Source organism: Isoptericola sp. b515 (genome assembly GCF_030588125.1).
In the GTDB taxonomy this organism is placed as follows: domain Bacteria; phylum Actinomycetota; class Actinomycetes; order Actinomycetales; family Cellulomonadaceae; genus Isoptericola; species Isoptericola sediminis.
The window spans coordinates 228,077-341,467 of the sequence record NZ_JAUQYR010000003.1; the positions used below are offsets into that span (position 1 = coordinate 228,077).

Here is a 113,391-nt window from a genome sequence, read left to right on the forward strand (position 1 = left end):
CACATCGACAAGGATCTCGTCGCGGCCTCCGCGACACCGCTCGTACTCGGCATCCTCGCCGAGGGCGAGTCGTACGGGTACGCGATCGCGAAACGGGTGGCCGAGCTCTCCGGCGGCCGGATGAGCTGGACGGACGGCATGCTGTACCCCCTGCTGCACCGCCTGGAGCGCAACGGCCTCGTCGAGGCGTCGTGGGGACGGTCGGGTTCCGGACGGCGTCGCAAGCACTACGCCCTCACACCGGCCGGGCACGAGGCCCTGGCCGAACGACGCCGACAGTGGGACGTGGTCGCCGAGACGCTCGGCGAGGTCTGGCGCACCCTGTCCGACGTGCCGACGCCCCAGGCCGGCCCGGCGACTGCCGGAGGGACGGCATGAACGCCCCGGAGGTCCTCGAGGCGCAGATCGACCGCTGGCGGGACTACGTCCGGCGGCACCGTGCGGTCGCGCCGGACGACGTCGACGAGATGACCGACCACCTGCGCGAGCGCATCGACGACCTGCGCGCCGCCGGGCTCGACGACGAGGAGGCGTTCCTCGTGGCGGTCAAGCGGATGGGACGCCTCGACGCCGTCTCCCGCGAGTTCGCCCGTGCCCACTCGGAGCGACTGTGGAAGCAGCTCGTCCTGCTCCCCGACGGCACCGAGGAGGACGTGTCCCCCGCGCGGCGGGAGCTGGCGGTCGTCCTCGCCTGCGCCGTCGGGGCCGGGCTAGCCGTCAAGGCGGGTGCGACGTTCCTCGACGAGGGGGCGTTCGTGACCAACCTGGGTCTGCTCGTGGCCCCGTTCGTCGCGGGGTACCTCGGCTGGAAGCGGCGCCTCGCGGCGTCCACCACCGGTGTGCTGGTCACCGGCCTCGTGGTCCTCGCCGCGGTCCTGAACCTCTACCCCTACACGGTCGACGGGTCCACGCTCGCCCTGGCCGCCCTGCACGCGCCGGTGGTGCTGTGGGCGCTGGTGGGCGTCGCCTACGCCGGCGGCCGCTGGCGCTCGCCGGACCGCCGGATGGACTTCGTCCGGTTCACCGGTGAGCTGGCGATCTACTTCGTGCTGCTGGCCCTGGGCGGCGGGGTGCTGGTCGGGCTGACGGCCGGCCTGTTCAGCCTCACCGGCCTCGACCTCGAACCCGCGCTCGAGCAGTGGATCCTGCCGGTGTGCGTCCCCGGCGCGTTCCTCGTGGCGGCCTGGCTCGTCGAGGCCAAGCAGGAGGTCGTGGAGAACATCGCCCCGGTGCTGACCCGGGTCTTCACCCCGCTCACCACGCTGACGCTCGTGGCCTGCCTGGTGGCGCTGGCCACCGCCGGGGACCTCACCACCGTCGACCGCGAGCTGCTCATCCTCATGGACGGGGTGCTGCTGCTCGTCCTGGCACTGGTGATGTACTCGGTGTCGGCCCGGGACCCGCTGGCGCGTCCGGGGCTGTTCGACGGCCTCCAGCTCGGCCTGGTCACGGTGGCCCTGGCCGTGGACGCCGTCGCCCTGACCGCGATGCTCACCCGGATCGCCGAGTTCGGGGCGAGCCCGAACAAGGTCGCCGCGCTCGGTCTGAACCTGCTGCTGGCCGTCCACCTCGCACGCTCGGCGTGGCTGCTGCTCGGCCTGCTCCGGCACCGTCGCGCCTTCGGCGACCTCGAGCGCTGGCAGACCGCCTACCTCCCGGTCTACGCGGCCTGGGCGGTGCTGGTCGTCGTCGCGTTCGGCCCGCTGTTCGGCTTCGTGTGACCGTCCGCGGGGATCAGCGCAGCCGCTCCGGGTCGGCGCCGTGGGCCACCAGCATCGTCCGCACGGCGGCCAGCGCCCGCGCGTAGGCGCCGTCGTCGTCCAGCAGCAGCGACCGGTCGTTGGCCGTGCCGAGCAGGGCCACGACCTCGAAGACCACCTGGGCCGGGTCGACGTCGGCGGCCAGGTCGCCGGCGTCGACCGCCAGGGTGACGTGGTGCTGCAGGTACCCGTCCCACTCGCGGCGCACCGCCACGACGGCGTCGCGCACGGCACCGGGCCGCGAGTCCACCTCGGTCTCCACCGCCCGGAAGAAGCACCCGCCGGCGAAGGTCCGGGTGCGCGAGTACTCGCTCCACCCCTGCGCGAGCGCCCAGACGCGGTCGAGCCCCGGCGCCGCCGCGCGTGCCGGGGCGATCACCGCGTCGAGGAAGATGTCGCGCGCGTGCTGCACGAGGGCGGTCTCGAGGCCCTCCTTGTTCCCGAACAACCCGGCGATCGCGCTCTTGGTGGTCGTGGTCTCCGCCGCGAGCGTCCCGAACGTCAGCCCGGCGAGCCCGTCCGCGGAGGCGCGCTGGACGGCGTGGTCCAGCACCGCGGCGCGGGTGCGGTCACCTCGGCGCCGCCGACCGTCCGACGACGGGGCGACGGTGGCGGCTTCCGGCTCGGGTGCGTGGATGGTCATGACACGAGTATACGAGAAATCTTTACGTACGATCGTTCAGATAGTGCTATGGTGGTCACGTCCAGCCGTTCGAGGAGGTACACCGTGGTTCCTGCACCGTTGCGCGCGACGTTCCGCACGCTGTCCGTCGTCGCTCCCCCGGTCGCCACCGGCATCGCCGCGCGACTCTTCACCCAGGTCGGCCCGCGGGCCCGGGTACGCCCCGCCGACCAGGACGTCCACGACGCCGCACGCCGCGGCACGGTCGAGGTCGGCGGCCTCACGGTGACCACCTACCAGTGGGGCGAGACCTCCCCCGGTGCACCCAGCGTGCTGCTCGTGCACGGCTGGCAGCGTCGCGCGAGCCGCTTCGGGGCGCTCGTGCGCGCGCTGGTCGAGGCCGGGTGGTCGGTGGAGTCGTACGACGGCCCCGCCCACGGCGAGTCCGACGGCAACCGCCTCACGGTCGTGGAGCACATGGCGGCCATGCACGCGATGCAGGCGCGCCACGGCGCGTACACCGCCGTCGTCGGCCACTCCCTCGGCGCGTTCACGGCCGGGCTCGCCCTGCACGAGGGCTTCCGCGCCGAACGCTTCGCCTCGCTGGCCGGACCCACGAGCTTCGACTCCGTCACGGCGACCTACATGCGGCTCGTCGGCATCGCGCCCCGCCTGCTGGACCGGCTGTGCGACGACATCACCCGCCGGGAGTTCCCCGGCCAGGACGGTCTGCGCGACCGCTTCGACCTGCGCCGCCACCCGGTGCCGGAGCACGTCGGGACGCTCTTCGTCCAGGACGCCGACGACCGGATGCACGGCGCCGAGGAGGCGTACGCGCTGCACGCGGCGCACCCGGGCAGCGAGCTGATGATCACCGAGGGCCAGGGCCACAACGGCGTCCTCGACGACGAGACGGTCGTCAAGACCGTCGTCGACCACCTCACCCGCGTGCCCGCCTGACCCCCGCACGGTTGTGGGCATGATTTCTGCGGGTCCGGAGCGCTCCGGACCCGCAGAATCCATACCCACAACGGACGAAGGCACGACGACGCCCCGCCGCTCTCCAGGAGCGACGGGGCGTCGTCGTGCGGGCCGGAGCCGGTCTCAGTCGACCAGCGAGCGCAGCACGTACTGCAGGATGCCGCCGTTGCGGTAGTAGTCCGCCTCACCCGGGGTGTCGATGCGGACCACGGCGTCGAACTCGACGGTGCTGCCGTCGTCCTTGGTCGCCGTGACCTTCAGCGTCTCCGGGGTCTCGCCGTCGTTGAGAGCGGTGATGCCGGCGATGTCGAACGTCTCGGTGCCGTCCAGACCGAGGGAGTCGACGGACTCCCCGGCCGGGAACTGCAGCGGCAGCACGCCCATGCCGATGAGGTTCGAGCGGTGGATGCGCTCGAACGACTCGGTGATGACCGCCTTGACGCCGAGCAGCGCGGTGCCCTTCGCCGCCCAGTCGCGCGAGGAGCCGGAGCCGTACTCCTTGCCGCCGAGGACCACCAGCGGGGTGCCCTGCTCGGCGTAGTCCTGCGCGGCGTCGTAGATGGTGTCCTGCTCGCCGGTGACGAAGTTGTGGGTGAAGCCACCCTCGACGCCGTCCAGCAGCAGGTTCTTCAGACGGATGTTGGCGAACGTGCCACGGATCATGACCTCGTGGTTCCCGCGGCGCGAGCCGTAGGAGTTGAAGTCGCGACGCGCGATCCCGTGCTCGGCCAGGTACTTGCCCGCCGGGCTGTCCGGCTTGATCGCACCGGCCGGCGAGATGTGGTCGGTGGTGACCGAGTCGCCGAGCTTGGCGAGCACCCGGGCGCCGGTGATGTCCTCGACCGGCGCCGGCTCGGCGCCCATGCCCTCGAAGTACGGGGGACGACGCACGTAGGTGGACTCGGTGTCCCAGGAGAACGTGGAGCCCTCGGGGGTCTCCAGCGCGCGCCAGCGGTCGTCACCGGTGAAGACGTCGGCGTAGTCCTTCTCGAACATCTTCCGGTCGATCGACGACTCGATCGTGGCCTGGACCTCCTCCGGCGTGGGCCAGATGTCCTTGAGGAAGATCGGCTTGCCGTCCTCGTCGCGGCCCAGCGGGTCGGCGTCGAAGTCGAACTCCATGGTGCCGGCCAGGGCGTAGGCGATGACCAGCGGCGGCGAGGCCAGGTAGTTCATCTTCACGTCCGGGTTGATCCGGCCCTCGAAGTTGCGGTTGCCGGACAGCACCGAGACGACGGCGAGGTCGTTCTCCTGGACCGCCTCGGAGACCTTCTCGTCCAGCGGGCCGGAGTTGCCGATGCACGTCGTGCAGCCGTAGCCCACCAGGTGGAAGCCGAGCTTCTCCAGGTACGGCCACAGGCCGGCCTTCTCGTAGTAGTTCGTCACGACCTGCGACCCGGGGGCCATCGAGGTCTTCACCCAGGGCTTGGAGACCAGGCCCTTGTCGACGGCGTTCTTGGCCAGCAGCGCCGCGGCGAGCATGACCGACGGGTTCGAGGTGTTGGTGCAGGAGGTGATCGAGGCGATCGCCACCGCGCCGTGGAACAGCTCGAACTCGCGCCCCTGGGTGTCGGTGACGGGCACGGTGCGGCGCACCTGGTCGTGGGTCGACGGCGAGTCGGAGGCCGGGAAGGACTCCATCTCGGCCTCGTCCACGGAGTCGACGACGTCGGAGGCGTAGTTCGGCAGGTCGCGCGCGAACGCAGCCTTGGCGTGCGTCAGCTCGATGCGGTCCTGCGGACGCTTCGGACCCGCGATGGACGGCACGACCGTGGACAGGTCGAGCTCCATGTACTCCGAGAACGTCGGCTCGACGTAGTCGTCCGAGCTCGGGTCGAGCCAGAGGCCCTGCTCCTTGGCGTAGGCCTCGACGAGGGCGAGCTGCTCCTCGCTGCGGCCCGTCAGGCGCAGGTAGTCGATGGTGACGTCGTCGATCGGGAAGATCGCGGCGGTCGAGCCGAACTCCGGCGACATGTTGCCGATGGTGGCGCGGTTGGCCAGCGGCACCTGGCCGACGCCGGAACCGTAGAACTCGACGAACTTCCCGACGGCGCCGTGCTGGCGCAGCATCTGGGTGATCGTCAGCACGACGTCGGTGGCGGTGACGCCGGCGGGGATCTCGCCGGTCAGCTTGAAGCCGACGACGCGCGGGATGAGCATCGAGACCGGCTGGCCGAGCATGGCCGCCTCGGCCTCGATGCCGCCGACGCCCCAGCCGAGCACGCCGAGACCGTTGACCATCGTGGTGTGCGAGTCGGTGCCGACGCAGGTGTCCGGGTAGGCGCGCAGGACGCCGTCGACCTCACGGGTCATGACGGTGCGCGCCAGGTACTCGATGTTGACCTGGTGGACGATGCCGGTGCCCGGGGGGACGACCTTGAAGTCGTCGAACGCCGTCTGGCCCCAGCGCAGGAACTGGTAGCGCTCGTGGTTGCGCTCGTACTCGAACTCGACGTTGCGCTCGAAGGCCTCGGTGGTGCCGGCGACGTCGATCTGCACGGAGTGGTCGATGACCATCTCGGCGGGTGCGAGCGGGTTGATGCGGGTGGGGTCGCCACCGAGCTCCTCGACCGCCTCGCGCATGGTGGCCAGGTCGACCACGCAGGGCACGCCGGTGAAGTCCTGCATGATGACGCGGCCCGGGGTGAACTGGATCTCGGTGCTGGGCTGGGCGTCCGGGTCCCAGTCGGCCAGGGCGCGCACGTGGTCGGCGGTGATGTTCGTGCCGTCCTCGGTGCGCAGCAGGTTCTCGGCGAGGATCTTCAGCGAGTACGGGAGGCGCTCGAGCCCCTCGACCGCGGAGAGCCGGAAGATCTCGTAGGAGTTCCCTCCGACGTCCAGGGTTCCCTTCGATCCGAATGTGTCCACGCTGCTCACTGCGGCTCCTTCTCGGGGGCTTTCCGGCGGACGGGACCCGACCTGCGCTGGTCGCAGCGGTTCCGACGCCGTCTCGTGCGGGGGCTGTCCCAGCGTACGCAGAGGTCGCCGGGCTGTGCCCAGCATAGCCCATATATCTTGACGTCAAGATACTTAGGCGTGCCTCACCCGGAACGCGTGGCACGCGCGCGGCGTTGACCCTGACGACCGACGGAAGGAGCCCCGTGCCCGCCGCCCTGCCCCCGCTGCCGGCCCAGGCCGACCGCCTCGTCGCGCTGGGCCTCGTGCCCGACGACGGCACCCCGGCCGCCCCGGACCGTCTCGACGCCGCCTGCCTGCGCTCGGCCGCCCGGCGCCTGGCCCGCGCGGCACCGCCCGGCGCGCTGCTCGTGGTGCACCCGCGCCACCTCTCGCCGTCGGCACTGGCCCCGCACCTGCGACGCACGGTGCGCACCCGCACGGGCGTCGTCGAGCGCGAGGGGTTCGTGGTCGAGGACATGACCGACGTCGACGCGTTCGGTCCGGTCGACGGCCTCGAGGTCCCGGACGCCGATGTCTACCTCGTGAACGGACCGGACCGCGGCGACGACATGGCGAACGCCTCCCCGCAGGAGGCGGCGGCCCGGATCGCCGAGCGCGGCCGCTCCCCGCTCACGCTCGCCGAAGGAGCCCAGTGGGTGCTGCAGGACCCGGAGGTTCTCGAGCCCGGGCGCTGCTTCATGACGATCGGCTCGCGACGACGCCGACCCGACGGCACGTACGACGCCCGCACCCCGGCGCTGTGGATCTCCGGCGGCACCGGACGGGACGGAAGCACTCGCCGCGGCGCGACCAAGATCGGCTGGTGCTGGTGGCGCAACCGGCACACCTGGCTCGGCGTCGCCTCGACGGATGACAGGCTGGACCCATGACGACCCCCACCGCCGTCGTCGAACGGCCGATCGTGACCTTCCTGCCCAGCCCGTTCCTCGGCCCCGCCGTCTGGGAGCCGGTGGCCCAGCGGCTGCGCTCGCACGGCTGGCGGACGCTCGTCGCCGACACCCGGGGCACCTCGCCCGAGCAGGTGCTCGACCGGTGCGAGGCGTCGTTGCCCGACGACGACCTCCTGGTGCTGGTGCCCCACTCGAACGCCGGTCTGTACGTCCCCGCGATCGCCGCGGCGGGCCCGCTGGCCGGCACGGTCTTCGTCGACGCCGCGCTGCCGCCCGCCTCCGGCGAGGCTCCCCTGGTGCCGCCGGACCTGCGGGAGCAGCTGCGCGACCTCGCGGACGCCGACGGGCTCCTGCCCCCGTGGCCGTCCTGGTGGCCGCGCGAGGAGGTCCGCCGGCTCCTGCCCGACGACGCCACCCTCGACCGGCTGGAGGCGGAGGCGCCGCGGATGCCGCTCAGCTACACCGAGTCCGCCGTGCAGGTCCCCGCCGGCTGGGAGCGGGGCCGTCTCGCCTACCTCTCCTTCGGCGACACCTACGCCCGCGAGGCGCAGCGCGCCCGCGAGGCCGGCTGGCCCACCGGCTCGCTGCCCGGCGGCCACCTGCACCTGCTCGCCGACCCCGACGCCGTCGCCGCGTCCCTGGCGGGACTGCTCGCGCGGATCTGACGGGCGCCGGTGCGCGGCGACGTCCCGGGTCAGCCGACGAGCTCGAGCTCGACCTCCAGGGCGTCCGGGCCCACGCCGTCGGGCAGGGCCACGATGCTGGTGCGGTAGACCATGTCCATCGTGCAGGCCGGCCCGCCGTCGACCTCGAGGCGGACCGTGACCCGGTTCCCGTCGGCCGTGACCGACGTCGGTCGCCAGGGGCACGACGAGCTCCCGGCCGCGTAGACGGCGAGCCGGCCGTCCTCGCCGAGCACCCAGCCGGGTTCGCCGTCCACGGGCTCGTCCTGCGCCACGCCCGCGGGCACGCCCTCGTACGTCTGCAGGACGGGGTCGTCGGACGGCTGGCGCGCCAGGACCGCCACGAGCAGGCCGACCAGGACGACGGCGGCCACGACGGCCAGCCGCAGCGGCAGCCAGCGCCGCACTCCCCGCCGCTCCGGCCGCCCCATCAGCGCTCCAGGACCGCGACGGCCTCGACGTGGTGCGTCATGGGGAACAGGTCGAAGGCGCGCAGACCCGCCAGCCCGTAGCCGTGCTCGGCCAGGTAGCCGACGTCACGCGCCAGCGCGGCGGGGTCGCAGGCGACGTAGACCACCCGGGTCGGACGGCGGTCCGCGATCGCCTGCACCACGGCACGTCCCGCGCCGGCCCGCGGCGGGTCGAGCACCACGACGTCGGCCTCGCCGGCGCCGTCGCCGGCCGCGTCCCCGCCGAGCAGCACCGTGTCGACGGCACCGAGGTGCAGCTCGACCTGCGGGGTGTCGTGGGCGTTGCGGCGCGCGTCCTTGACGGCCCGGGGGTCGGACTCGACGGCCACGACCCGGCCACCGGGGCCCACGGCCGCGGCCAGCGGCAGCGTGAACAGCCCGGCACCGGCGTACAGGTCGAGGACCCGCGCGCCGTCCAGGTCGCCGGCGGCCTCCAGCACGGCGTTCGCGAGCACGCCCGGCGCCTCGCGGTGCACCTGCCAGAACCCGTCGGCGGTGACGCGGTAGCGGTGCTCCTGGCCGCCCACGGTCACCTCCTCGGTCACGGCGCGGCGCGCGTTGGCACGGGTGTCGGGCCGGCCGCGGCGCCAGGGCACGCCGTCGACGAGCAGGACCGGCGCCGACCCGGACGCGGGCGCCACGAGCTCCAGCCGCTGCCCGGCGCGCCAGCGACCGCCCCAGACGCCCTCGGCGTCGGCGAGCGCCGCGACCTCGGGCGTCGCCAGCGGCATGCCGTCCAGCGGCACCACCCGGTGGGACCGGAACGCGCGCATGCCGGCGCGGCCGTCCCCGTCGGTGACGAGCTCGACGCGGGTGCGGTAGCCGAGCCCGCCGCGGACGTCGTCGCCCGGTGCCGGCTCGACGGTGACCGGCCGCTCCAGACCCGCCAGGCGCTGCAGCTGCTCGGCGAGGACGTCCGCCTTCCAGCGGCGCTGGGCGGGCAGCGCGACGTGGGACAGCTCGCCGCCGCCCGCTCCCCCGGGTCCGGCGGCCGGCCACGCCGGGTCGACGCGGTCGGGCGAGGCGTCGAGCACCTCGACGGCGTCCGCCCGCCAGAAGCGCTTCCCGCCCTCGGTGACCCGGGCGCGGACGCGCTCCCCGGGCAGGGTGTGGCGCACGAACACCACCCGGCCCTCGTGACGGGCGACGCAGTGCCCGCCGTGCGCGACGGGACCGATCTCGAGCTCGAGCTCGAGACCGACGTCGGGGTCGGCGGGACGGGGGCGCGGGGCGGAACGGCGAGGTCGGGGCACGTCCCCTATTCTCACCCGCTCTGCTCGGACTCGAGTCCCGTCTGCCCCTCCGACGAGGACAGCTGGTACGGCACCGAGGCCACCACGACGCCCGGGGTGAACAGCAGCCGACCCTTGAGCCGCAGGGCGGACTGGTTGTGCAGCAGCTGCTCCCACCAGTGCCCGACGACGTACTCGGGGATGTAGACGACCACGAGGTCGCGCGGGGACTCGCGGCGGACCGAGCGCACGTACTGCAGCACTGGCCGGGTGATCTCCCGGTAGGGCGAGTCGAGGACCCGCAGCGGCACCGGGAGGTGCAGCGCCTCCCAGCGTTCCCGCAGGTCGGCCATCTCCGCGGGGTCGACCCCGACGGTGACGGCCTCCAGCACGGACGGCCGGGAGGCGCGCGCGTACGCCAGGGCCCGCATGGTCGGCTTGTGCACGCGCGAGACGAGCACGACGGCGTGCACCCGGCTGGGCAGGGCGCGGGCACCGGAGATGTCGTCCAGCGCCAGCTCGTCGCGCACCCGCGAGTAGTGCTGGTGGATGCCCCGCATGAGGACGAACAGCAGACCCATCGCGACCAGCGTGATCCAGGCGCCGTGGGTGAACTTCGTCACCAGCACGATGACGAGGACCGCCGCGGTCAGCACGAAACCGACACCGTTGACCGTGCGCGACCACTTCATGCGGGTCCGCTCGCGCGGGCTGGGCTCCTTGCGCAGGGCCCGGGTCCAGTGCCGCAGCATCCCGAGCTGGGACAGCGTGAACGAGACGAACACACCCACGATGTAGAGCTGGATGAGCGCCGTGACCTCGGCGTCGAAGGCGAGGATCAGCACCCCGGCCGCGATCGCCAGGGTGACGATGCCGTTGGAGAACGCCATGCGGTCGCCGCGCGTGTGGAGCTGGCGGGGCAGGTAGCCGTCCTTGGCCAGGATCGACCCGAGGACCGGGAACCCGGAGAAGGCCGTGTTCGCCGCCAGCAGCAGCACCAGGGCGGTGACACCGACGACGACCATGGCCACGATCCCCGCGCCGCCGAAGATCGTCTCGGCGAGCTGGGCCAGCACGGGGTGCTGCTCGTAGCCCTCCCCCACCGGCTCGCCCCCGCGGGTGAGCTGGGTGGTCGGGTCCTCGACGAACTTCACGCCGGTGGCCTGCGCCAGGAACAGGATGGTCATGAGCATCACGGCCGAGATGCCGCCGAGCAGCGCCAGGGTGGCGGCCGCGTTGCGCCGCTTGGGGCGCTGGAACGCCGGGACACCGCTGGTGATCGACTCCACCCCGGTCAGCGCGACCGCGCCGGAGGCGAAGGCCCGCGCCACGAGGAAGGCGCCGGCGATGCCGACCAGTCCCTGCTCGAACCCGGCGCCGGGCACGAGGTCGAACCCGGCGCTCTCCGCCTGCGGCAACCCGCCGGTGAGGTGGCGGACGGCACCCACGACGGCCAGGATCCCGACCGCTGCCATGAAGCAGTAGATGACGACGACGAACACCCAGGAGGACTCCCGGACCCCGCGCAGGTTGACGACCGTCAGCGCCGCGAGCAGGCCGACGGCCACCCACGCCTCGACGTCGCGCGCGGCCGGGGCGAGCACGGTGAGGTACTGCGCCGCGGCGGACAGCGACACCGCCACCGTCAGGACGTAGTCGAGCAGCAGGGCCGAGGCGACGCCGATGCCCGCCGTCGGCCCGAGGTTGGTGGTCGCGACCTCGTAGTCGCCGCCGCCGGAGGGGTAGGCCCGCACGATCTGGCGGTAGGAGGCGACGACCACCAGCAGCACGACGACGACCACCAGCCCGACCCACGGCGAGACCGCGGTGGCGGCCAGGCCCGCCAGGGCGAGCATCAGCAGGATCTCGTCCGGCGCGTACGCCATCGACGACAGCGCGTCCGAGGCGAACACGGGCAGCGCGACCCGCTTGGGCAGCAGAGCCTGCTTCGTGCTCTCGCTGCGCAAGGGGCGTCCTAGGAGCAACCGCTTGGCGGCGTCCGCGATGTCCGACACGATGACACATGCTATGCCCAGCACCGCCCGCTGGCCGGGTCGGCAGCCGTCCTGACCTGGGTATAGCGTCTGGCGTGTGCACTTCGTGATCATGGGCTGCGGCCGCGTGGGTTCCACGCTCGCGCAGACGATCGAGTCGAACGGCCACTCGGTGGCGGTCATCGACCAGAACCCGGACGCGTTCCGCCGCCTCCCCGCGGACTTCTCCGGGCACAAGGTCACGGGCGTCGGCTTCGACCGCGAGACCCTGACCCAGGCCGGCATCGAGGACACGTACGGGTTCGCGGCGGTGTCCGACGGCGACAACTCGAACGTGCTGGCGGCCCGGGTCGCCCGGGAGACCTACGGCGTCGAGCACGTCGTGGCCCGCATCTACGACCCGCACCGCGCGGAGATCTACCAGCGGCTCGGCATCCCCACCGTGGCCACCGTGCGCTGGACCGCGGACCAGGTCCTGCGCCGGATGCTCCCCCTGGGGGCCACGGACGAGTACCGCGACCCCTCGGGCGCGGTCCGCCTGGCGCAGGTCGACCACCACCCGGGCTGGCTCGGGCTCTCCGTCCGCCGGATCGAGGCCACCACCGGGGCGCGGGTCGCGTTCATCACGCGCTACGCCGAGGCCCGCATCGTCGGGCCGGACACCCTGCTGCAGGAGAACGACGTCCTGCACGTGCTCATGCACGCCGACGACGCGGCGCGGGTCGAGCGGCTGCTCACCCATGCCCCGGGCCCGGAGGAGGAGGACTGATGCGCGTCGTCATCGCCGGGGCCGGGTCGGTCGGCCGGTCCATCGCCTCCGAGCTGCTGGCCAACGACCACGAGGTCGTGCTGGTCGACAAGAACCCGTCCGCCATGCGCGTGGCGCAGGTGCCGGACGCCGACTGGCTGCTGGCCGACGCCTGCGAGACGGACTCCCTGACCGGTGCCGACGTCTCCTCGGCGGACGTCGTCGTCGGCGCGACCGGCGACGACAAGGTCAACCTCGTCTTCTCCCTGCTGGCCAAGACCGAGTTCGCCGTGCCGCGCACCGTGGCCCGGGTGAACAACCCGCGCAACGAGTGGATGTTCGACGACTCGTGGGGCGTGGACGTCGCCGTGTCGACGCCCCGGATCATGACGGCGATGGTCGAGGAGGCCGTCTCCGTCGGCGACCTGGTGCGGATCTTCACCTTCCACCAGTCGGGTGCCGACATCTTCGAGGTCACCCTGCCCGAGGAGTCGCCGCTGGTCGGGCTGCGGGTGCACGACGTCCGCTGGCCCGCGGACACGGTGCTCGCCTGCGTGGTGCGCGGGACCCAGCCGTTCAACCCCACCGACGACGACGCCCTGGAGGCCGGCGACGAGCTGATGTTCGTCACCGGGCAGGAGGCCGACCCGTCGGTGCTGCAGCAGCTCGTCGTCGACGGTCCCGAGCTCGGCTGAGCCGGAGGTGCAGCGCAGGGTGGAGCCCGACGGGCTCGGTCAGGCGCGCTCGGGGGTCCCGGCCTCGGCGGCGTCCCGGTGCGCGCCGCGCACCACGACCCAGGTGAGCCACAGCACCAGGCCCCACAGCGGCAGACCGAGCGCCAGGTGCATCGTGCCCAGCCAGCCGACGTCGCCGTCGAGGTAGAGCGGCACCTTCACCGCGAGCCGGACGGCGAACAGCCCGACCCAGAACCAGCTGGCGATCGTGTACCGCCGCACGAGGTCCGCGTCCGCGCGCCAGGCGACCAGCGGGGCCCACGGGCTGGACTGCTCGGCCTCGTCGTCACGCGACTCGGCGGCCGGGCGCTGCGCGGACGCCTGCTCGGCGAACCCGGAACGGATCGCCTCGACGAACAGACCGACCAGCGGCCAGCGCACGAGGATGGACACGATGAAGGCCACCAGGTAGGCGGCGTTCGTCCACAGGCCCCAGACGTAGAAGTCCTCGGCCTCGCCCGAGGTCCAGGCCCAGATGACGCCGACGGCGATGCCGAGCACGCCGCCGACCGCCTGCGTGACCGGGGTGCGCTGCACGAGACGCGCCCCGACGGTGACCAGCGCCGCGACGCCCGAACCGACCAGGGCCCAGGTCAGGTCCAGGGTCAGGACGTACACCACGACGAACACCAGCCCGGGCAGCACCGCCTCGACGACACCGCGCACGCCGCCGATCGCCTCACCGAGGGAGAACGAGTCCCCGGTCACGGCGCGCACGCCGCGGCGCGCGAGGGAGTCCGCGGGACCGGTCTCGTGCACGGGCGGCCGCTCGCCGCCCTGCCGCCCGCTCACTCGCCCGCCCGTGCGCGCAGCTCGTAGCGCGGGTTGAACATGGCGCGTCGCCCGTCGCGGGTCGTCACCATGCCTTCCACGCGCAGCCGCCGGCCCGGCTGGATGCCGGCGATCTGACGGCGGCCGAGCCAGACGAGGTCGAGGGTGCCGGAGCCGTCGTAGAGCTCGGCCTCGACGGTGGGGACGTCCTGGCGCGGGTGCAGGACCACGGAGCGCAGGACGCCGGCGACCGAGTACCGGTGCCGCGGGGCCACCTCGCCCAGGGCCGTGCACCCGGCGACCATGGCCGCGGCGCTGCGCTCCTCGTCCGCGGCGACGGTGTCGGTGGAGGCCAGGGCGGACCTGACCATGCTGCGCAACGACATGTCAGCGCGTCTCGGTGATCTCGGGGCCGCGCTGCAGCGGGTCGAAGCTCGGCTCCTGGGGGGTCGCCCCGGCCGGGCCGTGGGACTCCGCGCCCGCGGCACGCTTCTGCTCGGGCAGGGTGAGGGTCAGCAGGTCGCGCGGGGGGCGCGGGCTGCCGTCACGGACGACGACGACGTTCGCGAACACCGACTCCAGCGGCTTGGCGGCGTCGGCGTCGACGGCGGCCCGCCCGGACAGCACGCCGCGCAGGAACCACCGCGGCCCGTCGACACCGATGAACCGGGCCGGGCGGACGCCCGTCTTGCCCTCGGAGGTCTGGGCCGGGATGCGCGCGATGAGCTCGCGGCCGAAGGTGCCCGGCACGTCGTCGACGGTGCCGCCCTGCTTGGTCAGCGAGGCGGCGATCTCCTCGCGCACCTCGTCCCAGATCCCCATCGTCTTGGGTGCGGCGAACGCCTGGACCTGCAGGATGGATCCCTTCAGGGACGCGGCCACCCCGGTGACCTTCTGCGACTTCTTGTCGACCTCCATGCGCAGCTGCAGCCCGGGCAGGACGGGCAGCCAGATGGCGCCGAGGTCGACCCGCGCACCCAGGGACGAGACCTGCGAGGAGTCGAAGGGGCCGCGACCGGTCGGCCGGGCGCTCTCCTCGCCCTGGTCGGACCCGGTCGCCGCCGGGGCGTCGTCCGGGGTCGGGGAGGTCGAGGTCGCGTCCGCCGCGGCGGACTCCGTGTCCTTCGTCGACGCCTTGCGCCGGAACAGACCCACCAGGGAGCTCCTTGTCTCGTCGGTCGCCACGGCGCTGCGCCGTGCCTCGTGCCCAGGGTAGACCGCTGGCGAGAGCGGTCGGGAACAGTGCAGGTCAGCCCTGCGCGAACCCCCCGCTCGACCCGAACCCGCCGGTGTCGCGCTGCGACCCCGGGAGGCGGTCGGCCACGAGGAACCGGGCGTGCTCGACCCGCTGCACCACGAGCTGGGCGACCCGGTCGCCGCGGCGCAGCCGGACGGTCTCCGTGGCGTCGGTGTTGGCCAGGACGACCTTGATCTCCCCGCGGTAGCCGGCGTCGACCGTCCCGGGGGCGTTGACCACGGTGACGCCGTGCTTGGCCGCGAGCCCGGATCGCGGGTGGACGAACGCGGCGTAGCCCTCCGGCAGCGCGATCGCCAGCCCGGTCGGCACGACGGCGCGCGCCCCGGGCGCGAGGTCGACGTCGACGGTCGTGACCAGGTCGGCACCCGCGTCACCGGGGTGGGCGTAGGTCGGGGCGACCGCGGCGTCGTCCAGCAGCGTCACGAGCACGTCGAGCGTGCTCGGGTCGGTCAGCGGCGGGCTGGCGTCATGGGGCACGCGCGCAGCCTATCGGACCGCGCAGACCTGCGATGATGAGGCCATGAACGACGCGCCCAGCCGCTCGGGGAACCCGGCGGAGCCCGCTCCTGCCCCGCTGTTCCGGGAACGTCTCCTGCCCGGCCCCGGCGCCTGGGTCGCCTCGATCGGCCTCGGCGTCATCGTGGCCGTCACCCTGCTGCCGCTCGCGCCCCTCGTCGCCCCCGGGGCCGGGGTGCTCGTCGCCGGTGTCGTCGTCGTGACGCTCGTCGCGACCGCCCCCGTCGTCGAGGTGGCCGACGGCGAGCTGCGGGCCGGCCCCGCCCGTGTGCCGGTGGAGCTGCTCGGCGGGGTGACGCCGATCTTCAGCGCCGAGGAGATGCGCACCGCGCTCGGGCCGGAGCTCGACGCCCGCGCCTACGTCTGCCTGCGCAGCTGGGCGCGCACCGGCCTGAAGGTGGTGCTGCGCGACCCGCTGGACCCGACCCCCTACTGGCTGGTCTCCACGCGGCGCCCGGACGAGCTCGCCGACGCCCTGGTGCAGTCGGGTGCGGGCGCCTGAGCCGGTCCGCCGGCTCCCCCGACATGACGAAGGCCGTCATGTCGAGGACATGACGGCCTGGGTCTCGGGTGTCGGGTCACGCCCGTCCACGCGGTGTGCGGGGTGTCAGGCCGCGCACTCCGTGCAGATCATCTGGCCCTTCTTCTCGTAGGCCAGCTGGCTGCGGTGATGGACGAGGAAGCAGCTCGAGCACGTGAACTCGTCCGCCTGGCGAGGCAGCACGCGCACCGCGAGCTCTTCACCGGACAGGTCGGCGCCCGGAAGCTCGAAGCCTTCCGCAGCCTCCGTCTCGTCCTCGTCGACGACACCCGAGGACTTGTCGGAGCGACGGGTCTGGAGCTCCTGGATCGAGTCCTGCTCCGCGTCGTCCTCGTTCTTGCGGGGTGCGTCGTAGTCGGTTGCCATCTGTGCTGTCACGCTCCGTGGAGTGGGTGTCGGTACGCGCTGATAATGCTTGCCGATCAGGTTTTGTTCCCGTTCGGCCCACGGATTGTGCACCATCCGAGCCGGGCTCGCGACAAATTGCGGTGTCGCGCCGGTCACATGCCCCCTGACCTGCGCGAACAGTACGGTTCACCCTGCGCGAACGCAAGGTGCTTCAGGCACCTGCTTCCTCGAGCAGCGCGACCAGCTCCGCCTGCCGGTCGGGCGACCCGGCGACCGTCATGCGCCGCGTCGCCGGCGCGCCGTCCAGACCGCTGAGCACCGCACCCGCCTCGAGGGCGACGAGACCGCCCGCGGCCATGTCCCACGGGTTCAGTCCCCGCTCGTAGTAGAGGTCGAGGCGCCCGTCGGCGAGCAGGCAGAGGTCGATGGCCGCCGACCCGAGGCGCCGGATGTCCCGCACCCGCGGCAGCACGTGCCTCAGCACGCGGGCCTGCTCGGCACGCCGCTCGGCCTCGTACCCGAACCCGGTGCCCACCAGGCTGGTGGCGAGCGAGTCCGCCCGGCGCACCTGCACGGGGAGGCCGTCGCGGTCGGCGCCCTGCTCCCGCGCAGCGGTCCAGGTCACGCCGTCGACCACGGAGTGCACGGCACCGGCGAGCGGTGTCCACCGGGCCGGGTCGGGGTCACCGGCCACGACCGCCACCGACACCGCGTAGGAGGCGACGCCGTAGAGGTAGTTGACCGTGCCGTCGATCGGGTCGATCACCCAGGTCAGCCCGCTCGTCCCGGTGACGTCGTCCCCCTCCTCGCCGAGGATCGCGTCGTCCGGCCGGCGCGCGGCGAGGCGCCGCCGCAGCAGGTCCTCCACGGCACGGTCCATCGCCGTGACGGGGTCGACGGCGCTGGACTTCGTCGCGGCCACCTCGACCTCGTCGGGCCGACTGCCCCGGACGAGCGCGCCCGCCTCCATCGCGAGGGAGCGGGCGAGGGTGCGCAGGTCGCTGGTCTCGGACGCGGACGGGAGGGAGGGTGTGGTGGTCACCCCTCCATCCTGCCCGATCCGCGGCACACCGACGGAACCTGCCCCCCGGACGACGGCGACGGTGGCACGCTCGACGGAGCAGGCCCGTCACGCGGGCGGGCGGTGAAGGAGGAACCATGGCAGAGCTCGAGCTCGTGACGCTGCACGAGGACGCCGAGCGCCTGGTCCTGCGCGGTCCGGACGGCGCGGAGCACACGCTCGCGATCTCCGAGGCGCTGCGCGCCGCCGTCCGGCGCGACCGCCCGCGGACCGAGGCGCTCCAGGCCCAGTCGCAGACCCCGCTGCGTCCCCGCGAGCTGCAGGCACGCCTGCGGGCCGGTGCCACGGTCGAGGAGCTCGCCGCGGAGTCGGGGCTGCCGTCGGAGCACGTGCGCCGCTACGAGTGGCCCGTGGCCGCCGAGCGCGACCACGTCATCGGCCAGGTGCGCGACCACCGGACCGACCCCGAGGGTGACGCCACCCTGGGCGAGCTCGCCGACGCCCGGCTCGCCGCCCGCGACGTCGACGCGGCCGAGGCGGTCTGGAGCGCCCGGCGCACGGGGACGGCCCCCTGGCACGTCGAGGTGCGCTTCGTGGCCGGGGGTCGCGACCGGTGCGCCGCGTGGACGTTCGACCCGCGCAGCCGGGCGGTGACGGCCGTGGACGACGAGGCCCGGTGGCTGGGCCAGCCCGACGACCCCGTCTCCCCCGAGATCCTCGGCGTCCCGACCGAGCCGCGGCGGCGTCCCACGCCTCCGCCCGATCCCGCCTCGGAGGCGACGGAGCTGCTGCTCGACGACCTGGCGGGCCGACGGGGACAGCGGCCCCACCGCACCCGGCCGGCTCCGCGCCCGGGTGACCAGGAGCTGCCGCTCGGCCTCGACGGCGGACCGCCCGCCAGGACCGACGACGGCGCGAGCATCGTCGACCTCGGCGCACGCCGGGACGCGCACCGCTCCTCGCGCGCCGAGGACACCTCCTCGGCGCCGGACGCCTCCGAGGACCCGGAGCGGTCCGGACGACCGGACCCGGGCGCTGACACCGAGGAGCCCGAACGACCCTCGCCCGACGCCGGGGCCGAGGACGCGTCGCACGACCGCGGCACGGACCACGAGGACGGTGACCACGGTGCCGAGCACGCCCCGGTGCCCGTTCCCGCGCCGGTGTCGGCGCCGGTCCCGGCGCCCGTCCCCCGGCCCGCCGCGCCGGCACCGGCAACCACGGACCGTTCGTCATCGGCGGACGACGCCGGGTCACCGACACAGGACACCAGGTCGTCGGCGGACGACACCGGGTCTCCGGCGGACGACACCGTGGCGGCGACGGGGACCGGCACGGACGACCCGTCGCCACGCCCCCGACGCGGTGCCCGCAAGGGCCGCGCGCCGATGCCGAGCTGGGACGAGATCGTGTTCGGTGGTGCGCGGCCCTCGTCCTGAGGTCAGGGCACGTCGAGCAGCCCGTCCGCCGGGGCGAGCCGCCGCGCGACCCCGGCCGTCATGCGCCGCATGTGGTGGCGCCGGCAGAGCACCTCGTAGGCGACCTCGTCGGCCGAGCTGACGTCACCGACGACGACCTGGTCGCCCTCGACGACCATCACTCCCCCGACCGTGCGGGCGTTGTGGGTCGCCCGCGCCCCGCACCAGCACAGCGTCTGGACCTGCAGGGCCTCCAGCCGGTCCGCGAGCTCGACCAGGCGGGTCGACCCCGGGAAGAGCCGGGAGCGGAAGTCGGCGGTGATCCCGAAGCAGAACACGTCGATCTCGGTCTCGTCGACGAGTCGCGCGAGCTGTTCCACCTGCTCCGGCGAGTAGAACTGCGCCTCGTCGCACACGAGGTAGTCCACCAGGTGCCCGCGCTGGCGCTCGGCGGAGATCTCCTCCCAGAAGTCGGTGTCGTCGTCGACCTCGCGGGCCTGGACCTCGAGCCCGAGCCGGGAGGAGATCCGTGCCGTGCCGGCGCGGTCGTTGCGGGTGAAGATCAGCCCGTGGCGACCCCGCGCGCGATGGTTGTAGTCGGTCTGCAGGGCCAGCGTCGACTTGCCGCTGTCCATGGTCCCGGAGAAGAAGACGAGCTCGGCCATGGGGACGATCTTGTCAGACGTCGCGCCGCGGGCCCCGTCGCCGACCCAGCAGGCCGCGAGCACCCCGGGACCGACGCACCGCGTGGGGCAGCAGCACCAGCAGCGGCACCGCCGAGAGGCCGAGCGCGCCGCTGACACCGACCCCCTGGGCGACGAACCCGACCCCGAGAGATCCGGCGCCCGTGCCGCCGTCGTACGCGATGTTCCAGGCGGCGCTCGCCATACCGGTGCCGGCCGGGCCCGCCTCCCGGAACATCAGCACGAGCGTGTCGTTCTGCAGCGCTCCGAACCCCAGCCCGTACAGCAGCCCGCCGGCGCTCGCCAGCACCAGGGCGGACGTCCCCTCCAGCAGCCCGGCCGCGCCCGCGATCGCGAGCGTGCCGACCGCACAGGCGCCGACCCCGAAGGGCAGCAGGCCGCCCACGCCCTCGGAGTCGGCCCGCACCCCGGCCCACCACCGGCCCGCCGTCATCGTGACGCTGACGGCGAGCAGCACCAGCGAGGCCGTCGCGGCGGGGAAGGCCAGCGGGACGAAGGACGTCGTCCCGCCGAACGCGCAGGCGGCCACCAGCAGGAGCACCCCGGAGCCGGCCAGCGTCCGGTAGCGCACCGGGCCGCCGACCACCTCGGCGGGGTCCTCCTCGAGGGGGCCGACGGCGGACGGGTCGCCCCGGCGGTCCCGCTCGCGCACGCCCGCCATGACCACTGCGCCGAGCACACCGGCGCCGCCGGCGGTGACGAACACGACGGCGAAGCCGAGGTGCTCGGCCGCCCACACCCCGACGGGGAGCAGCAGGGCCTGCGGGGCGCCGATCGCGACGCCGTAGGCGCCCAGCCCGCGCCCGCGCCGCTCGGGCGGCACCAGCTCGGCGACGAGCGCGCTGCCCGCCACGACCAGCAGCCCGAACCCGACGCCTCGCACCGCGGAGACGAGCAGGACCCACCCCACGGCCGAGGAGACCAGGTAGGCGAAGGTCGGCGCCCCGAGCAGCAGCGCGCCCAGCATCGAGGCCCGGCGCAACGACAGCACCCGCAGGAGGCGCGGCATGGCGAGCTGGGTGGCGACGGTCGCTCCCATGAGCACACCGGTGGTCGCCCCGACGCCTCCCGACCCGGCGCCGCCGTCGGCGGTCCACAGGGGCACGACCGAGAGCAGCGGGGCGAATCCCGCGAAGGCGAACGCGGTCGCCCAGAGCAGGAGCGGGAAGTCCCGGCCCGACCTCACCCGCCGGCGGCGATCAGCGGGACGGTCATCTCGGTCTCGGTGAGGGAGCCGTGCACGCCGGGCATGTGCCGGGCCGCGGACGGGTGCAACCGGGAGTCGACGACGGTCGCCCGCCCGCGTGCGGCGACCAGGACGTCCCCGACCACGGGCCGCACGTGGTCGGCGACGGGTCCGAACCACCCCGCCGCGATCGCGGCCTCGCCGGTGACGACGACCGCGTCCTCGCCGAGCTCGTCGGCCCACCGGTCGGCGACCGCGGCGGCGTCGGCGCCGGGTGCGGTGTACACGTGCGTCATGCGGGGTTCGCCGCCGAGCAGGACCACGTCGGCGGCGAGCGCGGGCCGGGTGGCGACGTCGTGCTGCGCGGACAGGTCGGAGGTCACCTGGCCGTGGTCGGCCGTGATCAGCACGAGGGTGCCGCGCGGGGCGGACCGTACGAGCCGACGAAGCTCGGCGTCGGCGTCCTCCAGGGCGTCACCCCACTGCCACGAGTCGGGACCGTGCTGGTGCCCGACCTTGTCGACGTCGCCGTGGTACAGGTACACCAGCCCGTCGTCGCGCAGGGCCGTCAGGGTCGCGTCGACGCGGTCGGCGAACCGTTCGGCCACCACGTACCGCGGTCCGCGCAGGGCGGCGCGGGTCATCCCCGAGTCGGAGAACTTGCGCGGTCCCGGCGCCACGACGCTCACCGCGGCACCGGCCTGCTCCAGGACGGTCGGCTCACGCTGCAGCGCGGCGGGGTCGACCGCCAGCGGGGCCGAGGTCTTGGTGCCGGGCCGGTAGGGGTCGGACTGCTCGGTCCACGACACCATCGTGGCCAGCCCGCCGGTGTCCGGGTTGCGCTGGGTGTAGCCCAGCAGCCCGGTCATGCCCGGGGACGTGCCCGTGCCGAGCGTGGCCAGGGCGGACGCTGTCGTCGACGGGAAGCAGGTGGTCAGCGACCGCGCCTGCGGCAGCAGGCCGCGCAGGAACGGTGCGTGACCGCCGCGTTCGGCGAGGTTGTGCAGGCCGAGGCCGTCGACGAGCACCACGACCACGCGACGGACGTCGGGCAGGCCGAGCGCGGCAGCCGCGTCGAGGGAGTGCAGACCGGTGGCGGTGGTGAGGTCCAGGCCCAGCGCGCCGGCCGCAGCGGGCAGCACGGCGGCCAGCGAGCCGGTGCCGTAGGACGGCGTGACCAGACCGGCGGGCAGGGCGTCGAGGTGTGCCGTCATCGTGACGAACGCCCGCTGACGCCGGTGGCGGCGGACAGCTCGCGCGCGAAGTGCACCGCCCGGCGCACCGCGTCGGCGCCCTCGGCGGCCGAGCTGACGCGCACCACGACGTCGTCCGGGGTGAGCTGGCCGGTCAGGCCGTGGTCCGCCTCGCAGCTCGGGTCGCCGCACTGGGCCGGCTCGAGGTCGATGCGGGCGACGGCACCCCAGCCGATGGCGAGGTTCAGCTCGGCGGCCGCGTCGCCGGGACGGTGGTCCGCGGGCTCGGCGACGATGTGGGTCAGGGCCACGGACCGGATCTCCGGCAGCGGGACCGCCTCGGTGGTGGCGGCGGCCGAGGACGGGTTCGCGGCGTCGCCCTCGTGGTCGTCCACGTGCGCGGCGACGAGCCGGGTGGGCGTCAGCGCGAGCACGGTGAGGTGGCGACGCACCTGGCTGTCGAACGTCGTCTCGGCCTGGACGAGGTGCGCGAGGACCGGCTCGTCCGCGAGCGCGACGTCGAGGACGTCGGTCACCAGGTCGGGGTAGTACCCGGCACGGTAGACGTGGGCACCGAGCTCGTCACGAAGGTTCTTGCGTGTGGTCGCAGAAGGCACGGTCGCATTGTCCCACTGTTCGACCGCCCGCGAGCCCCGTGACCGGTGGGTCAGCCCGGCAGCGCGCGCCGCAGCCCGTCCGCGCGGCGGCCGGCCGGACGCAGGCGCACCGCGGCGTGCAGCACCGCGGCCCCCTGCTCGGCGACGACGACGGGGTACATCTCCAGCGAGGCGAGCTCGGGCAGGTCGTCGGCCATGACGGACACGCGGGCGAGCACGTCCTCGAGCGCGTCGACGTCGGCGGGCGGGGCACCGCCGTAGCCGTACAGCCGCGGCGCGGCGCGCACGGTGCTGACCATCGCGGAGATGTCGACGTCGGTCAGCGGCGGGATGCCGTGGGCGACGTCGTCGAGCAGGTCGACGGCGTCCCCGGCGAGGCCGAACGAGACCATGGGGCCGAACAGCGGGTCCTCGGCGGAGCGCACCACGCAGGCCACGCCGGGCGGCGCCATCGCCTGCACCTCGAACACCGGGGACTCGTCGCCCACCAGGGCCGAGGCGACCGACCGGAGCCGCTCGACGTCGTCGCGCAGCTCGGTGGCGTCGGTGATGTCGAGACGCACTCCCCCGAGGTCGCTGCGGTGTCGCAGCGCCGGGGAGGTGCTCTTCAGCGCGACCGGCCAACCGAGCTCCTCGGCGGCGGCCACCGCCTCGTCGGCGTCCCGGGCCGGGCGCGCCTCCCACAGCCGGATGCCGTAGCAGGCCAGCAGCTCGGCGGCCTCGTGGCCGTCCAGCTCGCGTCCCTCGGTGTCCGCGAGCCACGACTCGACGAGCTGCCGGGCCCGGCGGGAGTCGACGCCGTCGGGGGCGACCTCGTGGCCGCGCGTCACCGTGCGCTGCTCGGCGTGGTCGACCACCTTGCCGAGCGCGACCACGGCGTCCTCGGGGGTCGAGAACGCCGGGATCCGGACCAGCGTGCCGTCCGGCGCGACGGCGGCGAGCTCGTCGGGCATGCCGTGCAGCCCGAGCATGGAGGCGACGGTCGTGCGCCCCGTCCGCGCCGCCGCCTGCGCCACGGCCCGGGCGATCGCCCCGGTCCGGGGCTGCACGACGGGCACGTCGACGGCGACGACGACGTCGCAGGACTCGGGGGCGTACAGCGCCTCGACGGTGCGGGCGATGTCCTCCTCGTGGGCGTGCGGCGGCAGGTAGTCGCTGGAGGTCGCGACCTCCAGGCCCGCGGACGCCGCGGCCTCGGCGACCAGGGCCGCGAGCGCCGCCGAGGACGCGAGGATGCCCACCCGCCGGCCCACGGGCAGCGGCTGGTGGGCCAGCACCTGGGCGACGTCCATGAGCTGGTGGGTGTTCTCGGCCTGGATGACGCCGGACTGGCGCAGCAGCTCGTCGAGCAGCCGCCGTGGGGCCCGGGTGGCGCGGACGGCGTGCCCGGGCGGGACGACGTGCCCGGACCGCCCGGCGGTCGAGACCACGACCGGTTTGACGGCGGACAGCCGCCGCGCGATGCGGGAGAACTTGCGCGGGTTGCCGATGGACTCCAGGTAGAGGCACACCACCTGGGTGGCGTCGTCGTCCTGCCAGTACTGCATGAGGTCGTTGCCGGAGACGTCGGCGCGGTGGCCGGCCGAGACGAGGGAGGACACCCCGAGCCCACGGCGCTCCAGCGTCGCGGTGAGGGTGACGGCCGCGGCGGCGGACTGGCAGAACAGCCCGACGACGCCGGCGGGCGGCGGGCGTTCGGCGAGGCTCGCGCGCAGCGCCGACCCCGGCGTGGTCGTCAGCAGCCCGTAGGACACCGGCCCCACGAGCCGCATCCCGGCGGCGTGCGCGGTCCGCACCAGCTCACGACGCCGTTCGAGTCCGTCGGGGCCGGTCTCGGCGTACCCGCCGGAGAGCACGACGACGCCGCGCGCTCCCCTGCCGGCGAGCCGGCGCACGGCGGCGAGCGCGTCCTCGGGCGGGACGGCCAGCACCGCGAGGTCGATCCGGTCGACGTCGTCCCAGCCGGCGGGCCGGAGCACGTTGCCGGCCACGGCACCGGGCGGGTCGAGCACGAGGAGCTCGGTGTCCCCGGGGTCGAACGAGTAGGCGTCCAGCACCCGGCGGGCGAGCAGCGCCTCAGGGGTGCCGTCGTCGTCCCCGGGGCCGACGAGCAGCACCCGGCGTGCCGAGAGCAGACCGGCCATGGAGCGCGCCTCGGTGCGGTGCTCGCGGTCGGCCATCACGGCCCGGGACCTCTCGGTGGGGTCGAGGTCGATGCCGACGGTGACGAAGCCGTCGTCGAGGTGCTGGCTGATCTCGTAACCGGCGTCGCGGAACACCCCGAGCATCGAGCCGTTCTGCGGCAGCACCTCGGCGGTGAAGCGCCGCACGCCGCGTTCGCGGGCGGCGCCGGCCACGTGCTCGAGCAGCACGGAGGCCAGCCCCTTGCCCTGGAGGGAGTCGGCGATGTTGAAGGCGACCTCCGCCTCGCCGTCGGCGATGACGTCGAAGCGCGCGACCCCGAGGATGTCCTCGCGGGCGTTGCCCTCCTCGTCCTGGCCCGGCCGGACCGCGACCAGGGCCACGCGGTCGCGGTGGTCGACGTCGACGAGGCGCCGCAGCTCGCGGTCGGTGAGCCGCGGCATGGGTGCGAAGAACCGCATGTACGTGGACCGCTCGGACTGCCCGGTGTGGAACCGCTGCAGCGCGTCCGCGTCCTCGGGGCAGATCGGACGCAGGTGCATCGTGGTGCCGTCACGCAGCACCACGTCGGCCTCCCACTCGACGGGGTAGGCGGTCCTCGGAGCGTCCATCCCCTGCAGGTTATCCGCTGACCACGACGATCACCCCGGGGACCGGCCGGTGTGGACGAGGCGGTACCAGCGCGGGGAGGACCGGTTCATCGGCCAGTGCAGGCCCTTCAGGTCGACCTCGGAGGCCGACCGCACGTCCCACGCCGGGAACGCATCGGCCACGTCCTGCCGCGACACGCCCCCGATCAGGGACCGCCAGCGGGTGACGCCGAACGCCATCATCAGCAGCGTCGCGCCCGGCCGGGCCACGGCGGTGACCTCGCGCCCCATCGCCTCCCGGTCCGCCGCGTCCAGCCCCTGGAAGCAGCCGACGTCCAGGAAGAGGTCGACCGGGCCGACGCCGAGCCCGCGAAGCCGCGTGACGTCGCCGACGACGTAGGTGGCGGTGGCGGCCGGGTCGCGGTCGCGCGCCTCCTCGACCGCCTGCGGCACCGCGTCGACGCCCACGGCCTCCCAACCACGCCGGGCGAGCTCGCGGGTGTAGATCCCGCGGCCGCAGCCCAGGTCGAGGGCCCGGCCCGGCGGGCGCCCCCGCCCCTCGGCCGCGCCGTCGAGCACCGCTGCGACGTCGGCGGCGGCGACCTTCGGGTACCGCTCCCAGGGTCGGACACCGAACCGGTACATCCGCGCGTAGTCCGTCATCCCGATCACCCTCCGCGTCCACCTCTCCCGACGAGCCCCCGGCGCCCAGTCTGCCCCGGTCTGCCCCGGCTCACCTCGTCAGCGAACTGCCAGGTGGGCCCCAGGGACACGGCAGGTCCGGCCACGATGCTGGAGACGTCCGGAGGCTCCGGGCGGGGAGGAGCATCATGAAGCGTCGGTTCCTGCGCCGGACGGCGGCGGCCGGGGCCCTGGGGCTCGCGGCGCTCGGCGCGGCCCCCGCGGTCGCCGCGGACACCGCCCTGCCGCAGCACGAGGTCCAGCACACCGGCACCGTCGTCGAGCTGCTGCAGACGCTCGTCGACGACGGTGCGATCACCGCCGCCGAGCGCGACGCCATCGCGGCCGACGTCGAGCGGGCCGACGAGGGCGAGGAGGACGACGAACGCCTGCTCGACCTGCCCACGGCCGCCGCCGTGATCGGCATCGCCCCGGCGGCGCTGCGAACGGCCCTGTCGGCCGACGGGGCGACGCTGGCCTCGGTGGCGGCGGCCCGGGGCGTCCCGCTCCCGACCCTGGAGGCCGGCCTCGTCGCGGCGGCCTCCCACCGCCTGGAGACCGCGGTTGACCAGGGGCTGCTCTCCCCCGAGGAGGCCGACCGGTGCCGGGCCGAGCTCGCGGCCGTGGTCGCCGACGTCGTGCAGGCGCAGTACCCGGACCTGCGGGGCGGGCGGTCGACGCCGCGGGCCGCCTGACGTCCCTCAGAAGAGCTCGGACAGGATCGCGGCGGCACGTCCCGCACCGCCGGTCTCCACGGGCCGGTAGCGGACGTCGGTGCCCACGTTCTTGACGATCTCCTCGGCGAGCAGGTCGGGGTCGCAGGCGTCCTCGTAGGGCACGCACCGACCGGCCGCGTACCGGTCGAGCCGGTGACGCACGTGCAGGTTCTGCTCGAAGTGGTCGCGCAGGGGCACGTAGAGGAACGGGCGCTGGGCCGCGGCCAGCTCCATGCAGGTGGTCAGGCCGCCCTGGACCACGGCCAGGTCGCAGGCGGCGAGGTGGCGGTAGAGCTCGGGCAGGTACCCGACGACCTCGACACCCTCGTGCCGCGGCAGGGCGGCGGGGTCGATCCGGGGACCGGCCACGACGACGAACCGCAGCTCGGGGCGGCGACGGCGGGCCAGCGGCGCCGCGTCCAGGACGCGGCGCAGCAACGCCTCCCCGACCCCGGAACCGCCCACGGTGACGACCACCAGCAGCTCGCCCGGCCGGCAGCCCAGGGAGTCGCGGGCGGCCTGGCGCTCCGCCTCGTCCGGCACCTCGAAGCCGGTGACGTACCCCGAGAACGAGAAGTTGTCCTCGGTCCACTCGCGGATACCGGGCAGTCCCGGGCCGAAGGTCCCCTCGACGACGTCACCCGGGTTGCCGACGAACACGGAGGCGTCCCGCAGCCGGCGGTACCGGGACCGCTGCTCGATCATCTCCGCGTTGTAGTCGGCCGTCAGGGCCACCTCCGCTCCCCCGCCCGAGGGCATGGGCAGCCACCCGACGAAGTCGGTCATCCAGGCGTACGAGAAGCGCTTGAGCTCGGGGTTCTCGTGCAGGAAGTAGTCGATCTCCCACGCCTCGTCGCCGACGACGAGGTCGTACGGCGTCTCGCGCACGACGTCGTCGAACACGAAGAAGTTGTGCACGAGGATCTCGTCCATGCGGCGGACGGCCTGGAAGGCGTGCAGGTCGTGGTCGGCGGACTCGTCCTCGATGTGCGCGGACTCGCTGGCCAGCCACCGCGACGCCGGATGGACGCGCTCGCCCGCGTCCGCCAGCACGCGGGTCACCGGGTGCTGGGCGAGCCAGTCGACCTCGAGGTCGGGGTGGTGGCGCCGCAGCTCGCGCGCGATCGCGACGTCGCGCCGTGCGTGCCCGAGCCCGATCGGCGAGGACAGGTACAGCGCCCGGCGCGGCCGCGACGCCGCCCGGGTCCACGTGCTGCGCCGCACCGCACGGGCCGGCGGCGTGAGGGAGTCGACGAACTCCTCGATCAGCCGGTTCACGACCACCGGGTCGCGGGCCAGCGGCACGTGGCCGCCGCCCCCGAGCGTGACGAGACGGCCTCCGGTGAGCTCCGCGAGGCGGGCACCGACCTCGTGGGACGTGATGCGGTCGTCGTCGCCGTGCACCACGAGCACCGGGCAGGCGACGCGCGCGCAGCGCTCCGGGGACATCGGGTGCCGGCCCGCCCCGACCGTCGCCGCGCCGAGCGCCTCGGGATCGCCCTCGAGCCCCCAGCCCACGCCGTCCTCGATCTGCTTGGTCGAGTGCGGCTCGGAGTAGACCCGGCCGAAGAAGAAGTCGAGGAAGTCCCGCCACGCGGACGGGCCCCGCCGCCAGTAGGGCAGGTTGCACTTCGCCCACCCGTCGGAGGTGTCCAGCGGCTCCGTGAACGACTGCCCCCGGTCGGGCAGCGGGCCCGCGAGGCTCGGGATCGACGGCGCGATCGCCACGAACCCGTCGACCCGCTCCGGCGCCGCCGTCGCGAGCGCCACGCCCCACGTGCCCCCGGCCGACAGTCCCACGACCACGGCCGTGGCGGTCCTCGTGGCGTCGAGGACCGCCACCGCGTCCGCGGCGTACTCGTCCGGGGAGTAGGCGGCCGGGTCGTGCGGCCGGTCGGACCGGCCGCACCCCCGTCCGTCGAACACCACGACCCGGTACCGCCGGGCGAGGAACGGGATCTGCGCCTTCCAGAAGCGCGAGTGGATGATCGACCACGTCGGCAGCAGCAGCACCGTCGGTGCGTCCTGCCGGTCGTAGAGGTCCCACGCCACCCGGACGCCGTCACGCTCGACGGTGCCCGTGGCGTCCGGTGCCACCGGTGCCCCCATGGTCCTCACCCCGTCTCCCAGTCTGCTCCTCGCCCGGACGGTCCGCGCCGTCAGCGCCGGACCTCGTAGACGAGGTTGAACGGCGTGCTGGCCGCCACGCCGAACCGGTCGAACCCGGCCGCGGTGGCGACGTCGTGGATCCGGGCGGGCCCGGCCTGGGCCCCGAGCGCCATCCCGACGTCCTGCGAGAGCGAGGACGGCGTGCACAGCAACGTCGAGAACCCGTAGAAGGCCCGGCCGATCGGGTGCAGGTTGTCCTCGACCCGGTCGCCCGCGGCGGGTTCGACGACCATCCACGTGCCGTCCTCCGCGAGGGCCTCGCGCACGTGCCGCCCGGCCCCGACCGGGTCGCCCATGTCGTGGAGGCAGTCGAACATCGTCACCAGGTCCAGCCCGGTCTCGTCGAACCCGTCCGCCGTCGCGACGGCGAACCGGACCCGGTCGGCCACCCCCGCCTCGGCCGCCCGCTCGCGCGCGGCCTCGACGGAGGCCTCGTGGTAGTCGTACCCGACGAACGTCGAGGCCGGGAACGCCTGCGCCATGAGGATGGTCGAGGCGCCGAAGCCGCAGCCGACGTCCGCGACCGCGGCACCCCGCTCCAGCTTCTCCACGACGCCGTCGAGCGCCGGGAGCCACGACGGGACGAGGTTCGCGTGGTAGCTCGGGCGGAAGAACCGCTCGGTGCCGGCGTGCACGTCACGGGTGTGCTCGTGCCAGCCGAACCCGGTGCCGCCGCGGGCGGCCTCGACGATGTGCTCCGTGCCGTGCAGCGCCCCGAGCGCCACCTGGAACAGCCCGGGCAGGAACGCGGGGCTGTCCTCGACGGTCAGCGCGACGGCCTTCTCGGGCTCCAGGGAGTACCGGGCCGACGCCGGGTCGTAGGTCACGTAGTCGCCCGCTGCCTGGGCGTTCAGCCACTCGCGCACGTACGGCTCGGCGGTGCCGGTGCGGTCCGCCACCTCGGCGGGGGTGCTCGGTCCGTGCGCCGCGAGGTCGCGGTAGAGCCCCAGCCGGTCGCCCAGCACGACCAGGGCCGTGTTGAGGGTCGCGCCGGCGTCGCCGACCGCGCGGCCGACGAACGCCATGAGGGCGTCCATGTCGATGGTCGGGGCCTCGGTCCGGGGGGTGTCGAGCGTGGTCATGTCCGTCTCCTTCGTCGGGTGCCGGCCCGTCGCCGGCAGCTGGCCCGTCACCCCCTGACGCTAGGAATCGCAGGCCTCCCGCCGCGTCAGGGGCCCCACCTGGTCGTGCGACGGCCGGCCCCCTGGTCGAGACTCGGGGCATGCTCGTGGGGCGCGACGACGAGGTGGCCGCACTGGGGCGGCTCGTCGCCGGGGCACGCCTCGGCCGGGGCGGGGCCGTCGCCGTGCTCGGTGAGCCCGGCATCGGCAAGAGCTCGCTGCTCGCCGACACGGCCGACCGGGCCGCCGGGACGTGTCGTGTGCTGCGGGTCGTCGGGGCGGCGTCGGAGACGGAGATCGCGTTCGCGGGGCTGTCCCAGCTCCTCACTCCCGTGCTCGACCGGGTGGACGCCCTGCCGGACCGGCAGCGGGACGCCCTGCGATCGGCCCTCGCCCTCGGTGCGCCGGCGGACGGCGACCGGCTCGCCGTCGGCGCCGCGACCCTGGGCACGATGACGCGCTGTGCCGAGGAGTCCCCGCTGGTGGTGCTCGTGGACGACCTGCACCTGCTCGACGTGCCGTCCGTGCAGGCCCTGACGTTCGCGGCACGGCGACTGTCCGCCGACCCGGTCGCGATGGTCCTCGCGGGGCGCGACCCGGAGGCCGTAGGGCTCGTCGAGGGCCTTCCCGTGCTACGGCTGGCGGGTGTGGACGAGGAGGACGCGCGGGTCGTGGCCGAGCGCAGCCTCGGGGTGTCGATCCCCCGCGAGCGCCTCGCGGAGCTGTACCGGCGCACGGGCGGCAACCCGCTGGCGCTCGTGGAGCTCGCCGGCGACCCCGACGCCGCGGCGGAGGTGCCCGGGCTGCCGCGGACGGTGCCGGAGGCGGTGGCACGCAGCTTCGAGCACCGCGTCGACCTGCTCCCGGAGACCACCCGGGAGGTGCTGCTCGTCGCCGCGGTCGCGGACGGGGACCTCGCCACGACGACCGCCGCCGCACGGGCCCTCGGGCTCGACGCCGCGGACCTGGGCCCCGCCGAGGACGCGGGGCTGGTGCGGACGACGGCCGGGCGCGTGACGTTCCGGCACCCGCTGCTGCAGTCGGTCGCGTACACGCGGCCGGCCTCCGCACGGCGGCGCGCGGCCCACCGGGCCGTCGCGGACTCGCTGCCGCCCGGGGACGAGGACCGCCGTGCCTGGCACCTCGCGGAGTCCGTGGGCGGCGTGGACGCGGAGGTGGCCGGACTGGTCGAGGCGGCCGCCGAGCGCGCGGTCGACCGCTGGGGGTGCGCCGTGGCGTCGACGAGCTTCGAGCGGGCCGCGGCCCTGAGCATCACGCCCGCCGACCGTGCCGGGCGGCTGGTGCACGCCGCCGAGAACGCCTGGGCCGCGGGGGACGCCCGTCGGGCGCTGGTGCTCCTGGACGAGGTCGCGGCGCTGGGACCGGACGCCGACGTCGAGTTCGCCGCGGACGACCTGCGCGCCACCGTGGCGGTGCACACCGGTTCGCTGCGCCGGGCCCTGGAGATGCTGGTCGACCTCGCCCACCGCGCCCCGGACGCCGAGACCCGGGCACGGCTGCTCGCCGACGGCGTCTACGCCGCGCTGTTCCTCGGGAGCACCCCGACGGCGGCGGAGCTGGCGGACGAGCTCACGGCCACCCTCCCGGCCCTGACGGACCCGGTCTCGCGCGCCGTGACGCTGCTGGCGTGCGGGGTCGCCCATGTGCTGGCCGGGCGCGACGGCGCCGCGGAGTTCCGCGCGGCCGTCCCGCTGCTCGAGGCCGGCGGGGCGCCTCGCGCCGGGGACCTGCGCTGGCCGTGGGTGATGTCGGCGCCCCTGTTCCTGCGGGACGACTCCGGTGAGTCCGCCGTCCGTCCGCGGGTGGCCGAGGCCCGTCGTGCCGCGACGCCGGCGGCGTTGCCGGGGCTGCTGTTCGTCATCGCCCGCTACGAGGCCACGGCCGAGAGCTGGCACCGGGCCGAGGCGGACTACACGCTCGCGATCGAGGTGGCCCGTGAGACCGGCCAGACGACGGAGCTCGCCGCTTCGCTGGCCGGCCGGTGCTGGCTCGCCTCTCACCAGGGGAACGCCGAGCTGTGCCGGTCCGACGCCGAGGCCGCCGTCGACCTGTGCGCGCAGGGCGACATGCAGTTCTTCGCCGCCTGGGTACGGTTCGCCCTCGGCGACCTGGCGCTCTCCGACGGGGACGCGGCCACGGCCGTCGAGGAGCTGTCGGCGCTGCAGCACCTGCTCGCCGGGCAGGGGCTCGCCGACCCGGACCTGTCCCCGGTGCCCGAGCTCGTCGAGGCGCTGGTGCGCACCGGGGACGTGGCCCGGGCCCGGGAGATCGCGCCCCGGTTCGTGGCCGCCGCCGAGGGCAAGGGCATGCCCTGGGCGCTGGCCCGTGCCCGCCGCACCGAGGGCCTGCTGGCCGACGACGACCTCGACAGCCCCTTCCTCGCGGCGTTGGCGCTGCACGCGCGCACGCGCGACGCGTTCGAGACGGCGCGCACGCGGTTGGCCTACGGGGCCCGGCTGCGGCGCACGGGGCGCCGCGTGGACGCCCGCGAGCAGCTCCGCGAGGCGCTGGCCGGTTTCGAGAGCCTGGGGGCGAGGCGGTGGGCCGACCAGACCGCGGCAGAGCTGACGGCGACCGGCGAGACCGTGCGGCGCTCGGGTGCGGGCTGGCAGGCGGAGCTCACTTCCCAGGAGCTGCAGGTGGCCTTGCTGCTGACCGACGGGTCCACCACGCGCGAGGCCGCCGCGGCCCTGTACCTGTCCCCCAAGACGGTCGAGTACCACCTGCGCAAGGTGTACACGAAGCTCGACGTGCACTCCCGCGAGGAGCTCGCCGCGCTGCTGACCGACCACGGATGAACCGTCCTGGTCACGGCCCGCCTGCGCGGTTCCACCCCGCGCTGACGCTACGCTTCCTTCGAACGCCCGTACGCGGCCGCCGTGCCGCCGTCGGGCCCGCAGTCCGCACCGAGGAACACCAGGGAGCCGCACCGCATGGCGCGCAAGAAGGCCGCACCCGTCGCCGACGAGCCGTACGACGAGACGATCGTCGACATCGACGTCGCCGCGGAGATGGAGACGTCGTTCCTCGAGTACGCGTACTCCGTCATCTACTCGCGCGCCCTGCCGGACGCCCGTGACGGCCTCAAGCCCGTCCACCGCCGGATCCTGTACATGATGGCCGACATGGGCCTGCGGCCCGACCGCGCGCACGTGAAGTCCTCGCGCGTCGTCGGCGAGGTCATGGGCAAGCTGCACCCGCACGGCGACGGCGCGATCTACGACGCGCTGGTGCGTCTGGCCCAGGACTTCTCGATGCGCCTGCCGCTGGTGGACGGCCACGGCAACTTCGGCTCGCTCGACGACGGTCCGGCCGCCGCCCGGTACACCGAGGCGCGGCTGGCGGCCCCGTCGATGGCGATGACCGCCGGGCTGGACGAGGACGTCGTCGACTTCGTCCCGAACTACGACAACAAGCTCACCCAGCCCGAGGTGCTGCCCTCGGCCATCCCGAACCTGCTGGTCAACGGGGCGTCCGGGATCGCGGTGGGCATGGCCACGAACATGCCCCCGCACAACCTCACCGAGGTCGTCGCGGCCGCCCAGCACCTGCTGGCGAACCCCGAGGCGACGCTGGACGACGTCATGCGGTTCGTCCCGGGGCCGGACCTGCCCAGCGGCGGCAAGATCATCGGCCTGGACGGCGTGCGCGACGCCTACCGCACCGGCCGCGGCTCCTTCCGCACCCGCGCCACGGCGCGGATCGAGAAGGTCACCGCGCGCCGCCAGGGCATCGTGGTCACCGAGCTTCCGTACACGGTCGGTCCGGAGAAGGTGATCGAGAAGATCGCCGACGGCGTGCGGAACAAGAAGATCCAGGGCGTGACGAACGTCCAGGACCTCACCGACCGGGCGCACGGCATGCGCGTGGTCATCGAGGTCAAGACCGGGTTCGACCCGGAGGCCGTGCTCGAGCAGCTCTACCGCACCACCCCGCTGGAGGACTCCTTCGGCATCAACAACGTCGCGCTCGTCGACGGCCAGCCGCGCCCGCTGGGGCTGCTGGACCTGCTGCAGGTCTGGGTCGACCACCGCATCGACGTGGTGCGTCGCCGGTCGCAGTACCGCCTGGGCAAGCGCCGGGACCGCCTGCACCTCGTCGAGGGTCTGCTCGTGGCGATCCTGGACATCGACGAGGTCATCCAGGTGATCCGCTCCTCGGACGACGCCGCGACCGCGCGCGAGCGCCTGCAGTCGGTGTTCGACCTGTCCGAGCCACAGGCCTCCTACATCCTCGACCTGCAGCTGCGCCGCCTGACGAAGTTCTCCCGCATGGAGCTGGAGTCGGAGAAGTCCCAGCTCGAGCAGGAGATCGCCGAGCTGGAGGCGATCCTCGCCGACGAGGCGCGCCTGCACGGCGTCGTCTCGGACGAGATGGCCGAGGTCGCGGCCACCTACGGCACCCCGCGCCGCACGGTGCTGCTCGACTCGGCCGGCGGGACGGCCCAGTCCGCCGCCGCGGCACCGGCCCGCGGCAAGAAGGCCCCCGCCCTGGACCTGGAGATCAAGGACACCCCCACCCGGGTGCTGCTCTCGGCCACCGGGCTGCTGGCGCGCACGTCCGGCGAGAACGCCGACGCGCCGGTGGAACGTGCCGGACGCCGCCACGCCCACGACGCGCTGCGGTCCGACGTCGCCACGACGGCCCGCTCCGAGATCGGTCTGGTCACCTCGGCCGGGCGCCTGTACAAGGTGTCCGCCCTGGAGCTGCCGGCCCTGCCGAGCGTCGACGGTCCGCCGTCGCTGTCCGGCGGGGTGCCGGTCAGCGAGATGGTGTCGCTGGAGGCCGGCGAGCAGGCGCTGGCCGTGGTGTCGCTGGACGAGGACGCCGCTCCCCTGGCTCTCGGCACCCGCCACGGCGTGGTCAAGCGGGTGCTGCCGGGTGACGCGCCGCGCAACGGCGACGTGTGGGACGTCATCGGCCTCAAGGACGGCGACGCCGTCGTCGGGGCGGCACCGGCCGCGGACGACGACGAGGTGGTCTTCCTCGCCTCGGACGCCAGCCTGCTGCACTTCGAGGCCTCCCTGGTCCGCCCCCAGGGCCGTGCCGCCGCCGGCATGGCCGGCATCCGCCTCGGCGGGGGCCAGCACGTGGTGTTCTTCGGCGTGGCCCGCGCGGCCACGCGCGACCTGCACACGGTGGTGACGGTGGCCGGCACGGCCGGTGCGCTGCCGGGCACGGGCGGCGGCTCGGTGAAGGTCACTCCCTACGAGCTGTACCCGGGCAAGGGCCGCGGGACCGGCGGCGTGCGCGCCCACCGGTTCCTCAAGGGCGAGGACGAGATCGTCCTGGCCTGGGTCGGCGAGGGTCCGGCACGGGCCGTCGGCACGGGCGGCCAGCCGGTCGACCTGCCGGAGGACAACCCCCGCCGTGACGGCTCCGGGGTGCCGCTGGCCGGCCCGGCCGCCGCCATCGGCTGAGGTCCCGTCAGGTCTCGGACGGCGGCTGGTACCGCGCGCGCAGCTCGCGTTCGCGGTCCCGCCGCGGGAACGCCAGCAGCACCAGCAGCGAGCCGAGCAGCACGGCGACGATCCCCGCCAGGTAGGCCCACTGGTCACCCGCGAGGAACGACTCGCGGGCCGCGGCGACGATCTCGTCGCTGTACTGGGGGTACTGCGACGCGATGGACTCGGCCCCGGCGAAGGACTTCTCCAGCGTCGCCTGCGTGCTCGCCGTGAGGTCCGACAGGTCGCTGTCACCGCTGATCGCCGTGGCCATGGAGCTCGCGTACCCGGCGGCCAGCAGGGCGCCGAACGCGGACTGCATGATCGCTCCCCCGAGGTCGCGCTGCAGGTCGGCCGTGCCGGAGGCCATGCCGACGCGCTGCACCGGCACCGAGCCGGTCAGGGAGTTCGACGCCGGGGTCCCGGACAGCCCGACGCCGACGCCGACGAGCAGGTAGGCCAGCCCGACCGCCCAGTAGCCGATGTCCTCGCGCCACAGCAGCAGCATCACGAGGAACCCGAGCAGCACGAAGACGTAGCCGGACAGCATCGTCGCCCGCGAGCCGTGCCGCTCCACGAGCGCGGCCGAGCGGGGCGCGACGAGGACCATTCCCACCGCTCCGGGCAGGATCGCCGCGCCGGCCGCGACGCTCGAGTAGCCGAGCACGTTCTGCATGAAGAGCTGGCCGATGTACATGGCGCCCATGAGCGAGCCGAAGATGATGAGCCCGGCGACGGCCGCGACCCAGAACGTCGGGCGGGCGGCCACCCGCAGGTCGTACAGCGGGTTCTCGGCGCGCAGCTGGCGCAGCACGAACCAGGTGCCGGCCCCGACGACGGTCCCGCCCAGCACGGCGAGCAGTCCGGCCCGGCCCGGGACCGCGAGCAGGTTGATGCCCATGACCAGCGACCCGACGAGCAGGACGGACAGCACCCCGCCGAGGTGGTCGACGGGTTCGACGCTCTCGTTGACGTGGGACGGCACGAGCACGATCGCCATGACGAAGGCGACCGCGGCCAGCGGCACGGTGAGCAGGAACACCGACCCCCACCAGAACTGGGTGAGCGACCAGCCGGCGGCCAGCGGTCCGAGGGCGGCGAAGGCGGCACCGATGCCGGACCACAGGGCGATGGCGCGGGTCCGTCCGGGGCCGGACCACAGCGCGGAGATCAGGGCGAGGGTCGTGGGAAACGCCATGCCCGCGCACAGTCCCCCGCCCAGCCGCGCCACGAACAGCACCTCCACGGACGGCGCCCAGGCCGCGAGCAGGCTGAACGGGACGGTCAGCCCGGTGCCGATCAGCAGCAGGAGCTTGCGCCCGTACCGGTCGCCGACCGCCCCGAGGTAGAGCACCGAGGCGGACAGGCCCAGCGAGTAGCCGACGGCGACGAGGTTGAGCTGGACCTGGGAGGCGTCGAGGGCGTCGCCGATGTCCGGCAGCGCGACGTTGGCGACCGACAGGTTGAGGTTGGCCACGGCCGCCACGAGGATCAGCGTCACGAGCACACGCCCCGTCGGCGCGCGCCGAGCCGTGCCCGACGACGCGCTCCGGGCGGCCCGGCCACCGGCGTCCATGCCGTGAGGCTAGGCACGAACCGGCCCGCTCACGCGTCGGACGCCCGAGGCGGGCATCCCCTCGGGGCCGCAGGACACGCTACGTGGCGTGCGGCCAGGACTGGATCTCGGCCAGCCTTCGCGTCACCCGGTGCCGGGAATGGTCGGACATGACGAGATCGGCCTTGTCCAGGGCCGTCGACAGCGCGGATCGGAACTCCGGCGTCTCGTGGTCGCTGGCAGCCCACTCGCCCTCGGCCAGGTCCGCGCACGTCATCGCGTACTCGTAGCGTCCGACGTCGTGCCACGTGGGGATGATCTCGAGAGCCCGGGCGATCGCCCGCCTCATCTCCGGGTACTCCCCTCGTTGGCTGTGACATCCGGCCATGCTGCGCCAGCTGGCCGCCTCGGCGACGGCACTGCCGTGTGCCGCCAGAGCGGTCGCCCGCTTCCACAACGCCAGTGCCTGGTCGAGGTCACCGGCTCGCTCGCACGCGAGCGCCAGCGTCGCGTACTCCTCCGAGGTCAGACGGCGACCCCTGATCATGCGTTCCAGGAGCAGTGCCTGTTGGACCATCCGCATGCGCTGTGCCTTGATCGCCGCGCGCCGGTCCCAGACCTCGTCCTCGTCCTCTCCCCACCGCAGTTCGTCCTCGTTGACGCCGAGCTCGTGCAGATCGTCCACCTTCTTGAGAAGACGGTCCCGCAGATCGCGCTCCGTGGCCGACCGACGTTCGATGATGCCGTACGCACTGATCAGGAGCGCGAAGACGCTCACGAGGATCGGAACGATGCTCGCGTCCATGACTCAACCCCCCAGGTCGTTCTCGGGACGCGACGAGCGGTGCACCCCGTCGCGGGCACGGTGAGGTCCGTCCCGACGAGAGTAGGTACGGCTGCCGGCACACGCAGGAGGCAGTGCGCGCTTCAGGATGGAGAGCCGGACCGGTGGTCGCGGGTCCTCCCGCCCTCAGCGGGCGAGGGCGGCGGCGATCGTCTCGCCGAGCTCGACCGGCCGCGTGAACATCGGCCAGTGCCCCGTGGGCAGGTCGACGATCTCGTAGTTCCGGTGCCTGGCCAGCTCGGCGACGTAGGGGTGGCCCTGCTCCATCAGCTCGCGCAGCATGCCGGCCGGCATCTCGGAGGCGATGACCGTGGTCGGCACGTCGAGCCGGGACTCGTCGTCGCCCAGCCGGTGCGGCTCGCGCACGGTCCCGCCCGGCTGCGGTACCGCACGCTCACGGAACGCGGCCCGCAGCTCGTCGGTGAGCCCGACGAGCGACGCCTCGTCCATGTCCTCCCAGGCCGGCAGATGGTGGTCGACGACGTCGGCGGGCAGGTCCGCGTCCAGCGCCTGCCCCGAGGCGAGCGGGCCCGAGTCGACGTACACGACGTGCCGGACGCGGCCGGGCCGGGCGTCGGATGCAGCGTAGACCAGCGGGCCGCCGGCGGAGTGGCCCACCAGCACCACGCCGGCATCGGCGGGCAGGGCGTCGATCGCGGCGACGACGGCGTCCACGTGGTCGGCGAGGGTGATGCCGGTCCGGTCGGTGTCCACGGAGTCCATGCCGGGCAGGGTCATCGGGTGCACGGTGTGCCCGGCCGCGACGAGCGTCGGGGTGACGGCGTCCCAGGCGGACGCGTCCAGCCAGAAACCGGGAACGAGGATGATGTCCATGCCGGTGACGTTAGAGGTGTCCCCTGACACCCACGACTATCGACATGCAAACTGCATGCGAATATCATGGTATTCATGTCCACGCTGCAGGTCCGGGACGTCCCGGACGACGTCAAGCGGGTGCTCAAGGCCCGCGCCGCTCGGTCGGGCCAGAGCCTGTCCGAGTTCGTCCTCCAGGAGCTGAGCGAGCTCGCCGGCCGGCCGACCATCAGCGAGCTCACCGACCGCATCCGCGACCGCGGCAGCTACACGCCAGGAGTCGCTGCGGCCGACGTGCTGGCCGCAGCGCGGTCGGAGCGCGAGTGACGCTCGTCCTCGACGCCTCGGTCCTGGCCGAGTTCCTCGTCGGCAGCCCGGCAGGCCGGCGGGCCACGCCTCGGATCCTCGCGGACCGTGACCTGCACATCCCGCACCTGGCGGTCGTCGAGGTCGCGTCCGTCGTCCGAGGGTGGGTTCTGGGCGGTCACCTGCCCGAGCCTCGGGCGCGTGGGGCACTCGACGACCTCGCGGCGCTGCCGGCCGCACGCTGGTCCGCCGAGCCGTTGCTTCCTCGCCTCTGGGCGCTGCGGTCGAACATGACGGCGGACGACGCGACCTACGTGGCACTGGCTGAAGGAGTCGAGGCCACACTCCTGACCGCCGACGCCCGCCTGGTCCGTGCGGCGGAGCAGTTCGGCGAGTGCTCGGTCGAGCTCGTCGACGCGGGCACGGGACGGTGACGGTCGACATGGTGGAATCGGCCGCGTGACCACCTACGAGTTCTCGACCGACCCGAGCCGCCTCGACACCGACTGGATCCACGGGATCCTGTCCGGGACGTTCTGGGCCCGTGGCCGCACGCGCGCCACGATGGACGCCGCCATCGCGGCATCACGCAACTACGGCATGTACGCGGCCGACAGCACGCAGGTCGCCTACGCCCGGGCCGTGACCGACGGCGTCACGTTCGCCTGGGTGGCCGACGTCATCGTCGACCCGGCGCACCGACGCCAGGGACTCGGCACGCAGATCGTGGACGGTCTGATGGCGGACCTCGAGAGCCTCGGGCTGAAGCGTGTGCTGCTCAAGGCCTCCCCCGAGGGGCAGGAGCTCTACCGGCGTGCCGGCTTCGACCGTCTCGACGACCCGGAGACCTGGCTGGGCCGCCGCCTGCGCTGACCGTGCGGAAGACTCCGGGTACGGCGCACCGTCCGTCGGAGCGGCCCGCACCGCGGTCACTCGGCAGAGGCGACGTCCCGCGCGATCTGCCGGGCCCAGGCGTCGATCCGCTCCCAGTCGCGGAAGTCGCCCGCGGGCAGAGGCATCTTCCGGGTGAACCGTTCCGCCAGGCCGATCGGCTTCTCCTCAGGGTCGTAGGCGCCGAAGAACACCTCCTCGCCGCGCGGCTGCAGCAGCTCGCTCAGCTCCGCGAACTCCCGGGGGCGCGCCGCCTCCCGCACGTCACGGCCCTTCTCGTCGACCTCGTCGGTGCCGAGCGGGCCGCTGCTGAACAGCCACACCGGCCGCTGCTTCAGTGCCGACTCGTGCCGCTTGGCGAAGCGGTCGGCGTCCTTCAGCCAGTGGGCCATGTACGCGGCGCCGCCGAGGACCACGGCGTCGTACTCGTCGACCGTGCTGACCTCCTCGACGGGCACGGCGTCGGCGTCGACCCCGTGTTGGCGCAGGGTCGCGGCGATCCGCTCGGCGATCCCCGCCGTGGCACCGTGGCGCGTGGCGTAGGCAACCAGGACGTTCATGGCCGGCTCCTTCTCGACGACGGGGAGCGGACGAGGGGGCAGTTCAACGCTAGCGCCCGACCGGCTGCTCCGCATGGCCCGCCTCGACGGCCCGTCGACGCCAGGGGCGCGACCGCAGGAGGACCCTAGAGCTCGATGCTGAGCAGCCGCGACCCGTGGGTCTTGGTGTAGCCGAGGCTCGCGTACAGGCCGTCGGCGCCGCTGGGGTTGGCGGTGTCGACGTCGAGGCAGGCGTACTCCATGCCGTCGGCCGCGAAGGCCCGCATGCTCGCGAGCAACGCGGCGAGTCCAGCCTTGCGGCCTCGGTAGGCCCGCCGGGTGCCGAGAACCCCCGTGTAGCCGAACGTGTAGCCCCGGGCCTCGAAGTCCTCGGTGAACAGCGCGTTGATGGCGTAGCCGACCACCAGCGGCTCCCCGGCCCGCAGCGCCGCCGCCGTCTCCTCGTCGGTGTGGACGTCGGCCAGCAGCGCCTCGACGTCCGGGGCGTCGTCCACGACGAGGTGGCTCCACTGCGGCGCGAAGCCGGTCCGCCCGCTCGACCACTCCTCGCGGGTCTTGGGCTCGCTGCCCCAGTGGTCCCGGAAGGCGTCGTTGTGCGCCAGACGCGTGGCCTCGTCGAGCTCGACGGAGAAGGGCGCGAGCCGCAGAGAGCCGTCGAGGACGACATCGGGCAGCGGGGCGGCCTCCAGGTCCCGCAGGTCGCGACGCAGGTCGGAGTAGAACCGGCGGGGCTCGAACCCCGCGCGTTCGTACAGACGAAGCTTCGATGCCGGGCCGTCGTCCTCGGCGAACACGCCGATGCGCGCAGGCAGCTCCTTGCCCGACGCCGCGAGCACCTGCCGGGCGCGGGCCACCTGCCAGGCGAACAGCTCGCGGCCGATGCCCTCCCCGCGTCGGGACGGGTGCACCCCGCCGAACAGGAACGCGCGCAGCGTGCGGATGTCGCCGGGCATCGTCTCGACGTGCCCGTAGGCCCGCAGCGCGCCGTCGGCGTCGAACCCGAGGATCGAGTCGTCCTCGAACCGGCGCCACGGCGCGTCGAACAGCTCGGCGATCTCCTCGAGCGTCTCGCGGTAGGGCTCGGCGTCGGCCTCGGCGATGGTGTTGCGCAGGTCGAGCAGCGCCGCGGCGTCGTCGGCGGTGGCCGGACGCCAGGTCAGACCGCCGGCGGTGAGGGCCGGCAGCGTCGCCGGGGCGTCCGCGCGCTCGGCGATGGGCGCGAGGTCGGGTGAGGTCTCCAGGGTGGCCATGTCTGGAGCCTAGGTCTCACCAGGTGTGCGCCGCACCCTGATTTCGCCCGGCCGAACTAGGCTGTTGCGGTGACTTCCACGCTCGACCTCGCCGCCGCCGACGCCCGTTCCGCCGCCCTGCTCGAGGCGCTGCGCACCCGGGTGGTCGTCGGTGACGGCGCCATGGGCACGATGATCCAGGCGGCCGACCCGACCCTGGAGGACTACCAGCAGCTCGAGGGCTGCAACGAGATCCTCAACGTGACCCGCCCGGACATCGTCCGCGGCGTGCACGACGGGTTCCTCGAGGTCGGCGTGGACGCCATCGAGTCGAACACCTTCGGCGCCAACTGGTCGAACCTGTCGGACTACGGCATCGAGGACCGCATCCGCGAGCTGGCCCGTGTCGGCGCGGAGCTGGCCCGCGAGCGCGCCGACGCCTACACCACGCCGGACCACCCGCGCTGGGTGCTGGGGTCGATGGGGCCGGGCACGAAGCTGCCCTCCCTGGGGCACACCACCTACGAGAACCTGCGCGACACGTTCGCCGAGCAGGCCGCCGGGCTGCTGGAGGGCGGCGCGGACGCGATCCTCGTGGAGACCAGCCAGGACCTGCTGCAGACCAAGGCCGCCGTGAACGGCGCGCATCGCGCGATGGACGCCGTCGGGCGCCGCGTGCCGGTGATCGCCTCGGTGACGGTGGAGACCACGGGCACGATGCTCATGGGCTCGGAGATCGGGGCGGCGCTGACGACGCTGCAGTCCGTCGGCGTGGACGCGATCGGCATCAATTGCGCCACCGGCCCGGACCAGATGAGCGAGCACCTGCGCTACCTGTCCAAGCACGCCGAGGTGCCGGTCACCTGCATGCCGAACGCCGGCCTGCCCGAGCTCGGCCCGCACGGCGCGGTCTACCCGCTGACCCCGGACGAGCTGGCGGCGGCGCACAGCCAGTTCGTCGACGAGTTCGGCCTCGGCATGGTGGGCGGCTGCTGCGGCACGACGCCGGAGCACCTGGTGCGCGTCGTCGAGGCGGTGCGCGGCCGCGCGCTGCCGGAGCGCGAGATCGAGCGGACCAGCGGTGTCGCGTCGCTGTACTCGCACACGGACCTGACCCAGGACACGTCGTACCTGGCGATCGGCGAGCGCACCAACGCCAACGGTTCCAAGGCGTTCCGCGAGGCGCTGCTGGAGGGCCGCTGGGACGACATCGTCGACATCGCCCGCGACCAGACGCGGCACGGCGCCCACCTGCTCGACGTCTGCGTCGACTACGTGGGCCGCGACGGCGTCGCCGACATCAAGGAAGTGGTCTCCCGCCTGGCGAGCGCCTCGACGCTGCCGCTGGTCATCGACTCCACCGAGCCGGCCGTCATCCGGGCCGGGCTGGAGCTCGTCGGCGGTCGCGCCGTCGTGAACTCGGTGAACTTCGAGGACGGCGACGGGCCGGACTCCCGGTTCCAGCGGATCATGCCGGTCGTGCGCGAGCACGGTGCCGCCGTCGTCGCGCTGACGATCGACGAGGAGGGCCAGGCCCGCACCACCGAGAAGAAGGTCGCGATCGCCTCCCGCCTCATCGACACCCTCACCCGGGACTGGGGCATGCGGGTGGACGACATCATCGTCGACGCCCTGACGTTCCCCATCGCGACCGGCCAGGAGGAGACCCGCCGGGACGCCATCGAGACGATCGAGGCGATCCGCGAGATCACCCGGCTCTACCCCGGCGTGCACACGACCCTGGGCGTCTCGAACGTGTCCTTCGGGCTCAACGCGGCCGCGCGCACGGTGCTGAACTCGGTGTTCCTGCACGAGGCCACGCGGGCCGGGCTGGACTCCGCCATCGTGCACGCCGCGAAGATCCTGCCGCGCACCGCCATCGACGACGAGCAGTGGCAGGCCGCCGAGGACCTCGTGTGGGACCGGCGGCAGTACGACGACGAGGGCACCCTGACCCACGACCCGCTGTCGCACCTGCTCGAGGTGTTCTCCGGCGTGGACGCCGCGGCGATGCGCGACCAGCGGGCCGCCGAGCTCGCGGCGCTGCCCGTGGGTGAGCGCCTGGAGCGCCGCATCATCGACGGCGCGCGCAAGGGGCTCGAGGAGGACCTGGAGACCGCCCTGGCCGACGGCATGACGGCCCTCGACATCGTCAACACCCACCTGCTGGGCGGCATGAAGGTCGTCGGCGAGCTGTTCGGGTCCGGGCAGATGCAGCTGCCGTTCGTGCTGCAGTCCGCCGAGGTCATGAAGACGGCGGTGGCCCTGCTCGAGCCGCACATGGAGAAGGTCGAGGGCGCCGAGGAGCAGTCCAAGGGCGTCATCGTGCTGGCGACGGTGCGCGGCGACGTGCACGACATCGGCAAGAACCTCGTGGACATCATCCTGACGAACAACGGCTACACGGTGGTCAACATCGGCATCAAGCAGCCGATCTCGGCCATGATCGAGGCCGCCGAGGAGCACGACGCCGACGTCATCGGCATGTCCGGGCTGCTGGTGAAGTCCACCGTGGTGATGAAGGAGAACCTCGAGGAGCTCGTCTCGCGCGGGATGGAGAAGCGCTGGCCGATCCTGCTCGGCGGCGCGGCCCTGACCCGCACCTTCGTCGAGGACGACCTCGCCTCCGCCTTCCCCGGCGTCGTGCGGTACGCCCGCGACGCCTTCGAGGGGCTGCGCCTCATGGAGCCGCTGGTCGCCGTCGCGCGCGGCGCCTCCCCGGACGGCGTCGACCTGCCGGCGCTGCGCAAGCGCCGCCACAACGTCGTCAAGGTGACCGAGACCGCGCCGGAGGACCTGCCCGAGCGGTCCGACGTCGCGACCGACAACACAGTGCCCACTCCCCCGTTCTGGGGCACGCGCGTGGTGAAGGGCATCCAGCTCGCCGACTACGCCGCGTTCCTCGACGAGCGCGCCACCTTCATGGGCCAGTGGGGCCTCAAGCCCGGCCGCGGCGAGGACGGGGCGTCGTACGAGGAGCTCGTCGAGACCGAGGGTCGGCCGCGGCTGTCCCAGTGGCTCGACACGATCCGCACCGACCAGATCATGGACCCGACCGTCGTCTACGGATACTTCCCCGTGTGGTCCGAGGGCGACGACATCGTCGTGGCGCACCACGGGCCCGGCCTGGCCGGCATCGGGGCGCCCGACGGCGGATCCGGCGGCGAGCCGGGGACCGAGCGGCTGCGCTTCACCTTCCCGCGGCAGAAGCGCGACCGGCACCTGTGCCTGGCCGACTTCGTCCGGCCCAAGGCGTGGGTCGAGGAGACCGGCCGCTTCGACGTGCTGCCCGTCCAGCTCGCCACCGTCGGCGAGCCGGTGTCCGCTTACACGGCGAAGCTGTTCGCCGAGAACAAGTACCGCGAGTACATGGAGCTGCACGGGCTGTCCGTGCAGCTCACCGAAGCTCTGGCCGAGTTCTGGCACTCCCGGGTGCGCGCCGAGCTCGGGTTCGGCGAAGAGGACCCGCGGGACGTCGAGGGCATGTTCAAACTGGAGTACCGCGGGGCGCGGATGTCACTCGGCTACCCGGCCTGCCCAGACATGGAGGACCGCCGGAAGGTCGTCGAGCTGCTGCGGCCCGAACGGGTGGGCGTGACGCTGAGCGACGAGCTGCAGCTGCACCCGGAGCAGTCGACGGACGCGTTCGTGATGCATCACCCCGAGGCGAAGTATTTCTCCGTGTGACACCAGTCCCTGCCGTGAGTGCCACTGACTAACTCTTCTGCCTCGAGCGGGCTCGTCTATCGGCAAGGTCACCGTCGCTGGAATAACCATCGCCCCTTTCGGACCTCGGTGACTCCCTGCGTGCGGTCAGACGCTCGCGGACCGCAACCGTCCACGGCCAGAAGTCTTGCAGATGCGCCGATGCACAACCAGGCAGATCGACTAAGCGCCGCATGCTGACCCCAGCAGCCCCGTCGCCGCTGGATCGCCTGAGCCCCCACCCCGCGACGCGTGGGATTCGTCCAAGCAGGCTCGCCCCCCAAGGGATACCATCGGTTCGGAGCGTACAGGTTGCGGGCACAACACGACGATTCATGAGGACAATGATGTCATTTGACCTAGGTTATGCCGCGTTGGAACAGATTCTCGCCGACGAACGCAACGGAACTGAACAGGCGAGCGAACGCAATGAAGCCCAGACACGATTCGACCTAATTGATCACATTCTGAAGGACGTACTTAACTGGCCGCAGGAAAGCATCAGAGTCGAGCAACATGTTCACACAGGATTCACCGACTACGAACTTCATGACGTTGGCACCATCGCAATCCTCGAAGCGAAGCGGGAGGGCATCGGATTCACGATCCCGGCGGACATCCCCTCGGGCACCTGCAGGATAGAGCCCCTTGTTACAGATCCTCGAAATCGGGCATTGAAAGACGCCATGATGCAGGTGATGCAGTATGCGAGCGCGAGGGGCACGGCACCATGCATTGTTTCCAACGGGAATCAATGGGTAGCCTTTCTGGGTAGCAGGAATGATGGCGTTCCGCCACTCGAAGGCAAGGCTCTAGTGTTTCCAGATCTAGAATCAATACGAGATTCCTTCTTGACATTTCATGGCTGTCTGTCCGAGCCTGGAATTCGTGCCCGTCGCCTTTTCTCCGAACTCAGCATTGGCGCCATGGCGCCTCCGTCCCCCTTATCGGCCGGGATAAGCGGATACCCCGGCACCAAGAGCCGCAACACCGTACAATCAACTCTACAAATTCTTGGCCAAGTCCTTCTAGAAGACATGCCGCAAGAGGAAAAATATAGCGAGCTCTTCCTAGAGCAATGTTATGCGACTAGCGGAGCCCTTTCCTCCTACGCACAAGTCTCCAAAGAGCTCCTCAAGAGCCGAAATGCTGCCCTCCTGAGTCAACTCGGGGCCGTCGAGGCGCCCGCCGCGTCGAAGAAGGGAGTCAATCCTGAGATATCGGCAGAAGCGCTGGCGGCTGCCGCCGCCCATCGACCGATTGTCCTCCTTGGCGGAGTCGGAGTCGGCAAGAGCACCTTCATTCAGCACCTTATTTCAGTAGACGCCAAGGCAGTTTTCCAGAACGCCATTGCCATAATGGTCGATTACGGAAAAGGCGCAACTTTCACGAGTCCCACCGAATTTGCGATAGAACAGATTCACTCTTCCCTGCTCGAAGAGCACGGTATTGACGTTGAGGACAGGGATTTCGTTAACGACCTGTACCGCAAGGAGCTTGCTCGATTCGACCATGGAATTTATGGTGAACTCAAGGAGGCGGCGCCAAACGAGTACGTTGTTCGCCGAATCGAGCATCTGGATAAGTTCGTATCGGATCGGAGCGCGCACCTGCGCCGGTCGATTGAAAGGATCTCTAAGAGTCACCGAAAGCAGGTGATCATATTTCTTGATAACGTCGATCAGCGCGATCACGAAGACCAGAACAAGGTATTCCTGGCGGCCAACGAACTCGCGGCGAACTGGCAAGCTACGGTGTTTGTTGCACTCCGCCCCGAGACGTACTACGAGTCATTAAGGTATGGTGCGGTCTCGGGGTACCATCCGCGAGTGTTTTCTATTTCTCCGCCTCGGTCCGACGTCATGCTTAAGAAGCGAATCAAGTTCGCTCTCGACGTCCTAGAATCGGGTAGTGACGCGCGAACCTCTACGGGCGTTGGCTTCGAGAGCGAGAACTTGGAAAGATTTCTCAATGTTCTCGATGTGAACTTCTCTAGAAATCGCCCTCTAATGACTCTCATCGACAATCTTGCAGGTGGCAATATGCGCCGCGCGCTTGATTTTGTGACACAATTCATTGGAAGCGGGCATGTCGACACTGAAAAGATCATCGCAATCGAGCGACAAACGCCTGGCGAATACTATATCCCCTTGCACGAGTTTCTTCGTTCGCTGCTACACGGTGATGGAGAATACTATGATCCTCAAGTTTCCCCGATCGCAAATCTATACGCGCTCGACCGCCCTGTTGCGGCCTGCCACTTCCTGATTCCCATTTCGCTTAGATATGCACGCCTGCGGGGCGACGCCAAAGATAGCTCCGGCTTCGTCGAACTCGCCGACCTATATCAGCACCTCCAGGGGTTAGGCTTCGAGGAGGATGCAATAACCTTTGCGCTCTCGCAGCTTGGCCATCATCGCCTTGTTGAAGCTCCTCTCGATGACTTCGACCCAAGAAAGACTGACCGCGCGCGAGTCACTACCGTTGGTGCATACACTCTACTAAATCTCCCGCGACTATTTACTTACAACGACGCCGTGGTCGTGGATACGCCGATACTCACGCGAGACGTCCGGCACCACATTTTGGACACCTACAACCTTGCCGACCGTATCGCGCGCGCCAAGTTGTTTAGGGAGTATTTGGATCAATGCTGGACCGATTCAGGCCTCGCCGAAACCGAGTGGGAGTGGCCGGCTGTTTCGATCGCACTTCAAAAGGACATCGATGCGGTCGCTCGTCGTGCTGGCATCGCCAACTCTCACGAGACACAATGATCATTCGGTTGCCGCGTTTGCAGGCTCTCTTGGGGTGGTTCGAGGCACCACTCGTCGTCAAGGGATGCACGGGACCGGCGTCAAGTACGCGATCATAGAAGGATGCCGCCCCGCCACGGAATCATCGTCAGCCCGTCCCTGACGATCCCCCGGGGCGAGCTGACCGAGCGATTCTCGCGGTCCTCCGGACCCGGCGGGCAGGGCGTGAACACCACTGACTCCCGGGTGGAGCTGTCCTGGGACGTCGGCCGCTCGGCGGTGCTGAGCCGCGTCCAGCGGGAGCGGATCGTCGCCAGGACGGGTCATCGCCTGGTCGACGGCGTCCTGACGGTCACTGCCTCCGAGCATCGCGAGCAGCGCCGGAACCGGGACGCGGCCGCGCACCGCCTGGCAGTGCTCGTCGCTGACGCCGTCGCGCCGCCTGGCCCCGCGCGTCGTGCCACCCGGCGCACCCGCGGGTCCCAGGAACGACGGCTGAAGGCCAAGAAGCAGCGGTCCGCGACGAAGCGGATGCGCTCGTCCCGGCCGTCACGGGACGACTGACCGAGGTCACCTCTGGCGCTTTACATACATCGCCGTATGATACAAGCGTGACCGCTAATCCGGGGATGTTCTTCTACGGCCGCTCCGACATCGTCGCGGCGCTGACGCAGCACCTCGATGCGGTCCGCGCGCAGGGCCAAGGGCGCATCGTCGCGATGCGAGGCCGCCGCCAGGTCGGCAAGTCCACGGCGGTCGACACCTTCGTGCGCGGTACCGACGTGCCGTACGTCTTCGCCGCAGGGACTCTCGGCGCACCGACGCGCACCCAGGTCGCCGACGCCACGGAGGCGCTCACGTCGTCGACCAGACCGCTCCCCGGCACCGAGGTCACCCAAGGCCTCTCCCTGCAGACGTGGCGCGACTGGTTCCGGGCGATCGAGGTCGCGGCACGTCAGGGGCCGGCAGTCGTCGTGCTCGACGAGTTCCCGTGGGCCGTCGCCGCCGACCCGTCGCTCGAAGGCACTCTCCAGAACGTCTGGGACCAGACGCTGGAGCACCTGCCCGTGCTGGTCGTCCTGGTGGGGTCCGACGTCGCGATGATGGACCGGCTGTCCGAGTACGGCCGCGCCCTGTACGGCCGTGTCCGCCCCCTCGTCGTCGACCCGCTCAACCCCGCGGAGATCGCCCAGGCACTTCCGGACGCAACCCCGACCGAGATCTTCGACGCCTACCTCGTGACAGGCGGCTACCCGCGCCTCGTCACGGACCTCGCCCGGTCCGACGGCGGCGTCTCGCAGTATGTGGCCGACTCCTTCGCCGACCTGTACAGCCCGCTCGTCTCGACCGCCCGGTTCACCCTGGACGCGGAGTTCCCCGACTCCCCCGCGGCGGCGCGCGTGCTGTCGACGATCGGCGCGAACGAGACCACGGCACCTCGGTTCAACGACCTCATCCCCGCCGGCCTCGAGGACGCCGAGGTCACCCGGTACCAGACCGCCGCCACCCGGGCGCTGCGCGTCCTGACCGACGACAAGCGACTCGTCACCACGGAGAAGCCGGTGTGGGCTCCCGAGAAGGGGCGATTGCGCCGGTATCGCGTCACCGACCCCTACCTGCGGTTCTGGTTCCGCTACGTCGACCCCAGCCTCGAGCTGATCTCTCGCGGACGGGCCGACCACGCCTTCGAACGCTTCGAGCGGGACTGGTCGTCCTGGCGGGGACGCAGCATCGAGCCCGTCGTCCGCGAGTCGCTCGCCCGCCTGGCGTCCGACGACCCGCGGCTCCAGAGCGTCGAGGACGTCGGCGCCTGGTGGACCCGTGACGGGCAGACCGAGGTGGACGTCGCAGCGGTCTCCCGGGAACGCACCGTCCTGCTGGGAACCATCAAATGGCGCCCGGACGGCGAGATCTCGCGGCGGGAGGTCGAACACCTGCGCGCCGCGGCCGGCAAGGTTCCGCGCAGCGCCGACGCTCTTCTCGCCGCCATCAGCCCCGACGGAGGACCGGTCGAGGGCGCGGACCTCACCTACGGCGCGGCGGACCTGCTTGCCGGCTGGCAGGCCTGACCGCGGCGTGGCGGGTGTGCTTCATACGGCCCACCCGCGGCGAGCCCGCCCTCCAGGGTGCGTGGCGTCAGTCGACGATCTCCAGGCCGGTCTCGTCCGCCGCCTCCTGGACGCCGCCGGCGTTGACGACGTCCTCGAAGCCCTGGGCCTTGAGGAAGTCGAGCGCGGCGCCGGCGCGGTTGCCCGAGCGGCAGTACAGGACGTAGGAGCCGTTCGGGTCCAGTTCGGCGAGCTGCTGGGTGGCGTCGGGCGACTGGACGTCGATGTTGAGCGCGCCCTCCAGGTGACCGCCGGCGAACTCGGCCGGGGTGCGGACGTCGATCACCGTCGTCCCGGCATCCAGCGTCGTGGTCTCACCGTCACCCGACGGCGCGCACGCGGCGAGTGCCACGGTGCCCGTCAGCGCCAGCCCGATTCCCAGCATCGACATCTTGAACATGCCCTACTACTCCCGTCAGTCGTCGCACGGAGCGATCACCCCGTCCCGGAGCATACTACTAGATACCCCCTGGGGTATCTAGGAAGCCGTGATCGATGAGTCTCCGCCCCTCCGCCGGTCCCATGCTTGAACGGATTACCGGGAGGATTCCATGGGCATCATCCAGAGCGAGCTGTTCGCCACCCTCGACCTCGTGGGCCAGTCCCCCGGCAGCCCGGACGAGGATCCCGACGGGTTCGCGTTCGGCGGCTGGCAGGCCCCACTGCTCGATGAGGTCACCGGCGCCGAGGTCGCCGCGGCCTACGCGGGGATCGACGCGCTGCTACTCGGACGACGGACCTACGACATCTTCGCCGCGTACTGGCCACACCAGGAGGGCGGGCAGGACGACGACATCGCGACGTTGTTCAACCGCGTGCCGAAGTACGTCGCCTCCCGCGGCACGCCAGACCTGACCTGGGCCGGGTCCACGCTGCTCGGCCCGGACCTCCCGCGCGCCGTCGGCGAGGTGCGCGACCGGCACGAGCAGGTCCGCGTCGTCGGGAGTCTCGACCTGCTGCGGACGCTGCTGCGGGAGCGGCTGGTCGACCGACTGGACCTGTGGGTGCACCCGATCGTGCTCGGCGTCGGCAAGAAGGTGTTCGACGGTGGCGAAGTGCCGACGAGCTTCACCCTGCTCGACCCGCCGACAGCGAGTCCGCGGGGCGTGGTGCACCTGCGCTACGGCCTCGTCGAGGGCACCCCGGCGACGGGCGACATGGACGCACCGGACCGAGGAGTCGGCTGATCACGGCTCGTCGACGCTCGCGTCGCGACGGGCCGGCGTGCCATCATCCCTGGTCATGACCGGATCGCAGTCGCTCCGCGAGCTCACGCCCGTCCAAGGTTTCCTCCTGGGCGCCGGCGCGGCCGTCGTCGGACTGCTCCCCTGGATCCTGGTCGGATGGCAGCCATCGTGGCCGACCTACCCGAACACGCCCGACCTCTTCGTCGGCACGTTCCTACCGTTCGCGCCGGACCTCCTCGCGCTCATGCTCGGGGTCGTCGTCCTGCCCGGCGCGATCGTCGGGGTCGTCCTCCGCCCGCGGACCGCAGGGATGCCGGGGCGCGTCGACGCCGCCGCGACCGCCGGACTGGTCCTGGTCATCGCCTTGGCGGCACTGCAGAGCGTCGCGGCGACGGTGCCGAGGCTCCGCCCGGAGACGTCCGGTCTGCTCGATGTCGCTGTCGGTCTGACAGCCGTGGCCGTCGCGCTCGTGCTCTCCGCCCTCGTCTCCCGGGTGCTGGCCCACCGCACGGTGCCGGCCGCCACCGTCGCCGCAGCGGTCGGTGCCGTGGCCGCCGGGTACTGGCTGCAGAGCGTCCTGCGCATCACGTGGACGTGGGGGCTTCAGCTCGCGGACGGAGTCATCACCACGCTCGCCGTCATCACGCAGGTCACACCCGCCGTCCTCCTCGGAGTCGCCCTGGCGTGGTGCGGCTGGACGCCTCGACGCCGGCTCTGGGCCTGGACGGTCGCCCTGCTGATCTTCGGGGTCGGTCAAGCCGTTCTGGACGCGGCGACGTACTGGTTCGTCATCGCGCGGTCGCCGGGTTCGGCGAGCCCCGCGCAGTACGTCGGCGTCGCTCTGGACGGCCTGGTCTGGAGCCTGCCGTTCGCCGCTGTGGCAATCCTGGTCGGCGTCGTGGGCCGGCTCGTCGCACCCCGTGCCCGGCGGCGCTACCGCGAGACAGCGAACACCGCCCCGACCGCGTGAGCCCGCTCCAGCCGCCCGCCGAGCATCACGACGCCGGCGCCACGCGGTGTGACATCATCCCTGGTCATGACCGGATCACCGTCGCTCCGAGGCCTCACACCCATCCAAGGATTCCTCCTCGGCGTCGGCACCGCCGTCGTCAGCCTGCTCCCCTGGTTCGTGGCCGGGCTGCAGGCCCCGCCGATGGACGGCCCGCCCTGGCTGGCGGACGCTCGTGGCGCGCTCCTCCCCCTGAACCTGATGACCTTCGTGCGTCTCGGGGGAATCGTGGTCCTTCCCGGGGCAGCCATCGGGCTGGTCCTGCGCCGAGGCGCGTCCGGCTCGACGGGTCGTGCGGCCTGGGCCGCAGCTGCCGGGCTCGCCGTGGTCTTCGCAGGCGCGACGGTGCAGAGCCTCACGGTGATCCTGCCGAGACTCCGCCCTGACTCACCCGCCGCGCTCAACACCGTCCTCGGCGCGGTGGCTGTGGGAATCCTGCTCGTGCTGTCCGTCGTCGTCTGCCGCCTGCTGGCCTTCGGCTCCGTCCCGGCAGCGACCGTCGCCGCGGCGGTCGGCGCCGTCGCGGCGGGGTTCTGGCTGCCGACGCTGCTGCTGCCGCCCCCGGGGATCGTGACGGAGGGCGCGGTGCCGACGGAGCTGATGCGCGCGCTCTTCCGGGCCGTGGAACTCGCGCCCGCCGTGCTCACGGGATTGGCCCTGGCGTGGTGCGGCTGGACTCCCCTCCGCCGGTTGGCAGCCTGGGCGCTCGCTGTGCTGATCCTCTGGATCGGCCCTGCCGCCCTGCCTGTCCTGGCGCACTGGGGAACTCCGGGCGGGCCGAGCCTGGTGGCGCACTTTCCCCTCGTCCTCGACGACCTCGAGCGGTCACTGGACAGCGGCCTGCCGTACCCCGTCACGGCACTCGTCATCGGCGTCGTCGGACAGCTGGCCGTGCTCCTTGTCCGCCGGCGCCAGCGAGCGCGTCAGGCCGCCGTCGGCGCCGTCCCGACGGCGTGAGCCCGCTCGAGCCGCTCGACCAGCGCCACGACGGCGGCCGCGACCGGCACGAGCACGAGGTTGCCGAGCAGCATGGGCCGCAGGAACGGCAGCCCGGCGACGTAGCTCGCCAGGAGCCCGTCCAGACCAGCCGGGTAGAAGGTGCCGCGGCCCTGCAGCCAGACGCCGAAGTTCGTCCAGAGGTAGAACACCAGCGAGGAGCCGACGCCGAAGCCCAGCGCGGCCACGACGCGGCGGCCGCCGCTCGCCCGTCCGGTCCACCAGGCGCCGACGCCGATCGCCGCCCACGCGGTCCACGTGAACAGCAGGATCGCGGAGTTGGTCAGCAGCACGTCGCTGATCGCCACGACGACCAGCGGGGCGAGCATCGCCAGGCGGTGCCGCAGCAGGCCGGCCGCCGCGAACGCGGCCGCGGTGGACAGCTCCAGGTTCGGCGGGGCGCCCAGGTCGTCCTTGACGACCCGCCACACGATCGCCGCCACCACGAGCAGCACGGCGACCGCGGGGCGCCACCAGCGCTCGCCGAGGTCGCGCAGGGTCAGGTCCGTCGTCGGGGTCATTCGGTGATCTCCTCGAGCGTCCACGTGATCTCCTGGCCGTCCTCGGTCTCCAGCGATCCGGCGCCGACCTGGGCCATCTCGCCGTCGACGGACAGGGACCAGAACTCCTCGCCCTCGACGGCGGTCCGCCCCTGGATGCCGGTCACGTAGGCCATCTCGCCCTCACCGGTCACCTCGGCCTCCGGGTCGGCCTCGAGCAGCAGCTCCAGGGCCGTCCTGCCGTCCTCGCCGGTGTACGAGAACTCGGTGACGTCCTGCTCGGCCGACTCCTCAGCCGTGTCCTGCGGGGCGGAGACGGACGCCGAGGTGTCCACGGGGGTGGCCGCCGGGTCGTCGTCCTGCCCGCACCCGGCGAGCAGACCCACCGCGAGCGCGCCGACGGCGGCGGCGGACAGCAGGCGGGGCACGGTGCGCTTCGGGATTCTCACGCCGTCGAGCCTAGCCCGCGTCCTCGTCCGACCGTGCCGGGAGCCGCCATCCGGACGCGTGACCTCGCGCTCGCGCTGGACCAGGGCGTTCACGTCATGATGGGCGGGTGACCCGATGGTTCAGCGCACCCGACGCCCGCACCTGGGACGCGCCGGCGACGCACGACAGCCCGCGCGACTTCCACCGCACGCTGCCCGGCTACTCCCCCACCCCGCTGGTCGAGCTCCCCGAGCTCGCCACGGAGCTCGACGTGGGACGCCTGTTCGTCAAGGACGAGTCCTCCCGGCTGGGGCTGCCCGCCTTCAAGATCCTCGGCGCCTCCTGGGCCTGCCGGCAGGTGCTGGAACGTCAACCGGGCGCGGAGCTGGTCACGGCGACCGACGGCAACCACGGCCGGGCGGTGGCTCGCACCGCCCACCAGCTCGGCGTCCCGGCGACGGTGTTCGTCCCCGACGTCATGGAGCAGGCGACCCAGGCAGCCATCGAGGCCGAGGGGGCGACCGTCGTGCGGCTCGACGTCGGGTACGACGACGCGGTCCGTGCCGCGGCGGACTACGCCGACGCCGCCGACACCCGGGCGCTGGTGCAGGACACCGCCTGGGAGGGCTACACCGACGTCCCGGCGTGGATCGTCGACGGCTACGGCACCCTGCTGGAGGAGGTCGACGAACAGCTCGGCCGCACGCCGGACATCGTCGCCGTGCCGGTGGGCGTGGGTTCGCTCGCCGAGGCCGTGGTGCGCCACTATCGCCGCCCGGACACCCCGCACCCGACCGTGCTCTCCGTCGAGCCGGACAGCGCGGCCTGCGCGCTGGAGAGCCTCGCCGTGCACGAGCCCGTCACCGTTCAGACGGGATCGACGGTCATGGCGGGCCTGAACTGCGGCACCGTCTCCAGCACGGCATGGCCGGTGCTGCGCGACGGCTGCGACGCCGCGGTCACCGTGAGCGACGACGAGGCCGAGCAGGCGGTGGCCGACCTGGGCCGGCTCGGCATCTCCTCGGGACCCAGCGGTGCCGCCACGCTCGCCGGCGTCCGCGCCGCACTGGCCGAACCACACCGCCGCGAAGCGCTCGACCTGCCGCTGCACCCCGTCGTCGTGCTGCTCAGCACCGAGGGCGCCCCGCACGACACCGAGGGATCCCCCGCATGACCGCGAGCGCCCCCGGCCCCACCGCCGACGCCGTCCCGCCGGCCCTGGTGGACCGTGCCCGGCGGTGGCGTCACGACCTGCACCGCATCCCCGAGACCGCGTTCACCGAACACGCGACCGCCGCGTATGCCGCACGCGTGCTGGAGGAGCTCGGGTACGTGGTCGTCACCGGCATCGGCGGCACCGGCGTCGTCGCCTCGCTGACACGCGGCACCTCGGGCCGGTCGGTGGGGCTGCGCTCCGAGCTCGACGCGCTGCCGATCACCGAGGCGAGCGGTGTCGAGTACGCCTCGACCCATCCCGGGGCGATGCACGCCTGCGGGCACGACGGCCACCTGGCGATGCTGCTGGGGGCCGCCGCGCTGCTGGCCGAGGGCGGCGGACTCGACGGCACGGTCCGCCTCGTGCTGCAGCCCGCCGAGGAGCCGGGGCACGGGGCCCGAGCGATGGTCGACGACGGGCTGTTCGACCGGTTCGCGGTCGACCGGCTGTTCGGGATCCACAACATCCCGGGGCTGCCGGCCGGGCACCTGCGCACCCGGCCGGGTCCGATCATGGCCGGGGAGGACAACTTCACCGTCGCCGTGCGGGGCCGCGGCGGGCACGCGTCCGCCCCGCACCTGGTGGTCGACGCGCTCGTCGTCGCCGCGGAGATCGTCGTGGCGCTGCAGCACGTCGTCGCGCGCAGCGTCGACCCGGTGAGCACCGCCGTGCTGTCGTGCACGGACCTCCGCACCGACGGCGCCCGCAACGCCATCCCCACCCACGCCACGATCACCGGGGACACCCGCAGCTTCGACCCGGCGGTCAGCACGCTGCTGGAGCGCCGCATCCGGGAGGTCGCCGCCGGGGTCGCCGCCGCGCACGGCGCGGAGGTCACCGTCGACTACACCCGCGAGTTCGCACCCACCGTGAACGACGGTGCGAGCGTGGCCCTGGCCGGGCTGGCCGCGGCGCGGGCCGTGGGCATGGACAGGCTCGACGTCGACGCCCCGCCGATCATGGGCAGCGAGGACTTCGGCGTGCTGGCCGGTCACGTGCCGGCGTGCCTGGTGTTCCTCGGCAACGGCACCGCACCCGACGCGGGCGGGGTGCCGCTGCACAGCGCCGACTACGTCTTCAACGACGACGTGCTGGCGGCCGGCATCGCGTTCTACCGCGAGGCCGTGGTCGAGAGCCTCTCGACGCCCGACGAGACTCCGGTGTAGGCCTCCCGGCGTTACTCCTCGACAGGGTGCGGCGAGGGTGTCGGAACGCGTGTCTACCCTTGCGTGGGTGAACATCGAGCAGCGATCACCGCGGCGTGGTCACGTCTTCGTCGACGAGAGCAAGCGGCGGGACTATCTGCTGGTGGCGGCCGTCGTCGTCCCGCGCGAGATCGCCGCGGCGCGGCAGGTCGTGCGGGGGCTGATGCTCCCCGGCCAACGTCGGCTTCACATGGTCAAGGAGAGCCAGAGCCGACAGCGCAAGATCCTGTCGGCCCTCGAGGAGCTGGATGCTTCCATCACGCTGTACCGGGCCGGACAGACGTACCGCACCGAACTCGAGCGCCGCGAGGTCTGCCTTCGCCGGCTGGTCGAGGATATGAAGGCCGGAGATCACGCCCGTTTGCTGCTGGAGCGGGACGAAACGCTGGTCAGGAGCGACCGCAAGGTCATCCAGCACGAGCATCGGCGGTTGGGGTGCACGTTCCGGTACGACCACGACACCGCCGCCCAAGAACCGTTGCTCTGCATCCCCGATGCCGTGGCGTGGGCGTTCAGCCGTGGCGGCGACTTCCGGCGCCGGGCCGAGCAGCTCACCGACGACGTCGTCGACCTGTAGACAGCGCGAGACCCGAGCGCCACAACCGTCCGGAAGGGTCTCGGGTCCACTTCCCACCGCTAGTGCGATGAGCTGCCACCAGTGTATGGCGGCCTCGCGCTCCCAGGCAACGGCTGCAGGAGGACACCCTCACCGCACCGAGCCGGGATTGATCAGCCGCGCTGGAAGGCGCGGCGAACGTGGGCGACCTGTTCGGGGGTGAGCTCCCACCGGATCTCACCGCGTTCCGCGAGCAGTCCGTACTCCGCCCGAAGGACGTTACGGATCTGCTGAGCGGGGACCCCGAGCTCCCGCTCGAGGTCCGCCGGGGTCATCGGTTCGCTGTCCACGCCGCCGGCTCCTAGGCGTCGATCTGCGCGCGGTCCAGGGCGTTCGCCCCGGCCACGATGAACTCCTTGCGCGGCGCGACGTCGGAGCCCATGAGCAGGTCGAAGACACGCTCCGCGGCCTCGGCGTGCTCGACGGTCACCCGGCGCAGCGTGCGGTGGCGCGGGTCCATCGTCGTCTCGGCGAGCTGGTCGGCGTCCATCTCGCCCAGACCCTTGTACCGCTGGATGTCGTCCTTGTAGCGGCGACCGGCCTTGTCGAGCTTCTTCAGCGTCGCGTTGAGCTCGGCCTCGGAGTACGTGTACAGGTACTCGCCCTTGCGGCGGCCCGACCCGAGCACCTCGATGCGGTGCAGCGGTGGCACGGCGGCGAACACGCGGCCCTCGGTGAGCAGCGGGCGCATGTACCGGTAGAAGAGCGTCAGCAGCAGGGTGCGGATGTGCGCGCCGTCGACGTCGGCGTCGGTCATCAGCACGACCTTGCCGTACCGGGCGGCGTCCACGTCGAAGGAGCGGCCCGACCCGGCGCCGAGCACTTGGATGATCGCGGCGCACTCGGCGTTGCGGAGCATGTCGCTGATCGACGCCTTCTGAACGTTGAGGATCTTGCCGCGGATGGGCAGCAGCGCCTGGAAGTCGGAGGACCGCGCGAGCTTGGCGGTGCCCAGGGCGCTGTCCCCCTCGACGATGAACAGCTCGGAGCGCCCGACGTCGTCGCTGCGGCAGTCGGCCAGCTTGGCGGGCAGCGAGGAGGACTCCAGGGCGTTCTTGCGCCGGGAGATCTCCTTCTGCTTGCGCGCGGTGACGCGGGCGCGCATCTCGGCGACGACCTTCTCCAGCAGCAGGGAGGCCTGCGCCTTGTCGTCCCGCTTGGTCGAGGTGAGCAGCGCCTTGAGCTCGTCCTCCACGACGCGGGAGACGATCTGGCGCACCGGCGCGGTGCCGAGGACCTCCTTGGTCTGCCCCTCGAACTGCGGCTCGGCGAGCCGGACGGTGACGACGGCGGTCATGCCGGCCATCGCGTCGTCCTTCTCGATGCGCTCGGCGGAGTCCTTCGCCGAGACCTTCAGCCGGCGGGCGTTGGCCTCGACCTGCTTGCGGATCGTCTTGAGCAGGCCCTGCTCGAACCCGGTGCGGTGCGAGCCGCCCTTGGGCGTGGCGATGATGTTGACGAAGGTGCGCATCTCGGTCTCGTAGCCGACGCCCCACCGCAGCGCGACGTCGACCTCGCAGTCGCGCTTCACCTCCTGGGAGGTCATGTGCCCCTTGGCGTCCAGGACAGGCACCGTCTCGGTGAACGAGCCAGACCCCGTCAGGTGCCAGGTCGAGGTGACCGCGGTGTCCGGGGCGAGGAACTCCACGAAGTCCACGGCGCCGCCGGAGTGCTGGAAGACCTCCTCGTGCGGCCCGGACTCCCCCGGCGTGCCGGGCAGGCCACGCTCGTCGCGCACGGTGATCTTCAGCCCGGGCACCAGGAACGTCGTCTGCCGCGCCCGCGTGACCAGCTCGTCGTAGGAGAACACCGCCGACTTGGGGAAGATCTGCCGGTCCGCCCAGTAACGCACCCGGGTGCCGGTGCGCTTGCGGGGCGCCTTGCCGACGACCTCGAGCTCGGAGTGGTCGACGAACGGCTCGAACGGGGCCTCCGGCGTCGGGCCCGTGGCGGGGTCGGCGAAGGTCCCGGGCTCACCGCGGTGGAACCGCATGCCGTAGGTCTTGCCGCCGCGGTCGACCTCGACGTCGAGCCGCGCGGACAGCGCGTTGACGACGGAAGCGCCCACCCCGTGCAGGCCGCCGGAGGCGGTGTACGAGCCGCCGCCGAACTTGCCGCCGGCGTGCAGCTTGGTGAAGACCACCTCGACGCCGGACAGGCCGGTCTTCGGCTCGGCGTCCACGGGGATGCCGCGGCCGTCGTCCTCGACCGTCACGGAGGTGTCGGCGTGCAGCACGACGCGGATCGCGCTGGCGTGGCCGCCGAGCGCCTCGTCGACGGAGTTGTCGATGATCTCCCACAGGCAGTGCATCAGGCCGCGGGAGTCGGTGGACCCGATGTACATGCCGGGTCGCTTGCGGACCGCCTCGAGACCCTCGAGGACGGAGAGATGGCGTGCGGTGTACCCGGACTCGGACGTGGCTGTCACGCGGTCGAGGGTAGCCGAGCCCGCTGACAGCACCGCCCAGGCGCCCCGCTGGTGGCCGAGATGTGACCCGCGGCGTTGATCGCCGACAGCGAACCGGGCCCCCTCCCGGGAAGAAATCGCGGCCCAGATGGTTTGATGGTGGCGTGAGCACCATGACGGAAGACACGACCCAGATGACCGCCGCCGACCGCTGTGACCGCTGCGGGGCCCAGGCCTACGTGCGTGTCGAGCTTCCCGCCGGGGAGCTGCTGTTCTGCGGCCACCACGCCCGCGCCCACGCCGACGCCTACCAGTCCGTGGCCACGCACGTTCAGGACGAGACCGATCGTCTGCACGCCGAGCACGGCGCCTCCTGACCCCCACGACGACCTGCCGGGGACGCCCCGGACCGACGAAGGCCCCGCACCGACCGGTGCGGGGCCTTCGTCGTGTCGAGGCGGGCACGATCCGGCGAGCGCGCCTCGCGGACGCCGGCATGGCGCGATCGCGAACCATGTCGGCAATGCGTCCGACGTCTGACGTGTGCGTTTGCGGTGCGTGTGTCCAGGACCCTGCCTACCGTGAAACAGGGCGTGACACGGTGCATCCACGAGGAGGGCCGGACGGTGAGTCTGCCCAGGAGCGTCATGAGGGCCGCGCTGGCGTCGATGTTCGCGGCGGCGATGCTCGCCGTGTCGGTGCCCGCCCCGACCGCAAGCGCCGAGACGGCGTCCCCCGTCGCGGACCAGCAGACCATCGTCGGCCTCGTGACCGTGAACGGCGAGGTTCCGACGACGGGTGTCCACGTCACGGTCGTCGCCGCCGCCGACGGCGAGGACGAGAGGACGTGCGGCGACTTCGTCACCGGAGAGGGCGCGACCTTCGAGCTCATCCTTCCCGCCGAGTGCGGCCCGGGAGCGACGGCCGTCTTCCGCGTCGACACCGGGAGCGAGTCCGGCACGGTCGTCGAGATCACCGAGGACCCCCGGTTGACGGCGACGGTCGACTTCCAGCTGTCCGACGCCGAGCTGGAAGCGCTCGGACTCCAGGCGCAGCCGTCGCCCGACGTCGCGGTGGTGCAGACAAGCCCTCCCCTGCAGGGGACGGACCTGCGCGTCGTCGTGCTGAGCACCGTCATCCCGGCGACCCTGCTGCTGGTGGTCATGGTGCTGATGAAGGGCAGCTTCTGGAGACGCGGCGCGCCGTCCGGCGGCGGGTCGACGTCCGAGGACAAGGGGGACGGCAGCTACCGCTCGCAGATCGAGGGCATGGTCCTGGTGATGGTGGTGCTCTCGGTCATCCTGCTGGGCGTCACCGGCAAGATCGGCTCCGACGGACTGGTCTCGGTGCTGGCGGCCATCGTCGGGTACACCGTGGGACGGCAGGTCGGCAGCAAGGAGACGTAGCAACGGCCCACGCCGGGCACGCCCGACCGCTGTGGGTATGAAAGATGCCGCCCTCCCGGGGAGGAGGACGGCATCTTTCATACCCACACGCGGGGGTGTCGGTCAGTCGAGGTAGTCGCGCAGCACCTGCGAGCGCGACGGGTGCCGCAGCTTCGACATGGTCTTGGACTCGATCTGACGGATCCGCTCACGCGTGACGCCGTAGACCTTGCCGATCTCGTCGAGCGTCTTGGGCTGGCCGTCCTGCAGGCCGAACCGCATCGAGACCACGCCGGCCTCGCGCTCGGACAGTGTGTCCAGCACCTGGTGCAGCTGCTCCTGCAGCAGGGTGAACGACACCGCGTCCGACGGGACGATCGCCTCGGAGTCCTCGATGAGGTCGCCGAACTCGCTGTCGCCGTCCTCGCCGAGCGGGGTGTGCAGCGAGATGGGCTCGCGACCGTACTTCTGGACCTCGACGACCTTCTCCGGGGTCATGTCGAGCTCCTTGGCCAGCTCCTCCGGCGTGGGCTCGCGGCCCAGGTCCTGGAGCATCTGGCGCTGCACGCGGGCGAGCTTGTTGATGACCTCGACCATGTGCACCGGGATACGGATGGTGCGGGCCTGGTCGGCCATCGCGCGGGTGATCGCCTGCCGGATCCACCAGGTGGCGTACGTCGAGAACTTGTAGCCCTTGGTGTAGTCGAACTTCTCGACCGCGCGGATCAGACCGAGGTTGCCCTCCTGGATCAGGTCCAGGAACAGCATCCCGCGGCCGGTGTACCGCTTGGCGAGCGAGACGACCAGGCGCAGGTTCGCCTCGAGCAGGTGGTTCTTGGCGCGGCGGCCGTCGTGCGCGATCCAGCGCAGGTCGCGCCACATCTTGCGCTCGTCGGCCGAGGCCTTGGTGCGGTCGAAGTCGGCGAAGTCCTGCGCCAGGCGCTCCTCGGCGAACAGGCCGGCCTCGATGCGCTTGGCGAGCTCGACCTCCTGCTCGGCGTTCAGCAGCGCGACCTTGCCGATCTGCTTGAGGTAGTCCTTGACCGGGTCGGCCGTCGCGCCGGCGGTGACGACCTGCTGGGCGGGCTGGTCGTCGTCGTCGGTGTCAGAGACGACGAAGCCGCCGCCCTCCTCCTCCTTCTTGCCGCGCTGGAGCTTGATCCCGGTGACGTGGATCTCGCGGGGGCCCTCGCCCTCCTCGTCCTCGACCGGGACGCCGTCCGGCTCCGGGGCAGGCTTGTGGGCCTTGGCCGCCGCCTTGCGCGTGGTCGTGGTCGTCGCCGCGGCCTTCTTGGCCGCCGGCTTCTTGGCGGCCGTCTTCTTCGCGGCGGGCTTCTTGGCCGCCGTCTTCTTCGCGGCCGACGTGGTGGCCTCGCCGGACTCGGCGTCCGCGGACGAGGTGTCCTCGGCCTCCGACGTCGCGCCGGCGGCCGCGGACGTCGTGGACTTCTTCGCGGCAGGCTTCGACGCGGGCGCCTTCGCGCGCGTCTGGGTCTTGGTGGACGAGCTCGCGGCCGCGGCGACCTTGGTCGCCGTGGGCACGCCGACCTCGACACCGGCGCCCGCGAAGGCGCGCAGCACGGCCTTCAGGCGCTTCGGGTCACCCACGGACGCGTGCTCGCAGGCAGAGCGGAAGCTCTCCGCGTCGACACGACCGTTCGCGGTGCCGCGGTCGAGCAGCTCCTGCAGGGCAGGGTGGTCGAACTCTCGGGGCAGCGGGGGGTTCTGCGCAGTGGACGCCACAAACCGACCTTTCGGCGTTCGAGGGAGACGGTGGACCGCGGTCGGAGCCTGGGACGAGGGCCTCTCGACGCAGCGGAATACCTATATTGTACTGGCGGTACCAGGGAAGAGGGGCCCGGAGGGCCCTCGCCGCCTCGCCACGGCTGCGCTTCCCGGTACGTCATCGGTGGTCACGCAGGTGAACGCCGGATGACGGCCCGTCTATTCCCTGTCGGATCCTCGGCGTGGCGACACGCGGGTCAGCGGCGTGGCGTCACGGCTTGACGGCCAGCACCGGGCACGGGGCCTCCAGCAGGATGCGCTGTGCGCCGGAGCCGAGGATGAGCTTGCCCACGGGGCTGCGCCGTCGCAGCCCGATGACGATCAGCTCCGCCTGCGCCTCGAGGGCCTCGCGGACCAGGTCCTCGGCGAGGTCGCCCGTGCCCGGCACCACCACGTGCTCGATCGACGCGGCCTCCAGCCGCTGCGCGACGTCCTCTCCCCCGGAACCCGGACTGATGACCACGAGTCGCGTCTGGCGCTGCAGGGCCTCCGCCTCGGCGGCGGCCAGCGCCTTCTCGCCCTCGGGAGTGCTCAGATGTCCCACGACGATCGCCATGCCTGCACGCTACCGGACGCCGCCGCCCCGGGGTCTGCCGGACGGGCCGTCCGCTCGCTGGTCGGCCCGGACCCAGCCGGGCGGCAGCCCCGCCGACACCGCACCGTGAACCAGCCGCGCCAGCCGGTACGTCGCGTCGACCGCCAGCGCGCCCTCGACACGCCGCGCCGCCCGCGGCCCGTCGCCCTGCCACCAGGCCAGGAACGCGAGCAACGTCAGGGGTGGCGCCTGCAGCCGCCGGGGCACGTGCGCCACCACCTGTTCGAGCACGACGGCGCCGCGTCGCAGCCGCGCCGGGTCCGGGGCCACCGCGTGGTCGGGGTCGACGACGGACGCCATCGCGCGGGCGGCGCCGGCCTCGTCGTCCTCGACCCCCTCGACGGTCGCCGCGGTGGCCTCGTCACCGCGGGGCAGCAGGCTCAGCAGCGCGGCGTCGCGCACCCGCCGGTCGGCCAGGCCGGCACCGACGCGGCCGAGCAGGGCCGGGCCCAGCGCGGGGTCCGCGGCCGGGTCGTCGTCGACCTGCCCCAGGGCCGACCGCCAGGCCGACCACGCCTCGCCCCGCCACCGTCGGGCGGCCTCCTCGTCGCCGGTGGTCGGTCGGGCGCTCTCGCGGCGTCGTGCCGCCCGGGCTGCCAGCCCCCGGGCCGCGGCGGTGGCGGCCGGGAGGCGGAAGGCCTCCTCCGCCGAGTCCGCGAGCGCGCGGCCGGCCAGGACGTGGGCCGCCCCCACCGGCCCGTGCTCGAGGGCGGCGGTCGGGAACCCGCCGGGCGGGCAGCACGCGACGTCGTCGCAGTCCAGGCCGCGGTACCCGTGCGGTGTCACGAGCCAGCGGTCGACCTCGACGGTCGGGGCGACGACCCGGCGGACGGCCTCCACCCGGTCCATGGCGGCCGCGACCTCCCCCGCGGTGTACAGGGCGAGCAGGCAGAAGGTCGGGTCGACGTCCGCGACGGCACGGGTGAGCGGTTCCAGACCGGCCGTGACGTCCCCGGGGCCGGCGAGGTCGGGCAGGCCGACGCGGGCGACGAGCCCGAGGCGCCCGGACGCGGTCACGCAGGCCAGGACGACGGACTCGGTGGGCCGGAACCCCAGCCGGTACGGGACGGCGGCCAGGAGGTCGTGGGCGTCACGGAGGCGGACGGTGTCGGGTGCGGGGTCACAGGTGGTCGTCATGAGGCGAGCACACTGCCTCGCGGCACCCGGCCGCCGCGCCCCGGCCCGTCCCGCGGCCGGGCCTGGGGACGGGCCCTGCTGGGGGTGAGCGCCCACTACGGTGTCCCCGTGTCCTCGACCAGCCGCCCGCGTGCCGACCGCACGCCGGGACCCGCCGCGCGTGCCGTCGCGACGGCCGCCCTCGTGGCGTGCCTCGTGAGCGGCTGCGGCACGGCCGAGGGCCAGGGAGCGGCGTCGGGCCCCGACCCCACCGGCGACCCCTCCGACGTCCCGACCGCCCTGCCGTCGTTCGACCCGTCGTCGGCCGTCGGTGACTACGCCCAGGGATTCCCCACCGGTCTGCTGGGTGCCCCGAAGAAGGCGACGGTGCTCGCCAGCTCCGCGCTGCCGGCGGAGGACGGACTGGTGGAGGTCTCCCTCAACCTGGCGACGAACCAGTCCGCCCGCAAGGTCATGGCGTCCTACGCGCGCCGGCTGGACGAGGCCGGCTTCGCCGAGGCCGACGAGGTCCCGGCCTCCGGGCTCGCCGCGCGGTCGGTGTTCACCCGCACGCGGGACACCAAGAAGGCGGCGGTCGAGACCGTCCTCATCGGCGTGCTGGACGACGGCGAGCGGCGCCTGGTGTCGTTGTCCGGCACGGTGGCCGCCGACGGGCCGACCGACGGTTCCTGACCACCGGACGAAGGCCCGGGGACACGCAGGACACGGTCGGGTCACGATCACCGGCCCAAACTACTCAGCACGCTTAGGCTGTGCCCATGCCTGCTGCCGCGACCCCCCTGGTCGAACTCGAGAACCTCCGCACGGACGTCGACACGGCACTGCGTGCCCACCTCGCCCGGCTGGGCGAGGAGGTCGCGGAGATCGGTCCCGGGACCGCGGCACTGACGGAACACGTCTCCACGCTGCTCGACGGCGGCAAGCGCCTGCGTGCCGCCTTCTGCTACTGGTCGTTCCGCGCGCACGGTGGCGCCCCGACCGGCGCCACCCGTGACGCCGTCGTCCGCATCGGTGCCGCCCTCGAGCTGTTCCAGGCCGCCGCGCTGCTGCACGACGACGTGATGGACGCCTCCGACACCCGCCGCGGCCGTCCCACGGCCCACCGCGTCTTCGCCGCACGGCACGGCGACAACGCCTGGACGGGCGACGGCGAGCGGTTCGGCACGGCGGTGGCGATCCTGCTGGGCGACCTGTGCCTGGTGGCCTGCCACCGGGAGGCGGCCGCCGCGCTGGACGCCGTCGAGCCCACGGTCGCCCGCGCCGCCCGCGACCTGTTCGACACCATGACGAGCGAGGTCGTGGTCGGCCAGTACCTCGACGTGCTGGTGCAGGCCGAGCCCTGGGGCCTGGACCCCGTCGCCGACGAGCAGCGCGCCCGCACGGTGCTGCGCTCGAAGTCGGCGCGCTACTCGGTGGAGCGTCCGCTGGCGCTCGGCGCGGTGCTGGCCGGCGCCGGTGCGGAGGAGGTCGAGGCGATCAGCGCCGTGGGGCTGCCCGTCGGCGAGGCCTTCCAGCTCCGCGACGACCTGCTGGGCGTGTTCGGCGACCCCGCGGTCACCGGCAAGCCGGCCGGCGACGACCTGCGCGAGGGCAAGCACACCGTGCTGGTGGCCCGGACCCTGGCCGACGGCGGCGAGGAGGCCCGGGCCCTGCTGTCGAAGCACCTGGGCGACCCCGAGCTCTCCGCCGAGGACGTCTCCGCGCTGCGGGACACCATGACGGCCTCGGGGGCGGTGGACGACGTCGAGGCCCTCATCGACGAGCTCGCCAGTGCTGCGCTCGAGCGCCTCGCGTCGTCCGACCTCAGCTCCCCCGGCCGCGAGGTGCTCGCCGACCTCGCCCGGGTCGCCGTCGACCGGCGGGCCTGACCGGTTCTCAGCCGAGCGCCTGCGCCAGCCGGCGCACCTGCGCGCGCCGTCCGGCACGCAACGCGCCCACCGGGGTCGTGCCGAGCGTGGAGTCCTCGGTGAACAGCCACCGCAGGGCCTCGGCGTCGCTGTACCCGGCGTCCCCGAGCAGGATGAGCGTCCCGCGCAGGGTCTCGAGCACCGTCGCCCCGCCGTCCGACGTCTCGACGACGAACGCGGCCGGCACCTGGAAGGTGGTCCGCTCCCCGCGCTTGACCCCGATCACGTGGCGGGAGGACACCATGCCCCGCACCTTGCTGACGTCGGTCCCCACCGCGTCGGCGAGGTCGGGCAGGGTCAGCCAGTCGCCGACCAGGTCGTCCAGGGGGGTCTGCTCAGGTGCATCGCTCACGGCGCCAGCCTAGCCTCCACGCCCGCCCGCCCGAGGCCCCGTAGGATCGGCCCGTGGCCTCCACGACGACCGATCCCCTGCTCGGCCGCCTGGTCGACGGGCGGTACGAGATCGCCGCGCGCGTCGCGCGCGGCGGGATGGCCACCGTCTACCGGGCGCACGACCGGCGTCTGGGACGCGAGGTCGCGCTCAAGGTGATGCACCCGCACCTGGCCGACGGCGTCGACGGCGCGAGCTTCGTCTCGCGTTTCCGCCGCGAGGCGCGCGCCTCGGCCCGGCTGTCCCACCCCGGCGTCGTCGCCGTCTTCGACCAGGGCCTCGACGGCGACACCTCGTACCTGACGATGGAGTACGTCGAGGGCGGCAACCTGCGCGCCGCGCTGCTGGAGGGACCGCTGGCGGTGGGCCGTGCCCTGGACGTCACCACCCGGGTGCTCGACGCGCTCGCCGCGGCCCACCGCGTGGGACTGGTGCACCGGGACGTCAAGCCCGAGAACGTCCTGCTGGGCCACGACGGCTCGGTGAAGGTCGCCGACTTCGGTCTGGCGCGCGCCGTCACGGAGGTGACCTCGACCGCCAGCGGGACCATCCTCGGCACGGTCGCCTACCTGGCCCCGGAGGTCATCGCGTCCCGCGGGGCCGGCCCCGCGACCGACGTGTTCGCCGTCGGCGTCCTGCTCTCCGAGATGCTCACCGGCACCGTGCCCTACCCCGGCGAGCCCGCGATCGGCGTGGCCTACCACCACGTCCACGACGACCTGCCGGCACCGTCGGAACGCGTGCCCTGGCTGCCGCCGGAGCTCGACCGCCTCGTCGCCTCCTTCACGGCGCGCGACCCGCAGCAACGGCCCGTGGACGCCGCGGCGGCGAGCGCCGCGGTCGCCGCCGTGCGCGCCACGCTGGACGACGGGACCCTCGCGCGGCGCGCGGAACCGCCCGTGCTGCCGGCCCCGGTCGACGACGAGCACGACGCCACCGGGCCGGACGGCGAGCCGCGGGCGTCGGCGCTCCCCTCGGACGCCGTCGACGCGATCCCGGCCGCGCTCTTCACCCAGGACGCCGGGCCGGACCACCGCACCGAGCACCTCGTCGTGGCCCCGACGCACACGATGACGGCCCCGGTCCGCACCGGACCGAGCACCGGGCCGACCGGTGGCGGACGCACCGACCGACGCGGCGCCGTCCTGCGCACCGTGCTCCTGGTGCTGCTCCTGCTCGGAAGCCTCGGTGCCGGCGCCTGGTGGTGGTTCGCCGCCGGCCCCGGCGCGTGGACGACCGTGCCGGCCGGGCTCACGGGCGTCACCGTCGAGGACGCGCGCACCGAGCTGTCCTCGCGGGGCCTGGAGGCCACCGTCCAGGAACGCCACCACGACGAGGTCCCCGCCGGGGACGTGGTCTCGACCGACCCCGCGGCCGGCGACCGGGTCCGTCAGGACGGGGCCGTGACGCTGGTCGTCTCCCTCGGGGTGCGCATGCTGACGGTGCCCGAGAACCTGGTGGGTGCCGATCGTCAGGACGCCCGGTCGGCGCTGGAGGGAACGGGGTTCACCACCAAGGTCGAGGGCGCCTACGACGACAGCGCGCCGAAGGGCCGGGTCCTGGCCGTCTCAGTGCCCGAGGGGTCCGAGCAGCGGCACGACACCGTCGTGACGCTCACCGTCTCGGACGGACCGGCTCCCGTGACGGTCCCCCAGGTCGTCGGCCGGACCGGCGCCGAGGCGGAGGAGGCCCTGGCCGGGTTCGGCCTGCGGACGGCCTACGCCGACCCGGAGCCGTCGGCGGAGGTCGCCGAGGGGACGGTGCTGCGGCAGGACCCCGAGCAGGGCGAGACGGCGTCCCGCACGGACACCGTCACCCTGACGCTGTCGTCGGGCCCGCCGCAGGTCGCCGTGCCCGACGTGATCGGGATGACGACCGGCGAGGCGACCACGGCCCTCGAGGAGGCCGGGTTCGAGGTCGAGGTGGACGGGCTCCTGGGCGGCTGGCTGCCCGCGTTCAGCGACGAGGTCCGCGACCAGGACCCCACCGGCGACGCACCGGCCGGCTCGACGGTGACGATCACCGTCTGGTGAGCATCTCCGCGACCTGGAAGGCGGTCTCGAGCGACTGCTGGTGGTTGAGCCGCGGGTCGACGAGCGTCTCGTAGCGCTCGGCCAGCCCGGCGTCGGAGATCTCCTCGCTGCCGCCGAGCACCTCGGTGACGTCGTCGCCGGTGAGCTCCATGTGCAGGCCGCCGGGGACCGTGCCGAGCTCGCGGTGCACGGCGAAGAACCCGGTGACCTCGTCGAGCACGTCGGTGAACCGGCGCGTCTTGAAGCCGCTCTCGGAGGTGATGGTGTTGCCGTGCATCGGGTCGGTCACCCACGTCACGGCCAGACCGGCGTCGGTCACGCCCCGCACGACGTCGGGCAGCACGTCGCGCACCTTGCCGGCGCCCATGCGCGTGATGAACGTCAGGCGCCCCGGGGTGTTGTCGGGGTTGAGCCGGGCGGCCAGCGCGATCGCGTCGTCCGCCGTCGTGGTCGGGCCGAGCTTGACCCCGACCGGGTTGGCGACGTGCGAGAGGAACTCGACGTGCGCGCCGTCGAGCTGCCGGGTGCGCTCGCCGATCCACAGGAAGTGCGCGCTGGTGTCGTAGGCGCGGCCGGACCGGGGGTCGACCCGGGTCAGGGCACGCTCGTAGTCGAGGATGAGCGCCTCGTGGCTGAGGAAGAACTCGACGGTGCGCAGGGCGTCGAAGTCGGCCCCGCAGGCGTCCATGAACCGGATCGCCCGGTCGATCTCCGTGGCGGTGCGCTCGTAGCGCGCGTAGGCGGGGTTCTCCATGAAGCCGCGGTTCCACTCGTGCACACGCCGCAGGTCGGCGTACCCGCCCTGGGTGAAGGCACGCACCACGTTGGCAGTCGCGGCGGAGATCCGGTACGCCTGCTCGAGGCGGGCGGGGTCCGGGATCCGCGACGCGGGGGTGAACGCGTGACCGTTGACCATGTCCCCGCGGTAGCACGGCAGGGTGACGCCGTCGCGCGTCTCGGTGTCCGCCGAGCGCGGCTTGGCGTACTGGCCGGCGAGCCGGCCCATCTTCACCACGGGGGTGCTCGCCCCGTGGGTGAGGACGACGGCCATCTGCAGGATGGTGCGCACCTTGTTGCGGATGCGGGTGGCGTTCGCGTCCGCGAAGGTCTCGGCGCAGTCGCCCCCCTGCAGCAGGAACGCCTCGCCGCGGCCGGCCGCGGCGAGGCGTTCGGTGAGCGTGTCGGCCTCGGCGGGCACCACGAGGGGCGCCGCGACCGCCAGGCGGGCGGCGGCGGCGTCCAGGGCGTCGGCGTCCGGCCACACCGGCTGCTGCCGGGCCTCCAGCTCACGGAACCGGTCCAGGCCCTGGGGGTCGGTCCCGGGCGCGACGACGTCGACGGCGGTGCTCATGGTGCCCGTCCGCCTCAGTGCTCGGTGGGCTGGGCGGGCACGAGCGACTGACCGAGGTCGGCCAGCATCTCGCCGAACCACTCCTGGTGGACGTCGAAGGCCTTGCCGCCGGCGATGCGCGGGAACGCGATCGCCTTGAGCCTGTCCTCGTCCTCCTCGTCGTGGCCGATGACGCCGGGCTCGCCGCGCAGGGCGCACTCGACCGCCAGGTCCGTCATCGACTTGATGAGACGCAGGTCCTCGGCGTTCGCTGCCGCGGCACGCGAGTAGTAGCCCGACTTCTGGACCATGACCTTCTCGGCGCCCAGCTTCTCGGCGAACTGCTGGGCGAACCACTGGCCCGGGTTGATCGTGTCGAGCTTGACGTGGCCGAACGGGTCGCGCTGGACCTCCTCGCCGGCCGCCTCGAGCTGGGCGACGATCTCGTGCATGCCCGCACCCTCGGACAGGAAGATGTTGACGTTGCCGTGGGTGTCCATGACCGTCTTGAGGCGCTCGGCCTCGGCATCGATGTCGATGGCCAGCTCGGGCACGAACACCGCGTGCACGTCCCAGCGCTCGCGGGTCAGACCCAGCGCCGGGGCGAACTCCTGGGCGTCGAGCCACTTGCGGTACTCCGCGGCGGCGGCGGCCGTCAGCCAGCCGCAGTGGCGGCCCATGACCTCGTGCACGATGAGCATGCGCGGGCCGGAGCGGTGCTCGCCGATGACGTTGGCGGCGAACCCGGCCGCCTCCTCGGCGGCGGTCCAGGCGCCGAGCGACTGCTTGATCGGCACCACGTCGTTGTCGATGGTCTTGGGCAGACCGACGACGGTGAGCTCGTAGTCGTTCTCGTGCAGGTAGGCGGCGAGGTCCGCGGCGGTCGTGTTGGTGTCGTCGCCGCCGATGGTGTGCAGGACGTCCACGCCGTCGGCCTTGAGCTGCTCCGCGGCGACGTGCAGCGGGTCCTGACCCTCCTGGACGAGGCCGCGCTTGACGCAGTCGGCCGCGTTGGTCAGCTTCACGCGCGAGTTGCCGATCGGCGAGCCGCCGAAGCGGTGCAGGATGCCGGCCTGGCGGCGCGCCTCCGCACCGACCTCGATCTTCGTGCCGGTGAGCAGGCCGTGGTAGCCGTACTGGTAGGCGATGATCTCGATCGAGGGGTCGAGCTCGTTGTAGCGCTCGATGAGGCCTCCGACCGCGGAGGACAGGCACGGGGCGAAACCACCGGCGGTCAGCAGGGCCACACGACGGACCGACATGAGGAGCAACCTCTCCTAGGGGATGAACAGCGCTCCCCATCCTACGAGGGCCGTCACGCCCCCGCGGCCCCGTCTCAGCGCTCGGGTCGGTCCCCGTCCGGGGCGGGCCCCCGGTCCGACGCCGAGCTGCCCGGCGTCGGGTCGACCGGCAGGCCCTGGGCGATGCGCGCCTTGGCCGTGGCCGCGTAGACGTCGACGTACTCCTGCTCGCTCAGGCGCAGGATCGCGTACACGATCTCGTCGGTGACGGCGCGCAGGACGAACCGGTCGTTCTCCATGCCGCGGTACCGGCTGAAGTCCAGGGGCTCGCCGATGACGACGCCGATGGGCATCGGCTTGGGCAGCACCTTGCCCAGGGGCTGGGCGACGTCGGTCCCGACCATCGCCACGGGCACCACGGGCGCGCCGGACTCCAGGGCCAGCCGGGCCACCCCCGTCTTGCCGCGGTAGAGGCGGCCGTCGGGGCTGCGGGTGCCCTCGGGGTAGATCCCGAAGAGCTCGCCCTCGGACAGCACCCGCAGACCCGTCCGCAGCGCGGCCTCGCTCGCCTTGCCGCCCGACCGGTCCACCGGGATGGTGCCGACCCCGCGCATGAACCCGGCCACCAGCCGGCCGCGCAGCCCGCTGCCGGTGAAGTAGTCCGACTTGCCGAGGAACTTCACCTGCCGGTCCAGCACCAGCGGCAGCACGAAGGAGTCGATGACGGCGAGGTGGTTGCTGGCCAGGATCGCACCGCCGGTGCTGGGCAGGTTGTCCACACCACGGGTCCACGGGCGGAAGGCCATGCGCAGCACCGGTCCGACCAGCACGTGCTTCATCACCCAGTAGAACAACGGTCCTCCTCGCGGCGTCACCGACGACAATAGAGTGTTCCCATGGCCTCATCGAACCGGGACGCGGATCCGGACGACCTCCCGGACGCCGACGTCGACGCCCGTTGGACGGATATCGTCGCACGACTCGGCGACGTGGAGCAGTCGGGGCGCGACCTCGGACGACCCGAGGAGACCGTCGGCGGGACGGCGTCGGAGACGGTGACCGACCCGGAACCGACCGACGACGACGCGCCGTCGGCGCCCGTCGCGCGGGCGGCCGGCCCCCGGGACTGGCCGGCCTCCCCCGAGGTCGAGGCGCTCGAAGAGACTGAGTCGCACTTCGTGCCGCCGGACCCGGGGCCGATCACCCACCGCGACCCGCTGCTCACCCTCGCCTGGACCGTGGTCGTCGCGGTGCCGGTGCTCACCGTGCTCAGCGTCGTCCTGCGCGCGATGCTCGCCCAGCTCGTCGTGCCCGGCTGGCTGGGTCCGGCCGCCGGCGGGGCGTTCGTCGCTGCCGTCGCGGTGCTGGTCTGGCGCATGCCGGCCCGGCGCGACCCCGAGGACGACGGCCCCGGCGCGGTCGTCTGAGACCGCGCCCGGACCGCCGGGGTCAGCGTCGGGCCAGGTCGGCCGCGCCCACGATGCCGGCCTCGTTGGCGTGCTGGGCGAGCTCGACCTGGGCGACGGGCCGGTGGCCCAGCGCCGAGAGCTGCGCCTCGTAGGCCTTGCGGATCGGCAGCAGCAGCAGGTCCCCGGCGGCGCCGACACCGCCGCCGATCACGAACAGCTCCGGGTCCAGCAGGGCGGCGACGGACGCGGCGCCCTCGCCGATCCAGCGCCCGAGGTTCGCGAGCAGGTCGATCGCCAGCGGGTCGCCCTCCTGGGCCGCCTGCGTCACGTGCGGGCCCTGGATGGCCTCGCGGTCGCCGCCGGCCAGCTCCAGCAGGCGCGCGGCGGCGTCACGGTTGGCCACCGCCGCCTGCCGGGCGTCACGCACGAGGGCCGACCCCGAGGCGTACTGCTCCCAGCAGCCCTCGTGGCCGCAGCCGCAGTAGTGCCCGCCCGGCACCACCCGCATGTGCCCGACCTCGGCGGCCACGCCCCACTTGCCGCGCACCAGCTCGCGGTCGACGACGACGGCGCCACCGAGCCCCGTCCCGACGGTCAGCATGATCATGTCGGTGGCGGCCCGGGCCGCACCGAAGCGGAACTCCGCCCAGCCGGCCGCGTTCGCGTCGTTCTCCACGACGACCGGGACGTCCAGGTCCAGCAGGTCGCCGACGCGCTGCGCCAACGGGTACTCGCGCCAGGCGATGTTCGGCGCGAACAGCACCGAGGACCGGTCGGGGCTGACGAAACCGGCCGCGGCCAGGCCGATCGCACCGACCTCGTGCTCCCGGGCCAGCTCGGTGCACGCGTCCGCGATCGCACGGTCGATGCTCGCGACGTCGTCGGCGACGGTGTCCCGCCGGACCTTCGCCAGGATGCGCCCGGCCTCGTCCACGACGCCGACGGCGATCTTGGTTCCGCCGATGTCGACTCCGATGGCGTGCATGCGTACGACCTCACGTTCGCTCGTCGGGGGGACGTCGCACGGCCCGGTGAGCCGCACCGACGCCGGGTGGAGGCGCGCTCCGTCGCGCCGGGGACAGCCTACCGACCTCCGCTACCGCCGCACGCACCGTCCGACTGGTGACCGGAGATGGCCCACGCAGGCCTTGCGACGCGGTATCGTGACGCTCCGTCGGACATCCCTGCCACTGGAGTCAGCCATGGACGAGACCACCACACCGCAGCTCGTTGAGCTGCCCCCCACCTACAACCTGAACACCCTGCTCGCCGACCGGATCTCCCCCGACCCCTCGGCGACGGTGCTCGAGCGCCCCGGGCCGTCCGGTTGGGAGAAGGTGAGCGGCACGGAGTTCGACGCGCAGGTCGTGGCGGTCGCGAAGGGTCTGGTCGCCAAGGGCGTCCAGCCGGGCCAGGCCGTCGGGATCATGTCGCACACGCGGTACGAGTGGACCCTGCTCGACTTCGCGGCCTGGGCGGCCGGCGCCGTCGCCGTGCCGATCTACGAGACGTCCTCGCGGGACCAGGTCGAGTGGATCGTCACCGACTCCGGCACCACCCTCGTGGTGGCCGAGGACGCCGAGATGGCCGACACCGTCAAGCAGGTGCAGGCCTCGGCCCCCACGCTGCAGGCCGTCCTCTCCCTCGAGGACGGCGCCATCGCCGAGCTCACCGCCGCCGGCGCGGAGGTCGAGGACGCCGAGATCGAGCGCCGCCGGGCCGTCGCGCAGCTCGACGACGTCGCCACCATCATCTACACCTCCGGGACCACCGGGCGGCCCAAGGGCGCCGAGCTCACGCACGGCAACTTCGCGCTGCTCACGAAGAACGCCGTCGCGGCCCTCCCCGAGGTCTTCGAGCAGGACGGCGGGCGCACCCTGCTGTTCCTGCCGCTCGCGCACGTCTTCGCCCGGTTCGTCGAGGTGCTCGCCATCGCCGGCGGCACCGTGCTCGGCCACTGGGGCGACACCAAGACCGTCACCGAGGGCCTGGCGGAGTTCAAGCCCACCTATGTGCTCGCGGTCCCGCGCGTCTTCGAGAAGGTCTACAACTCGGCCGAGCAGAAGGCCGCGGCCGGCGGCAAGCTCAAGATCTTCCACTGGGCGACCGCCACGGCCATCGAGTGGTCCCGCGCGCAGGACACCGGCGGCCCCTCGTTCTGGCTGAACCTGCAGCACACGGTCGCGGACCGGCTGGTCTACAAGAAGCTGCGCGCGGCGCTGGGCGGCGAGGCCCGCTACGCCGTCTCCGGCGGCGGCCCGCTGGGCGAGCGGCTCGGCCACTTCTTCCGCGGCATCGGGCTGACGATCATCGAGGGCTACGGCCTCACCGAGACGACGGCCCCGACCTCCGTCAACCGACCCAGCAACAACCGCATCGGCTCCGTCGGGGAACAGCTGCCGGGCTGCGGGGTCAAGATCGCCGAGGACGGCGAGATCATGCTGCGCGGCGTGCAGGTGTTCAAGGGCTACCACGACAACGCCGAGGCGACCGCGGAGTCGTTCGACGGCGAATGGTTCCGCACCGGTGACCTCGGCTCGCTGGACGACGACGGCTTCCTGCGGATCACCGGTCGCAAGAAGGAGATCATCGTGACCGCGGGCGGCAAGAACGTCGCCCCCGCCGAGCTGGAGGACCGCATCCGCGCCCACGCGCTGGTCAGCCAGTGCGTGGTCGTCGGTGACAACCGCCCGTTCATCGGCGCGCTGATCACCCTCGACCCGGACGGCCTGCCCGGCTGGTGCAAGATGCACGACAAGCCGACCCTGTCGGTCGAGGAGGCCAAGTCGGACCCGGACGTGCTGGCCGCGCTCGACCACGCCGTCACGCGGGCCAACGAGGCGGTCTCGCGCGCCGAGTCGATCCGCAAGTTCTCGGTGCTGCCCGAGGACCTCACCGTCGAGAACGGCTACCTCACGCCCTCGATGAAGGTCCGGCGCAACGTCGTGCTCGACGACTTCTCCGCCGACATCGACTCCCTCTACCAGGACACGCGCACGCAGTCCCCCGCCTGACCGTGCGGCCGGGCCGGCACCTCGCCGGCCCGGCCCCACCGTCGGCACCGCCGCCCCGACCTGCTGTCGGTGGCGGCCGCTAGCGTCCCCGCCATGTCGATCACGTCCACCCGTGGGCAGCCGGGGACGAGCGTCCAGCCGTCGTTCGCCGACCTGGGGACCCCGCTGCAGGACGTCACCTTCGTCGTCGTCGACCTGGAGACCACGGGCAGCCGTGCCGACGACGCCGGGATCACCGAGATCGGCGCGGTCAAGGTCCGTGGCGGCGAGGTGCTCGGCGAGTTCCAGTCGTTGGTCAACCCCGGGCGGCCGGTCCCGGCGTTCGTGGCCCGCCTGACGGGCATCACCACCACGATGGTCGCGACCGCACCGGACCCCGACCTCGTCCTGCCCAGCTTCCTGGAGTTCGCGCACGACGCCGTGCTCGTGGCGCACAACGCCCCGTTCGACATCGGCTTCCTGCGGGCGGCCTGCGCCGAGCTGGGCTACGCCTGGCCGGGTTTCGCCGTCGTCGACACTCTCCCGCTGGCCCGGCGCGTCGTGACGCGCGACGAGGCCCGCAACCACAAGCTGTCCACGCTCGCGGCGCTGTTCCGGGCCGGCACCTCCCCCGACCACCGCGCGCTCGCCGACGCCCGCGCGACGGTGGACGTGCTGCACGGCCTGCTCGAGCGGCTCGCCCCGCTCGGCGTGACCCACCTGGAGGACCTGGCCACGGCGTCCGACCCGGTGCCGGCGGACGTGCGGCGCAAGGCCACCCTCGCCGACGGCCTGCCCTCCTCCCCCGGCGTGTACCTGTTCCGGGGACCGGACGACGAGGTGCTCTACGTCGGCACCTCGACCAACATCCGTCAGCGCGTGCGGTCCTACTTCACCGCCGCCGAGAAGCGCCGGCGCATGACCGAGATGGTGCGGATCGCCCACGCCGTGACGCCGGTCGTGTGCGCGACGCCGTTGGAGGCCCGGGTGCGCGAGCTCCGCCTCATCGCGGAGCACGCCCCGCGCTACAACCGCCGGTCCAAGCACCCCGAGCGACGGTCGTGGGTCCGCCTGACCGACGAGGCCTACCCCCGGCTCTCGGTGGTCTCCGAGGTGCGCGGCGACGCGCCCCACATCGGCCCGTTCACCTCGCGCCGCACGGCGTCGGCCGCCGTCGAGGCCGTGCACGACGCCCTCAGCCTGCGGCAGTGCACGCAGCGCCTGCCCCTGGTGGCCCGGGAACGACGCAGCCCGTGCGCGCTGGCCGGGCTGGACCGGTGCTCGGCGCCCTGCACCGCCGTCGAGACGCCCGACGTCGGCTACGCCGCCGTCGTGGCGGAGGCGACCGCGGCGCTGACCGGTGACCCCGGGGTCGTGGTGCGGGCCCTCGGCGAACGGGTCGCCCGCCTGGCCGCCCAGGAACGGTTCGAGGAGGCCGGGCAGGTCACGGCCCGGCTGCGTGCCTTCGTCGGCGGCGCGGCGCGTGCCCAGCGGCTGGACCCGCTGAGCCGGTGCGCGGAGCTCGTCGCCGGTCGGCCGACGCCCGCGGGCGGCTGGGAGCTGGTCGTGGTGCGGCACGCCCGGCTGGCCGCGACGGCGGTCACCGGCGCCGGCGAGGACCCCTGGCCCGTCGTGCACGCCCTGCGGGCCACGGCGGAGGTCGTCGACGCGCCGACGCCGCCGGCCCCGGCGTGCCATCCCGAGGAGGCGGCGCTGATCCTGGACTGGCTCGACCAGCCCGACGTCCGCCTGGTCGACGTCTCGGACCCGTGGACGTGCCCGGTCCGGTCCGCCGTCGCGCACGCCGATCTCGACGACGTGGCGGCCACGGTCGCGCTGGCCGTGGGCGAGGCCGCCGATACGATGGCCGCATGCTGACCGCCATCGTGCTGATCGACACCGCCGCCGACCAGATCCCCGAGGTCGCGTCCCGCGTCACCGACCTGCCCGGCGTGAGCGAGGTCTACTCGGTCACCGGCAAGGCGGACCTCGTGGCGATGGTCCGGGTGAAGGAGCACGACGCCCTCTCCGACGTCATCGCCGACGGGATCAGCAAGGTCCCGGGCGTGCTGCGTACCGAGACGCTCATCGCGTTCCGCGCGTACTCGCACCTGGACCTCGAGCAGGCCTTCGCCCTCGGCCTGGACGACTGACCGGCGCGGGCCCCCGCGGGTCCCGGGTCCTCAGTGCTGCGTGGCCTCGACCCACCGCGCGAGCACGTCGGCGGCGCCGCCCTCGTCGACGCTGCGTGCGGCATGCGCGGTGCCCGCGGCGAGGCGCTCGACGAGGGAGCCCTCGGCGGTGCCGGGCAGCGACCCGTCCGCGACGAGCGCCGCGGCGGCGTTGAGCAGGACCGTCTCGCGCACGGGGCCGCGGTCGGCACCGGAGAACACCGCTCGCGCCACCTCGGCGTTGTGCGCGGCGTCGCCGCCCCGCAGGTCCTCGATCGCGATGCGGCGCAGGCCCAGGTCCGCGGCGGCGTCGAGGCGCTGCTCGACCACCTCGCCGTCGCGCACCTCCCACACGTCCGCGCCGCCGGTGGCGGCGAGCTCGTCGAGGCCGTCGTCGCCGCGGAACACCAGAGCACGCGTGCCCCGGGCGGCGAGCACGCCGGCCATGAGCGGGGCCATCCGCGCGTCCGCGCAGCCCACGGCCGTGGCGGCGGGCTGGGCGGGGTTGGTCAGCGGCCCCAGGAAGTTGAACGCCGTCGCGATCCCCAGGTCGCGCCGCGCCGTCCCGGCGTGACGCATGGACGGGTGGAACATCCCGGCGAAGCAGAAGGTGATGCCGACCTCGAGCGCGATCTCCGCGACCCGCTCGGCCGGCTGGTCGAGCCGTACGCCGAGCGCCTCGAGGACGTCGGCCGACCCGGACGAGGAGGAGGCGGCGCGGTTGCCGTGCTTGACCACGCGCGTGCCGGTCCCGGCCACGACGACGGCGGCCATCGTGGAGATGTTGACGGTGTGGTGGCGGTCCCCGCCCGTGCCCACGAGGTCGACCGACGGGCCCGGGACCTCGATGCGCGTGGCGTGCGCGAGCATCGCGTCGGCGAGCCCGGTGAGCTCGGCGGCCGTCTCCCCCTTGGCCCGCAGGCCCACCAGGAAACCGGCCAGGCGGGCCGGCGGCACCTCGCCCGACATGACCTCGTCCATCGCCCAGGAGGTCTCCTCGGCGCTGAGGTCGTGGCCCGCGACGAGTGCGGAGAGCACGCCGGGCCAGGTGGGGACGGTGGGGTCGCTGGTGGGCACGGCGGTCCTCTCCGGGGGTACGCGGTCGAACGAGAAGGTCAGGCCGCCCGGGCCAACGCGTCGGCGACGGTGCGCTGCACCGCGAAGGGGTCGAGCGGGCGCGGCACGACGGCGTCCGCGAGCGACCATGATGCCAGCCAGGCGTCGTCGGGCCGGCCGGTCAGCACCACGACGGGCGGGCAGTCGTAGACCTCGTTCTTGAGCTGTCGGCACAGCCCCATCCCGCCGGCCTTGTCGGCCTCGCCGTCCAGCACCAGCAGGTCGAACCGTCCGGAGGTGACGGCGGAGGTCACGGCCGGGGCGGTGGCGGTCTCGGTCCACTCGATCGGCGGCGCGTCGGCCCCCAGACGAGGTCCGACGGCGAGGCGCACCTGCTCGCGCACCGTGCGGTCGTCGCTGTACAGCAGCACCCGGGGGCCGTTCGTCATCGAGCATCCCTTTCGCAGTCGTTTGGTGGCATCGTGGCACAGGTCCGTCACCTCGGTCAGCACGATGTCGTGGTCTTTTCGTGGCACTGTCCTGCCATCCGTCACGATCTGGGCCCTTGGCCGCCCGTTTCTGCAGATTTCGTGGTGGTCGTCTCCACCGAAACCGTCGTGATGGTCCTCGAACCTCCCGCACGTCGGCCATAATGGATCGCGTGTCGACCGCAACGGCTGCTGCCCCCCACGCCCATCAGCACGTGACCGTGAACCGACCGAACACCGTCTCGGTCGGGACGATCGTGTGGCTCGCCAGCGAGCTCATGTTCTTCGCGGGCCTCTTCGCGATGTACTTCACGGTGCGATCCGTGTTGCCCGAGGAGGAGTGGGCCGCGCAGGCCGACATGGTCAGCTTCACCTTCCCGCTGATCAACACGACCGTCCTGGTGCTGTCCTCGGTCACCTGCCAGCTGGGTGTCTGGGCCGCCGAGCGCTTCCAGCCCGTGCGCACCGGCTCGCTGCTCCAGGTGGGCAAGTGGGGCATGAACGAGTGGATGACCCTGACCTACCTCATGGGCTCCTTCTTCATCGCCGGCCAGATCTTCGAGTACGCCGAGCTGGTCGAGCACGGCCTGACGATCTCCTCCAGCGCCTACGGCTCCGTGTTCTACCTGGCCACCGGGTTCCACGGCCTGCACGTGATCGGCGGCCTCATCGCCTTCCTCTTCCTGCTCGGCCGGTCCTTCCGCGCCAAGCGGTTCACCCACCACGAGGTGACCACGGGCCTCGTGGTCTCCTACTACTGGCACTTCGTCGACGTCGTGTGGATCGCCCTGTTCCTGGTGATCTACGTCCTGAAGTGATCCCTCCGGCCCGGCGCCGTCGCCGGGCCGACGCCCCCGAACCATCCACCTTCGAGACGAGGACATTTACGTGAAGGCACTCGCCGCCCGCCGGCACCACCGGGCCGCCCCGGTCGTGCTGATGCTGCTGGCGCTGCTGCTCACGGGCGGCGTGTACGCCGTCCTGGCGCCGAGCCCCGCCACGGCCGACACCGCCAGCACAGCGAACGACGTCGAAGAGGGCGAGCGCCTCTTCCAGGCCAACTGCGCCACCTGCCACGGCCCGAACGCCGAGGGCACCTCCCAGGCCCCGTCCCTGGTGGGCGTGGGCGCGGCGTCCGTGGACTTCCAGGTCTCGACGGGCCGGATGCCGATGCAGGCGAACGGTCCGCAGGCTCCGCAGAAGCCCCCGCAGATGACCGAGGAGCAGACCGCGCAGCTCGCCGCCTACGTCGCCTCGCTGGGCGCGGGTCCCGCGATCCCGACCGACGAGCAGGTCGACGGGGCCGAGGGCGACGCCTCCAACGGCGCCCTGCTGTTCCGCACCAACTGCGCGATGTGCCACAACGCCGTCGGCGCCGGCGGTGCGCTGTCCGAGGGCAAGTGGGCCCCGCCGCTCTACGAGGTCTCGGAGCGGAACATCTATCAGGCCATGCTGACCGGCCCGCAGTCGATGCCGGTCTTCAACGACGCCAACATCACGCCCGACGAGAAGCGGGACATCATCGCGTACCTGCTCGAGCAGCGCGACGGGTCGGCCGGCGGGCTGACCCTCGGGTCGCTCGGCCCCGTGAGTGAAGGCGTGTGGGCATGGGTCGTCGGCCTCGGGCTGATGATCGGTGCCGCTGTGTGGATCGGAGCGAAGTCCTCGTGAGCGAGAACCAGAACCCCACCCCCGGCCGCGACGTCACCACGACGTCGGGCGCCCAGGACCCGGAGCGTTTCACCGACCCCGGCGTCCCCGCCCACAAGCTGCGGCTGACCGACACCGACCCGGCGGCCCGCCGGCGCAACGAGCGCCTCGTGGTGCTGCTGTTCGCCATCTCGTGCCTCGGCGCCATCGGCAGCATCGTGGCCTACTTCGCGGTCCGTCCCGACGGCACCACCGAGGGCGTCCGCCTGTCGACGATCGCGCTGGGCGTCACCATGGCGATCTCCCTGCTGGGAATCGGCATCGCGGCGATCCACTGGTCCAAGTCGCTCATGAGCGACCACGAGCACGTCGACGAGCGGCACGAGCTCGCCTCGTCGCCCGAGGTGCGCGAGGTCGCCGTCCAGCACCTCACGGACGGCGTCGAGGACTCCGGGATCGCCCGCCGCGGCGTGCTCAAGGGTGCCGCGGTCTCCGCGCTCGCCCTGTTCCCCCTGACCTTCGCCGTCCCGCTGATCTCCAGCGTCGGCGGCGACTGGAACATCTCCAAGTTCCGGCACACCCTGTGGGAGCGGGGCACGCGCCTCGCCTACGACCCCACGGGACGCCCCATCCGAGCTGCCGACCTCACCGTCGGTTCCGCGGCCCACGTCATCCCTGAGGTCCCTCAGGAGTACATGGAGTCGCACGAATGGATCACCGAGAAGGCCAAGGCCGTCGTCCTGCTCGTCCGGCTCAACCCGGAGGACCTGCGCTCCGACCAGTCCCCCGAGGGGCAGACCTGGTCGTACGACGGGATCGTGGCATACTCGAAGATCTGTACCCACGTCGGATGCCCGGTGGCGCTGTACGAGCAGCAGACTCATCACCTGCTCTGCCCGTGCCACCAGTCGACATTTGACATGGCCGATGGCGCGAAGGTCGTCTTCGGACCGGCGAACCGGCCGCTGCCCCAGCTGCCGATCACGGTCGACGACGAGGGCTACCTCATCGCGCAGGACGACTTCGCCGAGCCCGTCGGACCGAGTTTCTGGGAGCGACTGAAGTGAGCACCGACACCACCGCGTCCAACAGCGGCGCTCCGACCACCCCGGCCGGCAAGGCCGCGGACTACCTCGACCAGCGCACCAGCGTCGGTGGCGCCGTCAAGGAGTTCGCGCGCAAGGTCTTCCCGGACCACTGGTCGTTCATGCTGGGCGAGATCGCCCTCTTCTCGTTCGTCGTGCTGCTGCTGACGGGCGTGTTCCTGACGATGTTCTTCGACCCCTCGATGGCGCTCGAGGAGTACCACGGCGCCGGGCCGGAGACGATGCAGGGGCAGCTGATGTCGGTGGCGTTCGCCTCGACGCTGGACCTCTCCTTCGAGGTCCGCGGCGGTCTGCTCATGCGGCAGATCCACCACTGGGCTGCGCTGATCTTCATGGCCGCGATCGTCGTGCACATGATGCGCGTGTTCTTCACCGGTGCGTTCCGCAAGCCGCGTGAGATCAACTGGCTCGTCGGCACCGTGCTGCTGATCCTGGGCCTGGCCGCCGGGTTCTCCGGCTACTCGCTGCCGGACGACGTGCTCTCCGGCAACGGCCTGCGCATCACCGACGGCGTCATCAAGTCGATCCCGGTGATCGGCTCGTACATGTCGTACTTCGTCTTCGGCGGGGAGTTCCCGGGCGACCAGATCATCCCGCGGCTGTTCACCGTGCACATCCTGCTGGTGCCGGCCCTGATCCTCGCCCTCATCGGCGTGCACCTGTTCCTCATGGTGCTGCACAAGCACACGCAGTACCCGGGCGGCGGCCGCACCGACAAGAACGTCGTCGGCTACCCGCTGTTCCCGGTGTACATCGCCAAGATGGGCGGCAACTTCTTCATCGTCTTCGGCATCCTCGCCCTGATGGGTGCCACGATGAGCATCAACAACGTCTGGAACTACGGACCGTACGACCCCTCCCCCGTCGGCGCCGGCGCGCAGCCCGACTGGTACATGCTGTTCCTCGAGGGATCGCTACGCCTCATGCCGGGTGCCGGCATGGAGTGGGTCATCTTCGGCTACACGTTGTCGCTCAACGTGCTGATCCCGGCCGTGGTCATCCCGACCCTGCTGTTCCTGTTCCTGTTCGCGTACCCGTTCGTCGAGGCCAAGGTCACCGGTGACAAGCGCGAGCACCACGTGCTGGACCGTCCGCGCAACGTCCCGGTCCGCACCGGGCTGGGCGTCGGGTTCCTGACCGCGTTCATCATCCTGGCGCTCGCCGGCTCGAACGACCTCATCGCGACGCACTTCGGGATGTCGATCAACCAGATCACCTGGGCGTTCCGCATCCTGTTCTTCGTCGGTCCGGTCCTCGCGTTCTTGATCACCAAGCGCATCTGCCTCGGCCTGCAGCGCAAGGACCGCGAGCTCGTGCTCCACGGTCACGAGACCGGTCGGATCGTGCGGTTCGCCAACGGCGAGTACATCGAGGTCCACCGTCCGCTGGACGAGCAGGAGCGCTGGCTGCGCGTCAACTACACGGCGCACAAGCCGCTGGAGATCGAGCCCGCGACCGACGCCCGCGGCGTCAAGCGCAAGGGCTACCAGAAGGACAAGCGCTGGCAGCGTCTGTCCCGGTTCTTCTACGAGGACCGCGTCGAGCCGGTGACCCCGGCCGAGCTCGCCGCCGCGCACTCGCACGGCGAGCACGACGAGATCGCTGCCGAGAGGAAGTCCCCCGAGGTCACCACGGGGGCGGAGAGCGTCGAGCGGGAGCGCTGAGACTCCTGCCAGGTCGCGACCGAGACCCGCGCACCCATCGCCCGCTCCGGCGGGCAGGGTGCGCGGGTCTCTGTCTATCCTGCACCGGGGGTCGGCACGGCCGACCCACCGGGACGACGAGAACACGCCGCGCACGCCCACCGGGTGTCGTGCGGCCTGACACCGGAGGTACCCAGCATGGCCGTCTACACGCTGCCTGACCTGCCCTACGACTACAGCGCGCTCGAGCCGCACATCAGCGGCAAGATCATGGAGCTGCACCACGACAAGCACCATGCGACCTATGTCTCCGGCGCGAACACCGCGCTGGACAAGCTGGCCGAGGCGCGCGAGTCGGGCGACCTCGCGGCAGTGAACCTGCACGAGAAGAACCTCGCGTTCAACCTCGGCGGGCACACCAACCACACGATCTTCTGGCACAACCTGTCCCCCGAGGGCGGTGGCGAGCCCGAGGGTGAGCTGGCGGAGGCCATCAAGGACCAGTTCGGCTCCTTCTCCGCGTTCCAGGCGCACTTCGCCGCGACCGCGACCGGCATCCAGGGCTCCGGCTGGGCCGTGCTCGGCTGGGACTCCGTCGGCCAGAAGATGCTGATCTTCCAGCTGTTCGACCAGCAGGCCAACGTCCCCGTCGGCATCACCCCGCTGCTGATGCTCGACATGTGGGAGCACGCCTTCTACCTGGACTACCTGAACGTCAAGGCCGACTACGTCAAGGCGTTCTGGAACCTGGCCAACTGGCAGGACGTGGCCGCCCGCCTCGAGCGCGCCCGCACCGCCACGAACGGGCTCCTCACCGCCTGAGCTCGTCCGAGCCTGCGGCCACCGTCACGACGGCGGCCGACGGAGGGCCCCGCACGCCGTTGCGTGCGGGGCCCTCTCGCGTGTCCCCACGACCTTCGAACTGCCCCGAGAACGCGTCTGCGCGCTTCTCCGGGCCGCTCGGCCTGGGCAGCACGGGGAGTCTGCGCTGCGCCTTCTGCGCGGGTCAGGGCGGCCTGTGGCGGGTCAGGGCAGTGCTGCGCGGGTCAGGGCGGCACAGGGCCGATCGAGGCCCTCTGGCGGGCCGGCACGCCTGGCCGTGGACGCCCCCCTCTCCCCTGGTCCCGTCCGAACGACGGTGTCCGGGCGCGGGCACGCCTGGCCGTGGACGCCCCCTCTCCCCTGGTCCCATCCGAACGACGGTGTCCGGGCGCGTCATGGCGAGATGGGCCGGTTGCACTCGCTCCCCGCAGTCCTGACTCGGCGAGAAAAGCCCTGACTCGGCGAGAAAAACCCTGAGTCGGCCGGAGAGGTCCTGAGTCGGCGCAGGGCGGCCTGACTGGCGTGGAGGGGCCTCGGGCCAAGGCGGGGCCGGGAGGCGACAAGAGGCGCCCCGCACCAGACGGTGCGGAGCGCCTCTCGGGAGATGCTGACGATCAGTGGGCGTGCTGGCCCCGGCTGAACTCGAAGACCCAGCCGACCAGGCCGACGATCCCGATGATCGCGCCGATGTAGAGCACCCACCAGCCCACGGCCAGGCTCAGGAAGCTGACGGCGGCGGCGATGCCGAGCACCAGGGGCCACCAGGACCACGGGGCGTAGACGCCCTGGTCGCCGGCGCCCTGCTCGATCTCACCGTTCTCGTCGTCCTCCGGACGCGGGTCGGTGTGCTTGGCCTGGACGACCAGGTAGGCACCGATCATCGCCATGAGAGCACCGACGAGCGGGATGCCAAGGTACCCGACCGGCTCGGTGAAGCCGCTCCAGAGGCCGTACACCACGCCGACCAGCACGAAGAACGGTGCCGTCCAGACGAAGAGGCGGATCTCGATCTTCACTTGGTGTCCTCCTCGCCCTCGGCGGGGCGGTCAGCGTCGACGACGGTGGTGCTCGACTGGTGCTTCTCCGGGTAGTCCTTCCAGCTGAGCTCCTCGACCATCTCGTACTGGCCGGTCCGGTCCGCGCCGCCGTAGACCTGGTCCAGGGCGCCCTGGTTCAGGTGCGGGTCCTCCATCGCCGCGACCTCCGGGTGGTGGAGGTCGAACGCCGGCGACTCGGAACGGATCCGCGGCAGCGAGGTGAAGTTGTGCCGCGGCGGCGGGCAGGACGTCGCCCACTCGAGGGAGCGGCTGTAGCCCCACGGGTCGTCCACGGTGACCTTCGGCGCGTTGCGCCAGGTCGTGTACACGTTCCACAGGAACGGCAGCGTGGACGCGGCGAGGATGAACGCCCCGACCGTCGAGAGCTGGTTCTCCCAGGTGAAGCCTTCCTCGGGCAGGTAGTCGGCGTAGCGGCGGGGCATGCCCTCGACGCCGAGCCAGTGCTGGACGAGGAACGTCATGTGGAAGCCGACGAACAGGATCCAGAAGTGGATCTTGCCGAGGCGCTCGTTGAGCATCCGCCCGGTGAACTTCGGCCACCAGAAGTAGAAGCCGGCGAACATCGCGAAGACCACGGTGCCGAAGACGACGTAGTGGAAGTGGGCGACGACGAAGTACGAGTCCGACAGGTGGAAGTCGAGCGCCGGGCTGGACAGGATGATGCCGGTCAGACCGCCGAAGAGGAAGGTCACCAGGAAGCCGATCGACCAGAGCATCGGCGTCTCGAAGGTGAGCTTGCCTCGCCACAGGGTGCCGATCCAGTTGAAGAACTTCACACCGGTCGGGATGGCGATGAGCATCGTCATGAACGCGAAGAACGGCAGCAGCACCGCACCGGTGACGTACATGTGGTGGGCCCACACCGTGACCGACAGGGCCGCGATCGCGATGGTCGCGTAGACCAGACCCTTGTAGCCGAAGATCGGCTTGCGGCTGAACACCGGGAAGATCTCGGAGACGATGCCGAAGAACGGCAGCGCGATGATGTACACCTCGGGGTGGCCGAAGAACCAGAAGAGGTGCTGCCAGAGCACCGCTCCCCCGTTGTCCGGGTTGAACACCTGGGCGTCGAACCGGCGGTCGGCACCGAGCGCGAAGAGCGCGGAGGCCAGCGGCGGGAAGGCCATGAGGACCAGCAGGCTCGTCACCAGGGTGTTCCAGGTGAAGATCGGCATCCGGAACATCGTCATGCCCGGGGCGCGCATGCAGATGATCGTGGTGATGAAGTTGACGGCACCGAGGATGGTGCCGAAACCACCGAGGGCGAGGCCGAAGACCCACAGGTCACCGCCGAGCCCTGGACTGAAGGTCGTGTTCGACAGCGGCGCGTAGGCGAACCAGCCGAACGAGGCGGCCCCCTGCGGCGTGAAGAAGCCGCCGGCCGCGATGAGCCCGCCGAACAGGAACATCCAGTAGGCCAGCATGTTCAGCCGCGGGAACGCGACGTCGGGCGAGCCGATCTGCAGCGGCATGATCACGTTGGCGAAGCCGGCGAACAGCGGCGTCGCGAACAGCAGCAGCATGATCGTGCCGTGCATCGTGAAGAGCTGGTTGTACTGCTCCTTGCTCTGCACGAGCTGGATGCCCGGCGCGAAGAGCTCGGCGCGGATGAGCAGCGCGAGGATGCCTCCCACGGCGAACCAGAAGAACGACGTGATGAGGTACATGTAGCCGATCGTCTTGTGGTCGGTGGAGGTGATCCACTTGACCACGGTGCGACCCAGCGTCTGTCGCCTCGGCTGCAGGCCGGGGATGGCCTCGGCGGCGCCGTAGGCGGTCTCGGTGGTGGCCATCAGCCCTCGACCTCCGGGATCGTCTCTTCACTGGAGTACTCGGAGCTCTGCTGGCGGTTCAGGTCCAGGCCGAGCTCGCCGGTCTGGCCCTGGGCGCGCAGCTCCTCCATCTGTGCGTCGTACTCGGCACGGTCGACGACCTTGACGTTGAAGAGCATCCCGGAGTGGAACTCACCGCAGAGCTCGGCGCACTTGCCGGCGTAGGTGCCTTCACGCTCGGGGACGACCTGGAACGTGTTCGTCTTGCCGGGGATCATGTCCATCTTGAACAGGAAGGCCGGGATCCAGAACGAGTGGATGACGTCGCGGGAGTCGACCGTGAACTCGACCCGCTCACCGACGGGCAGGTAGAGCGTCGGCAGCTCCTCGGCCGTGCCGGGCGCGCCGTCGACGGTGTCCTCGGCGGTCACCGAGCCGGGCTCGAGCAGCTGCTGGCCGGTCTCGTAGACGTCGTCGTCGAGGTAGTTGAAGTCCCAGCTCCACTGCTTGCCGATGACGTGGATGTTGACGTCCGGCTCCTCGCTCGTGTCGAGGATCGCCGTCATGTCGCGGTTCGTGTAGAAGAACAGCACCAGGATCATGAGCGTCGGCACGATCGTGTACATGATCTCGAGCGGCATGTGGTAGCGGGTCTGGACCGGCAGCCGGTCGTCGCCGCGGCGCTTCCGGTACGCGGCGACGCACCAGAGCATGAGGCCCCAGGTGATGACGCCGACGGCGAGCGCGGCGACCCAGGAACCGTTCCACAGATTCATGATCCGCTCGGTCTGGTTGGTCACCTGGCCGTCGGTGTAGCCCGGGAGGTAGCCGCGCTGGACGGCGTCGCTGGCGCAGCCGGTGGCGAAGGCCGCGACCGCGACGGCGAGCGCCGTCGCACGCAGCGCCATCGACCGCCGGGTGCGGGTGGTGCTCTTCGAGTGCAAGGGAGGCCTTTCACGTCTCGTCCGACCGCTGCGTCCTGAGGCAGGGCGCACGGGTGGGACCTTCGTCCTCGATGGGAGCAGCCTAGCGCGACCTTCACCGTTCCGACGCCAGAAGATCCCCCTTCCTACGTGACGGGATCACCCTGGACGTCGCCATCCGCGATGTTCGCGACGCCTGCGGAACCGGTGTCAGATCGGCCGCCGCTTTCGCGACACCGAAGCCCCCGGCGGCATGATGGTCACCACGCTTCGACGCCCACCGAGAGGCCCTTGTGACACATCCCACCTCGCCGACGCCCGCCCGCACCCACCTGGACAACGGCGGGTCGGCGCCCCTGCACCCGTCGGCGCGGCAGGCCTTCGTCCAGGCCCTGGACGAGGGATGGGCGGACCCCCGCCGGCTGCACGCCGAGGGCCGGCGCGCGGCCGCCCTGCTGGACGGGGCGCGCGAGGCCGTGGCCGGGGTGCTGGGGACCCGGACCGAGGAGGTCCGGTTCACGCCCTCGCACACGGCGTCCCTGCACGCGGCGGTGGCCCAGGTCGCCCGGGCCCGACGGCGGCACGGCGGCGACGTCGTGGTCGGCGCGGTCGAGCGGGCCGCGGTCCTGCACGCCGCCGACCACGTCGCGGCTGCCGCGCAGGGCCGCCGCACGACGGTCCCCGTCGACCGGGTCGGGCGGGTGGACGCCGAGGAGCTCGCCTCGGCGGCCCGCGCGGACGGCGTCGCGCTGGCGGCGCTGCAGGACGCCAACGGCGAGGTCGGTACCCGCCAGCCGGTCGCCCGGGTCCACGCCGCGCTCGAGGGTTCCGGGGTCCCCCTGCTCGTGGACGCCGGTGCCTCGGTGGGGCACGCCCCGCTGCCGACGGCGTGGGACCTGCTGGCGGCCGACCCCGCGGACTGGGGCGGGCCCCGCGGCCTGGGGATCCTCGCGGTGCGCCACCGCACGCGCACGGTCCCGGCCGGCCCGGAGGACCCCGACCCCTGGGCGCCCGGCGGCGTCAGCGTCCCGGCCGCGTTCGCCGCGGCCGTGTCCCTGCAGGCGGTCGCCCAGGACCTCGCCGCGGAGGACGAGCGGCGCCGTGCGCTGGTCGACCGGATCCGCGACGGCGTCGCGGGCGTGCCGGACGTCGAGGTGGTCGGCGACCCGCAGGACCGCCTCCCCCACGTGGTGACGTTCTCGTTCCTCTACGTCGACGGCGAGGCGCTGGTCACCGAGCTCGACCGCGCCGGGTTCGCCGTGGGTTCCGGGTCGGCCTGCACCGCGGGCACGCTGGAGCCGTCGCACGTCCTGGCCGCGATGGGCGTGCTCACGCACGGCAACGTCCGCCTGGCCCTGGACCGTTCGACCACGGCCGAGGACGTCGAGCGCTTCCTCGCGGTGCTGCCGGGGGCGGTCGCCCGCGTCCGGGACGCCCTGGGGGTGTCCGGGCTGTGAGCGCCGGGCCGGAGGTCGTGGACGCGCGGGGCCTGCGCTGCCCGCTGCCCGTGGTGCGGCTGGCCGCCCACGCGAAGGAGCGACCCGGGGGAACGGAGATCACGGTGCTCGCGACGGATCCGGCCGCCCGGTACGACGTGCCGGCGTGGGCGCGGCTGCGGGGGCACGCCATGGTGGCCGAGGAGCAGCACCCCGGGAACGACGAGACGGACGGCCGGGCCTGGTGGGCCCTGACCGTCCGTCTCGAGGACTAGCGGCTCCGGCGCGCGCGAGCCGGGACGTCGCTCAGCCGAAGGAGCCGCCGCAGGCGCAGGCCTCGCCGGCGTTCGGGTTGTCGATCGTGAAGCCCTGCTTCTCGATGGTGTCCGCGAAGTCGATCTTCGCGCCGTCGAGGTAGGGCACGCTCATGCGGTCCACGACGACCTCGACGCCGTCGAAGTCGCGCAGCGCGTCCCCGTCGAGCAGGCGCTCGTCGAAGTAGAGCTGGTAGATGAGCCCGGAGCAGCCGCCGGGCTGGACGGCGACGCGCAGGCGCAGGTCGTCGCGCCCCTCCTGCTCCAGGAGGCTGCGGACCTTGTTCGCGGCGACCTCGGAGAGCTCGACGCCGTGCGTGGCGATCTCGGTGGTGTCGGTCATGCTTCCTCCAACAGGTGGGCCGGTACGGCTGTTCCCGATCCTACGCCCGAATCCCCCGCCCCCGGCGATGTGAGGGACGTCACTCCTCGGGGGCGGCCCAGGCCGGCGCCCACGTGCGCGCGACCCGGCCCACGGCCTCACCCGACGGCGGCTCGCCGATCTCGTGCGCCCCGGCGACCCCCGCCCCGGAGAGCTCGCGGCGGGTCGTCTCGTCCCGCCCGGCGAGCACGACGACGGGCACGGCGTACGGGGCGGCCGCCTCCGCGGCCCGGTGCACCGGGCCTGCGCGCAGGGCGGAGCCGTCCAGGACGGGCGTGTGCACGACGACGAGGTCGGCGTGGGCGACACGCTCCTGCAGGAGACGGACCTCGGGCGGCGGCGGGGGCGGCGTGACGCTCGTCAGCCCGAGGCTCGTCGTGGGGACGAAGACACCGGGCGCCGGAGCCTCGCCGGGGGGTGCGGTCGCGGCCACCGGTCCCGGGGGCAGGACCATCGGCTCGACGACGCAGCGCGGCGCCGCCTCGGTCCAGGCCGCGGCCAGGGGCGTCCAGGGCTCACGGTCGGCGCCGCCGTCGTCGGCGGCTGTCACCAGCAGTACGTGCACGTCACCGATCGTGGCACACGTCGGGACCGTGGGAAGATGATGCCGTGACTGTGCTGAACGAGACGTCGAACTTCACCGAGCCGGCGCCCTCGGCGCTGCTGCTGCTCGGTCAGGGCCGCGACCTCGCCTCCGAGCGCGGGGTGGAGTGCACCGGCGCGCTGCCGGCGCCCTCGGACCCGGACCTGGTGGACCGTGCGCGCGCCGCGCGGGCGGCGCTGGGCGAGCGCGCCTTCGTGCTGGGCCACCACTACCAGCGCGACGAGGTGATCGACTTCGCCGACGTCACCGGGGACTCCTTCAAGCTCGCCCAGCGGGCGGCGGCGCGGCCCGAGGCCGAGTTCGTCATCTTCTGCGGCGTGCACTTCATGGCCGAGTCGGCCGACATCCTCACCGCGGACACCCAGCAGGTGGTCCTGCCGGACATGGCGGCGGGCTGCTCGATGGCGGACATGGCCGAGATCTCGCAGGTCGAGGAGGCCTGGGAGGTGCTGGCCGACGCGGGCGTCGCCGGCGACACCGTGCCGGTGACGTACATGAACTCCTCCGCGGCGATCAAGGCCTTCACCGGCCGGCACGGCGGGACCGTGTGCACGTCGTCGAACGCCCAAGTCGCCCTGCGGTGGGCCTTCGACCAGGTCGGCGGCGTCGACGGCACGGGCAAGGTGCTGTTCCTGCCGGACCAGCACCTGGGCCGCAACACCGCGGTGAACCAGCTCGGGCTGTCCCTGGACGACTGCGTCGTGTTCGACCCGCGCAAGCCGAACGGCGGCCTGACCGACGCCGAGCTGCGCGACGCGCGGATGATCCTGTGGCGCGGCCACTGCTCGGTGCACGGACGGTTCTCGGTGCAGAACGTCGAGGCGATCCGCGCCAAGGCGCCGGACGTCAACGTCATGGTCCACCCGGAGTGCCGCCACGAGGTCGTCGCGGCGGCGGACCGCGTCGGCTCGACGGAGTACATCATCAAGGCCCTCGACGCCGCCGAGCCCGGGTCGACGTGGGCGATCGGCACCGAGCTCAACCTCGTGCGCCGGCTGGCCAGGGCTCACCCCGACAAGCAGGTCCACTACCTCGACTCCACGGTGTGCTTCTGCTCGACGATGAACCGGATCGACCTGCCCCACCTGGTGTGGGCGATGGAGTCGCTGGCCGAGGGCCGCGTGGTCAACCGGATCGTGGTGGACTCCGACGACGCCCACTGGGCCCGGGTGGCCCTCGACCAGATGCTGGCGCTGCCGGGACTCTGACCCGGGGCGCGGGAAGGCGACGCGAGTGAGCACCGACGGCGGGCTGCACATCGGGATCCTGCTGTTCGACGACGCCGACGAGCTCGACGCGGTCGGACCGTTCGAGGTCCTCGCCGCGTGGGAGGAGCACTCCGCGTCGCCCCTGCGGCCGCACGTGAGCACCTTCTCCCGCGACGGCGAGGGCGTGCGGCTGGCCAAGGGCATGCGGATCGTGCCGGCCCGCTCGGCGGACGACGTCGGCCCGCTGCACGTCCTGGTCCACCCGGGGGGCTGGGGCACCCGTGCCCTCGTGGCCGACCACGGGCACCTGGAGTGGTTGCGCCAGGTGCACACCCAGACGCCGGTGGTGGCGAGCGTGTGCACGGGGGCGCTGGTGCTGGCGGCGGCCGGTCTGCTGGCGGGGCGTCCCGCGACGACGCACCGGGACTACTACGACGACCTGGCGCAGATCGACCCGTCGACGGTCATCGACACCGAGGCCCGGTTCGTGGACGACGGCGACGTGGTCACCTCGGCCGGCGCCTCGGCCGGGATCGACATGGCCCTGCACCTCGTGGAGCGCCTGGAGTCGGTGGAGGTCGCCCGGGCGGTGCGGCGCACCCTGGAGTACCCAGGTATCTGATACCGCAGGTCGCTGGTATACCGTCGCCGTATGACGCGGATGATCCAGCTCGCCACGGCCACGCTCCTGCCCCGCCGCCAGCGCCCCGGGATGGGGCCGTTCGACGCCTCGACCACGGTGATGCGCGTCAAGCCGGGCGACCTGGACTTCTACCTGCACGTCAACAACGGCTCGTACCTGCAGATGATGGACGTGGCCCGGTCCAACTTCCTCGCCGACATCGGCGGTCTGGCCAAGCTCCGGTCGCAGGGCTGGTACCCGGTGGTGGCGGCCTCGACGATGACGTACAAGCGGTCGCTCAAGCTCTTCGACCGCGTCACCATCACCAGCCGCGTGATGGGCTGGGACCAGCGCGTCGTCTTCCTCGAGCAGAGGATGACCCGGCGCGACGACGAGCTCTGCGCCCGCGGCTGGATCGCCGCCCGGTTCCTGGGCCGGGACGGCATCCGGGTGGCCCCGCACGACGTCGTGGCGGTGCTCGGCGACGACCCGGACCTGGTCAGCCCCGACCTGCCCGAGGACGTCGCGGCCTGGGCCCGGGCGGTCGACGTCGCGCACCGCGACGTCGACCGCGCCTGAGCGCTCAGCGGGCGGCCAGCCCCCGCAGCAGCAGCGCCTCGGCCACCAGGACCTTGCGCAGCTCGCCCAGGTGCACCGACTCGTTGGCGCCGTGGGCGCGCGAGTCCGGGTCCTCCACCCCGGTCACCAGCACGGCCGCCTCGGGGAACGCCTCGAGCAGGTCGGCGATGAACGGGATCGACCCGCCGACGCCGATGTCCACGGGATCCGTCCCCCACGCCGCGGCGAAGGCCGAGCGCGCGGCCCGCATGGCCTCCGAGTCGTCGGGCGCGCCGAAGGCCTTGCCCTGCTCCCCCGGCGTCCAGGTCACGCGGGCGCCGAACGGGGCGTGGGCGGTCAGGTGCGCCTGCAGGGCGTCCTTGGCGGCCTGCGGTGCGAGCCCCGGCGGGATCCGCACCGACAGCTTGGCCGCGGCCCGCGGGGCCAGCGTGTTCGAGGCGTGCGCGACGTCAGTGGCGTCGACACCGATGACGGCGATGGCCGGCTTGGTCCACATCCGGCCCGCGATCGTGCCCTCCCCGGCCAGCTCGACGCCGTCCAGCACCGAGGAGTCGGCCCGGAAGTCGGCCTCGGCGTAGTCCACGTCGGGCTCGGCGGCGCTGGTCAGGCCCTCGACCGCCACGTTCCCGGCGTCGTCGTGCAGCGTGGCCAGCAGGCGGGCCAGCAGCAGGTTGGCGTCGAGGACGGGACCGCCGAACATCCCCGAGTGCACGGCGTGGTCGAGCACGTCGACGCTCACGACGCCGTCGACGAGCCCGCGCAGCGACGTCGTCAGGGCGGGCACGCCCACCTTCCAGTTGGTCGAGTCCGCCACGACGATGACGTCGGCGGCGAGCAGCTCGTGGTGGTCGGCCAGGAACCGGGAGAAGCTCGGCGAGCCGGCCTCCTCCTCCCCCTCGACGAACACGGTCACGCCGACGCCCGGCTCCTCGCCCAGGGCGGCGAGCGCGCGCAGGGCGCCCACGTGCGCCATGACCCCGGCCTTGTCGTCGGCCGCGCCGCGCCCGAACAGCCGCTCGCCGCGCTGGACGGGTTCGAACGGCTCGGTGTCCCAGGTGGCGGGGTCCCCCGGCGGCTGGACGTCGTGGTGGGCGTACAGCAGCACGGTCGGCGCCCCCTCGGGCGCGGGACGGCGCGCGACGACGGCCGGGGCCCCGGGCTCGCCGTCGGGCCGCTCGGAGCGCAGGATCTGCACCTCGGGCATGCCGGCGTCGCGCAGCAGCGTGGCCACGGCCTTGGCGCTGGTCTCCACGTGCGCCGGGTCGAAGGCGCTCGCGGAGACGCTCGGGATGCGGACCAGGGCCTCGAGGTCGGCCTGAACCGCGGGGAACAGCTCGTCGACGTGCGCGCGCAGCGCGGCGACGTCGCTCTCGGTGTGGGTCATGCGCCCACGGTAACGGGGTGTTCGAAGGCACCCCATGTCTCAACTACCCTGGAGGCGTGTTCTCCCGCAAGCGTGATCTCGCCGATTCCCCTGCCACGGAGCCGTCCGCCTCCTCCGCCGACGTCGCGGGGACGTCCTCCGCCGCCGACAGCTCCGACTCGCCGTCGCGCCCGGGCTCCAAGGGACGCCCCACGCCGAAGCGCAGCGAGTCGCAGGCGAAGAACAAGCGCCCGCTGGTCCCGAACGACCGCAAGGCCGCGCGCAAGGCGAACCGGGAGAAGGCGCGCACGGAGCGCAACCGCGAGTACCAGGCGATGCAGACCGGTGACGAGCGGTTCATGCCGGCCCGGGACAAGGGCCCGGTGCGCCGCTACGTGCGGGACTACGTCGACGCCCGCTGGAACGTCGGCGAGTTCTTCCTGCCGGTCGCGTTCGTGTTCATCTTCCTGAACCTGCTCTTCATCCAGAACCCGACCATGGCGTCCCTCGTGCTGCTGGCCCTGTACGCGGTCGTGTTCATCACGCTCATCGACGTCGTCGTCATGTGGCAGCGCCTCAAGCGCCGGCTGCGCGACAAGTTCGGCACGCTGGGCGTGGACGGCAAGAAGGATTACTACGTCCCCCGCGGCACGATGATGTACGCCGCGATGCGGGCGCTGCAGATCCGCCGCTCCCGGCTGCCGAAGCCGATGCACAAGAAGCACGGGCACTGGCCGGAGTGAGCGCCTAGGGTGGCCGGATGGTCACCTACCGCTACCTCGGCAACAGTGGTCTCAAGATCTCCGAGATCACCTACGGCAACTGGCTCACCCACGGCTCCCAGGTCGAGAACGACGTCGCCACGCAGTGCGTGCACGCCGCCCTGGACGCGGGCATCACCTCCTTCGACACCGCCGACGTCTACGCCAACACCAAGGCGGAGCAGGTCCTCGGCGACGCCCTCAAGGGGCAGCGCCGCGAGAGCCTGGAGATCTTCACGAAGGTCTACTGGCCCACGGGGCCCGGCGGTCCGAACGACACCGGCCTGTCGCGCAAGCACGTCATGGAGTCGATCAACGGCTCGCTGCAGCGCCTCGGCACCGACTACGTCGACCTCTACCAGGCGCACCGCTACGACACCGAGACGCCTCTCGAGGAGACGATGCAGGCGTTCGCCGACATCGTGCGCCAGGGCAAGGCGCTCTACATCGGCGTCTCGGAGTGGTCGGCGGACCAGATCCGTGCCGGCGCCGCGATGGCGAAGGACCTCGGTTTCCAGCTCATCAGCTCCCAGCCGCAGTACTCGATGCTGTGGCGGGTCATCGAGGACGAGGTCGTCCCGGCCTCGCGCGAGAACGGGCTGTCGCAGATCGTCTGGTCCCCCATCGCCCAGGGCGTGCTGACCGGGAAGTACGTCCCCGGCCAGCCGCTGCCGTCCGGGTCCCGCGCCACGGACGACAAGGGCGGGGCGAAGATGATCCAGCGGTTCATGAACGACGACGTCCTCGAGCGGGTGCAGCAGCTCAAGCCGGTCGCCGACGAGCTGAACCTGACCATGGCCCAGCTCGCCGTGGCCTGGGTGCTGCAGAACGACAACGTCGCCGCCGCGATCGTGGGCGCGTCGCGCCCCGAGCAGGTCGCCGAGAACGTCAAGGCCTCCGGCGTGGAGATCCCCGCCGAGCTCATGACACGGATCGACGACGCGCTGGGTGACGTGGTCGAGCGCGACCCGGCCAAGACCCTCGAGGGTGCACCGAAGACGCGCGTCGTCTGAGGCCCCTCGCCCCGTCAGGCCCTGCCCCGCCACCTCGGCGGGCAGGGCCTGACGTCCGTCCGGGACCGACCGCGGCGGTCAGCGGTGCTGGTCGCCGAACGACGCCAGCGCCCGCGCGATCCGGGCGGCCCGACGGCGCACCTGGTCCGGGTGCGCCGCGGGCAGGACGGGCTCCGGTGCCCGCCGTCTCCCCCGGGCCCCCGGCGGTGCCGGCGTGGTCAGCCCCGCGGGCACGAGCGGACGCCACCGCGCGGCCGCCTGAACCACGGGGCCGACCCCGAGGGCGTAGGCGATCGTCGCCCAGCCGAACGTGCCGCCGAGCGGCACACCGACCACGACGACCGCGACCTCGATCCCCGTCTTGACCGCCCGGACGGACCAGCCGGTGCGGGCCACCAGACCGGTCAGCAGCCCGTCCCGGGGTCCCGGCCCGAGGCGGACGCCCACGTAGGCGGCGGTCGCGACGCCGTTGAGCACGATGCCGCCCACCACCAGCAGCACCTGCGCCGCCCGTCCGGGCTCGGGCGCGAGCCGGTCGACGGCGACCAGGGCCGGCCCGATGAGCGCGGAGATGACGACGACGTTCGCCACGGTCCCGATCCCGGGCCGCTGGCGCAGCGGCACCCAGGCGGCGAGCACGAGGATCGAGGCCACCAGCACGGCGACGCCGAACGACCAGCCCGTGGCCCGGACGACGCCCTGGTGCAGGACGTCCCACGGCATCGCACCCTGCCCGGCCTGCACCACCATGGCCATCGAGGCCGCGTAGCCGGCCAGGCCGAGCAGGAGCTGGACCGCGCGGCGCGTCACCCCCATCTCCGGGATGCGCGGCCCCGGGGACCGGCGGTCGGTCACGCGGCGTGCGGCACGACGGCCGACCGGGCGTCCCTGGCGTGGCGTCGGTTGCGGAGGTGCGAGAGTCATGGCCTCACCCTCGCCATGATTGGCCTGGACTTCCATAGCCAATCGCGCAAGAGTGGACCGGTGACCACCACCACGGCCGGACCACCGGCCACCGGGGCGGTGCGCTCCCTGACGGCGCAGGGCGCCGTCCGGCTCCTCGGGACCTGGCACACGACCGGCCCCGCCTACCAGGCGCTCGCCGACGCGCTGCGCGCGGCCGTCCTCGCGGGGGCGCTCCCCGTCCTGACGCGGCTGCCGAGCGAGCGCGAGCTGGCCCGCGCGCTGGGCGTGTCCCGGGCGACGACGTCGGCCGCCTACGCCCGGCTGCGGGACCTCGGCTTCGCCGCGAGCCGCGTGGGCTCCGGCACGGTCGCCGTGCTGCCGCGCGACACCGGACGCCCCGCCGGGACAACGCCCCCGGCCGGTGACGCGCCGTCGGCCGACCCCGCACGCCCCGCCTCCGACCGCACGATCGACATGTCGCAGGCGACGCCGTCCGCCTCCAGTGCCCTGCACGGCGCCTACACCCGAGCGCTGGAGATGCTGCCCGGCTACCTGGACGGCGGGGGCTACGCCCACCTCGGGGTGGAACCCCTGCGTGCCGCCGTCGCCGCCCGGTACACCGCCCGCGGGGCCCCGACCGACCCGGACCAGATCCTGGTCACGACAGGAGCCCAGCAGGCGATCGCGCTGCTGACGACCACGCTCGTGGCCCGGACCGAGCACGTCGTCGTCGAGTCGCCGACGTACGTCCACGCACTGGGTGCGCTGCGCCGGGCCGGCGCCCGCGTCGTCGGGGTCCCGGTCGGGGACGTCGAGGCGATCGAGTCCGTCGTCCGGCGCACGGGCGCACGGTTCGTCTACCTGGTGCCGGACTTCCACAACCCGACCGGGCGCACGATGACCCGCGACGAGCGCGACGCGGTCGCGGAGCTCGCCGCCCGCCACGACGTCACCGTCGTCGGGGACGAGACGCTGACCGACGTCGACCTCACGGGGGCCGGTGTGCCCGCCCCGTTCGTCGGGGACGGGACCGACCCACGTCTCGTCGCGGTCGGGTCGGCCTCGAAGTCGTTCTGGGGCGGCCTGCGCGTGGGCTGGGTGCGGGCCGACCCCCAGCTCGTGCGCCGGCTCGCGCACACCCGCCAGGTCCTCGACGTGGCCACCCCGGTGCTCGAGCAGCTGGCCGTGACCGACCTGCTGGAGCGCCGCGACCGGATCCTTCCCGAGCGGGTCGCGGACCTGCGCGCCCGGCGCGACGACCTCGTCGACCTGCTCCACGAACGGCTGCCGGCGTGGGACGTGCCCCGCCCGGACGGCGGGCTGTGCCTGTGGGTCGGGCTGGGCCGCCCCCTCGGGCGGGCGGTGGCCGCCGCGTCCGTCGCCGAGGACCTCCGCCTGGCCCCGGGGCCCCTGTTCACGCCCGACGGGTCGGGACAGGACCGGGTGCGCCTGACCTTCACGCGGCCGGTCGGGGAGTACGAGGAGGTCGTCGACCGCCTGCGACGGGCGTGGGCCCGGGTCGGCGGGTGAGGAGCCGCGCCGGCGACGCCGCCGCGCCGAGGGACCTCAGGGCTTGCGCAGCTCGACGGTCGGCGTGGCCTGCGCCCCGTCGTGCAGCAGCCGCGCCCGGGCGGCACCGGTCTCGGCCAGCGTGCGCCAGTGCTCGCCGAGCCATTCCTCGGCGTCGTACTGCGTCGTGAACGCGGGGCTGAGCGGCGCCGTCAGCGGCGCACCGGTGTCGTCGTCGAGGGCCCACTCCCAGCGGGGCCGGATCATGCCATCGTCCCGGCGCTGGACGACCCCGGGGACCGCGTCAGGGCGCGGTTGATCCTGGACGGCCAGAACGGCCCGCGGTAGACGAACGAGGTGTAGCCCTGGACCAGGTCGGCGCCGGCGCGCAGGTAGGCACGCACGTCGTCGGCGTCCGTGACGCCCCCGACGCCGATCACCACCGGGTCGGGTCCGAGCCGTCCGCGCAGGCGGCGCACGACCTCCAGCCCGCGTGCGAGCAGCGGCGGGCCGGACAGCCCGCCGGGTCCGCGGTCGTGGCCGACGGTGGTGTTGACGGCGACGACGCCGTCCAGCCCGAGCTCGGTGACGAGGTCGGCCACGGCGTCGACGTCCTCGTCGGACAGGTCCGGGGCGATCTTGACCAGCAGCGGGGTCCGGCCGACGCGGGCGAGCGCCGTCGCCTCGTCCGCCGCGGCACGGACGGCGGTCAGGATCGGGCGCAGCTCGTCGGCCGTCTGCAGGTCGCGCAGCCCCGGGGTGTTGGGCGAGGAGACGTTGACGACGAGGTAGTCGGCGTGCTCGGCGAGCATCCGCGCACACCGCGCGTAGTCACCGGCCGCGTCCGCGGCGGGGGTGGACTTGTTCTTGCCGATGTTCACCCCGACGATGACGGCGCGACCCGCCCGGGTGGAGCGGAGCGCACGCAGCCGCTCGGCCATCTCCACGGCGCCGTCGTTGTTGAACCCCATCCGGTTGCGCACGCCGCGCACGTCGAGCTCGCGCCACATGCGCGGCCGCTCGTTGCCCGGCTGCGGGCGCGGGGTGACGGTGCCGACCTCGACGAACCCGAAGCCCAGCATGGTCAGCCCGCGCACGGCCCGCGCGTTCTTGTCGAACCCGCCGGCCAGGCCGAAGGGTGCCGGCACGGTCCGGCCGAGCACCTCCACGCTGCCGGGACCGCCGATGCCGCGACCGAGGTAGGGGGCCAGGGCGCCCTGCACGACGTCGCGCAGCAGCGGCACCCTGCCGGCGACCTCGATCGCGCGGAAGGCGCGGTCGTGCGCACGCTCGGGGTCCATCCGCCGCAGGACGGTCTGGAACAGCAGGGTGTACGGCGTCATCAGGCCTCCGTCGGTCGGACCGGCGCGGACTCCGGGGCGGTGCGTCCGGGGCGAGTGTGCCAGAGCCACCACAGACCCACGAACGGCAGGACGAGCGGGACGTACCCGTAGCCCTGACCGAAGCCCGACCACACGGTCGCCTCGGCGAAGTACTCCGGGTGGGTCACAGACAGCGTACCGACGGTCAGCACACCCGCCGCCTCGACGACGACGGCGCCCCAGGCGACACCCCGCCAGCCCGTCCCCCGTCCGCCCAGCGCGAGCGCGACGGTGGCCACGACGTACACCACGGCGGCCAGCAGGGACAGCAGGTAGGCGGCGGGCGCCTCGGCGAGCTTGGTCAGCACCTGGTAGCTCGAGCGGCCCAGCGCGGCCAGGGCGAGGATGCCGTAGACGGACACCAGCAGCCGGCCGAAGCCGCCGCTCGTGGTGGGCCGCTCGTCGCTCACAGGCCGGCCTCCCAGATCACCCAGAGGCGCCACTCCAGGAACGCGACGGTCAGCGCGGCGACGCAGAGCACGACCGAGGACCACTTGGTCCGCTCGGCGAAGGCCCACAGGGCGGCCAGCGGCAGCAGCATCGCGGCGGTGAGCAGGTACCCCCAGAACAGCGGCCCGTCCACCGCGTGGCCGCCGGCCTGCTGGATCGCCGCCACGACGGCCTGGACCAGGAGCACCGCCTCGACCGCGGCCGCACCGAAGAGCTGTTTGAGGATCACCGCCCGGTCGCGCACGACGAACCAGGCGGCCCAGCCGGCGAGCAGCCCGCACAGCACCAGGGCGAGGACGAGGAGCGGAAGGACCACGTCGGCAGACTACCCGTCGCGGCCGTACCCGGTGGTGGGGGCGACCGGTTAGCCTGGTGCGCGTGGCTGACCTCACTCTGACCGGAAAGAATCCGACCTCCCTCGCTGCCGACGCGCTCGTCGTGGGCACCTGCTCGACCTCCGACGGCGTGGCCGTCGTGGCCGACCAGCTGCCCGCCTCGCTGGTCGAGCAGCTCGAGACCCTCGCACCGCGCCTCGGCGTGACCGGCGCACGGCAGGAGGTGCGCACCGTGCCCGCCGGCAAGGACGTCGCGGCGGACGTGCTGGTCCTGACCGGCCTCGGCGAGCGGGACGCGGACGGCACCTTCGACCGCGAGACCCTCCGGAGTGCTGCCGGTGCGGCCGTGCGCTCGCTGGCCGGCTCCACGTCGGCCGTCGTCGCCCTGCCGGCGGTGGACGAGGAGGAGCTCGGCGCCGTCGTCGAGGGCGCGCTGTTCGGGGCGTACGCGTACACGACCTACCGGGACGACAAGGCGTCGGCGAAGCTGGCCCCGGTGACCACCCTGCAGGTCGCGACGCCGTTCGCCCGTTCGGCCCGCGCCAAGGCCGCGGCAGCCCGCGCCGAGGTGCTGGCCGCCGCCGTGCACGGCACGCGCGACCTCGTCAACGCCCCCGCGAACGACCTCTACCCGGCCTCGTTCGTCGACGCGGCCAAGGCCGCCGTCAAGGACCTCGGCGTCAAGGGCGTCAAGATCACCGTCCTGGACGACAAGCAGCTCGCCGCCGGCGGCTACGGCGGCCTGACCGGCGTCGGCCAGGGCTCCTCCCGAGGCCCGCGGATGGTCAAGCTCACCTACTCCCCCTCCAAGCCCGCCACCCGCATCGCGCTCGTGGGCAAGGGCATCACGTTCGACACCGGCGGCATCTCGATCAAGCCCGCCGCCAACATGGACGCGATGAAGTCGGACATGGCCGGTGCGGCGACCGTGCTGCACGCGGTGCTCGCCGCGGCCCGGCTCGGGCTCCCGGTCGCCGTGACCGGCTACCTGTGCCTCGCCGAGAACATGCCCGGCAGCAACGCCCAGCGGCCCGGCGACGTCATCACGATCCGCGGCGGCAAGACGGTCGAGGTGCTCAACACCGACGCCGAGGGCCGCCTGGTCATGGCCGACGGTCTCGTCTCGGCCGTCGAGGACGGTCACGACGTCGTGCTCGACATCGCCACGCTGACCGGCGCCCAGATGGTGGCGCTCGGCAAGCGGGTCGGCGGCGTCATGGGCACCGACGACGTCCGCGACGAGGTCAAGGTCGCCGCCGACACCGTCGGTGAGCAGTTCTGGCCGATGCCGCTGCCCGAGGAGCTCGCCGAGGGCCTCAAGTCCAAGACCGCCGACATCGCCAACGTGGGCGAGCGCTGGGGCGGCATGCTCTCGGCCGGCATCTTCCTGCGCTCGTTCGTCGAGGACACGCCGTGGGCCCACCTCGACATCGCCGGCCCGTCGTTCAACGACTCGGCCGCGTTCGGCTACACCCCGGCCGGCGGCACGGGCGTGGGTCTGCGCACGCTGGTGGGCTTCCTCGAGGGCCGGGGCATCACCACCGACTGACCGGACCGGCTCCGGCGCACCGAGCGACGAGGGCCGGACCGACAGCTCCCCCGGTCGTCAGACCGGGGGAGCTGTCGGTCCGGCCCTTCGTGCTGCCCGGGGTCCTATCGTCCCTTGCGCTCCTGGCGCTGCGCGGAGTTCCAGTCGCGCATGCGCTGGGGGTAGCCGGTGAACCGGACGTTGTAGACCGGGACGCCCAGGGACCGGGCCACCTCGAAACCCGTGCGCTCGTCGGGCACGCGGCGGCGCGTCCACTCCCCCGTGGTCGCCACCAGCAGCACCGTGCTGGGGGTCTGGGCGTTGGGGGGCTCGACGTAGGCCTCGACACCGACGCGGGTGCGGACGAACTCCTCGAGATGCGCGACGGCGGCGGCGCGTCCACCCCCGCCGGACGGGGCCGGCGACGACGGTTCCGACCGCCCGAGCAGACGGTCCAGAGCAGACCTCAACGACATGTTCGCGAGACTACCCGCCCCGGGCGGACGACGGAGGAGACGGCCGTGCCGCGCGGAGCAGCCGTTTCACGACGTTCCGGGTGTCGGCGCCAGGAAAACACCGTGCTGGACCGACGATGTACGCAGTGTCACAGTCCTGCGCAGGCGCCCGATTGGGGGGCGGACGCAGGTAGTGACAAGATGGCACGCAGTGACCCAGGAACGCGGCTACCGGACAGGAGTCGGTCGAGCCTCCGGCCGACCGGCTCCGGCGCCTCGCTCGACCCACTGATCGAAGGAGACTCCACAGGTCATGTCTGAGAACGTGCAGCTGCCGGCGCTCGGCGAGTCCGTCACCGAGGGCACCGTCACGCGATGGCTCAAGTCCGTCGGCGACACCGTCGAGGTCGACGAGCCCTTGCTCGAGGTCTCCACCGACAAGGTCGACACCGAGGTCCCCTCCCCCGTGGCCGGCGTCGTCGAGCAGATCCTCGCCGAGGAGGACGAGACCGTCGAGGTCGGCGCCGTGCTCGCCGTCATCGGTGACGGCTCGGGTTCGGGGTCCTCCGACGGCGGGTCCCAGGAGGCCCCGGCCGAGGAGTCCGCCGAGTCGGCGCCCGCGGAGGAGTCCCCCGCCGAGCCCGCCCCCGCCGCGCAGGAGTCCGCTCCCGCCGCCGAGGAGTCCTCCCAGCCGGCATCGGGTGGCGGCGAGGGCACCGAGGTGACGCTGCCGGCCCTGGGCGAGTCCGTCACCGAGGGCACCGTGACCCGGTGGCTCAAGGCGGTCGGCGACAGCATCGAGGTCGACGAGCCCCTGCTCGAGGTCTCCACCGACAAGGTCGACACCGAGGTCCCCTCCCCCGTGGCGGGCACCGTGCAGGAGATCAAGGTCGAGGAGGACGAGACCGTCGAGGTCGGCGCCGTCCTGGCGATCGTCGGCTCCGGTGCCGCCCCCGCGGCCGAGAAGAGCGAGAAGAAGCCCGAGCCCGAGAAGAAGGCCGAGCCGGAGAAGAAGCCGGAGCCGAAGCCCGAGCCCGAGAAGAAGCCCGAGCCCGCGGCGGAGAAGCCCGCCGAGAAGCCGGCTCCGGAGAAGAAGCCCGAGTCGAAGGCCGAGCCGGCCGGGGAGAAGCCTGCCGGTGGCCGCGGCTCCTACCTGACGCCGCTGGTGCGCAAGCTCGCCGCGGAGAAGGGTGTCGACGTCGACACGGTGCAGGGCACCGGCGTCGGTGGCCGCATCCGCAAGGAGGACATCCTGGCGGCGGCCGAGAAGGCCTCCGCCCCGGCCGCGTCCGCCCCGGCGTCGGCGGAGCCCAAGAAGCCGACCGTGCCCGAGGTCTCGCCGCTGCGCGGCACCACGGAGAAGATGTCGCGTCTGCGCAAGGTCGTGGCCGAGCGCATGCACGAGGCGCTGCACACCCAGGCCCAGCTCACGACCGCCGTCGAGGTCGACGTCACGAAGGTGGCCAAGCTGCGTCAGCGGGCCAAGGCCGACTTCAAGGCCCGCGAGGGTGCGAACCTGACCTTCCTGCCGTTCTACACGCAGGCGGCCGTGGAGGCCCTCAAGGCCTTCCCGAAGGTCAACGCCTCCATCGACACCGACAAGGGCGAGATCACCTACCACGGCTCGGAGAACGTCGGTATCGCCGTCGACACCGAGCGCGGCCTGGTCGTCCCGGTCATCAAGAACGCCGGTGACCTCAACCTGGCCGGCATCGCCCGCCAGATCGGCGACCTCGCGGCCCGTACCCGCGACAACAAGATCGGTCCGGACGACCTCAGCGGCGCCACGTTCACCATCACGAACACCGGCTCCGGCGGTGCCCTCTGGGACACCCCGATCGTCCCGGTCGGCCAGGTGGCGATCCTCGGCACCGGCACGATCACGAAGAAGCCCGTGGTCGTCACGACCGCCGACGGCGAGGAGACCATCGCGATCCGCCAGATGGCGATGCTGTTCCTGTCCTACGACCACCGCCTGGTCGACGGCGCCGACGCCGCCCGCTTCCTCACCGCGGTGAAGAACCGCATCGAGGAGGGCGCCTTCGAGTCCGAGGTCGGTCTCTGACCGGCTGACGCACCACCCGTCAGGGGCGAGGACCGCACGGTCCTCGCCCCTGACGTCGTCCTGGGCCCGGACACGCCGTCGCGGTCCGGTCACACGACGTCGGTCACCCGCCAGCCGTCCGGCGTCCACGCCAGGCGCAGCGTGTCGGTCCTCGGTTCACCGGCCGGCACGGTCACGGCCTCGCCGTCCGCGCCGACCTGGGTGTGCTCCTCGACGACGTAGCGCACGACGACCTCGGCCCGGTCCCGCGTCGGAGCCCCCGCCAGCCGCACGGACAGGACGGTGACCCGCGCGTCCACCAGCCGGGTCCCGGACGCCCTCGCACGCTCCAGCCACGCCGTGTCCGCCGCATGGGCGGGGGTGCCCGGCACCGCGACCTCCGCCACGTCGTGCTCCCCCGCCAGCAGCCCCGCGCGGCGCCGGGTCAGCTCGGCGGCGGCAGCGGCCGGGTCCTCCCGGTCGGTCGTCACCTGCCCGGCCCCCGTGCCGGCGCCCGGTGCCGGGCCGGCAGATGCCGCCACCGCGGCCGACGGCGTGCTCGGCGCCGCGGTGAACGCCAGCCCTCCAGCGACCAGCACGGCCACCGCGACGAGGACACCGGCGCCGGCCAGCGCCGGACGCCACACCGACGCCGGCCGGTGCCGTGCCGGGCCCCGAGCCCTCCCGGCGGGATGCGACCGCCGCGTCGCCCGGGTGCCGGGCACCGGCGCGGAACCGGCCCCGTCCTCACCGGGGCGCCGGGCCCGGCGGTGCCGCGGCTCGCCGTCCGAGGGGTCGGTCCCCGGACGCTGCCGGCCGCTCGCGAGCGCGGCGGCCGCGAGGGCCGCCGGTTCGGGCAGCCGCAGCGGTTCCGGGTCCAGCTCGTCGTGCACGCGCGCGGCGAGCGTCCCGGCCTCCGGACGGACGCGCGGGTCGTCGGCCAGCGCGGGGGCGAGGACGGCCCGCAGCGCGGTGTCCGTGTCCGACCCGGCCCGGGCGCACAGCGTCTCGACCAGCCGGGCCAGGGCGTGCACGTCCTCGCTCTCGGAGGCGGGGTTCGCGTCGTGCGGCGGCGTCAGCCGCGGCCGCAGCAGCACCCGGCCGTTCAGGTCGACGACGACGTCCCCGACGTCGAGGCCCCCGTGGACGACACCGGCGCTGTGCAGGGTCGCGAGCCCCTGGGCGAGGTCGGCCGCGAGCCCGGCGGCCTCGGGACCGTCGCACCGGCCCCGCACGGCGAGCACGGTGGCCAGGTCCGTCGCCGACGCGGCACCACGCGGCACGACCAACGCTCCGTCAGGACGGGCGACGGCGGCGCCGACGGGCTCGACGCGGGCGGCATCGATGTCGGCGAGCCGTCGCAACCGGTCCAGCAGGGCGTCGCGGGCAGCGGCGTCGGGCGGCACGGCGAGGACGGTGTCGGTCTGCACCAGGTCATGCAACACCCCGGGAGCACCCGCCCGCAGGCGTCGTCCACAGGCTCCGGGGCGACCAGCAGCGGGACGGCCCCGGGTCAGAGCTCGACGCGGCGCCCCTGGCGGGCGGCCACCCGGGCCGCGTCGAGCACCTCGGCGGTGCGTACCGCGTCGCCCGGGTCGACGGGTGCCGGTTCCTCCCCGTCGAGCCAGGGACCCAGCGCCCGGTAGAAGTCGGCGTGCCCGCCGGGTGCGGTCGGCACGGGGCGTCGTTCGCGGCCGCGGGTGAACCAGCCGTGCGTGCCCGCCGGGGCCTCGTCGTCGAACCGCTCGAGCGGGGAGGCGTCCTGCTCGAAGGTCGTGACCAGGTAGGCGCCCTCGCTGCCGAGGACCCGGGTGCGCGGGCCGGGCGCGGCGACGACGGAACCCGCCCAGAGCCGCGAGACGACGGGGTGCCGGCTGGCGGCGAGCCCGCCGCCGGCCTCGTGGGTCAGCACGAGGAAGACGTCGTCCTCCGTCGGCGTGGTCAGCGCTCGCAGCTGGGCCCACACGTCGGTCACCCGGCCGAAGAGCCGTGTGGCGGAGTCCACCAGGTGCGGTCCGAGGTCCAGCAGGAGGCCGCCGCCGTCGGGGTCGTTCTCCTTCCACCGCTTGCGCGGCACCGGCCGCCACCGCTCCCAGTGCCGTTCGAAGGTGTGCACGTCGCCCAGCTCGCCGCGCCCCAGCAGCGCGGCGAGCGTGAGCTGCTCGGGGTCCCAGCGGCGGTTGTGGAACACCGTGAACGGCGTGCCCGTGGCGTCCGCCTCGGCCGCCACGGCTCGCGCCTCGTGGGCGTCGACCCCGATGGGCTTGTCCAGCACGAACGGCACCCCGGCCCGGGCCAGCGCCGCCGCCTGCTTCGCGTGCAGCTGGCTGGGGCTGGCGACCACGACGACGTCGTAGGTCGAGCGGGCGGCCAGCAGGTCGTCGAGGTCGTCGTACAGCCGGGCACCGGGCCAGTCACCCGCGGCCTGGGTCCGGCGGCCCTGGTCGCGGGTGACGACACCGGTCACCGGGAGCCCGGCCTCGCGGGCCAGGGCCGCGTGGATGCCCCGGCCCGCTCCCCCGTACCCGATGATGGCGACGCGTGGCGTGATCATGTGCCCATGGTGCCGGACCCCTGCTCGGCCGCCACCGGGCGACGCGCCAGGCGGGAGGGCCACCACGTGCGGTCGCCGATGTCGTGGACGAGCGCGGGCACGAGGAGGCTGCGCACCACGAGGGTGTCGATCAGCACGCCGAAGGCGACGATGAAGGCGAGCTGGGCGAGGAACGCCAGCGGGATGACCCCGAGGGCGGCGAACGTCGCCGCGAGCACGACGCCCGCCGAGGTGATCACCGACCCGGTGACCGCGAGCCCGCGCAGCACCCCCGGTCGGGTCCCGATCTTCAGGCTCTCCTCCCGCACCCGGGTCATGAGGAAGATCGAGTAGTCGACACCGAGCGCGACGAGGAACGCGAAGGCGTACAGCGGGACGCTGGGGTCGGTCGCGGGGAAGTCGAAGACGTTGTTGAACAGGATCGCCGAGATGCCGAGGGCGAACCCGAAGGACAGCACGTTGGCACCCATGAGGAGCGCGGCGGCCAGCACGGAGCGCAGCAGCAGCATGAGGATGAACAGGATGACGATCAGCACGACGGGCACGATGACGCGCAGGTCACGCTGACCGGCCTGCTGGGTGTCCAGGCGTTCGGCGGCCGCACCGCCGATGAGCGTGTCGGGCGAGACGCCCTCCACCGAGTCCCGGAGCGCCGCGACGGCCTCGGTGGCCTCCTGGCTGTCCGAGGGGGCGTCGGTGATGACGTCCACGCGGACCAGGCCGTCCACCACGAGCGGGTCGCCTCCGGCCGGCGCGCCCGGGGCCGGCGCCGGCTGGTCGGTCACCAAGGTCGCCTCCGAGACCCCTTCGGTGCTCTCCGCGGCCTCGACGACGGCATCGAGGTCTCCCTCGGGGGTGATGACGGTGACGGGCTGGGTGGAGACACCTTCGAAGTGGGCGGTGAGGACCTCCTCGCCGTCGACCGAGTCGACCTGGGTCAGGAACACCTCGGAGTCGCCCGTCCCCCCGGCGTTCAGCGTGGGCACGAAGGCGGCGCCGGCGAGGAGCACGAGCGCGGTGACGATCCAGACGGGCCGGTCGTGGCGGCCGACGAAGCCGGCCGCACGGGACCAGAGCCCGTGCCCGGCGACCGCCGGGGTGTCGTCCTCGGCGCCGTGACGCCCACGGCCGGGCTTCGCCGGCTGCTCCGCGACGGGCGCGGACTCCGCGGCGGAGCCGTCGGCCGTCGCACCGGCCGGCACCCGGGGGATCCGGGGCCAGAACACCCAGCGGGCGCGGCGCCCGCCGACGAGCAGCAGGGCCGGCAGCAGCGTGAGCGCGGACAGGTACGCCGCGACGATGCCGATGGTGGCGACCGGACCCAGGCTCCGGTTGGACGACAGGTCGGACAGCAGCAGGCAGAGCAGACCGGCGATGACGGTGACCGCGCTGGCCGTGATGGGTTCGAACGACGCGCGGACGGCGCGGCGCAGGGCCGTGTAGGGCGACTGCAGCCGTCCCAGCTCCTCGCGGTACCTGGCCACGACGAGCAGGGAGTAGTCGACGGAGGCGCCGACCACGAGGATCGACAGGATGCCCTGGGACTGGCCGTTGAGGGTCAGCACGTCGTTCGCCGCGAGCTGGTAGACCGCCAGGCCCGCGAGGGACAGCGCGAGCACGGAGGTGAAGATGACGACGAACGGCAGGAACGGCGACCGGTAGACCAGGGCCAGGATGATGAGCACGGCGCCGAGGGCGACCAGCAGCAGCACGGTGTCGATGGCGCCGAACGCGCTGGTGAGGTCCGCGATGAAGCCGGCCGGACCGGTGACCCAGGACTCGAGCCCGGAGTCGGCCAGACCGCCGTCGCCGGAGCCCTGCTCGGCGAGGTCGCGCATGGCCGTGACGGCGGCCTCGGCCACGCTGGCCTCCTCCTCGCCGATCGCCTCGTCGGCGAGCGAGGCGTCGAGGGAGACCAGCACCAGCACCGCCTCGCCGTCCTCGGACGGGATGACCACCGGGTCGGCGATGCTGGCCTCCCCGACCGTGGCGGGCTCGTCGCCCGTGGCGCCCTCGAGCGGGGCGTCCGGCACGGCCTCGGCGTACGCCTGCGCGTCCTGGAGCTGCTCGGGGGTCAGCGTCGCGCCGTCACCGGCCTCGGCCACGAGGAGGGCGGGCAGCGTCGTGTCGTCGGTGAACTCGGCGGCGAGCTCGGCCGCACGGGTCGACTCGGCACTCTCGGGCAGGAACGCGGCGGAGTCGTTCTCCTGGACGCTGCTCAGGTTGCCCTGGGCCTGCCCTCCGAAGGCTCCGACGGCGAGCCAGACGCCGATCGCTGCAAGAATGACGAGACCGCGGGCGATGCCCGCCCACCTTTTACTCAGCATGCTGAGTATGATGGGGAATCGGAGGACATCACGCAAGTGAAGAACGAGACGCGCCGGCCCGGGGAGCCGGACCCCACGAGCGAGGAGCCGGGCCAGTGGCCCACGGGGCGGCTCCTCTTCACGGTCGCGCGCCGGATCGAGCAGGACTGGAACGCCCACCTGGCCACCTGGGACCTCAACCACGCCGGGCACCCCGTGCTCCTGCACCTCCTGGCCGGGCCGCTCACGCAGCGCGAGATCGCCTCGCGCAACGGCGTCACCGAGCAGACGATGAGCCGCATCGTCGCGCGCCTGGAGCGGTCCGGCTACGTCGTCCGCGCCGACGACCCGCGCGACCGACGCCGCCGGGCCGTGACCATCACCGACACCGGCCGGCGCGTCGCGCTGGAGGCCGCGCAGTTCCAGCCCGCCGAGGACCTCACCTCCCGCGGCCTCGACGAGGAGCAGGTCGCGACGCTGCGCGAGATCCTCGTGGACATGGTGCGCGCCCAGCGCGCGGAACCCGGCACCTCCGTGGGGCAGTAGGCTGCCGGGATGGACGTCGTCTCGCTGCCGGGCACCGTCGACTACCACGAGGCCTGGGAGCTCCAACGCCGAACGCACGCCGCCGTGCAGACCGGGGAGGACCCCGGTCGCCTCTTCCTGCTCGAGCACGACTCCGTCTACACCGCCGGACGCCGGACCCGCCGGGACGAGTACCCCACCGACGGCACCCCCGTGGTCGACGTCGACCGCGGCGGGAAGATCACCTGGCACGGCCCCGGCCAGCTCGTCGCCTACCCGATCGTGCCCCTGCGCTCCCCCGTCGACGTCGTGGTCTACGTGCGCACGCTCGAGGCCGCCGTCATGGACGTGTGCGCCGGTCTCGGCCTCGACCCGATCCGGGTCGAGGGACGCTCGGGGGTGTGGTTCGCGGCCGACGACGGCGGACCGGACGGCACGCCCCGCCGGGCCCGCAAGGTCTGCGCCATCGGAGCGCGCGTCGCCCGCGGCGTGACCATGCACGGCCTGGCCCTGAACTGCGACGCCGACCTGGCGGCGTTCGACGCGATCGTGCCCTGCGGCATCGACGACGCCGACGTCACCTCGCTGTCGGCCGAGACCGGGCGGCGGATCACCGTCGACGACGTGCGCGACGCCCTGACCGACGCCCTCCTGACCCACCTGACCCCGCTGGTGACCGAAGTCACCACCGCCCCCGTCGACGTCGCGCCGGAGCCGCGTGGCGCCGTCGTAGGCTGACAGACGTCGACGAAAGGGAACGACGCCGTGACCATCGCACCCGAGGGCCGCCGCCTGCTGCGCGTCGAGGCCCGCAACGCCGAGACCCCGATCGAGAAGAAGCCCGAGTGGATCAAGACCCGTGCGGTCATGGGCCCGGAGTACAAGGAGCTCAAGGGCCTGGTGAAGGGTGGTGGCCTGCACACCGTCTGCGAGGAGGCGGGCTGCCCCAACATCTTCGAGTGCTGGGAGGACCGCGAGGCGACGTTCCTCATCGGCGGTGACCAGTGCACCCGCCGCTGCGACTTCTGCCAGATCGACACCGGCAAGCCCGCCGCCTTCGACGCCGACGAGCCGCGCCGCGTGGCCGAGTCCGTCCGCGAGATGGGGCTGAAGTACTCCACCGTCACCGGTGTCGCCCGTGACGACCTGCCCGACGGCGGCGCCTGGCTGTACGCCGAGACGGTCCGCAAGATCCACGAGCTCAACCCCGGCACCGGCGTCGAGCTGCTCATCCCGGACTTCAACGCGATCCCCGAGCTGCTCGACCAGGTCAACGAGTCGCGCCCCGAGGTGATGGCGCACAACGTCGAGACCGTGCCGCGGATCTTCAAGCAGATCCGGCCCGCGTTCCGCTACGAGCGCTCCCTGTCGGTGCTGACGCGGGCGCGCGACGCGGGGCTGGTCACCAAGTCCAACCTCATCCTCGGCATGGGCGAGACGATCGACGAGGTGAAGTCCGCGCTGGACGACCTGCACTCCGCCGGGTGCGACCTCATCACGATCACCCAGTACCTGCGGCCGTCGGTGCGCCACCACCCCGTCGACCGCTGGGTGCGCCCCGAGGAGTTCGTCGAGCTGAGCGACTACGCCGAGGAGATCGGGTTCCTCGGGGTCATGGCCGGTCCGCTGGTGCGCTCCTCCTACCGGGCCGGGCGCCTGTGGGGCCAGGCGATGACGAAGCGCGGCCAGGCCGTGCCGGACTCCCTCGCTCATCTGACCGAACCGACCACCGCACGGCAGGAGGCGGCGAGCCTCGTCGCCCCGCGCGCCCAGTAGAATCGACCACCATGGCCCGCACGAAGTCCGACGCCGGCGAGCCCGCCGACGCGTCCACCAAGAAGCAGAAGAAGCCCAAGAAGCAGCGCTGGTACCACCAGGTGTGGTCGGCGTACCAGATGACCCGACGTCAGGACCCGCTGGTCACCTGGATCATGCTGGCGGTCTTCATCGGCATCCTCGCCGTGGCGCTGCTCATCGGCGCCCTGACCGACAACGTCATCTACGCCGGGATCATCGGCCTGCCGTTCGCCCTGCTCGCCGCGATGTTCGTCCTGACGCGCAAGGCGGAGCGCGCGGCGTACACCCAGATCGCCGGGCAGCCGGGTGCCGTCCGTGCCGCGCTGGGCACCGTCCGTGGCGGCTGGAACTTCGACGACGAGCCCGTGGCGGTCAACCGGCAGCAGGACCTCGTGTTCCGCGGCGTCGGGCGCCCCGGCGTCGTGCTGGTCTCCGAGGGGCCGTCGCACCGCGTGGAGCGGATGCTCGCCGACGAGCGCAAGCGCGCCGCGCGCATCCTGCCGAACGTCCCCGTCACGACCATCCAGGTGGGTGACGAGGAGGGTCAGGTCCCGCTGCCCAAGGTCGCCCGCAAGGTCCAGCGGATGAAGAAGCAGCTCAC

The 113,391-nt window shown here is 72.8% G+C and carries 107 protein-coding genes (2 of these 107 only partly in view); 53 read left to right on the forward strand and 54 right to left on the reverse strand.

What is annotated here, in order from left to right:
• Positions 1-378: the 3' portion of a PadR family transcriptional regulator gene (locus Q6350_RS10065; RefSeq protein ID WP_305066066.1), read on the forward strand. Its footprint begins 3 nt before the window's first position; the window shows 378 of its 381 coding nt (coding positions 4-381); its start codon lies beyond the left edge, outside the window; it ends in the stop codon at positions 376-378.
• Positions 375-1,721: a permease prefix domain 1-containing protein gene (locus Q6350_RS10070; protein ID WP_305066067.1), complete on the forward strand. Its 1,347-nt coding sequence runs from the start codon at positions 375-377 to the stop codon at positions 1,719-1,721. The genes Q6350_RS10065 and Q6350_RS10070 overlap by 4 nt, the downstream gene beginning before the upstream one ends.
• A 13-nt stretch (positions 1,722-1,734) precedes the next feature.
• Here the strand turns inward: Q6350_RS10070 and Q6350_RS10075 are convergent, their stop codons facing one another.
• Positions 1,735-2,403, reverse strand: coding sequence for a TetR/AcrR family transcriptional regulator (locus Q6350_RS10075; RefSeq protein ID WP_304607071.1), 669 nt, complete (start codon positions 2,401-2,403; stop codon positions 1,735-1,737).
• Positions 2,404-2,487: 84 nt separating this feature from the next.
• On the opposite strand from Q6350_RS10075, the gene Q6350_RS10080 reads away from it, so the two are divergent.
• Positions 2,488-3,342, forward strand: coding sequence for an alpha/beta hydrolase (locus Q6350_RS10080; RefSeq protein ID WP_304607070.1), 855 nt, complete (start codon positions 2,488-2,490; stop codon positions 3,340-3,342).
• Between the two features lie 144 nt (positions 3,343-3,486).
• On the opposite strand, the gene acnA is transcribed toward Q6350_RS10080, so the two are convergent.
• Positions 3,487-6,240: an aconitate hydratase AcnA gene (gene acnA, locus Q6350_RS10085; protein WP_304607069.1), complete on the reverse strand. Its 2,754-nt coding sequence runs from the start codon at positions 6,238-6,240 to the stop codon at positions 3,487-3,489.
• 224 nt (positions 6,241-6,464) lie between these two features.
• Between acnA and Q6350_RS10090 the strand changes: the two genes are divergently transcribed.
• Positions 6,465-7,151 (forward strand): DUF5701 family protein, encoded by a 687-nt coding sequence (locus tag Q6350_RS10090; protein ID WP_305066069.1) that lies wholly within the window; start codon positions 6,465-6,467, stop codon positions 7,149-7,151.
• The gene (locus Q6350_RS10095) at positions 7,148-7,837 is read left to right on the forward strand and encodes a hypothetical protein (protein WP_305066070.1); all 690 of its coding nucleotides are present in this window, start codon (positions 7,148-7,150) and stop codon (positions 7,835-7,837) included. Before Q6350_RS10090 ends, Q6350_RS10095 begins: the two co-directional genes overlap by 4 nt.
• Before the next feature lie 29 nt (positions 7,838-7,866).
• On the opposite strand, the gene Q6350_RS10100 is transcribed toward Q6350_RS10095, so the two are convergent.
• From Q6350_RS10100 to Q6350_RS10110, 3 genes are read right to left on the reverse strand one after another with little or no spacing between them, the layout of a single operon-like run.
• Complete coding sequence (locus tag Q6350_RS10100; protein WP_305066071.1) at positions 7,867-8,286, reverse strand: hypothetical protein; 420 nt, start codon at positions 8,284-8,286, stop codon at positions 7,867-7,869.
• Positions 8,286-9,578, reverse strand: coding sequence for a class I SAM-dependent RNA methyltransferase (locus tag Q6350_RS10105; RefSeq protein ID WP_305066072.1), 1,293 nt, complete (start codon positions 9,576-9,578; stop codon positions 8,286-8,288). The genes Q6350_RS10100 and Q6350_RS10105 overlap by 1 nt, the downstream gene beginning before the upstream one ends.
• Positions 9,579-9,589: 11 nt before the next feature.
• The gene (locus Q6350_RS10110) at positions 9,590-11,572 is read right to left on the reverse strand and encodes an APC family permease (protein WP_304604151.1); all 1,983 of its coding nucleotides are present in this window, start codon (positions 11,570-11,572) and stop codon (positions 9,590-9,592) included.
• A gap of 91 nt (positions 11,573-11,663) precedes the next feature.
• Here Q6350_RS10110 and Q6350_RS10115 point away from each other — a divergent pair, with 91 nt between their 5' ends.
• Both Q6350_RS10115 and Q6350_RS10120 read left to right on the forward strand, forming a co-directional pair.
• On the forward strand, positions 11,664-12,320 hold the full coding sequence (locus Q6350_RS10115; RefSeq protein ID WP_304604461.1) for a TrkA family potassium uptake protein: 657 nt from the start codon (positions 11,664-11,666) through the stop codon (positions 12,318-12,320).
• On the forward strand, positions 12,320-12,994 hold the full coding sequence (locus Q6350_RS10120) for a TrkA family potassium uptake protein (protein WP_304604152.1): 675 nt from the start codon (positions 12,320-12,322) through the stop codon (positions 12,992-12,994). Before Q6350_RS10115 ends, Q6350_RS10120 begins: the two co-directional genes overlap by 1 nt.
• 39 nt (positions 12,995-13,033) lie before the next feature.
• On the opposite strand, the gene Q6350_RS10125 is transcribed toward Q6350_RS10120, so the two are convergent.
• The 4 genes from Q6350_RS10125 to dut all read right to left on the reverse strand — a co-directional run bounded on the left by Q6350_RS10125 (position 13,034) and on the right by dut (position 15,539).
• Complete coding sequence (locus Q6350_RS10125; RefSeq protein WP_305066073.1) at positions 13,034-13,792, reverse strand: DUF3159 domain-containing protein; 759 nt, start codon at positions 13,790-13,792, stop codon at positions 13,034-13,036.
• A gap of 29 nt (positions 13,793-13,821) precedes the next feature.
• Positions 13,822-14,190, reverse strand: coding sequence for an OB-fold nucleic acid binding domain-containing protein (locus Q6350_RS10130; RefSeq protein WP_304604154.1), 369 nt, complete (start codon positions 14,188-14,190; stop codon positions 13,822-13,824).
• Position 14,191: 1 nt separating this feature from the next.
• Positions 14,192-14,959, reverse strand: a complete 768-nt coding sequence (locus Q6350_RS10135; RefSeq protein WP_305066075.1) for a DUF3710 domain-containing protein — start codon at positions 14,957-14,959, stop codon at positions 14,192-14,194.
• Positions 14,960-15,053: 94 nt separating this feature from the next.
• Positions 15,054-15,539 (reverse strand): dUTP diphosphatase, encoded by a 486-nt coding sequence (dut, locus tag Q6350_RS10140; RefSeq protein ID WP_304604156.1) that lies wholly within the window; start codon positions 15,537-15,539, stop codon positions 15,054-15,056.
• Positions 15,540-15,582: 43 nt separating this feature from the next.
• On the opposite strand from dut, the gene Q6350_RS10145 reads away from it, so the two are divergent.
• Positions 15,583-16,080 carry a DUF3093 domain-containing protein gene (locus tag Q6350_RS10145; protein ID WP_304604157.1) on the forward strand — a complete coding sequence of 166 codons (498 nt, stop codon included), beginning with the start codon at positions 15,583-15,585 and terminating at the stop codon, positions 16,078-16,080.
• 105 nt (positions 16,081-16,185) lie between these two features.
• Here the strand turns inward: Q6350_RS10145 and Q6350_RS10150 are convergent, their stop codons facing one another.
• Positions 16,186-16,485: a DUF4193 domain-containing protein gene (locus tag Q6350_RS10150; RefSeq protein ID WP_171248133.1), complete on the reverse strand. Its 300-nt coding sequence runs from the start codon at positions 16,483-16,485 to the stop codon at positions 16,186-16,188.
• A 193-nt stretch (positions 16,486-16,678) separates the two neighbouring features.
• Positions 16,679-17,509: an inositol monophosphatase family protein gene (locus Q6350_RS10155; RefSeq protein WP_305066077.1), complete on the reverse strand. Its 831-nt coding sequence runs from the start codon at positions 17,507-17,509 to the stop codon at positions 16,679-16,681.
• A gap of 116 nt (positions 17,510-17,625) precedes the next feature.
• On the opposite strand from Q6350_RS10155, the gene sepH reads away from it, so the two are divergent.
• Entirely contained in the window at positions 17,626-18,927 is a 1,302-nt protein-coding gene (gene sepH / locus Q6350_RS10160) for a septation protein SepH (RefSeq protein WP_305066078.1), read from the forward strand.
• A 2-nt stretch (positions 18,928-18,929) separates the two neighbouring features.
• Here the strand turns inward: sepH and Q6350_RS10165 are convergent, their stop codons facing one another.
• The 6 genes from Q6350_RS10165 to Q6350_RS10190 are packed head-to-tail and all read right to left on the reverse strand — an operon-like array spanning position 18,930 to position 26,001.
• Positions 18,930-19,571 carry a thymidine kinase gene (locus Q6350_RS10165; RefSeq protein WP_304604160.1) on the reverse strand — a complete coding sequence of 214 codons (642 nt, stop codon included), beginning with the start codon at positions 19,569-19,571 and terminating at the stop codon, positions 18,930-18,932.
• Positions 19,572-19,584: 13 nt separating this feature from the next.
• The gene (locus Q6350_RS10170) at positions 19,585-20,796 is read right to left on the reverse strand and encodes an MFS transporter (protein WP_305066079.1); all 1,212 of its coding nucleotides are present in this window, start codon (positions 20,794-20,796) and stop codon (positions 19,585-19,587) included.
• Positions 20,793-22,010, reverse strand: coding sequence for an alkaline phosphatase family protein (locus tag Q6350_RS10175; RefSeq protein WP_304607060.1), 1,218 nt, complete (start codon positions 22,008-22,010; stop codon positions 20,793-20,795). Before Q6350_RS10175 ends, Q6350_RS10170 begins: the two co-directional genes overlap by 4 nt.
• A complete protein-coding gene (locus Q6350_RS10180) occupies positions 22,007-22,606 on the reverse strand; it encodes a DUF5998 family protein (RefSeq protein WP_304604163.1) in 600 nt (199 codons plus the stop codon). Before Q6350_RS10180 ends, Q6350_RS10175 begins: the two co-directional genes overlap by 4 nt.
• Positions 22,607-22,656: 50 nt before the next feature.
• Positions 22,657-25,359: a GNAT family N-acetyltransferase gene (locus Q6350_RS10185; RefSeq protein ID WP_304604164.1), complete on the reverse strand. Its 2,703-nt coding sequence runs from the start codon at positions 25,357-25,359 to the stop codon at positions 22,657-22,659.
• A 30-nt stretch (positions 25,360-25,389) separates the two neighbouring features.
• A complete protein-coding gene (locus Q6350_RS10190; RefSeq protein WP_305066081.1) occupies positions 25,390-26,001 on the reverse strand; it encodes a bifunctional 2-polyprenyl-6-hydroxyphenol methylase/3-demethylubiquinol 3-O-methyltransferase UbiG in 612 nt (203 codons plus the stop codon).
• Between the two features lie 167 nt (positions 26,002-26,168).
• Here Q6350_RS10190 and Q6350_RS10195 point away from each other — a divergent pair, with 167 nt between their 5' ends.
• Positions 26,169-26,714 carry a hypothetical protein gene (locus tag Q6350_RS10195; protein ID WP_305066082.1) on the forward strand — a complete coding sequence of 182 codons (546 nt, stop codon included), beginning with the start codon at positions 26,169-26,171 and terminating at the stop codon, positions 26,712-26,714.
• A gap of 6 nt (positions 26,715-26,720) precedes the next feature.
• On the opposite strand, the gene Q6350_RS10200 is transcribed toward Q6350_RS10195, so the two are convergent.
• Positions 26,721-28,844, reverse strand: coding sequence for an alpha/beta fold hydrolase (locus Q6350_RS10200; RefSeq protein ID WP_305066083.1), 2,124 nt, complete (start codon positions 28,842-28,844; stop codon positions 26,721-26,723).
• 50 nt (positions 28,845-28,894) lie between these two features.
• Entirely contained in the window at positions 28,895-29,986 is a 1,092-nt protein-coding gene (locus Q6350_RS10205) for a class I SAM-dependent methyltransferase (RefSeq protein ID WP_304607056.1), read from the reverse strand.
• A 140-nt stretch (positions 29,987-30,126) separates the two neighbouring features.
• On the opposite strand from Q6350_RS10205, the gene Q6350_RS10210 reads away from it, so the two are divergent.
• Both Q6350_RS10210 and Q6350_RS10215 read left to right on the forward strand, forming a co-directional pair.
• Positions 30,127-32,844: an AAA family ATPase gene (locus Q6350_RS10210; protein WP_305066085.1), complete on the forward strand. Its 2,718-nt coding sequence runs from the start codon at positions 30,127-30,129 to the stop codon at positions 32,842-32,844.
• A gap of 135 nt (positions 32,845-32,979) precedes the next feature.
• Positions 32,980-35,466, forward strand: coding sequence for a DNA topoisomerase (ATP-hydrolyzing) subunit A (locus Q6350_RS10215; RefSeq protein ID WP_305066087.1), 2,487 nt, complete (start codon positions 32,980-32,982; stop codon positions 35,464-35,466).
• A 7-nt stretch (positions 35,467-35,473) separates the two neighbouring features.
• On the opposite strand, the gene Q6350_RS10220 is transcribed toward Q6350_RS10215, so the two are convergent.
• The 3 genes from Q6350_RS10220 to Q6350_RS10230 all read right to left on the reverse strand — a co-directional run bounded on the left by Q6350_RS10220 (position 35,474) and on the right by Q6350_RS10230 (position 38,723).
• On the reverse strand, positions 35,474-37,066 hold the full coding sequence (locus Q6350_RS10220; RefSeq protein ID WP_305066088.1) for an MFS transporter: 1,593 nt from the start codon (positions 37,064-37,066) through the stop codon (positions 35,474-35,476).
• A 79-nt stretch (positions 37,067-37,145) separates the two neighbouring features.
• A complete protein-coding gene (locus Q6350_RS10225; protein WP_305066089.1) occupies positions 37,146-37,850 on the reverse strand; it encodes a hypothetical protein in 705 nt (234 codons plus the stop codon).
• A gap of 165 nt (positions 37,851-38,015) precedes the next feature.
• Entirely contained in the window at positions 38,016-38,723 is a 708-nt protein-coding gene (locus Q6350_RS10230) for an alpha/beta fold hydrolase (RefSeq protein WP_304607051.1), read from the reverse strand.
• Positions 38,724-38,798: 75 nt separating this feature from the next.
• On the opposite strand from Q6350_RS10230, the gene Q6350_RS10235 reads away from it, so the two are divergent.
• The 3 genes from Q6350_RS10235 to Q6350_RS10245 are packed head-to-tail and all read left to right on the forward strand — an operon-like array spanning position 38,799 to position 39,881.
• A complete protein-coding gene (locus Q6350_RS10235) occupies positions 38,799-39,029 on the forward strand; it encodes a hypothetical protein (RefSeq protein WP_304607050.1) in 231 nt (76 codons plus the stop codon).
• Positions 39,026-39,442 carry a type II toxin-antitoxin system VapC family toxin gene (locus tag Q6350_RS10240; protein WP_304607049.1) on the forward strand — a complete coding sequence of 139 codons (417 nt, stop codon included), beginning with the start codon at positions 39,026-39,028 and terminating at the stop codon, positions 39,440-39,442. The genes Q6350_RS10235 and Q6350_RS10240 overlap by 4 nt, the downstream gene beginning before the upstream one ends.
• Before the next feature lie 25 nt (positions 39,443-39,467).
• Positions 39,468-39,881, forward strand: a complete 414-nt coding sequence (locus tag Q6350_RS10245) for a GNAT family N-acetyltransferase (RefSeq protein ID WP_304607048.1) — start codon at positions 39,468-39,470, stop codon at positions 39,879-39,881.
• A 56-nt stretch (positions 39,882-39,937) separates the two neighbouring features.
• On the opposite strand, the gene Q6350_RS10250 is transcribed toward Q6350_RS10245, so the two are convergent.
• A complete protein-coding gene (locus tag Q6350_RS10250) occupies positions 39,938-40,459 on the reverse strand; it encodes a flavodoxin domain-containing protein (protein WP_305066092.1) in 522 nt (173 codons plus the stop codon).
• 125 nt (positions 40,460-40,584) lie between these two features.
• Positions 40,585-41,709 (reverse strand): GNAT family N-acetyltransferase, encoded by a 1,125-nt coding sequence (locus tag Q6350_RS10255; RefSeq protein ID WP_305066093.1) that lies wholly within the window; start codon positions 41,707-41,709, stop codon positions 40,585-40,587.
• A gap of 69 nt (positions 41,710-41,778) precedes the next feature.
• On the opposite strand from Q6350_RS10255, the gene metH reads away from it, so the two are divergent.
• The 4 genes from metH (at position 41,779) to Q6350_RS10275 (ending at position 50,218) form a co-directional block, all read left to right on the forward strand.
• Entirely contained in the window at positions 41,779-45,375 is a 3,597-nt protein-coding gene (gene metH / locus Q6350_RS10260) for a methionine synthase (protein ID WP_305066094.1), read from the forward strand.
• A 392-nt stretch (positions 45,376-45,767) separates the two neighbouring features.
• Positions 45,768-48,170, forward strand: coding sequence for a hypothetical protein (locus tag Q6350_RS10265; RefSeq protein WP_305066095.1), 2,403 nt, complete (start codon positions 45,768-45,770; stop codon positions 48,168-48,170).
• A 102-nt stretch (positions 48,171-48,272) separates the two neighbouring features.
• On the forward strand, positions 48,273-48,713 hold the full coding sequence (arfB, locus tag Q6350_RS10270; RefSeq protein WP_305066097.1) for an alternative ribosome rescue aminoacyl-tRNA hydrolase ArfB: 441 nt from the start codon (positions 48,273-48,275) through the stop codon (positions 48,711-48,713).
• Between the two features lie 47 nt (positions 48,714-48,760).
• On the forward strand, positions 48,761-50,218 hold the full coding sequence (locus tag Q6350_RS10275; protein ID WP_305066098.1) for a DUF234 domain-containing protein: 1,458 nt from the start codon (positions 48,761-48,763) through the stop codon (positions 50,216-50,218).
• A 67-nt stretch (positions 50,219-50,285) separates the two neighbouring features.
• Here Q6350_RS10275 and Q6350_RS10280 read toward each other — a convergent pair whose 3' ends face one another.
• Positions 50,286-50,657, reverse strand: coding sequence for a rhodanese-like domain-containing protein (locus Q6350_RS10280; protein WP_304604183.1), 372 nt, complete (start codon positions 50,655-50,657; stop codon positions 50,286-50,288).
• A gap of 151 nt (positions 50,658-50,808) precedes the next feature.
• On the opposite strand from Q6350_RS10280, the gene Q6350_RS10285 reads away from it, so the two are divergent.
• The 3 genes from Q6350_RS10285 (at position 50,809) to Q6350_RS10295 (ending at position 53,410) form a co-directional block, all read left to right on the forward strand.
• Complete coding sequence (locus Q6350_RS10285) at positions 50,809-51,444, forward strand: dihydrofolate reductase family protein (RefSeq protein WP_304604184.1); 636 nt, start codon at positions 50,809-50,811, stop codon at positions 51,442-51,444.
• Positions 51,445-51,499: 55 nt separating this feature from the next.
• Positions 51,500-52,414 carry a hypothetical protein gene (locus tag Q6350_RS10290; RefSeq protein ID WP_304604185.1) on the forward strand — a complete coding sequence of 305 codons (915 nt, stop codon included), beginning with the start codon at positions 51,500-51,502 and terminating at the stop codon, positions 52,412-52,414.
• A 66-nt stretch (positions 52,415-52,480) separates the two neighbouring features.
• Entirely contained in the window at positions 52,481-53,410 is a 930-nt protein-coding gene (locus tag Q6350_RS10295; protein WP_305066101.1) for a hypothetical protein, read from the forward strand.
• Here Q6350_RS10295 and Q6350_RS10300 read toward each other — a convergent pair.
• Positions 53,377-53,970 carry a DUF6580 family putative transport protein gene (locus tag Q6350_RS10300; RefSeq protein WP_305066102.1) on the reverse strand — a complete coding sequence of 198 codons (594 nt, stop codon included), beginning with the start codon at positions 53,968-53,970 and terminating at the stop codon, positions 53,377-53,379. The genes Q6350_RS10295 and Q6350_RS10300 overlap by 34 nt on opposite strands.
• Positions 53,967-54,398: a DUF4430 domain-containing protein gene (locus Q6350_RS10305; RefSeq protein WP_305066103.1), complete on the reverse strand. Its 432-nt coding sequence runs from the start codon at positions 54,396-54,398 to the stop codon at positions 53,967-53,969. Before Q6350_RS10305 ends, Q6350_RS10300 begins: the two co-directional genes overlap by 4 nt.
• Positions 54,399-54,505: 107 nt before the next feature.
• Between Q6350_RS10305 and Q6350_RS10310 the strand changes: the two genes are divergently transcribed.
• The 3 genes from Q6350_RS10310 to Q6350_RS10320 all read left to right on the forward strand — a co-directional run bounded on the left by Q6350_RS10310 (position 54,506) and on the right by Q6350_RS10320 (position 57,376).
• The gene (locus Q6350_RS10310; protein ID WP_304604189.1) at positions 54,506-55,552 is read left to right on the forward strand and encodes a pyridoxal-phosphate dependent enzyme; all 1,047 of its coding nucleotides are present in this window, start codon (positions 54,506-54,508) and stop codon (positions 55,550-55,552) included.
• Positions 55,549-56,760 carry an amidohydrolase gene (locus tag Q6350_RS10315; protein ID WP_305066104.1) on the forward strand — a complete coding sequence of 404 codons (1,212 nt, stop codon included), beginning with the start codon at positions 55,549-55,551 and terminating at the stop codon, positions 56,758-56,760. The genes Q6350_RS10310 and Q6350_RS10315 overlap by 4 nt, the downstream gene beginning before the upstream one ends.
• 67 nt (positions 56,761-56,827) lie before the next feature.
• The gene (locus tag Q6350_RS10320) at positions 56,828-57,376 is read left to right on the forward strand and encodes a hypothetical protein (protein WP_305066105.1); all 549 of its coding nucleotides are present in this window, start codon (positions 56,828-56,830) and stop codon (positions 57,374-57,376) included.
• Positions 57,377-57,528: 152 nt separating this feature from the next.
• Here Q6350_RS10320 and Q6350_RS10325 read toward each other — a convergent pair whose 3' ends face one another.
• Together Q6350_RS10325 and Q6350_RS10330 are read right to left on the reverse strand one after the other, a co-directional pair.
• A complete protein-coding gene (locus Q6350_RS10325) occupies positions 57,529-57,705 on the reverse strand; it encodes a hypothetical protein (protein ID WP_171248103.1) in 177 nt (58 codons plus the stop codon).
• Between the two features lie 11 nt (positions 57,706-57,716).
• A complete protein-coding gene (locus tag Q6350_RS10330; RefSeq protein WP_305066106.1) occupies positions 57,717-59,843 on the reverse strand; it encodes a type IIA DNA topoisomerase subunit B in 2,127 nt (708 codons plus the stop codon).
• Positions 59,844-59,995: 152 nt separating this feature from the next.
• Between Q6350_RS10330 and Q6350_RS10335 the strand changes: the two genes are divergently transcribed.
• Both Q6350_RS10335 and Q6350_RS10340 read left to right on the forward strand, forming a co-directional pair.
• On the forward strand, positions 59,996-60,199 hold the full coding sequence (locus Q6350_RS10335) for a hypothetical protein (protein WP_171248320.1): 204 nt from the start codon (positions 59,996-59,998) through the stop codon (positions 60,197-60,199).
• 270 nt (positions 60,200-60,469) lie between these two features.
• Positions 60,470-61,228, forward strand: coding sequence for a hypothetical protein (locus Q6350_RS10340; protein WP_305066107.1), 759 nt, complete (start codon positions 60,470-60,472; stop codon positions 61,226-61,228).
• Between the two features lie 102 nt (positions 61,229-61,330).
• Here the strand turns inward: Q6350_RS10340 and Q6350_RS10345 are convergent, their stop codons facing one another.
• From Q6350_RS10345 to Q6350_RS10355, 3 genes are all read right to left on the reverse strand, one after another.
• Positions 61,331-62,950: an RNA polymerase sigma factor gene (locus Q6350_RS10345; RefSeq protein ID WP_305066108.1), complete on the reverse strand. Its 1,620-nt coding sequence runs from the start codon at positions 62,948-62,950 to the stop codon at positions 61,331-61,333.
• Positions 62,951-63,203: 253 nt separating this feature from the next.
• Entirely contained in the window at positions 63,204-63,548 is a 345-nt protein-coding gene (locus Q6350_RS10350) for a universal stress protein (RefSeq protein ID WP_304604195.1), read from the reverse strand.
• A gap of 9 nt (positions 63,549-63,557) precedes the next feature.
• The gene (locus Q6350_RS10355; protein ID WP_305066109.1) at positions 63,558-64,724 is read right to left on the reverse strand and encodes a DUF4192 domain-containing protein; all 1,167 of its coding nucleotides are present in this window, start codon (positions 64,722-64,724) and stop codon (positions 63,558-63,560) included.
• 108 nt (positions 64,725-64,832) lie between these two features.
• Between Q6350_RS10355 and Q6350_RS10360 the strand changes: the two genes are divergently transcribed.
• Together Q6350_RS10360 and Q6350_RS10365 are read left to right on the forward strand one after the other, a co-directional pair.
• On the forward strand, positions 64,833-65,396 hold the full coding sequence (locus tag Q6350_RS10360) for a hypothetical protein (protein ID WP_305066110.1): 564 nt from the start codon (positions 64,833-64,835) through the stop codon (positions 65,394-65,396).
• An 86-nt stretch (positions 65,397-65,482) separates the two neighbouring features.
• Positions 65,483-66,592 (forward strand): polyprenyl synthetase family protein, encoded by a 1,110-nt coding sequence (locus tag Q6350_RS10365; RefSeq protein WP_304604198.1) that lies wholly within the window; start codon positions 65,483-65,485, stop codon positions 66,590-66,592.
• A 7-nt stretch (positions 66,593-66,599) separates the two neighbouring features.
• On the opposite strand, the gene Q6350_RS10370 is transcribed toward Q6350_RS10365, so the two are convergent.
• Positions 66,600-66,983: an Rv2175c family DNA-binding protein gene (locus Q6350_RS10370; RefSeq protein ID WP_304604199.1), complete on the reverse strand. Its 384-nt coding sequence runs from the start codon at positions 66,981-66,983 to the stop codon at positions 66,600-66,602.
• 53 nt (positions 66,984-67,036) lie between these two features.
• Here Q6350_RS10370 and pknB point away from each other — a divergent pair, with 53 nt between their 5' ends.
• On the forward strand, positions 67,037-69,055 hold the full coding sequence (pknB, locus tag Q6350_RS10375) for a Stk1 family PASTA domain-containing Ser/Thr kinase (RefSeq protein ID WP_305066111.1): 2,019 nt from the start codon (positions 67,037-67,039) through the stop codon (positions 69,053-69,055).
• On the opposite strand, the gene Q6350_RS10380 is transcribed toward pknB, so the two are convergent.
• The 3 genes from Q6350_RS10380 to Q6350_RS10390 all read right to left on the reverse strand — a co-directional run bounded on the left by Q6350_RS10380 (position 69,042) and on the right by Q6350_RS10390 (position 72,480).
• A complete protein-coding gene (locus tag Q6350_RS10380) occupies positions 69,042-70,406 on the reverse strand; it encodes a class II 3-deoxy-7-phosphoheptulonate synthase (RefSeq protein WP_304604201.1) in 1,365 nt (454 codons plus the stop codon). The genes pknB and Q6350_RS10380 overlap by 14 nt on opposite strands.
• A gap of 14 nt (positions 70,407-70,420) precedes the next feature.
• Positions 70,421-71,647 carry a pyrophosphate--fructose-6-phosphate 1-phosphotransferase gene (locus Q6350_RS10385; protein ID WP_304604202.1) on the reverse strand — a complete coding sequence of 409 codons (1,227 nt, stop codon included), beginning with the start codon at positions 71,645-71,647 and terminating at the stop codon, positions 70,421-70,423.
• A 74-nt stretch (positions 71,648-71,721) separates the two neighbouring features.
• A complete protein-coding gene (locus Q6350_RS10390) occupies positions 71,722-72,480 on the reverse strand; it encodes a 1-acyl-sn-glycerol-3-phosphate acyltransferase (RefSeq protein ID WP_246246770.1) in 759 nt (252 codons plus the stop codon).
• A 42-nt stretch (positions 72,481-72,522) separates the two neighbouring features.
• On the opposite strand from Q6350_RS10390, the gene Q6350_RS10395 reads away from it, so the two are divergent.
• Positions 72,523-73,053: a hypothetical protein gene (locus Q6350_RS10395; protein WP_304604204.1), complete on the forward strand. Its 531-nt coding sequence runs from the start codon at positions 72,523-72,525 to the stop codon at positions 73,051-73,053.
• A gap of 22 nt (positions 73,054-73,075) precedes the next feature.
• On the opposite strand, the gene Q6350_RS10400 is transcribed toward Q6350_RS10395, so the two are convergent.
• A complete protein-coding gene (locus Q6350_RS10400; protein WP_171248091.1) occupies positions 73,076-74,020 on the reverse strand; it encodes an ROK family glucokinase in 945 nt (314 codons plus the stop codon).
• A gap of 217 nt (positions 74,021-74,237) precedes the next feature.
• Between Q6350_RS10400 and Q6350_RS10405 the strand changes: the two genes are divergently transcribed.
• The 3 genes from Q6350_RS10405 (at position 74,238) to Q6350_RS10415 (ending at position 78,181) form a co-directional block, all read left to right on the forward strand.
• A complete protein-coding gene (locus tag Q6350_RS10405) occupies positions 74,238-76,049 on the forward strand; it encodes a long-chain fatty acid--CoA ligase (RefSeq protein WP_305066113.1) in 1,812 nt (603 codons plus the stop codon).
• A gap of 93 nt (positions 76,050-76,142) precedes the next feature.
• Positions 76,143-77,906 carry a DEDD exonuclease domain-containing protein gene (locus Q6350_RS10410; RefSeq protein ID WP_304607025.1) on the forward strand — a complete coding sequence of 588 codons (1,764 nt, stop codon included), beginning with the start codon at positions 76,143-76,145 and terminating at the stop codon, positions 77,904-77,906.
• On the forward strand, positions 77,900-78,181 hold the full coding sequence (locus tag Q6350_RS10415) for an Lrp/AsnC family transcriptional regulator (RefSeq protein WP_171248088.1): 282 nt from the start codon (positions 77,900-77,902) through the stop codon (positions 78,179-78,181). Before Q6350_RS10410 ends, Q6350_RS10415 begins: the two co-directional genes overlap by 7 nt.
• A gap of 30 nt (positions 78,182-78,211) precedes the next feature.
• Here Q6350_RS10415 and trpD read toward each other — a convergent pair whose 3' ends face one another.
• Positions 78,212-79,276, reverse strand: coding sequence for an anthranilate phosphoribosyltransferase (gene trpD / locus Q6350_RS10420; RefSeq protein WP_304604207.1), 1,065 nt, complete (start codon positions 79,274-79,276; stop codon positions 78,212-78,214).
• A gap of 38 nt (positions 79,277-79,314) precedes the next feature.
• A complete protein-coding gene (locus Q6350_RS10425; protein WP_305066115.1) occupies positions 79,315-79,704 on the reverse strand; it encodes a hypothetical protein in 390 nt (129 codons plus the stop codon).
• A gap of 203 nt (positions 79,705-79,907) precedes the next feature.
• On the opposite strand from Q6350_RS10425, the gene Q6350_RS10430 reads away from it, so the two are divergent.
• The 5 genes from Q6350_RS10430 (at position 79,908) to Q6350_RS10450 (ending at position 84,964) form a co-directional block, all read left to right on the forward strand.
• The gene (locus Q6350_RS10430; RefSeq protein WP_171248085.1) at positions 79,908-80,561 is read left to right on the forward strand and encodes a heme-copper oxidase subunit III; all 654 of its coding nucleotides are present in this window, start codon (positions 79,908-79,910) and stop codon (positions 80,559-80,561) included.
• Between the two features lie 70 nt (positions 80,562-80,631).
• Complete coding sequence (locus Q6350_RS10435; RefSeq protein ID WP_305066116.1) at positions 80,632-81,414, forward strand: c-type cytochrome; 783 nt, start codon at positions 80,632-80,634, stop codon at positions 81,412-81,414.
• Positions 81,411-82,460, forward strand: coding sequence for a ubiquinol-cytochrome c reductase iron-sulfur subunit (locus Q6350_RS10440; RefSeq protein WP_304604208.1), 1,050 nt, complete (start codon positions 81,411-81,413; stop codon positions 82,458-82,460). Before Q6350_RS10435 ends, Q6350_RS10440 begins: the two co-directional genes overlap by 4 nt.
• On the forward strand, positions 82,457-84,163 hold the full coding sequence (locus Q6350_RS10445) for a cytochrome bc complex cytochrome b subunit (protein ID WP_171248082.1): 1,707 nt from the start codon (positions 82,457-82,459) through the stop codon (positions 84,161-84,163). Before Q6350_RS10440 ends, Q6350_RS10445 begins: the two co-directional genes overlap by 4 nt.
• Positions 84,164-84,340: 177 nt before the next feature.
• Positions 84,341-84,964 carry a superoxide dismutase gene (locus tag Q6350_RS10450; protein WP_305066117.1) on the forward strand — a complete coding sequence of 208 codons (624 nt, stop codon included), beginning with the start codon at positions 84,341-84,343 and terminating at the stop codon, positions 84,962-84,964.
• Positions 84,965-85,578: 614 nt separating this feature from the next.
• Here Q6350_RS10450 and Q6350_RS10455 read toward each other — a convergent pair.
• Genes Q6350_RS10455 through coxB form a run of 3 tightly spaced genes read right to left on the reverse strand, consistent with a single transcriptional unit; the run spans position 85,579 to position 88,738 of the window.
• The gene (locus tag Q6350_RS10455) at positions 85,579-85,980 is read right to left on the reverse strand and encodes a cytochrome c oxidase subunit 4 (protein WP_171248080.1); all 402 of its coding nucleotides are present in this window, start codon (positions 85,978-85,980) and stop codon (positions 85,579-85,581) included.
• Positions 85,977-87,815: a cytochrome c oxidase subunit I gene (ctaD, locus tag Q6350_RS10460; protein WP_171248079.1), complete on the reverse strand. Its 1,839-nt coding sequence runs from the start codon at positions 87,813-87,815 to the stop codon at positions 85,977-85,979. Before ctaD ends, Q6350_RS10455 begins: the two co-directional genes overlap by 4 nt.
• Positions 87,815-88,738 carry a cytochrome c oxidase subunit II gene (gene coxB / locus Q6350_RS10465; protein WP_246246733.1) on the reverse strand — a complete coding sequence of 308 codons (924 nt, stop codon included), beginning with the start codon at positions 88,736-88,738 and terminating at the stop codon, positions 87,815-87,817. The genes ctaD and coxB overlap by 1 nt, the downstream gene beginning before the upstream one ends.
• A 272-nt stretch (positions 88,739-89,010) precedes the next feature.
• On the opposite strand from coxB, the gene Q6350_RS10470 reads away from it, so the two are divergent.
• Together Q6350_RS10470 and Q6350_RS10475 are read left to right on the forward strand one after the other, a co-directional pair.
• Positions 89,011-90,174: a cysteine desulfurase family protein gene (locus Q6350_RS10470; RefSeq protein ID WP_305066118.1), complete on the forward strand. Its 1,164-nt coding sequence runs from the start codon at positions 89,011-89,013 to the stop codon at positions 90,172-90,174.
• Positions 90,171-90,428 (forward strand): sulfurtransferase TusA family protein, encoded by a 258-nt coding sequence (locus Q6350_RS10475; protein ID WP_304604210.1) that lies wholly within the window; start codon positions 90,171-90,173, stop codon positions 90,426-90,428. The genes Q6350_RS10470 and Q6350_RS10475 overlap by 4 nt, the downstream gene beginning before the upstream one ends.
• 31 nt (positions 90,429-90,459) lie before the next feature.
• Here Q6350_RS10475 and Q6350_RS10480 read toward each other — a convergent pair whose 3' ends face one another.
• Positions 90,460-90,810, reverse strand: coding sequence for an iron-sulfur cluster assembly accessory protein (locus tag Q6350_RS10480; protein WP_305066119.1), 351 nt, complete (start codon positions 90,808-90,810; stop codon positions 90,460-90,462).
• Between the two features lie 79 nt (positions 90,811-90,889).
• Entirely contained in the window at positions 90,890-91,414 is a 525-nt protein-coding gene (locus Q6350_RS10485) for a hypothetical protein (protein WP_304604211.1), read from the reverse strand.
• A gap of 44 nt (positions 91,415-91,458) precedes the next feature.
• Here Q6350_RS10485 and nadA point away from each other — a divergent pair, with 44 nt between their 5' ends.
• From nadA to Q6350_RS10500, 3 genes are read left to right on the forward strand one after another with little or no spacing between them, the layout of a single operon-like run.
• Positions 91,459-92,661 carry a quinolinate synthase NadA gene (nadA, locus tag Q6350_RS10490; RefSeq protein ID WP_171248074.1) on the forward strand — a complete coding sequence of 401 codons (1,203 nt, stop codon included), beginning with the start codon at positions 91,459-91,461 and terminating at the stop codon, positions 92,659-92,661.
• A gap of 25 nt (positions 92,662-92,686) precedes the next feature.
• The gene (locus Q6350_RS10495) at positions 92,687-93,283 is read left to right on the forward strand and encodes a DJ-1/PfpI family protein (RefSeq protein WP_304607020.1); all 597 of its coding nucleotides are present in this window, start codon (positions 92,687-92,689) and stop codon (positions 93,281-93,283) included.
• Between the two features lie 30 nt (positions 93,284-93,313).
• Positions 93,314-93,862, forward strand: a complete 549-nt coding sequence (locus Q6350_RS10500) for an acyl-CoA thioesterase (protein WP_304604213.1) — start codon at positions 93,314-93,316, stop codon at positions 93,860-93,862.
• A 4-nt stretch (positions 93,863-93,866) separates the two neighbouring features.
• On the opposite strand, the gene Q6350_RS10505 is transcribed toward Q6350_RS10500, so the two are convergent.
• Entirely contained in the window at positions 93,867-95,246 is a 1,380-nt protein-coding gene (locus Q6350_RS10505) for a dipeptidase (protein ID WP_305066120.1), read from the reverse strand.
• Positions 95,247-95,302: 56 nt separating this feature from the next.
• On the opposite strand from Q6350_RS10505, the gene Q6350_RS10510 reads away from it, so the two are divergent.
• The gene (locus tag Q6350_RS10510; protein ID WP_305066121.1) at positions 95,303-95,968 is read left to right on the forward strand and encodes a DUF3043 domain-containing protein; all 666 of its coding nucleotides are present in this window, start codon (positions 95,303-95,305) and stop codon (positions 95,966-95,968) included.
• A gap of 17 nt (positions 95,969-95,985) precedes the next feature.
• Positions 95,986-96,999, forward strand: coding sequence for an aldo/keto reductase family protein (locus tag Q6350_RS10515; RefSeq protein ID WP_304607018.1), 1,014 nt, complete (start codon positions 95,986-95,988; stop codon positions 96,997-96,999).
• Positions 97,000-97,077: 78 nt separating this feature from the next.
• Here the strand turns inward: Q6350_RS10515 and Q6350_RS10520 are convergent, their stop codons facing one another.
• Entirely contained in the window at positions 97,078-97,923 is an 846-nt protein-coding gene (locus Q6350_RS10520; RefSeq protein WP_370375390.1) for a YitT family protein, read from the reverse strand.
• 60 nt (positions 97,924-97,983) lie between these two features.
• On the opposite strand from Q6350_RS10520, the gene Q6350_RS10525 reads away from it, so the two are divergent.
• A complete protein-coding gene (locus tag Q6350_RS10525) occupies positions 97,984-99,435 on the forward strand; it encodes a PLP-dependent aminotransferase family protein (RefSeq protein ID WP_305066122.1) in 1,452 nt (483 codons plus the stop codon).
• Between the two features lie 36 nt (positions 99,436-99,471).
• Here the strand turns inward: Q6350_RS10525 and Q6350_RS10530 are convergent, their stop codons facing one another.
• The 4 genes from Q6350_RS10530 to Q6350_RS10545 are packed head-to-tail and all read right to left on the reverse strand — an operon-like array spanning position 99,472 to position 101,562.
• On the reverse strand, positions 99,472-99,681 hold the full coding sequence (locus tag Q6350_RS10530) for a hypothetical protein (RefSeq protein WP_171248067.1): 210 nt from the start codon (positions 99,679-99,681) through the stop codon (positions 99,472-99,474).
• Positions 99,678-100,757, reverse strand: a complete 1,080-nt coding sequence (locus Q6350_RS10535; RefSeq protein ID WP_304607016.1) for a quinone-dependent dihydroorotate dehydrogenase — start codon at positions 100,755-100,757, stop codon at positions 99,678-99,680. Before Q6350_RS10535 ends, Q6350_RS10530 begins: the two co-directional genes overlap by 4 nt.
• Positions 100,757-101,206 carry a hypothetical protein gene (locus Q6350_RS10540; RefSeq protein WP_304604219.1) on the reverse strand — a complete coding sequence of 150 codons (450 nt, stop codon included), beginning with the start codon at positions 101,204-101,206 and terminating at the stop codon, positions 100,757-100,759. The genes Q6350_RS10535 and Q6350_RS10540 overlap by 1 nt, the downstream gene beginning before the upstream one ends.
• Positions 101,203-101,562 carry a hypothetical protein gene (locus tag Q6350_RS10545; protein WP_171248064.1) on the reverse strand — a complete coding sequence of 120 codons (360 nt, stop codon included), beginning with the start codon at positions 101,560-101,562 and terminating at the stop codon, positions 101,203-101,205. The genes Q6350_RS10540 and Q6350_RS10545 overlap by 4 nt, the downstream gene beginning before the upstream one ends.
• A 62-nt stretch (positions 101,563-101,624) precedes the next feature.
• Between Q6350_RS10545 and Q6350_RS10550 the strand changes: the two genes are divergently transcribed.
• Positions 101,625-103,130, forward strand: a complete 1,506-nt coding sequence (locus Q6350_RS10550) for a leucyl aminopeptidase (protein WP_171248063.1) — start codon at positions 101,625-101,627, stop codon at positions 103,128-103,130.
• A gap of 104 nt (positions 103,131-103,234) precedes the next feature.
• Here the strand turns inward: Q6350_RS10550 and Q6350_RS10555 are convergent, their stop codons facing one another.
• A complete protein-coding gene (locus Q6350_RS10555) occupies positions 103,235-103,585 on the reverse strand; it encodes an oxidoreductase (protein ID WP_171248062.1) in 351 nt (116 codons plus the stop codon).
• 292 nt (positions 103,586-103,877) lie between these two features.
• Here Q6350_RS10555 and sucB point away from each other — a divergent pair, with 292 nt between their 5' ends.
• Positions 103,878-105,629, forward strand: coding sequence for a 2-oxoglutarate dehydrogenase, E2 component, dihydrolipoamide succinyltransferase (gene sucB / locus Q6350_RS10560; protein ID WP_305066123.1), 1,752 nt, complete (start codon positions 103,878-103,880; stop codon positions 105,627-105,629).
• Between the two features lie 89 nt (positions 105,630-105,718).
• On the opposite strand, the gene Q6350_RS10565 is transcribed toward sucB, so the two are convergent.
• The 3 genes from Q6350_RS10565 to Q6350_RS10575 all read right to left on the reverse strand — a co-directional run bounded on the left by Q6350_RS10565 (position 105,719) and on the right by Q6350_RS10575 (position 110,489).
• Positions 105,719-107,038 (reverse strand): hypothetical protein, encoded by a 1,320-nt coding sequence (locus Q6350_RS10565; protein WP_305066124.1) that lies wholly within the window; start codon positions 107,036-107,038, stop codon positions 105,719-105,721.
• An 83-nt stretch (positions 107,039-107,121) separates the two neighbouring features.
• Entirely contained in the window at positions 107,122-108,162 is a 1,041-nt protein-coding gene (locus Q6350_RS10570; RefSeq protein WP_304604222.1) for a Gfo/Idh/MocA family oxidoreductase, read from the reverse strand.
• Entirely contained in the window at positions 108,159-110,489 is a 2,331-nt protein-coding gene (locus tag Q6350_RS10575; RefSeq protein WP_305066125.1) for an MMPL family transporter, read from the reverse strand. Before Q6350_RS10575 ends, Q6350_RS10570 begins: the two co-directional genes overlap by 4 nt.
• Before the next feature lie 36 nt (positions 110,490-110,525).
• Here Q6350_RS10575 and Q6350_RS10580 point away from each other — a divergent pair, with 36 nt between their 5' ends.
• The 4 genes in view from Q6350_RS10580 to Q6350_RS10595 are tightly spaced (at most 27 nt apart) and all read left to right on the forward strand, a layout consistent with a single transcriptional unit that may run on beyond the window.
• The gene (locus Q6350_RS10580) at positions 110,526-111,014 is read left to right on the forward strand and encodes a MarR family winged helix-turn-helix transcriptional regulator (protein WP_171248057.1); all 489 of its coding nucleotides are present in this window, start codon (positions 110,526-110,528) and stop codon (positions 111,012-111,014) included.
• Positions 111,015-111,023: 9 nt separating this feature from the next.
• The gene (gene lipB / locus Q6350_RS10585) at positions 111,024-111,731 is read left to right on the forward strand and encodes a lipoyl(octanoyl) transferase LipB (protein ID WP_304604224.1); all 708 of its coding nucleotides are present in this window, start codon (positions 111,024-111,026) and stop codon (positions 111,729-111,731) included.
• A 27-nt stretch (positions 111,732-111,758) separates the two neighbouring features.
• Positions 111,759-112,769, forward strand: coding sequence for a lipoyl synthase (lipA, locus tag Q6350_RS10590; RefSeq protein WP_304604225.1), 1,011 nt, complete (start codon positions 111,759-111,761; stop codon positions 112,767-112,769).
• A gap of 11 nt (positions 112,770-112,780) precedes the next feature.
• Positions 112,781-113,391: the 5' portion of a DUF4191 domain-containing protein gene (locus tag Q6350_RS10595; protein WP_171248054.1), read on the forward strand. The gene runs 124 nt beyond the window's last position; only the first 611 of its 735 coding nucleotides appear in the window; it begins with the start codon at positions 112,781-112,783; the stop codon falls past the right edge of the window.

Bases quoted from the DNA above. Each gene is read 5' to 3' on its own strand.
- Q6350_RS10285 (WP_304604184.1), top strand. From the start codon at position 50,809: ATGGGCATCATCCAGAGCGAGCTGTTCGCCACCCTCGACCTCGTGGGC.
- Q6350_RS10255 (WP_305066093.1), bottom strand. From the start codon at position 41,709: ATGGCCACCCTGGAGACCTCACCCGACCTCGCGCCCATCGCCGAGCGC.
- Q6350_RS10555 (WP_171248062.1), bottom strand. From the start codon at position 103,585: ATGTCGTTGAGGTCTGCTCTGGACCGTCTGCTCGGGCGGTCGGAACCG.
- Q6350_RS10355 (WP_305066109.1), bottom strand. From the start codon at position 64,724: ATGACGACCACCTGTGACCCCGCACCCGACACCGTCCGCCTCCGTGAC.
- Q6350_RS10380 (WP_304604201.1), bottom strand. From the start codon at position 70,406: ATGAGCACCGCCGTCGACGTCGTCGCGCCCGGGACCGACCCCCAGGGC.
- Q6350_RS10515 (WP_304607018.1), top strand. From the start codon at position 95,986: ATGGTCACCTACCGCTACCTCGGCAACAGTGGTCTCAAGATCTCCGAG.
- Q6350_RS10220 (WP_305066088.1), bottom strand. From the start codon at position 37,066: ATGGACGCCGGTGGCCGGGCCGCCCGGAGCGCGTCGTCGGGCACGGCT.
- Q6350_RS10210 (WP_305066085.1), top strand. From the start codon at position 30,127: ATGCTCGTGGGGCGCGACGACGAGGTGGCCGCACTGGGGCGGCTCGTC.
- Q6350_RS10350 (WP_304604195.1), bottom strand. From the start codon at position 63,548: ATGGCGATCGTCGTGGGACATCTGAGCACTCCCGAGGGCGAGAAGGCG.
- Q6350_RS10335 (WP_171248320.1), top strand. From the start codon at position 59,996: ATGACGGAAGACACGACCCAGATGACCGCCGCCGACCGCTGTGACCGC.
- Q6350_RS10250 (WP_305066092.1), bottom strand. From the start codon at position 40,459: ATGAACGTCCTGGTTGCCTACGCCACGCGCCACGGTGCCACGGCGGGG.
- Q6350_RS10175 (WP_304607060.1), bottom strand. From the start codon at position 22,010: ATGACGGCACACCTCGACGCCCTGCCCGCCGGTCTGGTCACGCCGTCC.
- Q6350_RS10530 (WP_171248067.1), bottom strand. From the start codon at position 99,681: ATGATCCGGCCCCGCTGGGAGTGGGCCCTCGACGACGACACCGGTGCG.
- Q6350_RS10280 (WP_304604183.1), bottom strand. From the start codon at position 50,657: ATGTTCAAGATGTCGATGCTGGGAATCGGGCTGGCGCTGACGGGCACC.
- Q6350_RS10425 (WP_305066115.1), bottom strand. From the start codon at position 79,704: ATGACGAACGGCCCCCGGGTGCTGCTGTACAGCGACGACCGCACGGTG.
- Q6350_RS10340 (WP_305066107.1), top strand. From the start codon at position 60,470: ATGAGGGCCGCGCTGGCGTCGATGTTCGCGGCGGCGATGCTCGCCGTG.
- Q6350_RS10150 (WP_171248133.1), bottom strand. From the start codon at position 16,485: ATGGCAACCGACTACGACGCACCCCGCAAGAACGAGGACGACGCGGAG.
- Q6350_RS10535 (WP_304607016.1), bottom strand. From the start codon at position 100,757: ATGACGCCGTACACCCTGCTGTTCCAGACCGTCCTGCGGCGGATGGAC.
- ctaD (WP_171248079.1), bottom strand. From the start codon at position 87,815: ATGGCCACCACCGAGACCGCCTACGGCGCCGCCGAGGCCATCCCCGGC.
- Q6350_RS10070 (WP_305066067.1), top strand. From the start codon at position 375: ATGAACGCCCCGGAGGTCCTCGAGGCGCAGATCGACCGCTGGCGGGAC.
- Q6350_RS10225 (WP_305066089.1), bottom strand. From the start codon at position 37,850: ATGGACGCGAGCATCGTTCCGATCCTCGTGAGCGTCTTCGCGCTCCTG.
- Q6350_RS10075 (WP_304607071.1), bottom strand. From the start codon at position 2,403: ATGACCATCCACGCACCCGAGCCGGAAGCCGCCACCGTCGCCCCGTCG.
- sepH (WP_305066078.1), top strand. From the start codon at position 17,626: ATGGCAGAGCTCGAGCTCGTGACGCTGCACGAGGACGCCGAGCGCCTG.
- Q6350_RS10410 (WP_304607025.1), top strand. From the start codon at position 76,143: ATGTCGATCACGTCCACCCGTGGGCAGCCGGGGACGAGCGTCCAGCCG.
- Q6350_RS10315 (WP_305066104.1), top strand. From the start codon at position 55,549: ATGACCGCGAGCGCCCCCGGCCCCACCGCCGACGCCGTCCCGCCGGCC.
- Q6350_RS10415 (WP_171248088.1), top strand. From the start codon at position 77,900: ATGCTGACCGCCATCGTGCTGATCGACACCGCCGCCGACCAGATCCCC.
- Q6350_RS10190 (WP_305066081.1), bottom strand. From the start codon at position 26,001: ATGACGGACTACGCGCGGATGTACCGGTTCGGTGTCCGACCCTGGGAG.
- Q6350_RS10520 (WP_370375390.1), bottom strand. From the start codon at position 97,923: ATGACTCTCGCACCTCCGCAACCGACGCCACGCCAGGGACGCCCGGTC.
- Q6350_RS10365 (WP_304604198.1), top strand. From the start codon at position 65,483: ATGCCTGCTGCCGCGACCCCCCTGGTCGAACTCGAGAACCTCCGCACG.
- sucB (WP_305066123.1), top strand. From the start codon at position 103,878: ATGTCTGAGAACGTGCAGCTGCCGGCGCTCGGCGAGTCCGTCACCGAG.
- Q6350_RS10395 (WP_304604204.1), top strand. From the start codon at position 72,523: ATGGCCTCATCGAACCGGGACGCGGATCCGGACGACCTCCCGGACGCC.
- Q6350_RS10430 (WP_171248085.1), top strand. From the start codon at position 79,908: ATGGATCGCGTGTCGACCGCAACGGCTGCTGCCCCCCACGCCCATCAG.
- Q6350_RS10295 (WP_305066101.1), top strand. From the start codon at position 52,481: ATGACCGGATCACCGTCGCTCCGAGGCCTCACACCCATCCAAGGATTC.
- Q6350_RS10450 (WP_305066117.1), top strand. From the start codon at position 84,341: ATGGCCGTCTACACGCTGCCTGACCTGCCCTACGACTACAGCGCGCTC.
- Q6350_RS10165 (WP_304604160.1), bottom strand. From the start codon at position 19,571: ATGGCCGAGCTCGTCTTCTTCTCCGGGACCATGGACAGCGGCAAGTCG.
- Q6350_RS10480 (WP_305066119.1), bottom strand. From the start codon at position 90,810: ATGACCGACACCACCGAGATCGCCACGCACGGCGTCGAGCTCTCCGAG.
- Q6350_RS10405 (WP_305066113.1), top strand. From the start codon at position 74,238: ATGGACGAGACCACCACACCGCAGCTCGTTGAGCTGCCCCCCACCTAC.
- Q6350_RS10300 (WP_305066102.1), bottom strand. From the start codon at position 53,970: ATGACCCCGACGACGGACCTGACCCTGCGCGACCTCGGCGAGCGCTGG.
- Q6350_RS10570 (WP_304604222.1), bottom strand. From the start codon at position 108,162: ATGATCACGCCACGCGTCGCCATCATCGGGTACGGGGGAGCGGGCCGG.
- Q6350_RS10400 (WP_171248091.1), bottom strand. From the start codon at position 74,020: ATGCACGCCATCGGAGTCGACATCGGCGGAACCAAGATCGCCGTCGGC.
- Q6350_RS10115 (WP_304604461.1), top strand. From the start codon at position 11,664: ATGGGCTGCGGCCGCGTGGGTTCCACGCTCGCGCAGACGATCGAGTCG.
- Q6350_RS10120 (WP_304604152.1), top strand. From the start codon at position 12,320: ATGCGCGTCGTCATCGCCGGGGCCGGGTCGGTCGGCCGGTCCATCGCC.
- Q6350_RS10575 (WP_305066125.1), bottom strand. From the start codon at position 110,489: ATGCTGAGTAAAAGGTGGGCGGGCATCGCCCGCGGTCTCGTCATTCTT.
- Q6350_RS10205 (WP_304607056.1), bottom strand. From the start codon at position 29,986: ATGACCACGCTCGACACCCCCCGGACCGAGGCCCCGACCATCGACATG.
- Q6350_RS10500 (WP_304604213.1), top strand. From the start codon at position 93,314: ATGACGCGGATGATCCAGCTCGCCACGGCCACGCTCCTGCCCCGCCGC.
- Q6350_RS10230 (WP_304607051.1), bottom strand. From the start codon at position 38,723: ATGGACATCATCCTCGTTCCCGGTTTCTGGCTGGACGCGTCCGCCTGG.
- Q6350_RS10185 (WP_304604164.1), bottom strand. From the start codon at position 25,359: ATGGACGCTCCGAGGACCGCCTACCCCGTCGAGTGGGAGGCCGACGTG.
- Q6350_RS10130 (WP_304604154.1), bottom strand. From the start codon at position 14,190: ATGTCGTTGCGCAGCATGGTCAGGTCCGCCCTGGCCTCCACCGACACC.
- Q6350_RS10290 (WP_304604185.1), top strand. From the start codon at position 51,500: ATGACCGGATCGCAGTCGCTCCGCGAGCTCACGCCCGTCCAAGGTTTC.
- Q6350_RS10215 (WP_305066087.1), top strand. From the start codon at position 32,980: ATGGCGCGCAAGAAGGCCGCACCCGTCGCCGACGAGCCGTACGACGAG.
- Q6350_RS10235 (WP_304607050.1), top strand. From the start codon at position 38,799: ATGTCCACGCTGCAGGTCCGGGACGTCCCGGACGACGTCAAGCGGGTG.
- arfB (WP_305066097.1), top strand. From the start codon at position 48,273: ATGCCGCCCCGCCACGGAATCATCGTCAGCCCGTCCCTGACGATCCCC.
- lipB (WP_304604224.1), top strand. From the start codon at position 111,024: ATGGACGTCGTCTCGCTGCCGGGCACCGTCGACTACCACGAGGCCTGG.
- Q6350_RS10095 (WP_305066070.1), top strand. From the start codon at position 7,148: ATGACGACCCCCACCGCCGTCGTCGAACGGCCGATCGTGACCTTCCTG.
- Q6350_RS10100 (WP_305066071.1), bottom strand. From the start codon at position 8,286: ATGGGGCGGCCGGAGCGGCGGGGAGTGCGGCGCTGGCTGCCGCTGCGG.
- Q6350_RS10145 (WP_304604157.1), top strand. From the start codon at position 15,583: ATGAACGACGCGCCCAGCCGCTCGGGGAACCCGGCGGAGCCCGCTCCT.
- Q6350_RS10505 (WP_305066120.1), bottom strand. From the start codon at position 95,246: ATGACCCACACCGAGAGCGACGTCGCCGCGCTGCGCGCGCACGTCGAC.
- Q6350_RS10200 (WP_305066083.1), bottom strand. From the start codon at position 28,844: ATGGGGGCACCGGTGGCACCGGACGCCACGGGCACCGTCGAGCGTGAC.
- Q6350_RS10195 (WP_305066082.1), top strand. From the start codon at position 26,169: ATGAAGCGTCGGTTCCTGCGCCGGACGGCGGCGGCCGGGGCCCTGGGG.
- Q6350_RS10385 (WP_304604202.1), bottom strand. From the start codon at position 71,647: ATGTCGGTCCGTCGTGTGGCCCTGCTGACCGCCGGTGGTTTCGCCCCG.